This window comes from Rhizobium sp. N122, from assembly GCF_002211295.1.
Taxonomy (GTDB): domain Bacteria; phylum Pseudomonadota; class Alphaproteobacteria; order Rhizobiales; family Rhizobiaceae; genus Rhizobium.
Genome location: NZ_LOKU01000056.1, coordinates 168,520 through 268,117 on the forward strand (window position 1 = coordinate 168,520; position 99,598 = coordinate 268,117).

Consider the following 99,598-nt stretch of genomic DNA (forward strand, 5'->3'; position numbering starts at 1 on the left):
CTCGTCGCCAAGGGCATTCTCATCGATCACGATCGCCGTCCTGTCGGGAAGCGTGGCGTCCAGTCGTCCTATCTGCCGAACCCGATGCTCGTTGCCCTCGAAATGCCGAAGCTGAACAGGAAGCGCGGCGAGTGCATCATCCTTCGTGACGCGGCCGGTGACATGCTGGCCTACAAGGACACGCCAGAGACACGCGACAGCCGGTACGTTCTCGATCGTGTAAACGATGTCCTGGAGCGCACAGAGTTCACGGTAGCGGGAGAAGGCGTCACGACCGCCGGACAGTGGACGAGGATAGAGGACCTGGTGTTCCCCACCTCGGCGACTGCCATGCACCGTGTCTTCAATCAGGGTGTCTGGACATCGGGCGGACGTTTCTACGGTGCCTTCTGGCAGACCATGCGCGGCCGCCACAGGCACACAATCATGATCGACGGCGAGCGGACCGAGGAAGTGGACTACGACTACCTCCATGCCCGCATCATCTACGCATGGGCGCGCAAGAAACTCGTCGGCGATCCCTACATCATCGAGGGCTTTCCCCGGAACGTGGCGAAGCGCGCGTTCTTCATCATCGTCAACGCCAAGGGCTACCTCAAGGCGAAGGGAGCCGTAGCCGAGTACCTTGAGAAGAAGGGCATGAACCCGAAACTCGCGGGCAAGCTAATCGACGCCATGAAGAAGCGGCACCAGCCGGTAGAGAAGTATTTCCATTCGGGCAAGGGACTGGAGTTGCAGAACCTCGACGCGAAGATGGCCGAGTATGTGCTGCGCGTGATGACGGTCCAGAAGGGCGTACCGTGCTTGCCGATCCACGACAGTTTCATCGTGCCAGAAGGACAGGTGAAGAACCTCGTCAGGACCATGAAAGCGGCTTACGAAAAGTACGTCGGTCGTGCGAACTCTTCCCTCTGCTCGATTAAGTCCGTTGCAACTTCCGACTCAACAAAATCAGAGACTTGGGTTCAAAATTCACCACACCTTCACACCCCGCCCCCTTCCACACCCACCGAGGGTAATTATAGGACACCATTACGCGACGATTCAGTACCGCAGAATCAGGAATCTCAGGCTCTTGATTTGGATACCGTGGCTACGTTGGAAACGAAGGCCTTAAATGCCCCTGTGAAAAGCAAGACGGAAACCGTGAAGGCGGAACGACCAGTCGTCGTCGTGCGTCGTCCGATACCCGCTTTCCTCCGCAAGGCACAGGAAGACAGCGCTCGGGCTTGGAAGGAACAGCAGGACCGGAAGAAGGAACGCGAGGAAAGCCTTCCGCTATCTCGTCGCCCTTTCGATCGCTTCGGCGGCAGACTCAAAATAGGAATGCCTCGCCGGGGGCAGTCGGTCCCGCGTCCCGCCGAAATCGGCGGCGCTCCTGCGGCTACCCTAGCTTCCGGTCTCGGCATGCGCGAATGCCCACGTCATCCCCCTGCCGAGGACCGCGATGCTTGACGCTCCGATATGCTCATCTTCGTCCAGGGATGCGGTTCCCTCTTTGAGATGAACCATGGGTCATTTTGGGAGGGAACGGTGCTGTACGACCACGCATGGAGCCTCGTAAGGCACTAATATACGATCGGATCGATCAGAGCACCTCTAAATCCCTTCCCCACACTCAGCGCCAAGCCTACCAACGTTCTCGCTCTGTCAACGCCGGGGGCGTCCTCCACTTCATTGCGGCCCTGCGGGTGACTGTCGCTCCGAGCGCCGGCAATCTTGGAGGCATCGGGACGGGGAACATTAAGACTTCCGCCCTGCGGGCGGGTTCGAAGCTCGGCCTGCGGCCCGCATCGAACAGGGAACTGGCCCTTCCCACCAATACTTAAAATCCTACCGATCCAGTTAACCCTCACTCCGGCACGACGCAACCATGCCGCGTTGTTCCCTGGGCTCAATTCTCATGCCGTGGTAAAAGGAAGGGTAGTAAAAACAGAGGAAAGGCGCTCCGATGGAGATCAAAAGAACAACCATTCCGGGTTTGACCTTCGTCGTCGAGGTCGAGGAGGTTAACCACAGGCGGAAAGGGAGAAATTGACTGTAGTGACCGACTACAGTCATTCGCGTGGCTCATGACATCGGCTCTCCGAGGGCCTGCGGAGGCGCGCAAAAAAGTGTTAAGCATTGCACGAATAATAAGAACAAAATGAGAACAGTTTATTGTTTGTAAGGACGAATAGTGTCAATCTGACAAAAATTGACCCAGAAATGATTCGAGCGATACGATGCGATCTAGGAAGCGAACAGAATTCAGCGTACTCAGGGAGCGGGCTGGACTCACGTTTGAGGAGACCGAAACCCTTCTACAAATTTCTTCCCGAACCGCCTATCGTTATGAAGACGGCACGTCCCAAGTTCCTCGCTTGGCTCTGAAAACGCTCAAGGATGCTGCCGATCAACGCCTCCGAAGGTGTGATGACAGCAAGGCTGATTTCCGATTCATCGACCTGTTCGCCGGCATCGGGGGACTCCGCTTGGGATTCGAGAGTATCGGAGGACGCTGCGTTTTCACCTCTGAATGGGACCCGCATAGCCAGCAGACCTATTCATTGAATTTTCCCGACAATCACCGCGTTAACGGCGACGTGCGCGAATTTTCAAAGAACCCCGACCTGATCCCCGAGCATGATGTTCTGCTTGCCGGATTTCCTTGCCAGCCGTTTTCGCTCGCTGGCGTTTCCAAGAAAAACTCTCTTGGACGCCCCCATGGCTTCCTATGCGACACGCAGGGAACACTGTTCTTCGACACTGCCCAAATCATTGCCCACCACCGGCCAGCTGCATTCGTGCTGGAAAACGTCAAGAACCTCGAAAGCCACGATCAGGGCCGCACGTTTGCGACCATCATGAACGTTCTGCAGAACGAGCTGAAGTATCATGTCCAGTATCGCGTCATCAGCTCGGAACCGTGGGTGCCGCAGAAGCGGGAACGGGTTTTTATTGTGGGTTTCCGCGACCCGACGCAGTTCGACTTCAAGGGCCTGAAACTGCCGGCTGCGAAAAGCGGCCCGAAGCTTAGGACCATTCTCCAGCCACATGACGAAGTTGATCCGAAATACACCCTTACACCGCGCCTGTGGGAATATCTGCAAGGCTACAAGGCGAAGCATCAGGCAAAGGGGAACGGGTTTGGATACAGCCTCTTCGGACCCGATGACGTAGCTCGAACCTTGTCTGCCCGCTACTACAAGGACGGGTCCGAAGTGTTGATCGACCAGCCGGGCAAGCGGCCCCGACGGCTGACACCGCTTGAATGCGCCCGGTTGATGGGCTTCGACCGGGGCGACCGACGTTTCCGGATCGAGGTTTCCGATACCCAGGCCTATCGTCAGTTCGGCAATGCCGTTGTTGTCCCCGTTGTGGAGTTCGTTGCCGAATCGATGAAGCCGCACATCGAAACCGCGCTTGCCGCAAACCGGGAATATCCAGTGCTTTCTGGCCCAGCGTTGGCCGTGACACGTCCCGCTTCCTCCTTGGCAGCCATACATGGCTGACATTGTTACCCCAGAGGTCCGCAGCCGGATGATGGCGGGGATTCGGGGTAAAAACACAAAGCCGGAGCTGACGCTGAGGCGTGGTTTGCATGCGGCCGGATTCCGATTCCGGCTGCATGATCGTACCCTGCCCGGGAAGCCTGATATGGTCTTTCCGAAATACGACGCCGTTCTCTTTGCTCACGGATGCTTCTGGCACGGGCACGATTGCCATTTGTTCAAATGGCCTTCCAGCAGGCCGGACTTCTGGCAGGCCAAGATTCACAGGAACCGTGAGGTTGATGCTCTTGCGTCGGCGGCCTTACAGGCAGCAGGATGGCGGCAGGGAGTCGTCTGGGAATGCGCGTTGAAAGGTAAAGCCCGGTTGCCGATCGAGACCGTACTCTCCGAGTGCGCGGCGTGGCTTCAGTCCAATACTCCGTTTTTTGAGATCAGAGGGAGCGCATAGGTCATGCGGCGGGGGCTGCTTTCAGACTATTTTGACGGTGTGGCGGTGAAGCGGCTGAGTTCCGTCGAGGTCAACGTCCTCCATTCCAACCAGCACGAGTTCAACAGTTCGAAGCAGCTCAAGAGCTTGCTTGGGACGCCCGACCGGATGCAGTACCAAGCAATCTTCATCTGGATCGGTGGTGAGCAGGAGGCGCTTACTGAGGAGGGATTCCTAACGTGGCATCAGTCCCGAAAACCTCCGAGACGTGAGCACAGGCTCTATTTCCCGACGAACGCGGTATGCGAGGCAGCCGCTGAAGGTGACGTGCTGTTTATCGCCAGGCGCACCGACAACACACTGATGGCGATCATTGTCCCCGGAGACAGCACTATCCAGAACCAGCTGTTGTGGCTGTTCGGGCTTGAGGCACAGCCGGCATTGCAGTTCGAATCGCTAGAGATCAGCAAGGATAATGCTGCCGAGCTCGATTTCACCGCGCGCTATATCCTCGATGAACTCGGGATTGAGGTCGAGGAGCCGGAAGTTGACCGTCTCGATACACTGATTGAAGGATTCGGGCTGGTGTTTCCCCCGACGCGCGTCCTGTCGGAACTCGCCCGGAGCTCACTTCCGCAGGTTTCGGCGGCTGATGATCCGGACGCCGCACTGATGGCGTGGATCGATATGGAAGAGCAGCTGTTTCGCCGCCTGGAACGACATGTGGTAGCCGACCGGATCAGGAACGGCTTTCATTCCGACGAGGGCACGGATGTTGATGGCTTCATGGGTTTCTCGAAAAGCGTCCAGAACCGCCGCAAGAAGCGTGCGGGCCTGGCGCTTGAACACCAACTTGAGGCCGTCTTTTCTGCCCACAAGCTAGGGTTTGGCCGTGAGGTCGAGACGGAGAACCGCAACAAACCTGACTTTCTTTTCCCTGGTCAGGAGGAATACAGGAATCCAGCATTCCCGGCCGCACGCTCACCATGCTCGGGTCCAAATCGACGCTGAAGGACCGCTGGCGTCAAGTACTTTCCGAGGCCGAACGGATCACGCCAAAGCATCTGCTGACACTAGAGCCTGGTATCTCGGAAAATCAGACCGACGAAATGCAGGCAAAGCAGCTTCAGTTGGTTCTTCCGCAATCGCTCCATGCGACATTTCGAGAGCGCCAACGATGGCTTATGACGCTTGGCAACTTTGTGGAGCTGGTGAAGGAGCGCCAGCGAGCAGAGTAACTGTCAGTTGTCGTTCGTCGAAGCGAGCATTTCGCGGAGATCATCAACGGAGTATGGCGGATTCCGACGATGGGCAACCGAATGACAGTTGGGACAAAGCGGCGTCAGGTCTGTCCTTGGATCAATGATGTAATCTTCCCCGAGCTGCGAAACCGGCGTCACATGGTGGACCTCTATCAGGCCGGCAGCAGCGGAACCATATCGCTCTCCCATATCCAGCTTGCAGGCCTTGCAGGAATAGCCATGAATCGCGAGAGCGGCGGCACGATTGCGTCGATCCCTTTCGTAGCGATTGACCTCTATCCGGGTCCTTGCTCCCTCCGGGAGGCCTGATACTTCGACAGACGCCTCAGCGCCATCATCGTCAGCCTCCACGGGCAGCAGCGCCAGAAGGGCCGCCGCCACTCTGGAAGTCCAGAGTTCGACCTGACGAGCATCTTCTTCAGTGTTGCCCTCATTGATCGCCAGCATTCCCCGGCGCACATCAAGGCCAAAGCTACGCCACTGCGTTTCCCAGATCGCTGAATCATCTGGCGAATATGTCCCGCCATTAATGGTGAGAACGATTTCGGCATCAGCATCACGACAAACGTCGAGCACAGCCCTGAAAGTACGGCGACCGGTCTCGTCTGCCGAGCCCATTGCATTCATGAGATCGCCAGCAAAATTGCCTGGCCGGAAATGCACATCCAGCCGACGCCATCCTATCCGTGTTCGCAGCGTAAAGGTCTGGCCAGGAGGATAGCCGGCCGGCTGGAGTTCGAGCCAGCGCGTACCGTCGTTGTCTCGTCCCTGCCGACCTGCAAATTCCAGCCCGGTTTCAGCGGAGATACGCTCCGCAAGCGAGAGCGGATCAGGCGACATCCTTATCCACGTCCGGTTCAGGCAGCGTTTCGACAAGCTTCTCAAGGATACGCGAGACCTCAAAGCGCATGTCGCGGAACATAGAGGCTGTGTGATCCTGTACCGTCGAGAGTTCCGCGACGGCCAGCGCCCACATCAGCGAGTCCAGACCTTGCATGGTCACACTGCGATTGAGATTCGGAATATAGACCTTCTGGTAATAAGGGTGGCTGGTATTTACCTGGACGCCCTTGTGCCCCTCGATTAGTGCGGGTTGAAAAAGCAGGCCGTTATTAATCCCCTCCACCGGCTGCACGAAAACTTCGCCAGGCCTTTTGGCCGAAGTAATTGTTAGTTTCAGCCGGGTCGTGCCGTGTCTATTTTCAACGATGGCCTCGCCGGTATTCGGGTCCGCGATGTTGACCTTGGGGCCGCCGGCAGCTGCCTCGCGATTGCGAATGTTGGTGTTGGAGGTGTCGTGGGCTCCCTCCCCTTTTTTCGAGATAACCTTCTGCTGTCCCTCGCGATAACGACGATTGGCCTCCCGCCGCGGAGCAGGAAGAAACTCGCCTTGCAGCCAGTTCGCCAGATCGTCATTCAGGATAATCTGGGACTTCTTGATATCGAGATGGAAAGCATCGTCCAGCTTGTGGTCGAACGAAAACTCGATGCGTAGGCCGGTCAGATGAGGTTCCTTCTGATAAAGTCCAAGCCAATCTGCATCATGAATGAGCCGGTTTTCGCGATAGATGTATATGCCTTGACGCTCGTTCGACAATTTCGCCGCTGCCGCTGCCTTTTCATCCGGAAACTCTTCCCGGCGAGGCAGGATAAATGCCCGCACCGTGAACGAGGCTTTCCGGTTGTCTGACAGCTGTGTTTCGATGGGCTCATCCGCAACCAGTTCCGACAATTTGGACTGGAAGGGGTCCCAGGCCACGACGGGCTTACCATTGAGTTCCATGATGACGTTTCGCGCCCGCTCGTCGTCTGGGTCGAGGAAGCGCTGATAGACCATGGAAAGATGCTCGCGTAGGGCATCCTCGCGCGACTTCAGCGCCTTGCGCGCCGGGGCACCAGCGGGGTCTTGGTATTCCTTCAGCAACCGGTCCACGTCCTCCCACAGGACGACGGTACCGGCATGGCCGGGAGCCACAAGGTCGAGATTTTCAAGTGCTTCGGGATCGCACTCCTCATTCAGAAGTAGCGACCATTTGTTGACCTTGGCAACATGGTACAGGTCCCAGGTTGCCATTAGAGGCAACGTATTGCCGTCCGGCCGCGAAATGACCGAAAGCTTTTTGCAGAAAGCGGTCGAGGCGGTTTTCAAGCCCAGACCGTATTTGCCGAGGCTGGCGGCGCTGGGACGAGCTTTCGAGCCATATTGCATGGCGTTGATCAGGCCATCGCGGTTCATGCCGTCACCGTTGTCAGCAATCATCAGACGGATGTTCCCGCGCAGATCGGCGGCCAGCCAGAGCTGGACGTGGGTAGCGTTCGCGGCAATGGAATTGTCGACGATATCGGCTACGGCCGTATCGAACTCATAGCCAGTGTCACGCAGGCCGACGATGACTCGTTCCGGGTCTGGCGGTAGTTCGATTTCCTCAACGTTGCTCATCTTCCCCCCTGAATTTCGATTACGCGCCAGCCTGTCCCGAGCTTCAGGACACCCTTGGTCCGTTCTGCCTGCTGCTTGCGTTTGTGGGTGATCCGGTACCGGTCATCGTCGTCTCTCGCCAGGATGATTTCGTCGCCAGGTACCAGATTTGCCTGACGGATGTATTTGGTCATCCTAGTCAATCTGAACTCGTTACGTGTACCGTCAAAAAACTTGTTATTGTAATAGATGAAGGCAAATTCCCAGAAAGTGCCGCCATCATCCACAAAATTCAGGTGACATCTCGGGTTGTACTGGCTCGGATCGAGGCGGGGAAAGAATGACAACAGCCGTTCCTCCCTTGGCACCAGAATGCCGGCTTGGTGGCCGCCGGTCTCGCCTGTATCGTTGGCACTCAGTACCTTTGCAATTGTTTGCTCTGCCATATCTTGCCTGTTAAGCCCCCTTCTTTGGCGACCGCATCAGCGCGGCGACGATATCGCCGTAATCATCTTCCCGGCCTTCGAGACCCACGACCGCAGTGCCGGAAATCGCCCGCTTGCGCGTCAGTCGTTCGTTCACCACGTCCTCCACCGTATCGGCGACGAGGAGCCGGTGAACGGTCACCGGCAATTGTTGGCCGCGCCGATGAGCACGGGCAGACGCTTGGTCTTCGAGCGCTGGATTCCATTCCGGATTATAGTGGATCACATGGTTGGCAGCTGTAATGTTGAGGCCAGCTCCTCCAGCCTTCGGGTTCAGCACGAGCGCCGCACCGCCATCGACGGCGCTGAAGCGGTCAATCAGCGGCTGGCGATCGTCGATAGGAAGACGGCCGTCGATGACACCGGCAAAGGCTCCGAAACAGGTCTTGATGTGTCGGGCGATCAAATCAGCCATTGCCGTAAACGACGTGAAGATGATCACCTTCTCGCCGCGTGCGAAAATCTCCTCCACGATTTCGTCCATACGTCGAAACTTCGAGAAGGACATGGGATCGGCCATCGCGGCATTGCCGCCCATCAGGTCTGGATGAGCGCAGAAACGGCGCAATGATGTCAGGGCGACCAGCGTTGCCGCCGCACCATATTCCGTATAGATGCGTTCACGCTCGGCGTCATAGGCCGCGATCTCGCCGTCATCCAGTTCAACCACCTGCGGTATATCGATCCGGCTAGGCAGGTCCTGCGCTACCTCGGCAACGCGCCGGCGTAACATAAGGGGAGAGACCAGCGGTTCCAGCTTTGCCGCGCCGTGAACGTCATCGGAATATTCCGACTCAAAGGCTTTTGCGTCACCAAGATGTCCGGGCAGCACGAAATCAATGATCGACCATAGATCGAGCAGGCGATTTTCGACAGGTGTCCCGGTTACTGCCAGACCAGCCTCACGTTGAAGCCGTTTCACGGCTCTGGTCCGCTGGGCTTCAGGGTTTCGAATGAATTGTGCTTCGTCCAGTACGATCAACTTCCAGGTGATCATGTTGAGCAGACTGTTGTCGCGCACAGCACTGTCATAGGAGGTCACGACGACATCGTAATCCTTCAGCTCCGAAGGCCTGCCAGTGCGAAGCGCTCCATGATGCTTCAGCACCTGGAGACGTGGCGCGAACTTCGAAATTTCTCGTCGCCAGTTCTCCAGCAAAGAACCCGGTGCAATAATCAACGCAGGTCGCAGCGGCTCGCCACCAGAATCACTCAGTGCGCTGATGATCTGCAATGTTTTGCCAAGGCCCATTTCGTCGGCCAAGAGGCCGCCGACTCCCTCAGCAAGGAGAAATTTCAGCCAACGCCAACCGGAAATCTGATATGGATAAAGGGTCGCCTGCACCCCGGCTGGCACATCATCGCCGGATGGTGTGAAGGCGAGTGGCGAAATTGCCTTGTTAGCTGTCTGGTCCTCGATAGTCGCTCCCTCTCTCGCGGCCTTGCGGATGGCAAGAAAAGCCTTCAGCGAGCCAGCGTCCCCGAGTGTTATGCCGGTGCTTCGCACCAGTTCACGGACTTCGGCGCTAGCTGTTGGCTCGATCGGATACCAGACGCCTTCAGCTACCTTGTGGGCGCGTTCTAGGTCAGCGATGTCAAGAAGGACTTCTTTGCCCCGGCTGGTGGAAGTGATGCTGTAGGACGGCGCACTGTGACCACTGCCTTCCAAGATTGCGAGGGTCGGCACAAGGGGGTACCGGGATGCGCGAAGCCCCTCGACGCTTGTCGGTATCCAGTCCGCACTGGGCCGCTTTTCGACGAGGGCGCTGTAAATTTCGTTGGCGGATTGGGGCCGGACGCCTCCAGCCTCATCTATGAGGCAAAGCACACTCTCGCGAATTTCCCACCTCGGTGTTGTCATAATTGCCTGCGTTCGATTTTGCCCTCAGTGTTTCTGCAAAAATTACATGCACCGTGACTTGTACCAAGTTCAGGGCTCAAGCTCGAATCACGGAAAGCGCAACGTGTTTTGTTTTGCGGCTGTTCGGGTCGGCTCGGCGGCATTGCTACATGGGTTGTTTTGGAGCCTTGATTTCAAGGCCACAGCGCCGCCCCTAATTTGCAAAATGCCCAATCTCAATATTCGGCTGCCCAGTCCGGCTGATAAAGGAACCGAATCGTTGGACCAAATTAGAGACAAATGGGTAGGAAACGGACGCGACCCGATCATTCAGATGAGCAGCCAACACTTCTAGTGAAAGCGTACGAATCTCCCCAAATGATACCATTATAGGATCAGGCTCTCCCGGCAGCGGTGGCAGGAAATGCGTAGAAGATGCGATGTTCTGATTCACGAGCCGCCTGAAATAGGAAGCTGCCTTTTCCCTCTTGCTGTCACTGGTCGACGTTTTGAGCGTTTCGAGGTTTTGTGGCCAGTTTTCAATCTGGCGGTGACACCTAGCCAGAAGGACATTGGGGATTTTTTTCGTCGCCATATCACATTGTGGGCTCAAAACAACCCACAGACCGCCGTCCAGATCGAACAGGTCTCCTGTGTGCGCTCGATCGTCGAACAGGGAGGGAATATTGTAGCATTCGAATGGGTGCCAACCCGCGTTTCCCTGGCCATCCAGTCCCATGATGTCCGCGATATGACTGACGTACTGGCGCGCAATAATTTTCGTCAAGTTCGCTTGGTTGTCGGGTTCTAGCTCGGCAAATGCGTTCCAACGGGGCCAAAGGCGCTTGGCGAAGACTTCTGCTGAAAGGCCGTCGATAGTAGTCTTCGCTGCCCTCACGGTCGTCATCATTCCCCACTTGCTGGAAAGCCAGTTGAGTGCGCTTTCGTATCCGTTGCCGTCCCCCTTGTCGAAGGTTGAAACCAAGCCGGCCTCCCGGAGAGCTTCATCAATCTCCGCCGGATGCCCGGACAGTATTGCAAGTGGAAGGCCTTGCCCAAACAATATCGCCTTGGCGAGCTTGTTTCCGACGTTGGGAGTTTCCTGCTCGTCTTCCTTCTCTGGCAAACGAAGATCAACTATAGCGCAGTCAAATCGATGTTGATCCAACGCTTGCATGGCTTCGTCGAACGAACCCTTCGCGGTAAGTACCCACTCTTTCCCAGATGCAGCATTGGCCACATTCCAATCATTGATTGCGTCAAGAAAGAGGTCGCGATTCAAATCGTCGTCTTCGACATGAAGGATATACTTGCGGTTCATAGCGCTGCCCTTGCTGGAAAATCTATCTCGAACAACGCGCCGCCGTCGTGCTCGATATCGTAAAATAACGTTGCTCCTGAGCGAGCCAATGCTTCCCTGGCGATGTTCAATCCAAGCCCAGTTCCACCATCCTTGAGGGTGAACTTCAGATCGAAGATGTGTTCGACAAATTCCGACGGAACACCAGGACCGTTGTCCTCAACAAGAATTCGTCCGATGTCGCCCTTTCGCGACACCCCAATTTTTATGAATGGATTGGCTGTCTTGCTGTCGTCTAACCAATAAACAGCGTTACTGATGAGGTTCACGAGCGCAGTTGAAAGGTCATCGGGAAAGCCAATGAGATCGAACGCGCCTTCGGTCTCTGAAATGGTTATTGGGACGCCGCTGCTCTCAAAAAGCGCCGCCGCTCTCTGGATTACCGCTTTGGGCCTGAAGAATTTCGGCTGCCCCCGTTTGCCACCAGCTAGGGGACGAAGATTGCGAAACAGGCTTTCTAGGTCGTGGCCGGCTCGCAGGAGCTTCGGAATTCGCGAGCTGATATCGTCTTTCGTCTGAGTAGCCAGTTTCCCTAAACCGAACATCGCTTGGAAAGACTTTTGCATTCTCTCGGCCGTATGGACCACATACACGGCACGTGGTCCCCCATCGTGCAAAATTTGCCCCACAATGGCACCGAGGGAAGACTTTGCCTCGAGCAGCCGCTGCCGCTCTTGGAGATCGTCAATCCTCTCCGCGAGCTTCGCAGACTGCTGATCGATGACCTTCTCCGCGGCCTCCCTTTCGCTTGGCTCCAGTTTGGAAATAAGACCTCGAATTTTCTTTAATTCTGAGAGTTCCCGAACTTCGTCGAATGTAGTTGACCTGCGTCGCGCAAGTCCGGTTTCGCTTCGGAATGCGTATCGTTTTGGTTCAACAACTGTAGAAAGTAATTCGGTAACGAGATGCCGCAATCGAGAGAATGCTTCGTTATCCTCAAATCCTTCTCGACTGCTTCGCTCGATGAGATTCGATCCATCTTGACCTTCGATGGTAACAAAGCCCGCAACTTGGTTGTGTCCTATTCGCAAAGACGGGTCTTGGACGCGTCGAGTGTCCAACGCAAGCCAGTCATTTTCTGGATTTCCGTAAGGCCGAACACGGAAACCTTCACGATAGATGGCGATCCCCGAGATGTTGTCGAGCAGCCTGCGAGCCTCGGAAGCGCTCAAATCGCCCATTCCAGCGGCTCGCATGTTGTTTTTGATGGCATCGGCTTCTCTATCAAATAGAAATAGATGAACCGAGAAACTACCAGGTGAAGGCTCGGAACCATCGCTGGGAAACTTCAATTCTAACCGTTCAGCACCGCGGCCTGCACGATGAACCTGGTAGGTTCCAGTGAACGAGCCAGATGGGTCGAACACGCCTTGGAGTTCGTAGTCACAGGCCTTTAATAGAGGGAAGGGCTGTATTTTGTTGACTTCTTTCCCGGGGGCATCTGGAACCGTATCAGTGTCTTCGTTAATTTCTGACGAGAGACCGTTAACGAGGCTTGTCCCGTCAAACCCGGAGTTCTCGAGAGTGCACTCGCTCAAATCGAGATAAATTGAAAAATCGTCCGTCTCAGTTTTGTCTAGTGGCGAGAGAAGTCTTCGCAGCTCGACGTGCAGACGTTGAAGTTTTTCTTGCGACCATGGCTCGCTGAGGTTGCGAACCTCGATGGTTGTGCCTGTTGGTCCTTCTCCATCTTGGAGGATATAGTCGATCGCTATTTCTGAAAGATAGATATCATCGGTAAACAACGTCCAGTCGAGTTCTGGAATCAAAACCGACTTCAAAGAACCTGCTTGGCCATAGGTCGACAGGAGCGACATCATCGTTCCGAGCTTCGCCGCAGCAAAACGACCGATGCCTTTTGAACCCATCATTCGCCGTTTTTTCTGCGGCGAAAGCCTCTCTTTTGTTTTGGAGGATGTAGCAGGTTCCATCCATTTAAGGCGAATATCGTCCAATGACATGCCGTGGCCGTCGTCTGTTATCGATATCAGGCCGCCAGGTTCGTTCAAAGGAGGCTGGAATTTGATACGAACGGTATCAGCGTCAGCATCGTAGGCGTTTTTCACGAGCTCGATTACCGCCGCCTCTGGCCCGCTAATCAGTTGGTCGCCAATCGTCCTAATGATCCGGGCTCTCGGCTGAAACGTGAGCTGATTTTCAGTCATAGGAGCCCTGCCAATATGGTTCGTTCAAACGCTTGCCCGAGGAAGCTTATCTTAGGTAGCAATCAATTTGGTAAGAATCACCTAACGGTCTTTCTTTGCGGACAGTTTTCTCAATAGAAGAAGATGGCGGCAAGTGCGTTGTCGGCACCTAAAGCACATCCGGGCGGTGACTTCGCTCCCGCCTCACCAAAGTAGCGCTCTCGAAATGCGATCCCGCATTCTAAAGATATGCGAAGGGGCTGGATGGAACGTACAGCTATGGGTCGATCAACCACGGCTAGCTTTTTATGCAATTTAAGGCACAACAAGCTTGCGTTAATTTTCTAGCCGAGTTTGTGCGTAAGACGCAATTTTTTGTCTAGGGAGAACGGCACGGCTTAGGCCGCTCTGACGCTTTACTCTCAGAAAAGATCAGCGGTTTGGCCACTTTTCATCCCTTATTCTTGGGTGCCGATATGAAATCGAGATCGATCTGCTGACTGCTGAACCATTCGCGAGCACTGATAGAGTCGGGTGTCACCACACGGAAGAGAGGGACGGCACGCACAAAATCCTCGTCCGGCCAAGTGAATTTGGCCGATCCAGCTAGGCCGTCCAGTTCTCTCTTAATTTCAACCGCCGAAGCTTCTAACTTCTCTTCCTCGTCCATGACTGCTAGGAACTGGACCGAGGCTCCTCTAGTATCGAAATTGGGCGAGGCCACGACGCGGATGCACCTCAGCGAGCGGTACACCCTGCCCGATGCCGAGTCCTTTCCATGCTTGCCCTTGGACTGGTTCCGGATTGCGAGAACGGGTCCATCGCTAAGGGCATCGGGAAACGCGAAACGTCCATATCGCCGCTCGAGGGTTTGAGCGAAGGCGCTTCTTGTTTCGTCGCTGTTGAAGCCGACAACGCGTGTCATGAAAGCCAGCGATCTCTTCTGTACAGTGGCAAGCTTGGTCAGGTCTACCACGTGATTGTCACCGGAGTTGTTCTCTAGTTTCGCCGCCGCTGGGGTCGTGCCGTTTTCAACCGCGGCCACGAGGCTCGGATGCGCGACAACGATGGGCGCGACCGCGACGTGATCCCTCCCCTTCACGAAGTTCACGATGTCGCAGGTCTGGGTCAGCACCACCCAACCTTCTACATCTTCCCAGCCAACATCGAACACGCCTTCCTCGTTGACGTACATGACGGGAAACTCGCGGGCATCAAGCGTGTAGTCGCCCTGACGCCAGGTGCGTAGTGTATTTATTTCATCTTCGGTGAGGTCAGGAACCTCGATGACTTCGCTCATTCAGGACTTACTTCTTCCGAGGAGCGCCACGTCGCTTGAGGGCGGTTGGCGCGAAGCCGTCATTGTCTCCGAGAGGCACGTCCGAAGATGCCGCAACGCGGTCGGTCCAATGATCATGGCGGCCGATAAGCTCGTCAACGACCCTGAGCGCTCCGCCACCGGCACCTTTCCCGGCTCGACGCTTTGCTTCCTCCAGCATCCCCTCCTTGAGAAGTTTGAAGATCGCCTGATCGTTGGCTTCCAACACAGCTCTTGTTTCTACGGGATTGTCACGGTCGATGAACGAAATCGCCTCGTGCATCCGCTGTACCGCCCTGATGTTCAGGTCCGTCACGACTAGACCGTCACGCCAGTTATAAAGTGATTGCCGGGTGCAACTGAGAAGGATCGCGATCTTCTCCCAGCTATAACCCGTGATCATTTTGATCTCTCCGAGTTGGCTGATAAAGCGCGACGATTTAACGGCGTTGGCGTTGCGCTCGGAAACACTGTCAGCCTGGAAAAGGTCGGAAAGTGTCGATGTTGTCGGGGCGGAAGATCGGTAGCCGTCGGGGCGGCTCCGTCGGTATAACAGGAAGTCTTCGCCTCCATCCCCCCCGTAACTACCTGTGCCGCCGAAAGACGCGCGTCTGAGTGCCGTCATTTCGTTATCCTTCCGTACTTGTCCAGAAACCGGTCAGTTACCGACCACCTGAAGATTGTATAAGCTCTAGTAGCGAGCGAGTAGGTCGCCTCTGCTGCGGCTTTGGCATCAAATGCCACCATGGCAGATTCGTGAGCCATGTAGGAGTCTACATCAAGAAACCATGAAGGCTTCGGGATCGGAGACATGATGTCCGGGTCGTGTGACGCGCTTGCGGGCATGTGTCCCCATCGCACCAGAACGCCGCCCTCGCGCGACGGGGCCTCAAGCTCGGAAATCATGTGGTGCGCCTTCCCGAAGACATCCTTAACTCCGATCATTTCCTGCCGCAGCATGCCGCTCATGCTCTCATCCTCCGCGAGTTCGACTTGGTCAATGTACCTGATCCCGACCCGGTCGATGTGCGTGGGGGCAATCTCCTCCGCCAGTTGCTCTAGTAGAAAAAGGAACCGTTCGCAGAAGTCTTTCCTGGACGTATACTTCGTGGTTTCCAACGACATAAAAGAATCGGACAGCGAAACGCGCCATGCATCGCCGCTGAGATACCGCCAGATATTTGTGGTTACGAGTTGTGGTGTCCCGATGACGAAGCCGTTCAGGGTATCGGTAGCAGTGCGAGGATAGCGCTTGCGTATCCTCTCCTGAAAGGGCGCAACGAACGATTTTTCCTGTATCGACTGGATTTCCGGAAACCTCACCTGCGCTAAAACCCTAGCGAGCGGCGCGTTCGCTAGAGGAATCTCGATAGTCTCCTCAGAAAATAGAGGATTGGTGATTTCCGTTGTCATTGATTATCCGAAACTGGGTGTCCAACGACCATAGCACCATGTAAAGTGAAACGTAAAGCAACAAGTTCCGCGGCAAAGAATATTTGATGCCAGTCTGCTCGACCCAAGGGCAGCGAGAGCTGCTCTGCGACGTAATTAATGTATCACAACGTCAAGAGATTGTGGCCGCCGGCGGCCGCCACTTCGAGCGCCCGCTTGGAGCTTTCCTGGCCCTTGATCTCGGCGAGATCCGGCAGGTTGGCGGCATTGGCGCGGATCGACGCTTCCGGCCTGGACAGCACCTGCGTACCGCGGAAATGATTGGCAAGGGCGATCAGGCTGCGCGGGGCGAGAATATTGACCTCGGCGCCGGCCCAGGCAGCCTCGGCGCCGCTTTCGGCCGGGCAGATCAGCCCCTTGCCGAGCGCATTGGCGCCGATGGCAGCCGGCAGCGCGCCTGAAATGGCGGCGATGGTGCCATCGAGGTTGAGTTCGCCGACGACGACATAATCCGACAGCGCGTCGGCGGGGATGGCGCCGAGTGCGGCCATCAGGGCAAGCGCGATCGGCAGATCGAAATGCGAGCCCTCTTTCGGCAGATCGGCGGGCGCCAGATTGACGGTGACCCGCTTGCCCGGCAGCGACAGGCCGGAGGCGTGAAGGGCGGCCTGCACGCGCTCGCGGCTTTCGGCCACCGCCTTGTCGGGTAGGCCGACGATCTGCATGCCGATCTTGCCGGGCGCGACCATGACCTGGACCTCGACCGGCACGCCTTCGATGCCCTGAAATGCCACCGTACTGACACGCGCGACCATATGCCCACCCCTTGCCCGCCAACTCTTATACCGCCTGCAACCCTTCAGGGCCAGCGGTTGCAATCTGGCATGGAAGCGCGAATAAAACAAGAACAATGAAGGAACGTAGTCGGATATATGCTGTGACCGGGGTTGTATCGGTCACAGCAGGGGCATGGGGTTGCGACGACGGCTCAGCCGCGCTTGCGCTCGATCGCATCCCAGAGCAGGCCTGCGATATCGGCGCCGCCGAATTTTTTCACTTCGCGGATGCCTGTGGGAGAGGTGACGTTGATCTCGGTCATATAATCGCCGATCACATCGATGCCGACGAGCAGGAAGCCGCGTTCCCTGAGCGCCGGGCCGATGCGATCGCAGATTTCCTGTTCGCGCGGCGTCAGTTCGGTCGCCTCGGCGCGGCCGCCGACATGCATGTTGGATCGGCTGTCATGTTCGGCCGGCACGCGGTTGATGGCGCCGGCAAATTCGCCGTCGACCAGGATGATGCGTTTGTCGCCCTTGCGCACGTCGGGCAGATATTGTTGGGCGATGAAGGGCTCGCGGAACAGCTGGCCGAACATTTCGAGCAACGAGGAGAGGTTGCGGTCGTCGCGGGTCGAATGGAAGACGCCGGCGCCGCCATTGCCGTAGAGCGGCTTGAGGATGATATCGCCCATCTCGTCGCGGAAGCGGCGGATCTCGGCGGCATCCTTGGTGATCAGCGTCTTCGGCATCAGGTCGGCAAATTCGGTGACGAAGATCTTTTCCGGCGAATTGCGCACCCAGGCCGGATCGTTGACGACGAGCGTCTTCGGATGGATGCGCTCGAGCAGATGCGTCGAGGTGATATAGGCCATGTCGAAGGGCGGATCCTGGCGCAGCAGCACGACATCCATTGTGGACAGATCGACGCGCTCGGGCGCGCCGAGCTCGAAGTGATCGCCCTTGACGTCGCGCAGCAGCATCGGCTCGACGCTGGCAAAGAGCTTGCCGTCGCGGAAGCTCAGGCGTTCAGGCGTGTAATGGAACAGCCGGTAGCCGCGCACTTGCGCTTCCAGGCTCATGGCGAAGGTGGAGTCGCCCGCAATATTGATGCCGGCGACATGATCCATCTGGACCGCTACATTGGTGATCTTGGCCATTTCCGTCCCTCGCTGAATGCCGGACAGATGTAGGTCGGCCCGGTATCAAACGCAACGGTCAATCAAGGGCTTCCGGCGCCAGCCAGTTACCGTGTTTCGAGGATGCGCATCAGCCGGCCGCGATAGCTGTCGAGAATGACGGCGAGCACGATGACGGCGCCGATGACGATCGGCTTGATGTTGTCGTCGGCGCCGAGCAGCTGCAATCCGGTCGACAGCACCTGCAGAATGCAGGCACCGACCAGCGTGCCGATGATCGAGCCCTTGCCGCCCGACAGGCTGGTGCCGCCGATGATGACCGCGGCGATGGCGTTCAGCTCGTAGCCGATGCCGGCGACCGGGCTGCCGACATTGAGGCGGAGCAGATAGACCATGGCGGCAATGCCGGCCGTCAGCCCCGAGATGGTGAAGACGGCGATCTTGTATCGTTTCGGCTGGTGGCCCGACAGGCGGACGGCCTCTTCATTGGTGCCGATGGCGAAGACGAAGCGGCCGAAGACGGTGTAGCGCAGCACGAACCAGCCGATGAGCACGACGATGATCGCAATCAGGAAGATCGACGGGAATATGCCCCAGAAGATCAGGTTGCCGAAATCGACGAAGGGCTGCGGCAGGCCCGTGATCGTCGAATTGTCGCTGACGACGCGGGCCAGGCCGCTGGCGACGTTGAGCATGCCGAGGGTGACGATGAAGGAGGGAAGCTTCCACTTCTCGCAGATCCAGCCGTTGACGGCGCCGAGCGCAGCACCGGTGCCCATCGAGGCCAGACAGGCGAGAACGATCGCCTGCCACGGCGAAAATGCCGGATTGATCATGATCGTGGCGCCGATCACCGTGCAAAGGGCAAGCAGCGATCCCACCGAGAGATCGATGCCGCCGACCAGGATGACGAAGGTCATGCCCGCGGCCAGCACGGTGTTGATGGCGATCTGCACGAAGATCTTCAGGAAATTCTCAGGCGTGGCGAAATAGGGCGCGGTCGCCGAGAAAAACGCCAGGATCAGGACGAGGGCAATGGCGACGCCCGCCTCCTTCATCGAGATCCTGATCAGCTTGTCCCAGAAGCGCGCTTCTTTTGCCTCGGTCTGTTTTTCAATGCTGGCGGACACGGCTGTACTCCTTGTAGGCGAGCGACAGGATCCTGCTCTCGTCAAATTGTTCGCGGGCGATTTCGCCCGATATCTTGCCGTCGGAGAAAACGATGATGCGATGGCAAATGCCGATCAGCTCCGGCAGGTCCGAAGATACCACCAGCACACCTTTTCCCTCGGCGGCAAATTTCCACAGAAGCTCGTAAATCTCGGCCTTGGCGCCAACGTCGATGCCGCGGGTCGGCTCATCGAAGATCAGCACCTTGGGGCCGCGAAACAGCCATTTGGCAATAACCACCTTCTGCTGATTGCCGCCGGAAAAAGTTCTGACCGCCTGATGAATGGAGGGGGTCTTGATCCGCAGCTCGCGCACGAGGCGCTGCGAATGGTCGTCCTCCGCTCTCCGGTTGATCAGCCCGTTGCGGGAGATCTTGGCGAGATCGGTGATGGTGGAATTCTGGGCGCAGCTCATGTCGAGCATCAGGCCCTGCATCTTGCGGTCTTCGGTCGCCAGGCACAGCCCGGCGGCAACCGCATCCCTAGGCGAATGGATCTCGACCGGCTCGCCGTCCAGGCGGATCTCGCCGGAGGCCTTCAGGTCGGCGCCGAAGAGGGCGCGCACCGCCTCGGTGCGGCCGCTGCCGACCAGGCCGGCAATGCCGACGATTTCGCCCTTGGCAACCGAGAAGGACAATTCCGGGCTGCTGCGCGTCACCTTCAGGCCGGAGACGCCGAGCGCTTCGCCGGAGATTGTGCTGTCGCCTTTGAAGATGCCGTGATCGGCAAGCTTGCGCCCGACCATCAGCTCGACGATATCGGGAATAGCAAGGCCTGCCAGCGGCCGGGTGATCACGTGCTGGCCGTCGCGCAGCACCGTCACATCGTCGCCGACTTCGAAGATTTCCTCCAGCCGGTGCGAGATATAGAGGGTGGTGACGCCGCGGCCCTTCAGCCGCTTCAGAATTTCGAACAGGCGATCGACCTCCTTGGAGGTCAGGGTCGCCGTCGGTTCGTCGAGAACGAGAAGCTTGCTTTCGTAACACAGCGCCTTGGCGATCTCGACCAGCTGCAGCTGGGCGACGCTGAGGCGGCTCGCCAGCGTCGTCGGGGCGACATCGAGGCCGACCTCTTCGAGCAGTTCGGCGGCCCTGGCGTTCATCGCCTTGTAGTTCACCAGGCCGTAGCGGCGCGGCAGATGTTCGAAGAGCAGGTTTTCCGCAACCGTCAGGTTGGAGAGGGGATGCAGTTCCTGGTGAATAACCCGGATGCCGGCCTTGAACGCCTCGAGCGGCGAGGCCGGGTGATAGGGCGTGCCGTCGAACAGGATGTGACCGTCATCCGGCCTGAAGACGCCGCCGAGCAGATTGATCAGGGTCGATTTTCCGGCGCCGTTCTCGCCAAGGAGAACATGCCCCTTGCCGCGGCCGATCCGCATCGAAACATCCTTGAGCGCCACGACGCCCGGGAAGCGCTTGCCGATCCCTTCCAGCCTCAGGATGTCGTCATCTGCTGCGTCTGACACGTCGACCTCATGCACGCTTATACGATCCTCCGCGCAAGGCGCATCGGAGAGGCTCGAAAACAAGCCTCCTCCGGAGCGATCACGCATCAATCGGTTTGGTAGCGGTTGGCGCCGGCCAGCAGCCGGCGCTTCTTTGGTTTTACAACCGGCGATCCGATTATTTCAGATCGGCAGAGGTGACCAGCTTGACGTCGGTCTTGACCCAGCCGGTGAATTTTTCGCCGGCAAGTTCGCGCATGCCATAGTCGATGCCCATGACCGCCATCTGGGCGCCATACTGCTCGACGGTGGCGAGCATCTTGCCATCCTTGATCAGCGGCTGAACCGGCGGAATGTTGTCGAAGCCGACAACCTTGATCTTGCCGGCCTGGCCGGCGGCATCGAGAGCCTTGACGACGCCGAGGGCCATGGAGTCGTTGGCGGCCATCACGCCTTGAATATCCTTATACTTCGTCAGGAAATTCGTCATGACGGTATTGGCTTCCTCGGTCTCCCAATGGGCGGTCTTGCTGTCGAGAAGCTCGAGCTTGCCCGATTTGACCGAGTCCATGAAGCCTTCCTTGCGCTCCTTGGCGTTGTCGGCCTCGGGGTTGCCTTCGAGGATGACCACCTTGGCACCGGCTCCGAGATCCTTGGCCAGCGCATCACCTGCAAGCTTTGCGCCTTCCTTGTTGTCAGGCCCGAAGAAAGCCAGATCGATACCGGCCTTCTTCTTGGCATCGGCATCGAGCGGCACGTCGATGTTGATGACCTTGACGCCTGCCTTGACCGCCTTTGCCAGCGGCGTCGCCATCGCCTTTGAATCGGCGGGTGCGACGACGATGATATCGTATTTCTGGGTGACAAAGTTCTCGACGGCGTCGACCTGCGAGGCAAAGTCACGCTCGTCCTTCATGCCGACGGCCTTGAAATCGAACTTGTCCTTGTTCTCGGCCGCATATTTGTCGGCGCCGGCCTTCATCTGCTTGAAGAACTCATTGGACAAGGATTTCATGATCAGGCCGACCTTCGGCTTCTCGGCCGCAAAGGCAGTCGACACGCTGCAGGACAGCGCCAGCACCAGGGTGCCGGCGAGGCCGAGCTTCAAGGCTGCACGGCGCGGTGCATTGATCAAGACGGATTCACGCTTAAAATTGGACATTTTTTCCTCCGAACGGCCCTGGGCTCAGCTCCATCTGAGTTGCCCGCGGCAAATGAACCGTTTCCAACGCCAAATGGGTAACACGCCTCCAAAAATTGTCAAGCGAGCAAAACAGCCCCCGAGAGCGAACTGCACCGCCACGTTCGACGCATATTGACATGTGCGCGATGAACCGTTTCCATACCTCTGGGCAGGCGCTGCTCTGATGGTCGGATGCCGGAATCGAGACACGGCCCTTTGACTAGGGACCTGAAGACCATTAGCTGGAAGCCAGGATCAGGCGCCCTCGGGCACCTTGCGCAGGCGAAGATGAAGGGCATCTATTTCTGTCATGTCAAAGGTCGGGATCAGGGATGTTGCCAAGCTTGCGGGTGTTTCCACCGGCACCGTTTCCAGGGTTTTGAACGATCATCCCTCGGTGACCAGAGACGTGCGGGCGCGCGTCGAAGGCATCATCAAGGACCTGGGTTATCTGCCCGACCCGTCGGCAAGAAGCATGCGCAGCAAGGTCAGCCGCCTGATCGGCATCGTCATTCCGGATCTGACCAATCCGTTCTTTTCCGAACTTGTGCAATCGGCGGAACAGGCGGCGGCCAATCACGGCTATAATATCATCGTCATGACCTCGCTCGATCATGCGGCCAAGGAAGCCGATCGGATCAAGCAGCTGACGAGCCGGAAGGTCGACGGCATCATTCTCGTTCCCAGCAATGATTTCCATACGATCAAACTGCCGAAAGGCTTGCCGATCGTCGTCGTCGACCGTCTTATGCCCGGATATTCCGGCATTGCCGCCGATCACCGCGCAGGCGTTCGCCTCGGCGTCGAGCATCTACTGAAGCTCGGCCATCGCCGCATCGGCTTCATCTCAGGGCCCGGACACTCCGTCCCCGCCAACGACCGCCTCAGGGGTTATCTCGACGCAATCGAGCAGGCGGGGGAACAGGCGGACGGCAGCGCGAAAACGGCCGGACCGCCGCTGATCGCCGAGGCGGCCTTCGACTATGAGAGCGGCCGCTCGGCGGGAAATTATCTTCTGGCGCGGGCGCGCAACGAGCGGCCGACGGCGATCTTTGCCAGTTCGGACCAGCAGGCGATCGGCTGCATGCGGGCGGCGCATGATCTGGGAATTCCGGTTCCCGCGGCCCTTTCCATCGTCGGTTTCGACGGCATCCCGCTCGCCAGCATGACGACGCCGCGCCTGACGACGGTGAAGCAGCCGATCCAGGACGTCGCCGCCGCCGCGGTCGCCGTTCTGTTGAACAAGCAGACCGCGCCGGAACTCGACAATCCGATCCTGTTTGCCTGCGAGGTTTTAGAGGGGGAAACGACCGCCCCGCCCCAGCCCGACTAGCCGCGCATGATGGCCGGCGGCGCTTTTCAGGCGGCGATGCCCTGATTGCCGCCGTTGCGCAGCATGTTGCGCAGGCGATAGGCGATCGCCAGCGGCTTGGGGAAAGGCTTGCGCAGGAAGGCGACCTTGCGGACATAGGTGTCGACCCGCCAGCTCGCCCAGGTTCCGCCGGCGAAAAAGGCGACGTCGCCGGCACAGAGCGTGCGTTCGGTGCCGTCCTCGGCGGTGATATGGACCTCGCCTTCGAGGATCATCACAGTCTCGTCCCAGCCGAAATACCAGCGGAATTCGCCTGATGTGCAATCCCAGATCGCCGTCAGCGAGGCCTCGTCATGACCGCGCGAATGTTCGGCGGTGCGGGCCTGCGGATTGCCGCTGACGATCCAGTCCGGGTTGATCGGCGTCGATTTCAGCGGCAGGAGATCGCTCGCATGCGCGACAAAGGATTTGCCGGCCGGCTTCGCCACGGCATAAGGCACCGAGCGCGCGGCCATGGCGACCGCACTTGCAAGCATCAGCTTCCAGGCCATGAAACAACCCCCAAATCTTTATCCCAACCGAGATTTGGGTAACAGACAGTCGTAAGAACCTGGTTCACGCGGGAACTAAAAGTTTAACGATCGGGACAGCGATGGGTTGAAACCAGGTCAGAAGGCGTCGGGAAAGTGCCGCGGCAGCCGGCCCGGCATCACCGCGACGATATCATAACGCTGGGAAAGCCGGGCCTGATCCGGCTGGCGGGCGAGCCAGAGATCGCTTGCCGCTCGTATCCGCTTCTGGGCGGCGGCGGAGACGGCGTCGACGGCCGCCGCCTCGCCATGGCGGGCCTTGACCTCGACGAAGACGGCGAGATCACCCTTGCGGGCAATAATATCGATCTCGCCGAGCCGGGTGCGGTGGCGCAGCGCCAGGATGCGGTATCCCTTCAGCATCAGAAAGACGGCGGCGACATATTCCGACATCAGGCCGCGGCGCAGCGCCTTCCTTTTTAAGGCGGTGAGATCGCTATCGCCCATCGGCGCCCTTCAGCTCCAGCAAGCGCTGGTAGAGCACCTTGCGCGGCAGACCGGTGAGACGGGCCGCCTCGGTCGCAGCCTTGGCCGTCGGCATGGTTTTCGCAAGATCGGCCAGCACGGCTTCGACATCGGCCTCCGGCGTTTCCAGCGGCTCCGGCGGGCCGACGACGAGGACGATCTCGCCCTTGACGTTGTCCACCTCCCGGTAATGCGCGGCGAGCTCGCCAAGCGTGCCGCGGCGGAACTCCTCATAGGTCTTGGTCAGCTCGCGGCAGACAGAGGCCGACCGGGCGCTGCCCAGCACGTCGGCGGCTGCAAGAAGCGTGGCGCCGATGCGATGCGGCGATTCAAAGAAGATCAGTGTCGCGGGGGCCGCGGCAAGTTCGCCGAGACGGTCGCGGCGGGCCTTGTCCTTGACCGGCAGGAAGCCGGCGAACAGAAAGGCGTCGTTCGGCAGGCCGGAGCCGACAAGGGCTGCAAGCGGGGCCGAGGCGCCGGGAATGGGAATGACGCGGTAACCTGCCGCAATCGCCTGCTGCGCCAGCCGATAGCCGGGATCGGAGACCAGCGGCGTGCCGGCATCCGACACCAGTGCCACCGAGCGGCCGGCCTCCAGCGCCTGGAGGAGCCGCGGGCCGGCCTCGTCGGCATTGTATTCGTGATAGGCGAAGGGGCGGTTCTGGATGCCGTAGCGGTCGAGCAGCACGCGGGTGACGCGCGTATCCTCGCAGGCGAGCACATCGGCGCCGGCCAGCGTTTCCAGCGCCCGCAGCGTGATATCGCCGAGATTGCCGATCGGGGTGGCGACCAGATAGAGCGCCGGTTCCAGCGGCCGCGCCGGTACCGCCATATTGTGCAGGCGGAAGCCTCGCCGGGTGGCGGGCTGCTCTGTCGTTTCCTCATTCATGCGATTTGCTTTCGTCCCGCCGTCGTCGCGCCTTTATGGGCGAGCGGCACGGCTTCGGCAAGGGTTCGGATTTCTGTGAGAATTGCCCGGGAAAACCGCAAATGCAGGCGCTTGGCCCTCCATGCCTCTTGCAATCCGATGCTGAAGTCTGCCATTTTGCCCGTCCACTCCTCCGGTCTCAGGCCGGGAAAGCATTCTTCGGGTGCTCGATGCGCCCGGACAGTCACGGTCGAAAGCGGTAGCATTCCATGCGTATTACTATTGAGCGGTCAAACCTGTTGAAATCGCTGAACCACGTGCACCGCGTGGTCGAACGTCGCAACACGATCCCGATCCTGTCCAACGTATTGCTCAAGGCCGACGGCCAGAACCTCGACATGAAGGCGACCGACCTCGACCTCGAAATCACCGAGGCGACACCGGCAAGCGTCGAGCAGCCAGGCGCCACCACCGTTCCGGCCCATCTTCTCTACGATATCGTGCGCAAGCTTCCCGACGGCTCGGAAGTGCTGCTCGCCACCAGCAGCGACGGCGGCTCGATGACGGTGCAGTCCGGCCGCTCGAAATTCTCGCTGCAGTGCCTGCCGGAATCCGACTTTCCCGATCTGACCGCCGGCACCTTCACGCATTCCTTCAAGCTGAAGGCGACCGACCTGAAGATGCTGATCGACCGCACACAGTTTGCGATCTCGACCGAGGAGACGCGCTATTATCTCAACGGCATCTTCTTCCACACGATCGAGAGCAATGGCGACCTGAAGCTCAGGGCGGTCGCCACCGACGGCCACCGGCTGGCGCGCGCCGATGTCGATGCGCCCTCCGGCTCCGAAGGCATGCCGGGCATCATCATTCCGCGCAAGACGGTCGGCGAGTTGCAGAAGCTGGTCGACAATCCGGAGGTGACGGTGACCGTCGAGGTCTCCGATGCCAAGATCCGCCTGACGATCGGCTCGATCGTCATGACCTCGAAGCTGATCGACGGCACCTTCCCGGATTACCAACGGGTCATCCCGACGGGCAACGACAAGGAAATGCGTGTCGACTGCACGACCTTCGCCCAGGCCGTCGACCGTGTCTCCACCATTTCCTCCGAGCGCGGCCGCGCCGTGAAGCTGGCACTGTCCGAAGGGCAGCTGATGCTGACCGTCAACAATCCGGATTCCGGCAGCGCGACCGAGGAAGTCGCCGTCGGCTACGATACGGATGCGATGGAAATCGGCTTCAATGCCAAATACCTGCTCGACATCACCGCGCAGCTTTCCGGCGAGCAAGCGATCTTCCTGCTGGCCGATGCCGGCTCGCCGACGCTGATCCGCGACACGGCGGGCGACGATGCGCTCTACGTGCTGATGCCGATGCGCGTCTGACGGGAACGAAGGCCGCCCGGCTCCGTTTTTCCTCCTGTTAAGCGGAGGATTGCTCCTCCTGTGAAAACGGAGGATCCGATGACGAAAAAGGCGGGAACGGTGCGCATCGGCGTATCCGGCTGGACCTATGCGCCCTGGCGCGGCCAATTCTATCCGGAAGGCCTGCCGCAGAAGCAGGAACTTTCCTATGCCGCCCGGCGCTTCCCGTCGATCGAGATCAACGGCACCTTCTACAGCCTGCAGCGTTCGGACAGCTTCGGCCGCTGGCGCGACGAAACACCCGAGAATTTCGTCTTCGCGGTCAAGGGGCCGCGCTTCATCACCCATATGCTGCGGCTGCGCGAGATCGAGACGGCGCTCGCCAATTTTCTCGCCTCCGGCCTGCTGCGGCTTGGCCCCAAGCTTGGGCCGATCCTCTGGCAATTCCCGCCGAACATGGCCTTCGATCCCGATCTTTTCGAAAACTTCCTGGCGCTGCTGCCGCAGCACCGCGATGCGGCTGAAGCACTCGCCAAGCGGCATGACGGGCACGTGAAAGGCCGCGCCTGGCTTCGAAGCGACGGCGATCAGCCGCTCCGCCACGCGCTGGAAATCCGCCACGACAGCTTCCGCTCTCCTGCCTTCATCGAGATGCTCCGGCGACATAATGTCGCCCTCGTCTGCGCCGACACGGTGGAATGGCCATTGCTGATGGATATCACCGCCGATTTCGTTTATTGCCGCCTGCATGGTTCCGAACAACTCTATGTCAGCGGCTATGAGGACGAGGCACTCGACCTATGGGCCGAACGCGTCCGCGCCTGGGCAACCGGCGGAGAACCGAAAAATGCGACGCGGGTGCTGGCGCCGCTCGCAGCGTCCAACAAGGGCCGCGACGTCTATCTCTATTTCGACAATACCGACAAGAAGCTGCGCGCGCCTGTCGACGCCGAGCATCTCAGCCAGAGGCTTGCCGGTCTCGTGCCGCGATCGGCGCCGAAAGCCGCATGAGTTGTTGATGCCGATGTCCTTGTTGCGAAAATCCTTGTCCCGACAGCGACAAGCGGCATACTAAGACAATCGATCAACATGCGGATGGGTGGAGAATGCGCTTAAGGGTCAAGGTCAAGGAACACTTCGGCAAGAAATTCGATGAGGAAATTCGTTTCTTCCGGGGCATGATGCAGGGGCCGAAGACGGTCGGCTCGATCGTGCCGACCTCGTCGATCACCGCCAAGCGCATGGCAAGCGTCATCGATATGCATTCCGGGCTGCCGGTGCTGGAGCTTGGCCCGGGCACGGGCGCCATCACCAAGGCGATCCTCGGCCGCGGCGTGAAGCCGGACAATCTGGTGGCGATCGAATATTCGACGGATTTCCACCAGCATCTGCAGCGCGCCTATCCCGGCGTGCACTTCATCAATGGCGATGCCTTCGATCTGCAGGCGACGCTGGGTGCATTCGGCGACCGGACGTTCGATTGTGTCATCTCCTGCATTCCGCTCCTGAACTTCCCGATGGCGATGCGCGTCTCGTTGCTCGAAAGCCTGCTCGACCGCCTGCCGCCGGGCCGGCCAGTGGTGCAGATCTCCTATGGCGCGATCTCGCCGATCGCCGCCAATCCCGACCGCTACCATATTCAGCATTTCGACTTCGTCATGCGCAACATTCCGCCAGCGCAGCTCTGGATCTACAGGCGCGGCTGATGTTCGGGCTCTATATCACCCATCCGCAGGTGAGGATCGACGCCAACGTGCCGGTGCCGAAATGGGGGCTTTCCGATCTCGGCGCGGCGCGGGCGCGCAAAGCCGCCGAGAACGGCTGGGCGCGGCAATTGCGGCGCATCGTCTCCAGCGACGAGACCAAGGCAATCGAGACGGCCGAAATTCTGGCGGCGGCCTCCGGCGTGACGATCGAGATCGTCCACGGCATGCACGAGAACGACCGTTCCGCCACCGGCTTCCTGCCGCCGCCGCAATTCGAGGAAGCGGCCGACTGGTTCTTCGCCCATCCGGAAGAAAGCTTCAAAGGCTGGGAGCGCGCCGTCGATGCGCAGGCCCGCATCGTTACCGCGGTGAAGACCGTTCTTGCTGCACATGATGCGGCAGCCCCGATCGCCTTCGTCGGCCATGGCGGCGTCGGCACGCTGCTCAAATGCCACTTGGCCGGCAGACCGATCGGCCGCGACCGCGACCAGCCGGGCGGCGGCGGCAATCTCTATGCTTTCGGCCTTGCGGATCTGGCCCTGACATGCGACTGGACACCCATCGAAGACTGGCGGGGGTGACTTGAAATGGACGCACGCGAGCGGCTGATCGTCGGCCTGGATGTTCCAACGATCGGCGAAGCGGAAAAACTGGTTTCCACGCTCGGCGACGACGTTCTCTTCTATAAGATCGGCTATCAACTGGTCTTTGCCGGCGGGCTGGAATTTGCCCGTGATCTTGCCGCAAGCGGCAAGAAGATCTTCCTCGACATGAAGCTGCTCGACATCGACAACACCGTTGCCTCAGGCGTCGAGAACATCGCCAAGATGGGCATGTCGATGCTGACGCTGCATGCCTATCCCAAGGCGATGAAGGCAGCGGTCGAGGCGGCCGCCGGCTCCGGCCTCTGCCTGCTCGGTGTCACCGTGCTGACCTCGATGGATGCCGAAGACCTGGCCGAGGCCGGCTACAGCCAGGATCCGCACAGCCTGGTGTTGCGCCGCGCCGGGCAGGCACGCGCCGCCGGCATGGGCGGCATCGTCTGCTCGGCGGCCGAGGCGGCCGAGGTGCGCGAGATCGTCGGACCCGACATGGCGATCGTCACGCCCGGCATTCGCCCGACGGGCAGCGAGCATGGCGACCAGAAGCGGGTGATGACGCCGTTCGATGCGCTGAAGGCGGGGGCGACGCATCTTGTCGTTGCCCGGCCGATCGTCAAGGCGCCCGATCCCCGGCATGCCGCTCGCGCCGTGCTCAACGAAATGGTTGCCGCGCGCTGGCCGGCAAACCGCTGACAGACATAAACGCAAAAGGGAGAAGACCATGGCCAAGGGATATTGGATCGCCCGCGTCGATGTTCGCGATGCCGAGCGCTACAAGGATTATGTGGCGGCGGCCAAGCCCGCCTTCGAAAAATACGGCGCAAATTTCCTGGCACGCGGCGGCGCCTTCACCGAACTGGAAGGCAGGGCGCGCGCCCGCAACGTGGTGATCGAATTCCCCTCGATGCAACATGCGGTCGACTGCTACAATTCACCGGAATACCAGATCGCCGCCAAAATCCGCCAGGAAGTGGCGGATGCGGAGATGGTCGTCGTCGAAGGCATCTAGAGCGCCATGCGTCCTTTCGCACGATGCGTCAGGCGAGTTCGCATCCGCAAAAACTGACGGTGCGAGAGGCCTTCCCGTCGCGCCGGGATTGGGCTAAGACGGTGCCGATACAGCATCCTGCCAAGCCTTTCGAGGAACCTGCCATGACCCTTGCCAACCTGCCGCCGCTCGTCACCGTGTTCGGAGGGTCCGGCTTCGTGGGCAGGCACGTCGTTCGGGCGCTCGCGAAACGCGGCTATCGCATCCGCGTCGCCATGCGCCGTCCCGATCTCGCCGGTTTCCTGCAGCCGCTCGGCAATGTCGGGCAGATCTCCTTCGTCCAGGCAAACCTGCGTTATCGCAACTCGATCGACCGCGCCGTCGACGGTGCCGATCATGTCGTCAACTGCGTCGGCATTCTGCACGAGACCGGCCGCAACACCTTCGACGCCGTGCAGGAATTCGGCGCGCGCGCGGTCGCTGAAGCGGCACGCGGCGTTGGCGCCACGCTCGCCCATATTTCGGCCATCGGCGCCAATGCCCAGTCCGAGTCCGGCTATGGCCGCACCAAGGGCCGCGCCGAAACCGCCATCCTCTCCGTCAAGCCCGATGCGGTGATCTTCCGCCCGTCGATCGTCTTCGGCCCGGAGGACAGCTTCTTCAACAAGTTTGCCGACATGGCCCGCATGTCGCCGGTCCTGCCGCTCATCGGCGGCGGCAAAACGAAATTCCAACCCGTCTATGTCGAGGATGTCGCCGAGGCCGTCGCCCGCGCCGTCGATGGCAAGGTCGCCGGTGGCAAGGTCTATGAGCTTGGCGGGCCCGAGGTGCTGAGCTTCCGCGAATGTCTCGAGATGATGCTGAAGGTGACGTGCCGCAAAAGCCCGCTGGTCTCCCTGCCCTTCGGTATTGCGTCGATGATCGGCAGCATCGCATCGCTGATCCCCTTCATAACGCCGCCGATCACGCCGGATCAGGTGCGCATGCTAAAGCAAGACAACATCGTTTCCGCTGCGGCCGAGTCGGAAGGTCGTACGTTGCAGGGCCTCGGCATTGCGCCGACCATGGCCGCATCGGTGCTCGGCTCCTACCTCGTGCATTATCGTCCGCACGGCCAGTATACCGGCACCGGCAAGGCCGCCTGACCAATTTTTTGAACCGTCGGAACGACGCCGTTCGCGCATGCCGCGGACGGCGTTTTCTTTTGCCGGTTCAAGCAAAGCCGGCGCAAGTTTGAAATGTTGTTGTGCCAGTCAGACCAAGTGCCGTTGCATAAAAGACGCATCGGAAATTTTGTGGAATTAACGCCAAATTTAGCAGGAACGTTTATTGCTATTTGCCATTCCACTGACTACCAAGCCCGCGCGTCTTCCAACGGACTCAACGCTTGGGATCGCGTGCGGCAATCACTGTGAAAGGCATTTCTAGATGGGCAAGTCAATCGCGCTCCTGTTTGCGTGTGCGGCGCTGGTTATCCTCGCAGGCTCCTTCGTTGCGTCCGGCTCGGTCGCAGCGGTAAAGGGCGGCTGTTCGCCGGCTTACGGCGTCGATCCTTGCTCGACGGCTTCGATCAGCCATTGACGAAAGACCGGTCTCCCGCCGGCATCTTTCATAAAGACACGTAGCGGTCGGAGCGCCTGAAGCAGGACGCTCCAAAATGAACGCCCGGTCTGCCCGCTTCAAAACAGCAGCAGGCACCTACCTCTTTTTATTGTTATCTGACGGCGCCCTCGGCTGGCAATCGCATGCCTGCCCGCAAGCTCGACGCGGCAAATTGCATTCGCGCCGGGGCGCGGCGCGAATGCAAATGCGTTGGGATGCCTCAGCCGATCAAGCCGGTTGCGGCCATGCCGAGCAGCAACACGCCGAGAATGATGCGGTAGACGGCAAACAGCGTGAACCGGTTGCTTCTGATATAGGCCAGCAGCCATTTGACGGCGATGAACGCGACGATCGTCGAAACGACGAAGGCGATGCCGAGTGCGGTCCAGTCTTCGTTTGCCGCGCCGCCATCCTTGAAGGTCTTCAGCAATTCATAGCCGCTCGCCGCATACATGGTGGGGATGCCGACGAGAAAGGCGAATTCGGTTGCTGCGGCGCGGTTGCCGGTGCCGGCCAGCATGGCGACGAAGATCGTGGCACCGGAGCGCGAGGTTCCCGGGAAGATGCCGGCGACGATCTGGGCGATGCCGACCAGCATGGCGACGAGCCAGGTGATTTCCTTATGGGGGGCTTTGCGCGCCGCAGCCCATTCGGCAAAGATCATCCAGATACCGCCGATGATCAGCGCCCAGGCGATCGGCGTCGCCGTCTCCGGCAGTTCGAAACCGAGCTTCTTGACGATAAGCCCGAGGATTGCGGTGATGAGAAAGGCGACGATCAGCTTGGCGGCATAATCGCGGTTCGCAGGCTCCCGCCAGCCAAGCACCAGATCCAGCAGCCGACGCCAGTAGATGATGGTGACGGCGAGGATGGCGCCGGCCTGGATGACGATGTTGAACATGTCCGACCGGTGGCCGAGCCATTGCTCCGCAATGATCAGATGGCCGGTGCTCGAGATCGGCAGAAATTCGGTAATCCCCTCGATGATACCGAGAAGCGCAGCATTGATATAATCCATACATTGTCTCCGTTTAAAGGTCGGTCGGGCCTGACCGCTTGGGTCGATCAGGCCGCCGCTTCCATTCGTTCGTTAGACCGTATCTCGCCATTGTCAGATGGCGTAAAATCCGATTCGCTTGTATTGGCGGGGCCAAGCTCCTATAGCTTCAACCATTGAGTCATGACTAGGGCGCTATAACTGAGCTGCCACACAGTCCTGTAACAGCAATCACGAAGCTCGAGTATCGATGCCCACGCTTTATCATCATCCCATGTCATCCGCATCTCGCTTCGTCCGGCTGATCCTGGCCGAATACGGCTATCAGGCGGATCTGATCGAGGAGCAGACATGGGAGAAGCGCCGGGATTTCCTGGCGCTCAACCCGGCCGGCACGCTGCCTGTTTATGTCGACGACAGCATGCGGGCGCTCTGCGGCGCGACCGTCATTTCCGAATACCTGGATGAGACGCATGGCGTGTTGAAGCGCGACCGGCGGCTGCTCGCCGAAGACCCTTTCCAGCGGGCGGAAATCCGCCGGCTGAGCGAGTGGTTCATGCAGAAGATGGAAAACGACGTGACCAAGCCGCTCGCCCGCGAGCGGGTCTACAAGTTGCAGATGACATCAGATCAGGGCGGCGGCGCGCCGGATTCGAAGATTTTGCGCACGGCCCGCGCGAATATCCGCCAGCATATGCGCTATCTCACCTGGCTTGCCGGCTCGCGCCAATGGCTGGCGGGCGAGCGGATGAGCTATGCCGACCTTGCCGCCGCGGCCTCGATCTCGATCCTCGATTATCTCGGCGAGATCGACTGGGCGGATGCGCCCGTCGTCAAGGACTGGTACCAGCGGCTGAAATCGCGCCCCTCCTTCCGGCCGATGCTGACCGAGCGGGTGCGCGGCCTGACGCCGGTTTCGCATTATGCCGATCTGGATTTCTGACGAGGGCTCTCCATGCCCGAAGCCGATAAAGATGACAAAGAGCGCCGCCGCCGCGACAATTTGACCACGTTCGTGCGGGCGGAATCTGCCGCCAAGGGCTTCGATCTCTGCCGCATCACGCGGCCCGACGCGATTCCCGAAGCCAAAGAGCGCCTCGGCCAGTTCATCGATGCCGGGCGCCATGGGACGATGGAGTGGATGGCGGAGACGCGCGATCGGCGCGGCGATCCGCGCACCCTCTGGAGCGAGGTGCGATCCGTGGTCGTCTTCGGCCTCAACTATGCGCCGGAGGAAGATCCGCGCGGCATCCTCGGCAAACCCGATAGAGCGGCGATATCGGTCTATGCCCGCAACCGCGACTATCACGACATCATCAAGGGCCGGCTGAAAGAGATCGCCACGCGATTTGCGGCGCGGGCCGGCGCCGATGTCAAAGTCTTCGTCGATACCGCCCCGGTCATGGAAAAGCCGCTGGCGGCGGCGGCCGGGCTCGGCTGGCAGGGCAAACATACCAACCTCGTCAGCCGCACGCACGGTTCCTGGCTGTTTCTCGGCAGCATGTTCACCACCGCGAATCTCGCCGTCGACGCTGAAGAGACGGATCATTGCGGCTCCTGCCGCGCCTGCCTCGACGCCTGCCCGACGGCCGCCTTTCCGGCACCCTATCAGATCGATGCGCGGCGCTGCATCTCCTATCTTACCATCGAGCATAAGGGTCCGATCGACCCCGCGCTGCGGGTGCCGATCGGCAATCGCATCTATGGCTGCGACGACTGTCTTGCCGCCTGTCCCTGGAACAAGTTCGCAAGTGCGGCCTCCGAGATGAAGCTGAAGGCGCGGGACGATCTGCAGGAGCCGTCGATCGCCTTTCTGCTGACGCTTGACGATGCCGCCTTCCGCGCCTTTTTCAGCGGCTCGCCGGTGAAGCGGATCGGCCGCGATCGCTTCATCCGCAATGTGCTGATCGCCGCCGGCAATTCCGGCGAGAAGGCGCTTATCGCCCAATGTCGGCAGCTCGCCGCAGATGCCTCGCCGGTGGTGCGGGGAATGGCGGTGTGGGCGCTGTCGCGGCTGATGGAGGCTGGCGAATTTTCAGGCTTTGCGACACAACGAGCCGATGAGACCGACGACGACGTGCTGACTGAATGGCGGCTGGCGGGAGTAAGCTGATGCATGCGATGATTTTTGGCTGCGGTTATTCCGGCACGGCGATCGCCAAGGCCTTCGCCGGCGACGGCGTGCGCATTTCCGGCACCACGCGCTCTGCCGACAAAATCGAGGCGCTGCGGCGGAACGGCATCGAAGCCTTCCTTTTCGACGGCGAGACCATGGAGGACGGATTGCGCCGGGCTCTGGCCGATGTCACCCATCTCGTGCAGTCGATCGCACCTGGAAAGGCCGACCCGCTGCTGCGGCTGCTCGGCGGAGACGGCGCAAGCCTGCCACCCGGGCTCGAATGGATCGGTTATCTCTCCACCGTCGGCGTCTATGGCGACCACAAGGGCGCTTGGATAAACGAGGAAACGCCCTGCGTGCCGGTTTCCGGGCGCTCGAAGGAGCGGCTCGAAGCGGAAGAGGGCTGGCTGGCAATGGGCCGGGAGCGCGGCGTGCCGGCGGCGGTGCTTCGCCTTTCCGGTATTTACGGGCCGGGACGCAACGCCTTCTGCAATCTGGAAAAAGGCACGGCGCGGCGGCTGATCAAGAAGGACCAGGTGTTCAACCGCATCCGCGTCGAGGATATTGGCGCGGCGACCCGCTTCCTGTCGGACCAGCGCCTCGGCGGCATCTACAATATCACCGACGATCGCCCTAGCCCGCCGCAGGATGTGATCGTCGAGGCGGCGCGACTGATGGGCGTCGAACCGCCGCCGGAGCAGGCGTTTGAGACCACCGAGCTGACGCCGATGGCGCGCTCCTTCTACGGCGAAAACAAGCGGGTTTCGAATGCGAAACTCAAGGCCGCCGGCTTCGAATTCTCCTTCCCGAACTATCCGATGTCGCTTGCGCAATTGTGGCAGGACGGCCGCTGGCGGGGTTAGAGCCCAAGCGTTTCATATGCCCAGCATCAGCACCCAAAATGAGTAGGAAATACCTACTTTCCCCATTTGGCGGGACGATTTTGGCCGTATATTATGGTTAACGGCCTTTAAATTTGCGCAAATGTGGCGGAAAATATGGCGAAGCCGGAAAAAAATTTTCGCGATTTTTGTGAACGCGGGGATGTTAACCGCTTCACTGAAAAATTCGTTCGGATTTTAACTGATTTCACTGCGTTTTTTCTGGCTCAGCGATCACTGCCCGCTTCCGAAATTCCGTCACCGCGCTCACGAATGTTGCAACATGTAACACTCCGTGATCATGCGCGGCACTTTTTCGCCACTTTTTCACAGATTTAAGCCCCGCCGCCTGCAAGGGCGTGAGTTCAATAGTTGAGGGATACTCTGTTTTGAAGAAAATACGTCGTTCTATTGTCGCTGCCGTAACTATTGCAGCCTGCTCTTGCCTGCTTCCGGCGGAGAGTTTTGCTGGAAATGGCTGCGGCGGTGCTTCATGGTACGCACTTCACTCCAAAACTGCTTCCGGAGAACGTATGAACCCTGCCGTCTTGACTGCCGCACATCGTTCGCTTGCATTCGGCACCAAGGTCAAGGTCACCAACCGCAACAATGGCCGCACCGTCGTCGTTCGCATCAATGATCGCGGTCCGTTCATCCGTGGCCGGGTGCTCGACCTGTCGCGCGCTGCGGCACAAAACATCGGCATGGTGAGCTCCGGCACCGCGAAGGTTTGCTACCAGGTGATCAGCTAAGCTGACAGCCGGGGGTGATCAGCTAAGGCTGACAGTCGAGCCTGACAACCCAGCTGCGCCGTCAGCGGCGCTTGCTCTTGCCGTCAATCGCGGTTACCACGCCGTTGAGACTTGCGAACAATCCCGCGCGGATCAATCGCATACCACGGCAACAGGAGACTAGTGAATGCGTCTGGGCGGCCGCCTCGAAGGGGCGATTTCTGTGCTCGCGGATATCGATGCCCGCAAGCGGCCCGTTGCCGACGCGCTGAAGGACTGGGGCCTCGCGCACCGCTTCGCCGGTTCCGGCGATCGTGCGGCGATCGGCAACATCGTCTATGACGCCCTGCGCATGCGGCTTTCCCATGCCTGGTTGATGGATGACGACAGTGCCGCAGCGATTGCCTATGCCGTCATGTTTCGCCAATGGGGTTTTACACCGGACAGTCTTGCCACCGAACTGGCGGACGACAAGTTCGCGCCGGCGCCGCTGAGCGCCGATGCCGCGGCCGCCTTTGCAAGCCGTTCGCTCGACGACGCGCCGCCGCACATCCGCGGTGATATTCCCGAATGGATCCAACCCTCCTTCGAACAGGCCTTCGGCGCCAACTGGCTTACCGAGGCACAGGCGCTCGCGGCGCGACCGACGCTTGATCTGCGCGCCAACATTTTAAAATCCTCCCGCGACAAGGCCGTCAAGGCGCTCGAAAGAGCCGGCGCGCAGGCGGCGAAGATCGCCCGCTACGGCATCCGGATTGCCGCCGGCGAAGGCGCCTCGCGTCTTCCCAACGTGACGGCCGAGCTATCGTTCCAAAAAGGCTGGTTCGAAGTTCAGGATGAAGGATCGCAGATCGTCGCCGATCTGGTGCTCGCCCATGAGGGCGACCAGGTTCTCGATTATTGCGCCGGCGGCGGCGGCAAGACGCTCGCCATGGCGGCCGCCATGCAGAACAAGGGACAGGTTCACGCCTATGACGCCGACCGCAAACGGCTGGCGCCGATCATCGAGCGGCTGAAGCGGGCAGGCACGCGCAATGTCCAGGTGCATGACGACGCCAGGGGGCTTTCCGGCCTTGCCGGGCGCTGCGACAAGGTGCTGGTCGATGCGCCCTGCACCGGCACCGGTACATGGCGCCGCCGTCCCGACACGAAATGGCGGCTGACGGCAAAGAACCTCGACGAGCGTACCGCCCAGCAGCAGGACGCACTGACGCAGGCAAGCGGCTTCGTCAAGTCAGGCGGCGAGCTGATTTACGTCACCTGCTCGGTGCTGCCCCAGGAAAACGAGGAACAGGTACGCCGCTTCACCGCCGACAATCCTGATTTCCAGATCGTCAGCGCCCTGCCCGCCTGGGATGGCCTCTTCGGCAAAGACGCCCCGCGGCCACACTCTTCCGACGGGCTGACGGTGACGCTGACGCCTGCTTCCACCGACACGGACGGCTTCTTCTTCTGCCGCATGCAGCGCAAGGGCTGACCCGCGGCGAAAGCGCGCGGCGGCTGCCGATTTTCGGGCGAATGCCTGGCGAAACAAGCTCCTTCGCCGCCCCTCTCCATCCTTAAAACCATTCCAAACTAGAGCATTTGACACCAGTTTGCTTTTGCGCGAAGAGACGGAGCCCGATTTAGGCGGAATATCCGTCACAGGAGAGGATCATGAAGCTCAATAAATTCCGCGCAGCCGTGCTGGCGATTGCCCCCGCCGCCCTGCTCGCCGTTCCCGCGCATGCCGAAACCGATGCGGCTGCCGTGGTGAAACATTATGCCGACGTGGCGCATGCGAAATACGAAGACTCGCTGATCACGGCGAAGGCGCTCGACGCCGCGATCGACGCCTTCCTGAAGGCTCCTGATGACGCGACGCTGAAGTCCGCCCGGGACGCCTGGATCAAGGCGCGCGTTCCCTACCAGCAGACGGAAGTCTATCGCTTCGGCAATCCGATCGTCGACGACTGGGAAGGCAAGGTTAATGCATGGCCTCTCGATGAAGGCCTGATCGACTATGTCGATCCCTCCTACGGCACCGAGAGCGACGAAAATTCGCTTTATGTGGCCAATGTCATCGCCAACAAGACGATCAAGATCGACGGCAAGGACGTCGACGCCTCCAAGCTGACGCCGGAATTCCTCTCCGGCACGCTCGCCGAGGCCGGCGGCATCGAAGCCAACGTCGCGACCGGCTACCACGCCATCGAATTCCTCCTCTGGGGCCAGGATCTGAACGGCACGGGACCCGGCGCGGGCGACCGCCCGGCAACCGATTACGATCTCAAGAACTGCACGCACGGCAATTGCGACCGCCGCGCCGAATATCTGAAATCCGCCTCCACGCTGCTGGTGTCCGACCTGCAGGAAATGACCGATAACTGGAAGGCGGACGGCGCTGCGACGAAGAACGTCGAAGCCGACCCCAAGGCCGGCCTGGTCGCGATCCTGACGGGCATGGGTTCGCTCTCCTATGGCGAGCTTGCCGGCGAGCGCATGAAGCTCGGCCTGCTGCTGCACGATCCTGAAGAAGAGCACGATTGCTTCTCCGACAATACCTACAACTCGCATCTCAACGACGCGATCGGCATCGCCGCCGCCTATACCGGCAACTATACGCGCGTCGACGGCACCAAGCTCAGCGGCCCGTCGCTGCACGACCTGGTGGCCGCCAAGGACAAGGCGCTCGATGCGGAGTTGGAAGGCAAACTCAACAAGACGCTCGATGCCATGAACGCCATGGCAAAGCGCGGCGAGACGGTCGAGAAGTACGACCAGATGATCGGCGAGGGCAACAAGGAAGGCAATGCCGTCGTCCAGGCCGCTATCGACGGGCTGATCGACCAGACGAAATCGGTACAGCGCGTTATTGCCGCACTTGATCTCGGCACAGTTCAGCTTGAAGGTTCCGACAGCTTGGATAATCCTAACGCCGTCTTCAAATAAGCAAAGGCGGGCCGCTTCGATGGCGGAGCGGCCCGGACTCTGAAATGCCATCTATTGCCTCCCTCATTCCTGTGCCCTCAGGGCTTTGCCCGAGGGATGTCACAGGAATCCAGCCACGGCGCGTCGGCGCCGTGAATGACTTGGTCAAAGGGAAGTCTTCCGCGCCCAAGGACTCGAGCGCACTGGATTCCTGTGACATCCCTCGGGTCAAGCCCGAGGACAGGAATGAGGGCGTGGAAAGGGAAGCGCGCGTCAGCACCCTCAAGCTTGCCGCTCGGGCTCATCACCTTCTCTCAAAATTCCGTCTCTTCCTTCGCCTCGCCGTTTTCGCGGCCCTTGCCGGAGCGCCCGTGGCTTTTGCCGCCGGTTTCGATCTTCCAACCAAACGCACCGACCTCTCCGAGGCCGATCTCAAACGCGTCGCCGACGTCACACGGCCGACGGCGGACTTTTCCAAGGCCGAGCAATATGAGGCAATGCAGGCGGGTGCGGCGACCTCGATCGATCCGGTCACTCAAGACAGTTTCTCGCATATTTCGGCCAACATTCCCTTCGAGGAAGAGCAGAATTTCAAGCTCGGCAATGCGCTTTTCCGCAAGCTCTGGGTGTCCTCGCCGTCTTCAACGCAGGCCTCCGATGGGCTCGGGCCGCTCTTCAACGCCCGCTCCTGCATGAGCTGTCACCTCAATGACGGCCGCGGCAAACCGCCGGAGGGAGGCCCAAGCGCCGTCTCGATGTTCCTGCGGCTTTCCCGCACGGCCGGCACCGCGGAAGAAGAAAAGGCGATCGCAAGCGCGGATATCCTCAATTTCCCCGATCCGGTCTATGGCCATCAGTTGCAGGATCTTGCCGTTCCCGGTCTTGCCGCCGAGGGCCGGATGACAATCCGCTACGATGAGGAGACGGCGACACTTGGCGACGGCGAGACCGTGTCGTTGCGCCGGCCGCATTATGCGGCAACGAACCTTGCCTACGGACCGCTCGATGCCGCGACGACGATCTCGGCCCGTGTCGCCCCTGCCATGATCGGCCTCGGGCTAATCGAGGCGATCCCCGAAGCCGATATTCTTGCCCATGCCGACCCCGACGATGCCGATGGCGATGGCATTTCCGGCAAGGCAGCGATCGTCCGCGACCACCGCAGCGGCAAGATCGCGCTCGGCCGCTTCGGCTGGAAGGCGCAGAACGCCACGGTGCGCGACCAGAATGCCGACGCCTTCGCCAATGATATCGGCGTCTCGACACCCGACCACCCCGATGCGCATGGCGATTGCACCAAGGCGGAGAAAAAGTGCCTTGAGATGCCGACCGGCGTGCAGAAACGGCTGGGTGCGCAAGAGGCGCCGGGCCCTATTCTCGACCTCGTGAGCTTCTATTCCGAAAACCTTGCCGTTCCCGCGCGCCGCAAGGCGAGCTTCCCCGAGACCCTGCGGGGCAAGCAAATCTTTTACGAAAGCGGCTGCATTTCCTGCCATGTGCCGAAATTCGTCACCCGCCGGGATTCGCCCGACAAGGCACAGTCCTTCCAGCTGATCTGGCCCTATTCCGACTTTCTTCTGCACGATATGGGCGAGGGGCTTGCCGACGGGCAGCAGGTCGGCCTTGCAAGCGGACGTGAATGGCGCACGCCGCCGCTATGGGGTATAGGACTGACCCGGACTGTCAGCGGACACAGCTTTTTCCTGCATGACGGCCGTGCGCGGAATCTCACCGAAGCGATCCTCTGGCACGGCGGCGAAGCTGAAAAGGCCCGCAACGCTTTCTCCTCCCTGTCGAAAGATGACAGGGCAGCCCTGATTACATTCCTGGAGTCACTTTGATGCGCCTTTGGCACCCCCTGCTCTGCCTCACTCTGATCGGCCTCGCCACATCAGCGGCCGCCCAGACCGCCGCTCCTCCGGCAGGGCTGAACGAGGATGCCGTTCCCGCCGTGATGCAGCGCGCCGTCGACGAGGTGATCCGTCCCGGCTATCGCAACATGCAGCAATCGGCCGCCCGGCTGACGACGGCGATGAAGGATCTCTGCGACGGCGGCACGCAGCAGACGCTCGACAAGGCAAAATCGGCGTTCGACGATACGATCCGCTACTGGTCGATCATCGAAATCGTCCAGACCGGGCCGGTCATCCAGGACAATCTCTTCGAGCACATCCTGTTCTACCCCGACCGCAAGGGCGTCGGCCTGAAGCAGGTGCAGGCGCTGATCGCCAAGGCCGACCCGAAGGATGCGACGGTCGATGCGATCGCCGGCAAGAGCGTGGCGCTGCAGGGCCTGACGGCGCTGGAATACGTGCTTTACGGCAACGGCGCGGACGATCTGATCAAGCAGAAGGGCGGCTTCCGCTGCCTCTACGGCGCCGCGGTCGCCGGCAATATCCAGCGTGAGGCCGGCGAAGTCGTCGCCGCCTGGGAAAAACCCGACGGCGTGCAGGCGAGCTGGAAGCATCCGGGCCCGCAGAGCGACGATTTCATGGACAATAAGGAGGCCGTGACCGCGCTGCTCGGCATTCTCGTCCACGGCGCGGAGAATGTCCGCGACCAGCGGCTCGAACAGTTCTACAAGGGCAAGGATACGCCGCCGCGTCCGCGCATGGCGATTTACTGGCGCTCGAAAAATACCTGGAAATCGATGGCCGCCAATCTGGAGGGGCTGCGCACGCTCTGGCAGAAGGCCGGCATGGCCGAGCTTCTGCCGCCGGACAAACAGGCAGTCGCCGCCTCGATCGACGAGGACTTCAAATCGCTGCTCGACAGCGTGCCGAAACTCAACCCCGATATAGACGCCGCCACCAGCGATGCGGAAAAGGCCAAGCTCGACACGCTTTTGGCCGAAAGCCGTGATCTGATCACCCGGATCAGCGACGACTATGGCGCGGCCATCGGACTTTCGGCCGGCTTTTCCTTTTCGGACGGAGACTGAAGCGATGATGCGGAGCCCCGCGATCGACCGACGCAATTTCGTCAAGGCGGCGGGACTGGGCTTCCTCGCCACCTTGGCGCCGAGATCGCTGATGGCCCTGGAGCGGGCGGATGCGGTCTATGCCTCGGGCATTCGGGCGGCCGACGGCTCCTTTGCCGTCGCCACCGTGACCGAGCGCGGCGAGATCGTCGATCAGGTCAAGCTTCCCGCCCGCGCCCACGGCATGGCCTCCAGCGCCGCCACCGGCAGGACCGTCGCCTTCGCGCGCCGGCCCGGCACCTATGCGATGATCTTCGACCCCCGGCACAAGAGCGAGCCGATCGTCATCAGCGCCAGGGAAGACCGGCATTTCTACGGCCACGGCGCCTTTTCTGCCGATGGCCGTCTGCTTTACGCCAGCGAGAACGACTTCGACGGCAATCGCGGCATGATCGGCATCTACGACGCCAGCAACCGCTTTGCTCGCATCGGCGAATACGAGACCTATGGCATCGGTCCGCACGACATGACGGTTTCCGACGACGGACGCCTTCTGATCGTCGCCAATGGCGGCATCGAGACACATCCGGATTTCGGCCGCACCAAACTCAATCTCGGGGAGATGCAGCCGTCGCTGGTGCTGATCGACGCGGCAACCGGGGCGCTCATCGAAAAACATGTGCTGCCGGCGCAATGGGCGGCGCTTTCCACCCGCCACGTCGATCTCGATGACAAGGGCCGCATCTGGTTTGCCTGCCAGTATGAAGGCCACCGCAAGGATTTGCCGCCGCTTGTCGGCCATTTCACCAAGGGCGAAGACCTTTCCTTCATCGACCTGCCGGAGCAGACGACGCGCAGGCTTGCCAATTACGTCGGAGCGATCGCCGTCAATCGCCGCGAGGGCCTCGTCGGCATCACCTCGCCGAAGGGCGGCGCCTCGGTGACCATCGACGCAGGGACGGGCAAGGTGCTGGCCGAGACCACCATTGCGGACGCGGCCGGCATCGCGCCGGCAAAGAGCGGCTTTGCCGTCTCCTCCTACGACGGCGATTTCCTGGCGACCCGTAGCGACGTCGCCTGGGATCAGCACATCGTGCGGCTCTAGCCAGACCGCGAATAGGCTTTCTGCTCGGCGCTGACGCTTGATGCCGCGGCCCTTGCGGCCTCGTGTAGCCATTCGCTTCCCCGCGCCTTGATATCGCCGAGGATCACGGCGACCGCCGCCGCATCGTTGGAATGGCAATTGGCGATCTCAAAACCCATCAGCTCGAGCATCGTCGGCGAAAGCAGCAGTTCGGGGTGCCGGTCGATTTCGATCTTACAGCTGTTCGGCGAGAGCCGGCGAACGAGTATGCGACCGGAAACCTGGTAGTGCGGATCGGCGCACCGCGCCCGCCCATTGGCGATCTCTACCGCATGGATCGCCACGTCCTCAGGTCTGTGGCGGAGCGACCAGGCGGACGGCAGCAGCGCCTTGGCCTCACGCAGCACCGGCCCGCCCTGCCATTCCGCATAGGCGACGAAACGCGGCCGGCCGAGGCTGCCGGTGCCACCGCTGCGTGGCTTCGCAACGAAGGCTCCCGAGCCGGGCGGCAGCGCAGCTGTCAGCGCCTTGACATAAGCGGATGGCGGCGACTCCTTGCCAGGAGGCAGCATTTCGTATTTCTCCCAAAATTCCCGGCGCTCGGAATTCGGCAGCATCAGCGCCTTGCGCAGCCATTTGTGATCGCGCTCGAGGATGACGGGCAGCGGATTTTCAAGGCCCCTGAGATAGCCGCTGAGGATCGTCTCGCTTATCATCCGTACCGAGGGACCGTCGTCGCCACGGGCCAGGACGGCGCTTGCCGCAAGACGGACGAGATCCAGCGCATAGGGCATCACCGCTGCATCGTCGAAATCATTGACGCCCCAGACGAGCCGGCCTTCGGCATCGCGCCAGGTGCCGAAATTCTCCAGATGCGTATCGCCGATCGCCAGCACCTCCGGCGCGCCGCCGAGCTCCGGGCAGATATCGAGGATGATCTCGCACCAGCGCCAATAGGTGGCACGCAGGAAGACGAAGCCGCCGCTGCGCATCTTCTCGTGCTTCTCAAGAAGATCCTCGTTGACGAGCTCGCCGCCGAGCTCAACGGCCAGCCAGGTCTCGAAATTCCGGACCGATTGCGATATCGTCGTCATGCGCCGGCGCTCCGTTCTTTCGAGACATGACGCGGAGAATACGCGCTGAGCGCGAAGCTGCAATCGTCTTCGCACCGGCTTGCATTACCCGCTTGCATGGCGACGGAAAGACGAAAGGTTGCCCCGGCGACACGGCCGCAGCTTTCCATCGGCGCTGAGACCGATTTCAGCAATGTGCAGCTTGTCGAATCCGGCCCGCCATGCCACTTTCCCGGCTGCAAGAGGGGCAGACATGAGCGAGACTGACAGGGGCGATTTCCGCGCGCGAATCCGCCGCAATTTTGCGCGGCAGGCGGCGATGGAGACGATCGGCGCGGAGCTGACGCGCGTCGAGCACGGCGTCGTCGAGATCGAGCTTCCCTTCGACGTCAAACTGACACAGCAGCACGGCATCCTGCACGCAGGCATCATTTCCGCAGCGCTCGATTCAGCCTGCGGCTTTGCCGCCTACAGCGTCATCGACCCCGAAGCCTCGATCCTGACGATCGAATTCAAGGTCAACCTCATGTCGCCGGGGCGTGGCGATCGTTTCCTGTTCCGCGGGGAAATCACCAAACCCGGCTCCACCATCATCGTCGCCGACGGGCGAGGCTACGCGATTAGCGACGGGCCGGCGAAACTCATCGCCTCCATGACCGGAACGATGATGGTGATCCGCGGCAGAGAAGGAATTACGGGATGAAGTTCGAGCTGAAGTCGGTCGCGGGAAAATCCATGCTGTTCGTCATGGCGGCGGAGGCCGAATACGGCCCCTTCCTGCGGTCGCGCATCGAACCCTTGATGACCGGCGTCGGCCCGGTCGAGGCGGCGGTCGCGCTAACCAAGACGCTGGCGCGGCTGGATGCCGCCGACGACCTGCCGGATCTTGTCGTTTCGCTCGGCTCTGCCGGCTCCGCGAAGCTGGAGCAGACGGAAATCTATCAGGTAACCTCGGTTTCCTACCGCGACATGGACGCTTCGCCGCTCGGCTTCGAAAAGGGCCGCACGCCCTTCCTCGACCTGCCGGCAACGCTCGAGCTGCCGCTGCGCATTCCGGGCATTGCCGAAGCAAGCCTTTCCACCGGCGGCAACGTCATCTCGGGGACCGCCTATGGCGCCATCGACGCCGACATGGTCGACATGGAGACCTATGCGGTGCTGCGCGCCTGCCAGGGCTACAAGCTGCCGCTGATCGGCCTTCGCGGCATTTCCGACGGCGCGGTCGAGCTGCAGCACATCTCGGGCTGGACGGAATATCTGCACATCGTCGACCGCAAGCTCTCCTACGGCGTCGACAGCCTGTTCACGGCGCTGGAGGATGGGGTTTTCTGGTTCTGACCACTCGAAAGCGCCGCGCGTCAGCCACGCGGGGACAATCGGAACAATAAAAACCCGATGCCGCCGATTCCCGGATTGCAAGGCGAAGCGCTTTTCATTAAAGCCTCGCCATGACCCAGACAGCACATCCCGACTCCGTTCTCATCGTCGATTTCGGCAGCCAGGTGACCCAGCTCATCGCACGACGCGTGCGCGAGGCCGGCGTCTATTGCGAGATCGTTCCCTTCCAATCGGCCGAAGAGGGCTTCAAGCGCCTTCACCCGAAGGCCGTGATCCTGTCCGGCAGCCCGGCCTCCACGGTCGACGAGGGATCGCCGCGAGCGCCGCAGATCATCTTCGACAGCGGTCTGCCTGTCTTCGGCATCTGCTACGGCCAGCAGACCATGTGCATGCAGCTCGGCGGCAAGGTCGAGAGCGGCCACCACCGCGAATTCGGCCGCGCCTTCCTCGACGTCGACAAGGACTGCCAGTTGTTCGAGGGCCTCTGGTCATCCGGCTCGCGCCATCAGGTGTGGATGAGCCACGGCGACCGCGTCACGGCGCTGCCCGACGGTTTCGAGGTGGTCGCCACCTCCTCCAACGCGCCCTACGCCTTCATCGCCGACGAGAAGCGCAAATATTACGGCGTGCAGTTCCATCCCGAGGTCGTGCACACGCCCGACGGCGCCAAGCTGATCGGCAACTTCATCCATAACATTGCCGGCATCAAGGGCGACTGGTCGATGTCGGCCTACCGGCAGAAGGCGGTCGACGAGATCCGCAAGCAGGTGGGCGACAAGCGCGTCATCTGCGCGCTTTCCGGCGGCGTCGACAGTTCGGTCGCCGCGCTGCTGATCCACGAGGCGGTCGGCGATCAGCTGACCTGCATCCTCGTCGACCATGGACTGATGCGCAAGGACGAGGCGGCCAACGTCGTCGCCATGTTCCGCGAGCACTACAATCTGCATCTGCTGCACGTCGACGCTTCCGACCGTTTCATCGGCGAGCTCGAAGGCGTCAGTGACCCGGAAACCAAGCGCAAGATCATCGGCAGGCTCTTCATCGAGACCTTCGAGGAAGAGGCCAAGAAACTCGGCGGCGCCGACTTCCTCGGCCAGGGCACGCTCTATCCCGACGTGATCGAGAGCGTTTCCTTCACCGGCGGCCCGTCGGTGACGATCAAGTCGCACCACAATGTCGGCGGCCTGCCGGAGCGCATGAAGATGCAGCTCGTCGAGCCGCTGCGCGAACTCTTCAAGGACGAGGTCCGCGCGCTCGGCCGCGAACTCGGCCTGCCCGACAGCTTCATCGGCCGTCACCCCTTCCCCGGCCCCGGCCTTGCCATCCGCTGCCCGGGCGGCATCAGCCGCGAAAAGCTGGAGATCCTGCGCGAAGCCGATGCGATTTATCTCGACGAAATCCGCAAGGCCGGCCTCTACGACGCCATCTGGCAGGCCTTTGCCGTGCTGCTGCCCGTCCAGACCGTCGGCGTCATGGGCGACGGGCGCACCTACGAATTCGTCTGCGCACTGCGCGCCGTCACCTCCGTCGACGGCATGACCGCCGATTTCTACCACTACGACATGGAATTCCTCGGCCGCGCCGCAACGCGCATCATCAACGAGGTTCGCGGCATCAACCGCGTGGTTTATGACGTGACGTCGAAGCCGCCCGGCACGATCGAGTGGGAGTGAGCATAGCCGTCAGCGGCACAGCGCTGTGCGTTTGAGAGACGCGCAAGGGACGCTGTGACACTTGGAATTGCCGCATAACTCCTCAAATCGATTCCCATTTGAGGAGTTATGCATCAATCTGTCGTTCTACGGATCGGATTGACGATCCGGAGTCCGGCAAAATCCTTTTCATTGTCCGTTACCACCACGCACTCGTTGGCATCGGCGACAGCGGCGATGATCATGTCGAGCCCGTTACGTGGTTTTCCTGCCGCTTTCCCCTCCGCCATCAATCGCGCCCAGATCAGGCCCGCTTTGTCGTCGAACGGCAGGATGCGGCCTGCAAACAGCGCCTGCGGCCCTTTGCGCCCCGAAAACCACTTATCGAGAGCGTCGCGTTTCTTGCCGCCTGGCTTCTCCAAAATGCCTCGGCGGATCTCGGCGAGGGTCAGCGAGGCGATGAACAAGTCTTCGTCGCGTTGTGTCGACATCCACGCCAGGAGCGATTCCGATGGCTGCGGTTTGACAATATTGCTGAGGATGTTGGTATCCAGAAGAAAGCGCGTCACAGGTCGACCTTGCGCCCCTCCTCACGGGGTCGGGAAAGATCGAGTTCCGCGTCGACCAGCGGTGAACGACGCAATGCGGCGAGAATTCCGCCAGGCTTCGGCGGTTCGCCGGCGATCGACTTGCTGACAGCCGCGCGAAGCTCCGAAGCCTCAGGCGTGTCCTCCGACAGGCGTCGGGCGAGCGATCGGATAAGGTCGCGATCAGCGTCCCGGCCGAGCACTTCGAAGCGCGCCAAACCACGCTCGCCAAGGCGGGATCGATAGTTTTGGATCGCGCGCTTCTGTGAACTTCCCATGATAGCCTCCAGCTTATATCCAGTAATATAGCCAGACATGGGGCTTTCAGCAAGATTGCGCGGTCGGCGCGCATCGACAGCCTCGTCGGCCGTCCCCCCTTCCAAGTCCCGGCCCTGCTATCCGCTGCTCGGCGACTCCCGATGATCAGTGGTCGGAGCGAGAGCGCTGCTCCTCGCGCCATCGCTCCCAGCGGCGGCGCAGCTCGCCCTTCCTTAGGCCGTTGCTCGCCTCCAGCACCTCGATGCTGATCATGCGATCGGTTCGGAAGTGACGGAAGTCCTGCCTCAGCTCGCACCAGGCTACGATCAAGCGCGTTGCTTCACCGTAACCGAGGATAACCGGCCACACGACCCGTTCAGTCTCCTCCCCAGTATCGGATCGATAAAGCAGGCGAAGCTTCCGATCTTCACGGATCGCATGGCGCAGTTCGTTCGCGTCAACCATGTCCGCCGGAACGATCCTGCCGGGCTTTGCTCCAACGCTGGGCTCGGCGATGTATGGACGCAGCCTTTCGGGGATAACGGCGGCGATCTTGCTCAGTACGTCCTGTGCCGCTGCGGATAACGCCTTATCGCCGCGTGTTGCGACCCATTGCGTACCCAGCACAATCGCCTCGATCTCGTCGGGCGTCAGCATCAAGGGCGGCATGTCATAGCCAGGATCGAGCACATAACCGAAGCCGGCCTCGCCGACGATCGGGACGCCTTGGCCGATCAGGTCGGTGATATCGCGATACACCGAGCGCCTGGACACTTCGATCTCTTCTGCCATTGCCGCGGCAGTCACCGGCCGGCTCGTACGGCGCAGGATCTGAATGATCTGAAACAGACGGTCGGCTTTGCGCATTACTATTGACTCCTGTTGCCATAATGCTGGCAACAGGCCTGTGCAACAAGGCCCGCAGCGATGCCGCGCGCAGCTCTGCGGTCTTGTCGAAAGGAAAAGCTCATGAAATTTGCCTCAATCCGGCTGATCGCCGGTGATATCAAGGCTATGGTCGGCTTCTACGAAATGGTCACCCGACAATCTGCCGAGTGGTTGGCGCCGGTTTTCGCCGAGATCGTCACCCCTTCTGCGGCACTCGCCATTGGCGGCTTGGAAACCGTGCCGCTGTTCAAGCAAGGCAGCGCCGAGGCCGGCGCCAACCGAACGGCGATCATCGAGTTCATGGTGGACGATGTCGACGCAGAATATGCCCGACTGAAGGATAAGGTCGATCTTGTTCATGCGCCTAAACTGATGCCGTGGGGCAATCGGTCGGTGCAGTTTCGCGATCCGGAAGGCACGCTTGTCGCACTGTTCATGCCATTCACGGATTCGGCAAAGCAGCGCTTTGCGGCGCGATAGGCGCAGCTGTGCGTCGCGCCATCGACAGCCTCGTCGTCTGACTCACCGCGCCAAAGCCTCTCAAGCTAATGAGCTCGAAAGCCTTTCCAGGCGGCGCGGTGGCGCAGATCTATCGGCCGGCCTGAGCCCGTCGCCCAGAGGTCAGCAGGGTTCAGCGGCCGTAGGTGATCTCGATCGAGGCCTTGTCGAGCGTATTTGCCCTGATATAGAAGCCAACCATGGCGCCCGGCGCGGTCTCGGGAAGCGGCAGTTTGTCGACCGAGAGCGCGTAGACGGTGAACTGGTAGTGGTGCGGCGCATCGCCGGCCGGCGGGCAGGCGCCGCCATATCCCGACATACCGAAATCCGTGCGGCCTTCCACAGCACCGGCAGGAAGCTTCTTCTCGCCGCTGGCGCCGGTGGCAATCTTGGCGGCATCGGCGGGAATGTTGAACACCGACCAGTGCCACCAGCCCGAGCCGGTCGGAGCGTCCGGATCGTAAGCCATGACGGCGAAGCTCTTGGTTCCATCAGGCGCACCCGACCAGGCGAGTTCCGGCGAGATGTTGTTGCCCGTGCAGCCGAAGCCGTTGAAGACCTGCGCATCGGCCATGGACTTGCCTGCAGTCAAATCCCTGGAGGTGAGCTTCATTTCGGCCTGGGCGGCCGTGGCGCCAAAGACGGAGGCGGCGAGAAGTGCTGCTGTGATAAAACGCATGCTGTTTTCCTGCGGTTGATAATGCAGGAAAACTAGCGTCAGCCCGACAGCATATCTGCCCCGCTCCGCTCAACTTCTGCCCCGATCCGCTCAAAGCGCTCAGGTCCGCTCCGCACATGGCGTGGATTGACGCCAAACCGTTCCTTGAACCGCGCCGCGAATTGCGACGGCGAGTCGTAACCGACCTCAAGCGCCACTTGGGCCATCGGCAGCGTCGTGGTTTGAATGAGGGCCAAGGCGCGGTTCATCCGCGTATCGCTCAAGATCTCGCTGAAGCCGGTCCCCTCGGCCGCCAGCTTGCGCCTGAGCGTTGCTTCGCTCATGGCGAACGCGCGCGCCGCCTGCCCCAGCGTCCAATCAACGGCCGTATCGCTTTCGATCATCTGCCGCAGCCGGTCCTCGAGCCGAGGGCTTTGGCATTGCCCCAGCACCGCTCCGCAGAGCGCGAACCATGTGATCAGTTCCATCAACCGAGCCTTGGCAATGGCGACGGGAAGCCTGGTCAGATTACCGGGCCGGCAGCAATAGTCAAACAAGGCCGCGGCTTCCTCCGGCAGGTTCGAGGCGCTTGCCGGGACAGGCCTAAATGGGACGGCAATCGACCCCATCCTGGTATAGGCATCCTCGAAGAGCTGTCTCGGAACAGGAAGCGCCAGGGTCTGGTACTTCTGCGGCGCTTTGGGGATGTTCTCCATCGTCAACGGCCGATAGTCGGGCAGCAGGCCATAGGCGCCGGCCTCGAGGCGCAAAGCCTTATCTTCCGCCATAACGATCTTCGTTCCCGACTGCACCTGGATCAGCAAGGGGCTCGTATTGACGAGGCGATAAAAACAGGCCCGCCCGCCCTGGCGGATCAAGGCCCTGGTCGGAATGGAAAAGACGTCTTCCAGCATATGGTCTCCGGCAACGGAATGGGGCAGAGCGCGACCGTTGCTCCGCTTGGGGGATACCAAAACCGCGTGCCGGCAGCAACCTTGGGTGAAGGCGAGGCCGTGGCGCCGGCCGAGGAGGTGGCGAATTTCGTCGCCGCCGACGGGCCTGGATCCGCCGAAGACGTCGAAGCGGATGCCGAGCCCGACAAGGGAACGAAAGCGGTCGCGCCAACCGAACCCGCTGCCGCACCGTCGCACACTGCCGCGTCCGATCCGTGGCAAGCCCTGGCCCAGAATCGGCGCTCAGCTTGTTGCCATTGGCGGCGGCCAGCGATTCCGATGCGACGGCGCATCCATGGGTAGAGCGCGATACGGCCACCGGCGCGCGAAGCCTGAAGATACCGCTGCCGCCGCCGGAAACGGCGGCACACCTCGCCAATGCTCTTTCCGCGCTGGCCGACAGTCTGCGTGGCAAGATCGCGTGATCGGCGGCAGGGCAGGCTATGAGAAGGTCCGGGAAGCCTCAGACCAATTCGCCAGGATCCGCCGCGGCAACGAACCCTATCTACCGCCTGCCGGAGGCGCGGATATGGTCCACCAGCGCCCGCAGCTTCAGCGGCTGCCGCTGGCGCCTGGGATAATAGAGATAGAAGCCCGGAAAGGGCGGGCAGAAATCTTGGAGCATCGGCACGAGTTCGCAGCGGTCGATATAGGGCTGAAAGGTTTCCACCATGCCGAAGGTGATGCCGGCGCCGGCGCAGGCCATGCGGATCATCATTCCCATGTCGTTCGTCGTCACCACGGGATCGACGGAGACGTCGAAGTCGCGATCATTGTCGGTGAATTCCCAGCGATAGGGTGCGGAATCCGGGCGGGGCCGCCAGCCGATGCAGGCGTGGGCCTGGAGTTCGCCGGGATGGCGGGGACGGCCGCGGCGCTCGAGATAGGCGGGGGATGCGGCGGCGCATTGCCGCTGCGGCGCGGAGACGGAGATCGCGATCATATCCTGCTCGATGACTTCGCCCAGCCGGACACCGGCGTCGAAGCCCCCCTCGACGATATCGAATTCGTCATCGGTGACGGTGATATCGAGCTTGATGTCGGGGTAAACCTGCATGAAGCCGGCCAACAAGGTGCCCGATAGAAAACTCTCGGCGATCGAGGAGACGGTGATCCTGAGAAGGCCGCTCGGGCGCGCCTGCATGTCGCGCACCGTCTGCATCGCATCCCTGACCTGCCGCACCGACGGGCGAACTGCATCGAAAAACACTTCGCCGGCTTCGGTCAGGCTGACGCTGCGTGTCGTGCGCTGGACGAGCGCGACGCCAAGGCGATCCTCCAGACGCTGCAAAGCCTGGCTGACGGCAGAGCGGGTGACGCCGAGCCGCTCGCCGGCCAGCCGGAAACTGCGCGCTTCCGCCACTGCCAGAAAGACCGAAATGCCTTCGAGATCATCGACCATTGGTTAGCATTTCTAACCAAGGCATCCAGGATTGGCAACTTAATCACTGCAGCAGGAAGCGTTATCTCTGGACCCGGGTCACGGCGAGGAAACGACCGAGCCCATGCACCAACAAACAGGCGAGAACACGATGCAGCATCATCCCTATGTCGGCATGTGGGTCACGGATGACGGCCGTGTGCGCCACGAACTTTTGCCCAATGGCCGTTACGACGAGGCCCGCGGCAACCGGAAGAGCGCCTATCGAGGCCGTTACGAAGTGACCGGACGCCACATCGAATACTGGGACGACACCGGCTTCACGGCCGACGGCGATTTTGCCGACGGCAATACTCTCCATCATGGCGGCATGGTGCTTCGCCGCAGATAACCGACGCCTGGGCGAAGACGACGCTCCGCGCCGATTTTCCCAGCTGATCGCACATCCGAGGAAACCTCAACCTGCAAAAGGAGCTTGAAATGTCTGGTATCGAGGGAAAAGTCATTGCCATCACCGGCGCCAGCAGCGGCATCGGAGAGGCTGCGGCGACGGTGCTGGCTGCCGCGGGCGCCCATATCGTAATCGGCGCGCGGCGTACCGAGCGCTTGGAGAGGCTCGCCGGTGAAATCGAAGCCAGGGGCGGAACGGTGCGTCTGCGGAAGCTTGACGTCACCGACCGTTCCGAAGTCGAGGCTTTTGCCGGTTTTGCCAGATTGGAATTCGGCCGGCTTGACGTCATTATGAACAATGCCGGCGTCATGCCGCTCTCGCCGCTCGATGCCCTCAAAGTGGAGGAGTGGGACCGGATGGTCGACGTCAACATCAAGGGCGTTCTCTACGGCATCGCCGCAGCCCTGCCGATCATGAAAGCGCAGGGATCCGGGCAGATCATCAACCTGGCTTCGATCGGCGGCCACAGCGTCTCGCCGACGGCCGCCGTCTATTGCGCCACGAAATTTGCGGTGCGTGCGATCTCGGACGGGTTGCGGCAGGAGACCGACCGCATCCGCGTGACCGTGATTTCGCCCGGCACGACGACGTCGGAACTGGCCGACACGATCACCGATCCGGCGGCGCGGGACGCCATGAAGGCTTTCAGGGCGGTGACGATCAGCCCCGAGGCCGTCGCCCATTCGATCCTCTACGCCGTCAGCCAGCCCGATGACGTCGATGTCAGCGAGATCATCATCCGGCCGACCGCCAGCCCCCATTGAGCATCAGCATTTCACCTAAAAACCCAGCGATTGCTGGGCCGGCGGCGGCGGGGCGAGGTTGACGCCTTCGAGTTCCAGCATGCGGGTCTTCGACGACGAACCGCCGGGCGCCGAGAAGCCGCCGATCTTGCCACCCGCCGCCAGCACCCGGTGGCAGGGGATGATCAGCGCGACAGGGTTCTTCGCCATCGCCTGGCCGACGTCGCGGGCGGCTTCCGGGCCGGCGCCAAGCTCTTTCGCCAGCGCGCCGTAGGTGGTCGTGTGGCCCCAGCCGACACGCCTTGCCGCTGCATAAATCTCCCTGAAGAAGGCATCCTGGCCGGCAAGGTCGAGTTCAACGCCTGAGAAATCCGTCTCCTCGCCCTGGAAATAGCGCTTCACGGCGGCGACCGTTTCGAGCACCTCAGGCGTCGGCGCGCCGGGTTCGGCCTCCGGCAGGCGGCGCAGCAGCAGGCGTTCGGTCGCTTCCGCTGACTTCGTCGGCAGCTGGAAGCGGGTGATACCGGCGTCGCTCCAGGATATGCCGCAGAAACCGCCTGCGGTTTCGAAGATGAGATAGTGATGGATCGTCTGGGCCATGACGCAGCCTCCACGTTTTTCGATTGCCACCAAAATCGTACGGGACGGCCGCTGTTTCAACCCGATTCTTGCGATTGCATGTTCTTTTTCTGTTCTTATCGACGTTCGAACTTCGTAGACGTCACAGAAAACCTGTGCTCGTCCCCGCGCTCTGAAAAGATGAACACCAGGTGTCGGTCGCGGCCGCTGCGCGGTCGACGCGACCATGCCCGGGAGGCTTGCGCTCGGCAGGTTTCCGCGCATAAACGAAATGTCGGGAGTGAGAGCGCGGAGCGAAGACAGCATGGATGTTTCAGAGATCATCATCCCGGGCGATACGCCGGGAACGGAGTGGCGGCTGCCGGTGCTGCGTTTTCCGGGCCGCGATCCGAAGGCGCCGACGATCTATATCCAGGCGGCACTGCATGCCGGTGAGCTGCCGGGAACGGCGCTCTTGCATTTCCTCTGCGAGCGGCTGCGGCAGGCGGAAAGCGAAGGCGGGATTGCCGGCGACATCACCATCGTGCCGCAGGCCAATCCGATCGGTGCGGCGCAGTCGCATTTCGGTGATTTGCAGGGCCGATTCGACCTCGGCTCCCGCACCAATTTCAACCGCGATTTCCCGCTGATCTCCCTTGCCGACCGGGCGACGCTGATCGAAGACCTCGATGATTACCCGGCTACCGACAGATTGAAGCGGCAGCTTCTGCACATGGCGCTCGGCGCCGATCTCGTCCTCGACCTGCATTGCGACGACGAATCCCTGCAATATGCCTATATCGACGAGGCCTTCTGGCCTGAAGCGGCCGATCTTGCCGCCGCGCTCGACATGCAGGCCGTGCTGCTTTCGGATGGCGAAAGTTCGGCCTTCGAGGAAGCCGTCGGCTTTTCCTGGAAGTATGAGGTTCCTGGCGAGCGCCGGTCCCGGCTGTCGGGCAGGCTTTCCGTCACCGTCGAGCTGCGTGGCAAGCGCGACGTCGATCCGGCGCTGGCAAAGCAAGATGCGGACGGGCTTTGGCGTTTCCTTGCGGCGCGGGGGATCGTCAACGGCGGGACAGAGGCAACTGCATTTTTGGGCCCGGCCGTGCCGCTCGACAATGTCGAGATCCTCCGCGCGCCAGAAGGTGGGGCCGTGCTATTCCATCGCAATATCGGTGAAAGGATTGTGCAGGGCGAGCTTCTGGCGACGTCACCCGGCCTGGGCAGTCGGGCGGCAGCCTCGACCTGCATGCGCCGCAGGACGGGCTGATCCTGACCCGGACATCCGACCGGCTGGTGCGGCGGCGCGGCGACCTGATGAAGATCGCCTGCGGCAGCCCGAGCAACGCCTCTCGCAAGGCCGGCACGCTGGAGAATTGAGCGGGGGGGATAAGTGCCGCGCGGCGTTTGCGCCACCCTTCACGCATGTTATCCCGCAGCCATCACAGGAGATCGATCGGCATGACTGTCACCATCTATGGCATTAAAAATTGCGACACGATGAAAAAGGCCCGCAGCTGGCTGGAAGCCCACGGCGTCGCCTATGAATTTCACGATTATAAGGCGCTCGGCATCGACCGCGCCCATCTCGAATCCTGGGTCGATCAGGCCGGCCTCGATACCGTGCTCAACCGCGCCGGCACCACGTTTCGCAAATTGCCCGATTCCGAGCGCGAGAATCTGAGCCGCGACAAGGCGATCGCGCTGATGCTCGACCAGCCGTCGATGATCAAGCGGCCTGTGCTGGCAGCGAAGGGCAAGCTGCTGGTCGGGTTCAAGCCGGAGGTCTACGCCGGCACTTTCGCGGGCTGATAGGCGGCCAATGTCCAAGACCACACGCGCGACACAGCTTCTTTCCCAGGCAGGCGTTGCCTTCACCGTCCATACCTATGATTACGATCCCGGCGCCGAGCGCGTCGGGCTGCAGGCGGCCGAAGCGCTCGGCGAAGCGCCGCATCGGGTGCTGAAGACGCTGATGGCCGAGGTCGACGGCAAACCGGTCTGCGTCGTCGTGCCGTCGGATCGCGAGGTCAGCATGAAGAAGCTTGCCAGCGCCTTTCATGGCAAATCGGCCAATATGATGAAGCCTGCCGATGCCGAGCGGCTGACGGGTTATCATGTCGGCGGCATCAGTCCCTTCGGCCAGAAGAAGAGCGTGCCGACGGCAATCGAGGAAGCCGCCCTTGCCGAACCGCTCGTCTATATCAATGGCGGGCAGCGCGGGCTGCAGGTGCGGCTCGATCCGAAAGATGCTCTGAAGGCTTTGAAGGCGATCGCTGCATCATTGATCGCCTGATCTCAAAGCAAGCGGTCGAGCAGGCCGGCAAGCATCTTCGCCTCGTCTTCGGCAAGCTTGCAACCGATATGGGTCTCGATCGATCCGGCATAGACGGCCCACATGCGCTCGCGCAGCCGCCGGCCGTCCTCGGTAATCACCACCCAGCGGCCGCGTCCATCCTCGGCGAAGACTTCGCGGCGGACCAGCCCCTCTCTTTCGAGCCGGTCGACCAGGCGGGAAAGATTATACTGCGCAAGCAAAGTCCGCTCTTCGATCTCATAGGGGCGTAGCCTGCCATCCCCCGCGCGCACCAGTTCCCACAGCACGTCATACCAGGCAAGCGGCGGCAGGCCGGCCGCTTTCAGGTCGGCTTCGATCGCGCCGAGCAAGCGTTCGCGGACGCGCATGATGCTCGTCCAGGCACGCGTGCAGGCTTGGCTCGGCTTCGGCATTTTTTCGGACATAAATGCAATTACATCTATCTTGAATTCCGCCGCAAGCGATATTAGATGCATTTGCATGGATTATTACCAGGAGATTTCCATGAGCAGGCTTACCCTCATCAGCCATCACCTCTGCCCCTATGTGCAGCGCGCCGCGATCGCGCTTCTCGAAAAGGGCGTGCCGTTCGAGCGCATCAACATCGATCTTGCCGATAAGCCGGATTGGTTTTTAAAAATTTCACCGCTCGGCAAGGTGCCGCTGCTCAAGATCGAGGAAGAGGATGGCGGCGGGGCCGTGCTGTTCGAAAGCAGCGTCATCTGCGAATATCTGGAGGAAACGCAAGCGGGTGCCGCCCTGCATCCCGCCGATCCGCTGACCCGCGCCCGTCATCGCGGCTGGATGGAATTCGGCTCCTCGGTGCTTTCCGATCTCTGGGGTTATGAAACGGCGCAGGATGAATTGCAGCTAGACGCCAAGCGCAAAGCGCTGATGTCCAAATTCGCGACGCTCGAAGCGGCGCTGGGCGACGGGCCCTATTTTGCCGGCAGCAGCTTCAGCCTGGTCGACGCCGTCTTCGCGCCGGTCTTCCGCTATTTCGATCTCTTCGATACGCTCGGCGACAGGGGCATCTTCGATAGGCTCGAGCGGGTGAAGCGCTGGCGCCAGGCGCTGTCCGAGCGCGCGAGCGTGAAGGCCGCCGTTGGCGAGGATTACCCGCAGCGGCTGACGGAATTCCTCGAGAAGCACAACTCGATCCTGCTCAGGCTGCCTGCCGCCGCCTGAAGCGCACCCAGCGGCCGGACATCCAGCCGGCCGCCCGCAATTCAGCGACACGACGCTTCATTTTCGCCGCAAACGGGTCTAAGTCTGCCAGCCTCTTGGAGCGGTTCAGCTTTTCACGGAAGCGCAGAACCGCTCCAATCTTTTGGATTTACGCAATTCCCGGCAAAAGCGCTTCGCGCTTTGCCTGAGAAAACCGCTTCGCACTTTTCCTGGAATTGCCCTAGCGTCGACGACAGAAGGCAGGTTGAACCATGACTTTCATGCCCCAGAGCCAGAACACCATTGATCCCGTCAAGCTGGAGAAGCTGGCTGAGGTCGCCGTCAAGGTCGGGCTGCAGCTGCGCAAGGGTCAGGATCTGGTGATCACCGCGCCTGTGGTGGCGCTGCCGCTCGTTCGGCTGATCACCAGCCACGCCTATCAGGCCGGCGCCGGCCTCGTCACCGCCTTCTATTCCGACGAGGAAACGACACTGGCACGCTATCAGCATGGCAGCGACGAGAGTTTCGACCGCGCCTCCGACTGGCTTTATGAGGGCATGGCCAAGGCCTACGCCAACGGGGCGGCCCGTCTTGCGATCGCCGGCGACAATCCGCTGCTCCTGTCCGAGCAGGATGCCGGCAAGGTCGGCCGCGCCAACCGCGCCACATCGACCGCCTACAAGCCGGCCTTGGAAAAGATCTCGAATTTCGACATCAACTGGAACATCGTCTCCTATCCCAATCCGTCCTGGGCCAAGGTGGTCTTCCCCGGCGATCCCGAACCGATCGCCATCGCCAAGCTCGCCAAGGCGATCTTTGCCGCCTCGCGCGTCGATGTCAGCGATCCCGTCTCCGCCTGGGCCGAACACAATGCCAATCTGGCCAAGCGCTCCGCCTGGCTGAACGGCGAGCGCTTCGCTTCACTGCATTTCCAGGGACCGGGCACCGACCTGACGGTCGGGCTTGCCGACGGGCATGAATGGCATGGCGGCGCTTCCACCGCCAAGAACGGCATCACCTGCAATCCGAACATTCCGACCGAGGAAGTCTTCACCACGCCGCATGCGCTGCGCGTCGAAGGCCATGTGTCCAGCACCAAGCCGCTGTCGCACCAGGGCACGCTGATCGACAATATCCAGGTGCGCTTCGAGGCCGGGCGCATCGTCGAGGCGAAGGCATCGCGCGGCGAAGAGGTCCTGAACAAGGTGCTCGATACCGACGAGGGCGCGCGCCGGCTCGGCGAAGTGGCGCTGGTGCCGCATTCCTCGCCGATCTCGGCGAGCGGCATCCTGTTCTACAACACGCTGTTCGACGAAAACGCCTCGTGCCACATCGCCCTCGGCCAATGCTATTCCAAGTGCTTCCTGAACGGCGCGACACTGAGCCAGGAAGAGATCAAGGCGCAGGGCGGCAATTCCAGCCTCATCCATATCGACTGGATGATCGGTTCGGGTAAGGTCGATATCGACGGTCTCAAGCCGGATGGTTCGCGGGTTCCGGTGATGCGGCAGGGCGAATGGGCCTGACCGGCATCGTCGCGCGCTGACTGAGCCAGACGCTGGCAAGCACCATGGCGAAGCCGGCGATCTGCGCCGGCGCCAGGCTCTGGCCGAGCGCCAGCCAGCCGAGCAGGGTGGCGACGACGGGGCTCAGAAAGCCGAGCGAGGCGACCGCCGAGGGCTCGATGCGCGACAGGCCGCGAAACCACAGCAGATAGGTGAAGGCCGCGCCGATCAGGCCGAGATAGGCGATGCCGGCGATATTTGCGATGGTCGGTTCCGGCAGCGCCGGTTCGAGGAAAAGCGCAAAAGGCATCAGCAGGATGCCGCCTGCCGTCAATTGCCAGGCAGTGAAGGTGAGGTTCGACACCGGCGGCGCCCAGCGCCGCGTCAGCACCGTGCCAAACGCCATCGAGACGGCGCCGGCAAGACCGGCGGCAACGCCCGCAGGATCGAGCCCCGCCTTCGGCGTCAATACCAGCAATCCCACGCCGGCCGTGCCGGCCAGACCCGCCAGCACGGCAAGCGGCCGGATCGCCTTGCCGAGGAAAAGCCGCGACAGCGCGATGACGATCAGCGGCTGCACCGCGCCGACCGTTGCGGCAACGCCGCCCGGCAGCCTGTAGGCCGAGACGAAGAGCATCGCCCAGAAGAACGCGAAGTTCAGCGCGCCGAGAATGAAGGCGCGGCCCCACCAGATGCCCGTCGGCAGCTTGCGAACAATGAGCAGCAGAAGCAGGCCTGCCGGCAAAGCGCGCAGCATCGCGACGGTGAGCGGATAGCCATGCGGCAGGAAGGATGTCGTGACGAAATAGGTGCTGCCCCAGATGGCCGGAGCCACGGCGGTGATCAGCACGTCGGCGAAATATCGTGAGTTTGTCTTCATTTCAAGAATCTCTATGTCAAGATAAATTCACGGTAGCACAATTTATCTTGACGTCAAGGTATCTCCTGCTATCGATGTGACATGGGTGAAGAGAAGCAAGATCATGTCGACAGAATCCTGGCGCAATGGCGCCGCGAGCGCCCGGACCTCGACGTCGAACCGATGGGCATCCTCGGGCGACTGAAGCGCCTCGGAACCCATCTCGGCCGCGAAGTCGAGGCGGTGTTGCTAAAGCACGGGCTTTCCACCTCCGCCTTCGACGTGCTGGCCACGCTTCGCCGCTCCGGCGCGCCGCACCGGCTCTCGCCGGGCGAGCTCCTGGAGATGACCATGGTCAGCTCCGGCACGATGACGAACCGCATCGACCAGCTGGAGAAATCAGGCTTCGTCGAGCGCATCGTCAACCCGGATGACAGGCGCAGCGTGTTGATCGCGCTGACGGATAAGGGGCTGGCGACGGTGGAAGCCGCCGTCGATGCGCATGTCGCCAATCAGCGGCGGTTGACGGCGAATCTGAGCGCTGCCGACAAGACGGAACTCGACCGGCTGCTGAGGAAGTTTCTTTCGGATTTCGAGTGACTTCACCATGTAGCGACGTGCTTGCGGCATGGATGCTCGGGTCAAGCCCGAACAGGACGGAGGTGGGGACCCGAGCGGCAAGATAGGAACGTCTGGAGGAATTTGAGCAAGGCGCGCCAGCGGTTTTTGCGTGGCAATTGCGTCGGCGACGACAGTAACGCTGCGCTACCTGCCGCACAGCCTCCCTACACTCCGCTTCAACAAACCACGACGCGCTTGCGGTCCCTGCCTCATAGGCACCTCACCCTCCGTCGTCCTCGGGGCTTGACCCGGGGACCCATGACAGCAACCAGCGCGTCGGCCGCCAGGAACCGCTCTAAAACAGACTTCCCTGCTTCGACGGATCGCCGGTTTCCCTGGCGGGCCGCTTCCTCAGCGAGGCAGGCGGTGCGCCGCCTTCCGTGGTCACCGCGCCGATGCGGCCGTCGGAAAATTCGATCGAAACTGCGGCACCTGTCGAAAGGACTGAAGCCTGCGACACCGGCCTGTCCTCTTCGTCGCGGATCACCGCGTAGCCGCGCTTCAGCACATTCTTGTAGGAGAGCGACTGCAGCACGCGATCCTGCGCCGCAAGGGCTGCTTTTGCGCGGATCAGCCGATGGGATGTCGCGGTGTCGGCGTGCCGGATGAGATTGGCGAGGTGGTCGCGGGCGCGCCCGGTCTGCGCCTGCAGGCGGGCGGGCAGCGAGGCAAAGACCGCCTCGGCGCGGCCGACGCGGGATTTCGAGCGGTCGATCAGCCGCTCGACCATGCGCTCGGCCCGCACCATCCGCTCGTTAAGCGTCTGCCGCCGCTCGGCGATGCGGTTGGCCAGCACATCGGGACGCAGATGCGCGGCGACGCGCTCGAAGCCGCGGCGCTTGTTGATGGTGTTGAGTTCGAGCCCGCGGCCAAGGCCGGCCGCCGCCTCGTCGAAACGCCGGCGCGGCAAGGCGAGAAGCTGGTCGAGCGACGGCAATGCCCGCATCAGAGCGCGCACCGACTGGCGACGCTGATCCATCTGCCGGTTCATGCAACCCTGCAGCCGCGCGGCAAGGGCCGCGGCCTGCGCCTCAAGCTCCGCCTTGACCGGCACAGCCATTTCAGCAGCTCCCGTCGGCGTCGGGGCACGGACATCGGCGGCATAGTCGATCAGCGTCCAGTCGGTCTCGTGGCCGACCGCCGAGATCAGCGGTATCCGGCTTTCGGCGGCCGCACGCACGACGATTTCGTCGTTGAAACTCCAGAGATCCTCCAGGCTGCCGCCGCCGCGCGCGACGATCAGCACGTCCGGGCGGGGGATGGCGCCGGCCGGCTCCAGCGCGTTGAAGCCGCGAATGGCGTTCACCACCTCCTCGCCGGAGCCCTCGCCCTGCACCTTCACCGGCCAGACGAGGACATGCACGGGAAAACGATCGGAGATGCGGTGCAGGATATCGCGGATCACGGCGCCGGTCGGCGAGGTGACGACGCCGATCACCTTGGGCATGAAGGGCAGCCGCTTCTTGCGGGCGGCATCGAACAGACCTTCGGCGCCAAGCTTGCGCTTGCGCTCCTCGATCAGCGCCATCAGCGCGCCGGCGCCGGCCGGCTCCAGCGTCTCGATGACGATCTGATATTTCGAGGAGCCGGGAAAGGTGGTGACCTTGCCGGTGGCGATCACCTCCATGCCCTCTTCCGGGCGGAACTTCAGCCGCGAGAAGGTGCCCTTCCAGATGACGGCGTCGATGCGGGCGCGATCGTCCTTCAGTGCGAAATAGGCATGGCCCGAAGAATGCGGCCCGCGATAGCCGGAGATTTCGCCGCGCACGCGAACCTGGTCGAAGGCCGTTTCGACGGTGCGCTTGATCGAGCCGGAAAGCTCCGAAACCGAGTATTCGGCAAGGTTGGTCGGCGAATCGCTGTCGAAGAGGTTGCTCATCTCTTCTTTCTATGTCGATCGGCGGCAAACTGGAAGGTCGGGGCCGCGGCACAAGCCTGTTTCCCCGGCTGTCGAGATCGCAGCGAAATCGGGTAAATCCGTTTGGTTGCGGAACGCATAGCTAGAATGCGCGTTATAGACGAAAGGGATTGCTAACCACCGCAATACAAAGGCTTTTCGGCCGGGGCGGCCGGTAAATCTTTGTTAGCTGGCGCTTCCTATGCTTCCCCTCGTTATCACTGGGAAGGTGCTGAAATGATTATTCTCACAGCAGCAGCATTGGGCATCACCGCCGGGCAAACGCGCTCGGCTGCCGCGATCGCGTTGATCGCCGCGCTGATCGGAATAACCTTTGCCGCGGCGGCGATCACCTCGCCCGGGCCGGTCTCCATCCTGGCCTTCGTCTATGCCGTTCTCGGCTATAATGGCGGCCTCATGCTCTTCGTTCTCGGGCTCTATGCCAAAACGCGGCTTCGCCCCGCGACGCGCGTTTCTCACTAAAGATCACCCGAAAGGCCGGCGTCAGTTCGCCGCCGGCCGATAGCGAAAGAACTGAACCCCCACCTCAGCCGCCTTCGGAAGCGGCTCCAGATAGGGCGGAATATTGCCCTTGCCGAGCTCGGCGTAGAGCCCATCGGGCTTCAGTTTGGCGATCTCCCGCGTCTGCAGGTCACCGGGGCAGAAGCCAAGCACTGTCACATCAGCCCCCTTCAAGAAAGCTTCCGCCTCCTGCGGCTCCGCCAGACCGATATGCAATTCCGTCAGCATGCCGCCCTGATTGCGGTGATAGGGCGCGGAGAGAACCCGGTTCTGCGTGAAACGGAGGATCGGCACGCCCATTTCCGAGGGTGCGGAGACCAGTCCGGCCGGAAGCCCGGCGAGCGGCGCCAGCGCCGCTTTCGATTTGCAGGAATGCAGCTTTTCCGCCGCCTGCTTCTGCGCGCCATTCTCCATCTGCAGCGAGATAAGTCCGCCGCCGACTGCCCAGGCGGCCGGAACGCTGGCCAGCACCGTCACGATATAGACGAAGGCGGCGGCAACGTTCTCGCTGTCGCTGTTGGAGATCCGCCTGATATCGATGATCAGCAAGGCAAGCGGCAGAATGGAGAGCAGGTTCGAGAAAGTGCTGCCGCGCACCTGGATCAGCGCGATTCCCCAGCTGATGGCGAGCAGGAAAAGCAGAACCAGGTGGATCTGCATGCGGTCGCGCCGAACGATGCGGAAGATGCAGACCGCGATGCCGAACAGGCCGGCCGCATAGAAGCCACCGAGGGAGGAGGGATCGGTGCGAAGAAGAACGAAGGCCGACTGCGCTTCCGACACATTCTTCAGCCAGAGTTCGACCAGCATCGGATCGAGACCGGCGAGCGGATCGCTCAGGCATTGCGGCGCGATCACCATCGCCGAACCGAGAACGCCGGCGCCGACGAGGCCAAGTGCGGCAAAGCGCAACGGCCGGCGCAGGCGGCTGGCAAAAACCGCCGAAAACAGCAGCAGCCCGCCGCCGATCGCCGCCAGGCTGTAATAACCGAGCGAGAGATTGTCGCAAGTGACCGTCGAATAGAGCCGGGGCGGTACCGTTGCGACAAACAGAATGCTGATCGCAATCGCCAGCGCCAACCCGAAGGCCTTCGCGGCAGCGGCGAATTTTTCCCCTTCCCAGGCCCAGAGAAAAGCGATGGTCAGACAGACGGCGGCAACGAAAGGCGTCGTCTCGGCGCCGATGGCGATGGCGACCGCTGCGGCGATACCGGCAAGCGCATAACTCCAGCCGCGCCGCTTTGGATCCAGCAGCATCGCCACCATCGTCGCAACCAGCGCCAGCTGGGCATTGTGGTGATCGATGGCCCCCGGCGCGAAACGGTTACCCGTGTAGATCGCAAGACCGGTCATGCCGAGACAGATATGCATGCCGGCAATTCCGCCGATACTGCGCCCGGCAACGGCCATGGCAAGCATGGCGGGCAGGACGAGCGAAACCGGCCAGACGGCGAGCGCCAGCGCCTCGGCCGTTTCGCGCGGCGCAAACAGGCCGAAGAACCAGATCAGCGAAGCGATCGGCAGATCGATCAGCCGCGACCAATGCATCAGCGTGCCGCCACCGAGGCCGAGGCGATATTGCACCAGATCGAACCAACCCTGCCCGGCAAGAAAATCGCGCACCTCGACCAGACGCATTCCGTCGTCATTGTCGGGACCGACATAATCGGTGGCGGTACAAAGCTTGGCGACGAGAAGGATGGTGGCGAGAAGGGCGCTATAGGCGATGACGGTTGGCCACAGGCGCATCATCAGCCTGCCCAGCCCGCCCCTTTGGACGGTGGTCACGGATGCGGCATTGGCGATCGGCTGCACGGCGTTCATCGTGGTTAGTGCTTCGTTTTCAGATGGCCGAAGCTTAGCCGTCGCCGATCAAGAAAGTGTAAAGCCGTGGCGGCAGGTGCCGATTTTGCCTGCGTCATAGGGTCTTATTAACGGCGGGTGATTTAGGCTGCGTGCGGCTTTCAGTGTAACGAGTAGAGTCATGGCCCGATCGCATACCGATAATCCGAATATTGCCGTCCTGCTTCCCTGCTATAACGAGGCGGCGACAATCGGCCCTGTGGTGCGGGGTTTCCGCGCGACGCTGCCGGATGCGGCGATCCATGTCTACGACAATAATTCCACCGACGGCACCGCGCTGCAAGCGATGCTGGCCGGAGCGCATGTCGTTCGCGAGCGGCGGCAAGGCAAGGGCCACGTCGTGCGCCGCATGTTCGCCGACATCGAGGCCGATATCTACATCATCGCCGATGGCGACGGCACTTACGCGCCTGAGGACGCCGAAGATCTGGTGCGCACGCTGCTGACCGAGCGGGCCGATATGGTTGTGGGAACCCGGCGCGGCGTGCATGCCGATGCCGGCCGTCAGGGCCATGCGCTCGGCAACCGGCTTTTCAACCTGCTCTACCGGACGATCTTCGGCCCCGACTTCACCGACATTTTTTCCGGCTACCGCGCTTTCTCACGCCGCTTTGTCAAGAGCTTCCCGGCGGTCTCGGGCGGCTTCGAGATCGAAACCGAAATGTCGGTTCACGCCTCGCGGCTGAAGCTGCCGGTCAGCGAGCTGGAACTCGATTACGGCCGCCGGCCGGAAGGCTCGCATTCCAAGCTTTCGACCTTCCGCGACGGCGGCAGGATCCTCTGGATGTTCGCGATGCTGATGAAGGAAACTCGGCCCTTCGCTTTCTTCAGCACGATCAGCGTCAGCTTCATGCTGGCGAGCCTCGGCTTCATGGCGCCGGTGCTGGCGGAATATTTCGCAACGGGTCTCGTCAGCCGCATGCCGACCTGGGTGCTGTCGATGGCACTGATGATGATCTCCTTCATGCTGTTCACCGCCGGCGTCATCCTGGATTCGGTGGCCCGCGCCCGCGCCGAACAGCTTCGCATCCATTATATGAATCTGGAGACGCCGAGCATGGTCAAGGCACCGCTCAGCCAGACAGCGCCGGCATCGAGCAGGCGTCCGGGCAAGGCGGATGCGGCGTGAGAAGGCTCATCCGCTTCACCATCGCCGGCGGCATCGGCTTCCTCGTCGATGCCGGCATGCTGTCGGCGCTGCTGCATCTGACGCCGCTCGGGCCGTTTCTGGCACGGCTTGTCGCGATCGCTTGCGCAATGGCGGTGACCTGGGTTTTCAACCGGCGCTACACGTTCGATCGCTCCGGCCGGTCGCTCGCCGTCGAAGGCTTCCGCTACGGCTCGATCGGGGTGACGACAGCACTCGTCAATTACGGGCTTTATTCCGTGCTTCTGCTGTCGCTGCCGGCGCTCCAGCCGCTGGCGGCCATGGTGATCGCCAGCATCGCCTCGATGGTGTTCAGCTTCTTCGGCTATTCGCGCTTCGTCTTCCGCGCCGAATAGTTCTCGAAATTGCGCTAGACGGCCTCCCAGCCGTCCTTCTCGCTGGCCCGATAGATCGCGTCGATCACCTTCTGGTTCAATTTCGAATTTTCCAGCGTGACGAGCTCTTCGTTGCCGTCCTTCACCGCCCGGGCGAAGGCTTCGACCTCACGCTTGTACTGGCGGCTGTCCTGGAAGCGGAAGATGCGCGATTGATTGTGGCTGCGGTCGGCGAGCTCGATCTCCTCGGGGCCCCAGCGATTGGCGTTGAACGGCGATTTGACCTCGATGTAACCGTCGGTGCCGTGGAAGACCATGACCTGGCGGTTGGCCATCTGCGTCGAGATATAGAAGCTCAGCTCGAAATCGCCGAAATCGGCCTTGACGCTCGAATAGATATCCGTACCGAATTCGGGATCGCGCTCGGTGACCGCCTGGATCCGCAGCGCTTCCTTGCCGGTGGAAAACCGCGTGCCCATGACGGGATAGACGCCGATATCGGGAAGGCCGCCGCCGCCGAGCTCGGGGATGTTGCGCATGTTGGCGGCATCGCGATTGAAATAGGTGAAGGCGCCCTGCACATGCCGGAGCGAGCCGATCGCGCCTTCTTCGATCAGCGCCCGCACCTTCCGCCACACCGGCGAATAGGCGATCATATATGCTTCGGTGACCACCACCCGGTTGCGGTCGCGGGCGGCGATCACTTCGTCGATATCGCCTGCCTTCAGCGCCAGGGGCTTTTCGCAGAGCACGTGCTTGCCGGCATCGGCTGCTTTGATCGACCATTCGATATGCTGCGAGGTCGGCAGCGGGATATAGACGGCGTCGATGAGATCGGAAGCCAGCATCTCCTCGTAGGAGCCGAAGGCATGCGGCACCGAGAAGCGGTCGGCCATCTCCCTGGCGCGGGCGAGATCGCGGCTGGCGATTGCCGTAACGACACAGTTCTCCGCATCCTGGATCGCCGGAACGACATTGTCGCGGCCGATCTTCGCTGTTGAAATGATACCGAAACGCAGCATATCCAAGCCTCCCGAAACAAATGTCCGCGAACCATATTCAGGCCCTGGCCGCGGCGCAATGGCGCGACAGGAAATCACGGAAGTTTGCCTTCCCTCATGCCCGGATCGCGCTAGGTTGTTCGCAAGGCGGCGTCCTGCCGTGTCCACGATTTCAATTACCATCACCCTTTTGGAGAGCGTCATGGAAATGCGCCGGCTTGGAAAAACAGGTCTTTCGGTCGCGCCGATCGTCATCGGCGGCAATGTCTTCGGCTGGACGGCCGACGAGAAAACATCCTTCGCCATTCTCGACGCCTTCTTCGATGCGGGGCTGAACACGATCGATACGGCCGATGTCTATTCCGCCTGGGTTCCGGGCAACAAGGGCGGCGATTCCGAGGAGATCATCGGGCGCTGGCTGAAACAGGCAAGTGTCTCCCGCGACAGGGCCGTGATCGTCACCAAGGTCGGCTCGGACATGGGACAGGGAAAGACGCTGAAGGAGAGCTATATTCTGAAGGCCGTCGAGGATTCGCTCCGTCGGCTGCAGACTGATTATATCGACCTCTATCTCTCGCACTGGCCGGATGCCGATACGCCGCACGAGGAAACGCTCGGCGCCTTTGCCAAGCTGAAGCAGCAGGGCAAGATCCGCGCCATCGGCTGCTCGAATTATGATGCGACGCTGCTGCAAGCGTCGTTCGACGCTGCCGAAAAGGCCGGGCTGCCGCGCTACGATGTGGTGCAGCCGGAATATAACCTCTATGAGCGCTCAAGTTTCGAGGGGCCGCTGGCCGAGCTTTGCATCAAGGAAGAAATCGGCGTCATCACCTATTTCAGCCTCGCCGCCGGCTTCCTCACCGGCAAATACCGCAGCAAGGCGGATACGCAGGGCCGGGCCCGCGAGGGCCGGGTCTCGCAATATCTGGATGCCAAAGGCATGCGCATTCTTGCCGCGCTCGACAGGGTTTCGGCCGAGACCGGCGCCAAGCCCGCCGAAATTTCGCTTGCCTGGCTCTTGCGCAAACCGGGCGTGACGGCGCCGATCGCCAGCGCGACCAGCCTTTCGCAGCTTGAAAGCCTGGCGAAATCAGCGACACTTCCGCTATCCGATGACGCGATGGCGCTGCTCGACGAAGCCGGCAACTGAAAGAGGGAGAGCCGATGACCGTGACGATCCGCGATGCCCGCCCCGAAGACGAAGCGCGCTGGCGCGAACTCTGGGCCGCCTACCTCGCCTTTTACGAGGTCACGGTCGATGCCGATATCACTGATTCCACTTGGCGCCGGGTTTTCGATCCGGCGTCGGCGATCGCCATGCGGGTCGCCGAGGGCGACGGCACGATCATGGGTTTTGCGCTCTATCTCACCCATGAGGGCACCTGGATCCACGGCAGGGACTGCTATCTCGAAGACCTGTTCGTCGATCCTGAGGCACGCGGCAAAGGCATCGGGCGAGCGCTGATGGACGATCTCGTCGACCTCGGCAAGGCGAAGGGCTGGTCGCGGCTCTATTGGCATACGAGCGAGCAGAACAAGACGGCCCGGGCGCTCTACGACAGCTATGTCGAGAGCGACGGGCACATCCGCTATCGCATCAGCTTCTGAGGGCAGGAAAACCTTCATACCACTCGGAATGCTTCCCTTCCCAGTTCGCCATGCCCGGTTTGGTGAGGATGCCGCGGGGGCTGATATAACTCTGGATCACCCGTTTCGGCCGTTCGTGCCACTGGATATTGAAGGCCCAGAGCTTGGGAAAAAAGCAGAGCGACGCATAGGGCAGATGGTCGTGGATCCACCAGGCGAGCCGCTGCCAGTCGCTTCCATCATTGTAGCGGTCGAGCATCCAAGGCACGACGATGCAGACCGCCGCCCCCATGCAGCCGTCGAAGTCCCGCATGTCCCAAATGTGATGGGCTGCGGTGGCGGCATTGGTCGAGCAATTCAGATTGTTGTCGTTGCCGAACCTGTTGACATCAGGCGAGCGATAGCCGGAGCGGATATGCAGGCGCCCGAAGGTCGCTTCCAGCGGCTCCAGCAATTCCTGGCACAGCCTCCTGCCCGCCTCGATCGCCAGATCGGGATCGTCGGGGATATTGGGAATGCGATGGAAATCGGCAATTTCGGAGTGCAGAAAATCACGGAGAAAGAAGTTCTGCGACAGCCTTATCCGGCCAAGATCTTCCAGACCCTTCATCGAACCCGGCTTGCGCATGACGTTTCCTTCCTCCCGCATCGATGGCAGGAAACATCGCCCGGAGCAGATTTCCAGTCCACCCGAAATCGATCGGGAACAATTTGCGTAATCCTTGCTTCTTAGTGTGTCGCCGCATTCGCGGCCTTTCCCAGAACAAGGATCGAGAAAATGGCCAAGGAAAAGACGTTGGAAGATCTCTTCTACGATACGCTCAAGGACATCTATTTTGCCGAACGGCAGATCCTGCGCGCCCTGCCGAAGATGGCGCGCGCCGCCCAGTCCTCCGAACTGAAAGCGGGTTTCCAGAAGCACCTGGAGCAAACCGAAGGCCAGGTCGAGCGCCTGCAGCAGGTATTCGAGAAGATCGGCAAACGCGCCCAGGGCAAGACCTGCGAGGCGATCCAGGGCATTATTGCCGAGGGCGAGGAAATCATGGAGGAATTCAAGGGCACGCCGGCGCTGGATGCCGGCCTGATTTCCGCTGCCCAGGCCGTCGAGCATTATGAAATCGCCCGTTACGGCACACTGAAGACCTGGGCCGCGACGCTCGGCTTCAAGGACGTCGTCAGCCTGCTCGACCAGACGCTGCAGGAGGAAACGGCGACCGACAAGATCCTCTCCCAGCTCGCCACCACGGCGGCGAACCAGAAGGCAAAGGCTGCCTGATCCAGTGAAGAGAACGGGCGGCGGGTCTCTACCCGCCGCCCGGATCTTCCTAAACATATTTGAAGAAATCGATGAAGGCCCGCAGTGCCGGGCGCATCTGCCGCCGGCTGGGATAATAGAGAAACGGCCCGGAATAGGGCGCGCACCAATCTTCCAGCACCCGCACCAGCTTGCCGCTCGCCAGTTCGTCATCCACCCGCATATCGAAGAGATAGGCAAGGCCGGCGCCGTTCAGCGCCGCAAGCAGCGCCAGCCGATCCTCGCTGACAACAAGCGGCCCCTCGACTGCGACGACCAATTCCTGCCCGTCCTTTTCGAATTCCCAGCGATAGATGGAGCCGTTGGTAAAGCGCCGCTTGATGCAGCGGTGATGGACGAGATCGCGTGGATGCTCCGGCTTCGGATAGCGCTCGAAATAGTCGGGCGAGGCGGCGATGACGGTCGTCAGATCCGGCGAAATCTTGACCGCGATCATATCGGCCTCCAGGCTCTCCTCCAGCCTTATGCCGGCATCGAACCCCTCCTTGACGATATCGGTGAAGCCATCCTCATTGGCGATCTCCAGGGTGATATCCGGATAGAGCTTGAGAAAATCACCAAGGCGCGGGGCGAGCAGGAGATCGGAGGCGAAGCGCGGCGCAGTGATGCGCAGGTTGCCGGCCGGCCTGGCGCGCGTATCGCGGACCGCCTCCAGGGCAATATCGATCTCCTCAAGCGCCGGCCGCAGTCTGTCGAGAAGCAGGCGCCCCTCCTCCGTCGGCGCGACGCTGCGGGTGGTGCGCGCCAGAAGCCGGACACCCAGACTTTCCTCCAGGCTCGAGATCGCATGACTGATCGCAGATGGCGCGACGAGGAGTTCCTTGGCTGCGGCGCGGAAGCTACGATGCTCGGAAACGGCGGCGAGAACGGCGAGTTGCGAGAGCTGGGTTCTGTTCATTGGTCGAAATGATAGAACAAGCCGTTATAAATTGCATATATTTTCTGACCGATGCGGCAAGGATATGGTCTGCCCGTTACCGCAAAGACCTCTTTGAGAGCATGAGGTTGTCCGAAAACCGCTCACACTTTTCGGCATCATGCTCCAGCCGTCCCAGCTCAGAAAAGGAGCGCATCATGAAAACCCGGAAACTCGGAAACGATCTCACGATCTCAGCCGTCGGCCTCGGCTGCATGGGCATGAGCTTTGCCTATGGCGCCAGCGACGAAGCGGAATCGGTGAGGACGCTCAATCGCGCCGTCGATCTCGGCGTCACCTTTTTCGACACCGCCGAAGTCTATGGCCCCTTTACCAACGAAATCCTCCTCGGAAAGGCGTTGAAACCATTCCGCGACCGGGTGGTGATCGCCACCAAGTTCGGCTTCAAGATCGATACCAGCAAGGCCGGTGCGGCCGCGATCGCCGGCGTCGACAGCCGCCCCGAGCATATTCGGGACGTCGCCGAAGCCTCGCTGAAACGGCTTGGAATCGAGACCATCGATCTGTTTTACCAGCACCGCGTCGACCCCAACGTGCCGATCGAGGAGACGGTCGGCGTCATGGCCGAGCTGGTGAGGGAAGGCAAGGTTCGCGCCCTCGGCCTCTCGGAAGCCGGCAGCGCCACCATCCGCCGCGCCCATGCGGTGCATCCGATCGCCGCACTGCAGAGCGAATATTCGCTGTGGACACGCGATCCCGAGGCGGATGTGCTTGCCACCTGCCGCGAACTCGGCATCGGCTTCGTGCCCTACAGCCCGCTCGGCCGCGGCTTCCTCACCGGCGCGATCCGCAAGGTCGAAGATCTCGCCGAGGACGATTTCCGCCGGCAGGTGCCGCGTTTCCAGGCGGAGAATTTCGACGCCAACGCCGCTCTCGTCGCGACGTTGGAGAGGCTTGCCGCCGAGAAGGGCGTGACGGCGGCGCAGTTGGCGCTGGCCTGGGTGCTGAGCCAGGGCAACGACATCGTGCCGATTCCCGGCGCCCGCAAGCTTCATCATCTCGAACAGAATGCCGCCGCCGCCGATATCGGGCTCAGCGCGGCGGAGCTTGCAGAACTCAGCGCGGCGATCCCCGTCTCAGAGGTGGCGGGAAAACGCTATTCCGATGCCTCGCTTGCGATGACGAACCTGTGAGCGGCCAAGCCCGGCCTAGAGCCTTTCCTGGTTAGATTGCAGCATTCTGGTGGCTCAAACGGAGTCGGATGGTCGACCGGCCGGCGCGCGTCGTAGCCCAGTTCTACGGCCAAGCCGGCCGGTCGATCAGCCGGCCCGTTTCAGCCAACCCGAAGGGCCGGGCATCTTTCCGCCAGGATCAGAGGCGATCGGCTCGGACGTACCTGGGGTATGCCCTTCGCCAATCGCCTCTGCCCTGACGAAAACCTGCTCCGGCAGAATGCTTCAATCTAACCAGGAAAGGCTCTAACGCAACGGCCGGGCTTGCCTTCGCGGCCGACGAAACTATCTAACGCCATCTCGGAAAACGGGATGAAAACATGTCGGACAGGCAGGCAGTCGAACAGACGGTTCATCTCTATGTCGAAGGCATGGCCTTCGGCAATGAGGCGGCCTTGAAAAAGGCCTTTCACCCGAAAAGCTCGATCATCGGCTATTACCAGAATGCCGTCGAATGGCTGACGCGGGACGAATTCATCGCCGCCATCCTGGCGGAGGAGCCGGCGCCACCCGGCACGCAGCCCTTCATGGATATCCAGAACGTCGATGTCGAGGGCGACGCGGCGAGCGTCAAGGTCACCGACGATTTCGCCGGGATGCGCTTTACCGACTATCTCTCGCTGCTGAAGATCGACGGCCGCTGGACGATCGTCAGCAAACTCTATCATCTCCACACGTGAAAAGACCGGCCGCCTTGGCGGCCGGTCTCTCGTTTTGGTGAGGCCGACGGGATCAGCTTCGGAGAACGCCGCCGGTGAATTTTGTCACGCTGGCGACGATCTTCTGCGTCAGCGCCTCGAAATCCTCATCCGTCAGCGTGCGCTCGGCCGGCTGGATCTGAACCTCGATCGCCACCGACTTTTTGCCCTCGCCGACGGAAGCGCCTTCGAAGATGTCGAAGACATTGACACCGGTGACCAACTTGCGGTCTGCCCCGGTCGCAGCCTTGATGATGGCGCCCGCCTCCACCGTCCTGTCGACGACGAAGGCGAAGTCGCGCTTGACCGCCTGGAAGGGCGAAAGATCGAGCGCCGGCTTGGTGCGGGTCGCCTTCTTTTTCGGCTCGGCCATGGCATCGAGATAGACCTCGAAACCGCAGAGCGCGCCGGAGACATCGAGCGCCTCAAGCGTCAGCGGATGGAATTCACCGAAATAGCCGAGTATGATCTTCGGCCCCATCTTGATCGTGCCGGAGCGGCCGGGATGATACCATTCCGGCCCGCCCTGCTCGATCTGGATATTGCCCATCGGCAGGCCGCAGGCTTCGATGACGGCGAGCGCATCGGCCTTGGCGTCGAAGACGTCGACCGGCTTACCGCCGCCCTTGGCGGCGTTCGACCAGGCGCGACCGGCGCCGGCAAGCGAGGCCGTGCCGCGACGGATGCCGCCGGCAACGCGGCGCTGACCGTCCGGCCGGTCGTTCTCATAAGTGCCGGAGACTTCGAAGAGGGCGACGTCGGCATACCCCTTGTCGGCATTGCGCTGGGCCGCGGTCAACAAGCCCGGCAGCAGCGACGGGCGCATATCCGACATTTCGGCGGCAATCGGATTGGCAAGCTTGAGGGCCGGCGACCCGCCGCCGAACAGCTTGGCCTGATCTTCCGGAATGAAGGACCAGGTGACGGCTTCGAGCATGCCGCGCGACGCAAGCGCCCGCTTGGCCAGGCGGGTGCGGATCTGCAGCGTCGTCAGGATCTTGCCGTTGACGACAGCATGGCTTTCGAGCGGCGCCGGCTTGATATTGTCGACGCCGTGGATGCGCATGACCTCCTCGACGAGATCGGCCTTGCCGTCGACATCGGGACGCCAGGAGGGAACGGCGACGGAGACACGCTCGCCGGAACCGGAGACGGTGAAGCCGAGGCGGGTCAGAATGCTGTTGCTTTCCGCATCCGAGACGTCGAGCCCCGTCAGGCGCTTGACCTCGGAATAGGGGAAATCGACAATCCTTGGTTCGTAACCCTTGTAGCCAACGACCTCGGCCCTGGCGGCGGTGCCGCCGCAGAGTTCCAGCACCAGTTCCGTCGTGCGCTCGAGACCGGGCACCATATACTCCGGATCGACGCCGCGCTCGAAGCGGTAGCGGGCATCGGTGATGATGCCAAGGGCGCGGCCGGATTTGGCGATGTTCATCGGGTCCCAGAGGGCCGACTCGATCAGCACGTCGACGGTGTTTTCGTCGCAGCCGGAATGTTCGCCGCCCATGATGCCGCCGATCGATTCGATGCCGTCTTCATCTGAGATGACGACGTTGTTCGGACCGAGCTTGTATTCGCGCTGGTCGAGCGCCAGCACGCTCTCGCCCTCGACGGCGCGGCGGACGGTGAGGTTGCCCTTGACCTTGGCGGCGTCGAAGACATGCATCGGCCGGCCCTGATCGAAGGTCATGTAATTGGTGATATCGACCAGCGCATTGATCGGGCGCAGGCCAATGGCGGTCAGCCGCTGCTGCATCCAGCGCGGGCTCGGGCCGTTTTTGACGCTGCGCACCAGACGCAGCGAAAAACCGGGGCAGAGCGTGGCATCGTCGAGATCGAGCGTCAGCTTCACCGGCGTCCCGCCTTCGACGGGGAAGGACGGCGCAGGCCGGTGCTTCAACGTACCGAGTCCGGAGGCTGCGAGATCGCGGGCGATGCCGTGGATCGAGGTGCAGTCAGGACGGTTCGGCGTTAGGTTGATCTCGATGACCGGGTCGTCGAGATGCGCATAGGCCGCATAACTCTTTCCGACCGGCGCATCGTCGGGCAGATCGATGATGCCGTCGTGGCTGTCGGAGATTTGCAACTCCTTTTCGGAGCACATCATGCCGTGGCTTTCGACGCCGCGAATATTGCCGACGGCAAGCGTCACATCGATGCCGGGAACATAGGTTCCGGGTGCCGCGAAGGCGCCGACAAGGCCGGCGCGCGCGTTCGGCGCGCCGCAGACGACCTGGACCGGCGCGCCGGCGCCGGTGTCGACCATCAGCACCTTCAGGCGATCGGCCTGCGGATGTTTTTCCGCCGAGACAATTCTGGCGATGACGAAGGGCTTGAACGCCGCCTTGTCGTCGACATCCTCGACCTCCAGCCCGATCTGGGTGAGGCGCGTGCAGATTTCATCGAGGCCGGCATCCGTATCCAGATGCTCTTTCAGCCAGGAGAGCGTGAATTTCATCGTCCCAATTCTCCGTTCAAGCGCTGAGGCCGCCGAACAGCGTCGGCATGTCGAGCGGGCGGAAGCCGTAATGCGTCATCCAGCGGACGTCGGCGTTGAAGAAGTCGCGCAGGTCGGGCATGCCGTATTTCAGCATGGCGATGCGGTCGAGGCCCATGCCCCAGGCAAAACCCTGATATTCGTCCGGATCGAGGCCGCCGTAGCGCAGCACGTTCGGGTGGACCATGCCGCAGCCGAGGATCTCCATCCAGTCGGTGCCTTCGCCGAACTTGACGATCGGGCCGGAGCGGTCGCACTGGATATCGACCTCGAAAGAGGGCTCGGTAAAGGGGAAGAAGGACGGGCGGAAACGCATGGTCACGCTGTCGACCTCGAAGAAGGTCTTGCAGAATTCCTCGAGCACCCAGCGGATGTTGGCGACATTGGCCTTCTTGTCGATGACCAGGCCCTCGACCTGATGGAACATCGGCGAATGCGTGGCGTCACTGTCCTGGCGATAGGTCTTGCCGGGAATGATGATGCGGATCGGCGGCTTCTGCGCTTCCATGGTGCGCACCTGCACCGGCGAGGTATGGGTGCGCAGCACCTTGCGCTCACCATTCTCGTCCGGATGGAAGAAGAAGGTGTCGTGCATCTCGCGGGCCGGGTGGCCTTCGGGGAAATTCAGCGCGGTGAAATTGTAATAATCCGTCTCGATGTCCGGACCTTCGGCGATCGAGAAGCCCATATCGGCGAAGATCGCGGTAATCTCATCGACGATCTGGCTGATCGGATGGATGCGACCGCGCTCGGCCGGCGAAGAGCGCACCGGCAGGCTGACATCGACCGTCTCAGCCTTCAGCCGCGCATTGACCGCCGCCATTTTCAGCACCGACTTGCGTTCGGCAATGGCGTCCGTCACCGCATTCTTCAGGGCGTTGATCGCAGCACCCCGGGTCTGGCGCTCTTCCGGCGTCATGGCGCCGAGTGTCTTCAACAGTTCGGAAACGGAGCCCTTTTTGCCGAGGGCGGAAACGCGCACGGCTTCGAGCGCCGTCTCGTCATTGGCGGCGGCGATTTCGGCGAGCAGCGATGCATTGAGCTGGTCGATATCTGACATTGTCACTTCTTTCCGTCCAGTATCAGGCGGGCGATCGGGAGGCAGGCGGCGCCTGCCGGCGCCAGGAATATAAAGAAAGAAAAACCCGCGCTAGCCCAAACCAGCGCGGGTTTCCCAAAATCAAAAATTCAAAGCTTGGGAAGCGCTGGTTACTTGACCGCGCCTTCAAACTCGTTGGCCGTACCGGCTTCCTTGAGGTACTCAAGAGCCTTCTTGGCAGCATTGACGAGCGCGCCGAATGCTTCCGGCTCGTGGATCGCCATGTCGGAGAGAACCTTGCGGTCGACTTCGATGCCGGCCTTGTTCAGGCCATCGATGAAGCGGCCGTAGGTCAGGCCGAATTCGCGGACCGCGGCGTTGATGCGCTGGATCCAGAGCGCACGGAAGTTGCGCTTGTTGACCTTGCGGTCGCGGTAAGCGTACTGCTTCGAACGATCGACAGCAGCCTTGGCAGTCCGGATGGTGTTCTTGCGGCGGCCGTAAAAGCCCTTTGCGGCCTTCAGAACCTTCTTATGCTTGGCGTGCGAGGTGACGCCTCTTTTTACACGTGCCATATCATGATCTCCTTAAATCTAGCGTTCGCGGACGAGTCTCAGAGACCGTTCGGCAGGTAATTCTTGATAACCTTGCGGCCATCCGGTTCTGCGAGAACCATGGTGCCACGTGCATCGCGAATGAACTTGTTGGTACGCTTGATCATGCCATGGCGTTTGCCGGCAGCGGCAGCCTTGACCTTGCCGGTCGCGGTGATCTTGAACCGCTTCTTGGCAGAGGACTTCGTCTTCATCTTGGGCATTTTGCTACTCCTTCTGTCCTCCCTGCGCGCTTCATCAAAAAGCCCTTCCCGCGAAGTCCGGTTCTCCGGCCGTCGCAACAAGGTGCGGGAGCGTTTGTTGTTGATCTGCGGCTTCAGTGACGAACCGTTCCGCAAGCATTCGAAACTGCCACGGCATGCCCTGCCGGTCAGTTCGGACGCGCGCTTATAACCGCAGCGTCTTGAAAGTGCAACGGGGCCGCGGAGGAATCTTCGCGCCCTGCAAATGCGAGGCAGAAACCACAGTGGCCGAAAGCACAAAAGCCGCCCTTGCGGACGGCCTTGGGGCGAAAAAGTGCCTGGCGCTTACTTCGGCGCCAGCACCATCATCATCTGGCGGCCTTCGAGCTTGGGCTCGGCTTCGACCTTGGCGAACTCGGTCGTATCGGCCTTGACCTGCTGCAGCAGCTTCATGCCGAGTTCCTGGTGGGCCATTTCACGGCCGCGGAACTTCAGCGTCACCTTGACCTTGTCGCCTTCGTCGAAGAAGCGTCCCATAGCCTTCATCTTCACCTCATAATCATGGGTGTCGATATTGGGGCGCATCTTGATTTCTTTGACTTCGACGATCTTCTGCTTCTTGCGCGCCTCGGCAGCCTTCTTCTGGTTGGCATATTTCAGCTTGCCCAGATCGAGGATCTTGCACACAGGCGGTTCGACATTCGGGGAAATTTCGACGAGATCGAGGCCGGCTTCCTCAGCCATTCTCAAGGCCTGGTCGGTAGGCACGACGCCCATATTCTCGCCGTCAGCTCCGATCAGCTGAACTTTGGGAATGCGGATTTCTCGGTTCGAGCGCGGTCCGTCCTTCACGGGCGCGTCGGTTTTAAAAGGTCTGCGAATGGTCGTATTCTCCTCGCGTTGTTTCGGAACGTTGCAGCCTCGCGCTCCCATATCGGGGTGCACAAACGTGTCGCGTCATCGCTGCAACGGAGTCAATATCATCCTTTAGCGGAAAAATCACCCGCTGTCAGCCTGCCAAGAATCTGTTTTATAGGCCAAAATAACAGGAGTTTCGCGGATGTCCGATCAAATGCCGAATGCCCAGCCGCAGTTCCTGACGGTCGGCGAAGGTGAGGCTGCGCGTGATATCGCTATCATCGTCCGCCCGGCGCAAGCCGGCAGCGACGCGCCGGCACTCGTCTGGTTATCCGGCTATCGCTCCGATATGAGCGGCACCAAGGCGGTGGAACTCGATGGCCTGGCGGTGGAGCTTGGGCTCGCCTGCATCCGCCTCGACTATTCAGGCCACGGGCTCTCCGGGGGCAGCTTCCGCGACGGCACGATCTCGCGCTGGCTGGAGGAGTCGCTGGCCGTCATCCGCCATGTCGCCCCAGAACGGGTGATCCTGGTCGGCTCCTCGATGGGCGGCTGGATCGCGCTCAGGCTGGCGCAGAAGCTTGCGCGGCAGGACGGCCCAAAACTTGAAGGAATGGTTCTGATTGCACCGGCACCCGATTTCACCTCGGAGCTGATCGAACCGAACCTCAAGGCCAGGGAACGCAAGTCGCTTGCCGAGCGCGGCTATTTCGAGGAACGGTCGCAATATAGTCCCGAGCCGAACATCTACACCAGGGCGCTGATCGAGGACGGCCGCGACAACCGGGTGCTCGACGGCATCATCGAAACGGGCTGCCCGGTGCATATCCTTCAGGGCATGAAAGACGCGGACGTGCCGCATGCGCATGCGATGAAACTTATGGAGCATCTTCCTGCCGACGACGTGGTGCTGACCTTCATCCGCGACGGCGACCACCGCCTGTCCCGGCCGAGCGATATCGCGCTTCTCCTCGGCGCCGTCAAAGGTATCATCCGTTCATCGACAAGCAGGCAGATGCCCGTTTGAACGGCACCGGCCAAGAAATTCCCCTGACGCGAGTGCCCGAGCCGTTGCATTTTAACCATGTCGGCGAGTCGCAAGGCGCTCCCAAGAAGTAACGATTGACTCTTCTCGGCCCTCTCCATTAACACTTTGTTAATAAATAAGGGGCGATGCGAGGAAGAGCGGGCGTGCGGATGAAGGGTATTTTTGTGGCCATGATGGCCATGTTTGCGATGGCGACGGCCGCCATACCGGCCCCCAGCAGAAATGCTTCCATGGTAACGGGCAATGCCACATCCCAGCCGATCGGCCACTATGATTTCTGTCAGATCCACCGCAGCGAATGCGGTGCAAACCGCAATTCCGGCCCGGTCGAGATGACGCCGGCAAAGTGGTCGCTGGTGCGTTCGGTCAACGCCACCGTCAACCGCACGATCACCCCGATGACCGACAAGGAAATTTACGGCAAGGATGAGGTCTGGGCCTATCCGACCACCGCCGGCGACTGCGAGGATTTCGCGCTCTTGAAGCGCCGTATGCTGATCCAGCGCGGCTTTTCGGCTGCCGATCTGCTGATGACCGTCGTGCGCAAGCCGGATGGTGAAGGCCATGCGGTACTGACGCTGCGCAGCGCCGAGGGCGACTTCGTGCTCGACAACCTCGCCGCCGAGGTCAAGCCGTGGTTTGCGACCCCTTATTCCTTCGTCAAGCGCCAGTCGAGCTACAATGCCGGCCGCTGGGTCACCATCGAGAACGGCCGCGACGTTCTGGTCGGCGCACTGCGGTAAGGATTTCCGGGGGGAATGTGGGGAAAAAAGGCCGGCGAAAGCCGGCCTTTTGTTTTGGGGAAATTGGAAACGCGTCGACCGTTACCTTTCGCTTCGCTCAAGGTGTTCGTCGTTGACGCTCCTCACCCCCTCATCTGCCCTGACGGGCATCTTCTCCCCGCTGGGGAGAAGGGGAGCGAGCCGCACGGTCATCATTCTTGCATCAAAGGTCTCAAGAGGAGTGAGGCGCCGCCACGAGTCCCCTTCTCCCCAGCGGGGAGAAGATGCCCGTCAGGGCAGATGAGGGGGTAAGCGGCAAAGCCGCGAATGTACGGTGCGTAAGCGAAGGGCAAGGATGCTGGCGCGCCCTCTCTCCAGCCTCATCCTGAGGCGCGAGGCGCCTCATGATGAGGGCTGATTGTTGAGCCTGCGGCGGGTGATATAAAATCGTCGTGGAGTTTGCGGCACTCTTAATGGGTTGCGTTTGCCGCACCGTCTCCCGGCCCTCCGCATGGCTCCGGGCGTTCGCTGCTGCAATCGATTCACTGGATCGATTGCTCGGGCTGCGCCCGACCGCAGCTCACCCATTCCCAATCAATATCCCGGCGCCGAGCACCAGGCCGCCGCCGAGGACCACCTGGAAGGCGGCGCGCAGGAAGGGGGTGTCCATATAGCGGTTCTGGATGAAGGCGATTGCCCAGAGTTCGAAGAAGACGATGATCGCGGCAGTGATCGTCGCCGTCCAGAAATGCGGGATCAGATAGGGCAGGGCGTGGCCGAGGCCGCCGAGCGCCGTCATGATGCCGCAGGCAAGGCCGCGTTTGACCGGCGAGCCCCTGCCGGAAATCTTGCCGTCGTCATGGGCGGCTTCAGTGAAGCCCATCGAGATGCCGGCGCCGACGGAGGCGGACAGGCCGACAAGGAAGGTCTGCCACGTATCTTGCGTGGCGAAGGCGGCGGCGAAAATCGGCGCCAGCGTCGAGACCGAGCCGTCCATCAGCCCGGCAAGGCCCGGCTGCACATAGGTCAGCACGAATTGCCGATGCACCGTCGCGTCCTCGTCATGCTTGACATCTTCAGGCGTGTGTTTGTCGCCGAGCATGCGGGCGATATCCTCGTGCCCCTGTTCGGCAAGAGCGAGGTCGCCGAGAAGCTCGCGCATCGAGGCATCCGAGGTGCGTTTTGTCGCCTCGACATAGAAACGATAGGCCTGCTCCTCCATCGCCTCGGTTTCCCGGCGCATCGCCTCCAGGGTAAGATTTGCCCTGAGCCAGTCGGGCTTGCGCTCGTAGAAGCCCTCGACATGCTCGCGCCGGATCAACGGAATGCGCTCGCCGAAACGCTGGCGATGGAGTTCGAACAGCGACTTGCGATGGGTATCCTCGACCTCGGCCATATCTTCGAAGACTTTGGCCGAGGCCGGAAATTCACTTCGCAATCTGTCGGCATAGGCGAGATAGATGCGGGCATCGTCTTCCTCGGAGGCGATCGCGAGGGCGAGAATCTCCTGCTCGGACAGCGATTCGAACGATCGTTTCGAGGATCTGAAAAACCGCGCCAGCATGGTCTTCTCCAATTTTAGAATTATTCTAAATCTAAAGAAGGCGGCGATGACGGTCAAGGGCGTGGGAAGTGATGGAAGCGCCTGGGCTGACAGATTGCCGCAAGCGGGTACCGATGACTTTGGCTCGCTGTCTTAAACGCCTATATGAAAGAGCGCCGCATCACGCGGCGCCGGGGTTTTGCAATGGATAATGAGATTCAGGGGCGCCCTGCCCATATCGCGGCGATCCGCGAAAGGGCTGAGGCCGAGATGCGAGAAATGGGCGTCGATGAGGCCTTTATCGGCAGGCTGGTCGAGACCTTTTATACCAGAGTGCTTACGCATCCCGATCTCGGCCCGGTGTTCGACGCCAGGCTCTCCGGCCGCTGGCCGGCGCATATGGAGAAAATGAAGAGCTTCTGGTCGGCGGTCGCGTTCCGCAGCGGCGCCTATGGCGGCAAGCCGGTGCAGGCGCATACCGGTGTCCAGAACCTGACGCCCGATCTCTTTCCGAAGTGGCTGTCGCTGTTTGCCGCAACGCTCGACGATATCGCGCCAACGCCGGAGGCAAAGGCCTGGTTCATGGCGACAGCCGAGCGGATTGCCAAAAGCCTGACGCTGTCGCTGTTCTACAATCCCGCCCTCGACGACCCGACGAGGAAGACGGGCTGATCTCCTACTGCTTTGTGGAAAAGGTGGCGCCGGCGCTTGCGGCAACGACCAGGGCCGTTCCGGCCATCTGCAGAAGGGTCAGGGGCTGCGTCAGAATGGCGAAGCCCGCAAGAGCCGCAATGGCCGGCTCGAGGCTCATCAGGATGCCGAAGGAGGTTGTCGGCATGCGCCGCAGGGCAATCAGCTCCAGCGTATAGGGCAGCAGCGGCACGAGAACGGCAAGGCCCGCCATTTCGATCAGGCCGTAGCTATCGAGCGCCGGCACGGCGCCTGCGAAGCCGAAAGGTGTGGCGACGACAGCGGCAACCATGAGCGACATGGAAAGCCCTTCCAGCCCCTTGAAGCTTGCGCCGATCTTCTTGGTGAGCACGATGTAGATCGCCCAGCCGGTTCCCGCGCCACAGGCGAAGAGAATGCCCTGGATATTTCCAACCCAGCCTTCACCGTCATGGGCAAGAGCCAGAACGCCGAGCGCGGCAATCAGCGGCCAGACCAGGCGCCGGCTGAGACCGTAGCCGATGGTGGCGACCGAAAGCGGCCCGAGAAAATCGATCGCCACGGCGAGACCGAGCGGGATACGCTCGATCGCCGCGAAGAAACTCATGGTCATCAGCGCTGTGGTCGTGCCGAGAACCAGAGCACTCGTCCATTGCTCTCTCGTATAGCTGAATATGCGCGGACGGACGGCGACGGCCAGAATGAGGGCGGCAAAGGCAAGGCGCAGCCAGCTGGCGCCGGCTGGGCCATAGGCGGCAATGGCCGAGGAGGAAAGTGCGGCGCCGAACTGGATCGAGGACATGGACATCAGGCACATCAGCGCGCCGGCCGCCAGGCCGCCGGATGTTGCAGGTCCTTCGATTGCCAGCACGCCGGCGCCGTCGTTGGTTCTGTCTTCCATGTCCGCCTCCGATTGCGCGCTCTTCATACGAAGGCCATTTGCAACCCACAAATTCAAACTTCTGATCCAGGCAGCAAAAGACCTGATGCATCAGAGGCGGCCGGAGAGGATGACCTCTTCGGCCTCTTCGAAGCTCATGTCGAAGACCTTCTTGCCAATCTCGAAGCTGAAGCCGTTGCGGGCGAAAGCCGAAAGCTCCTTCGCCTTTCGCTTGTCGTCGAGCTCGACGCGGCGGAACGGGCCGAAGGCGCGCTTGCGGGCGAATATGGCCGCGGCATAGAGATCGTCCGCCGCCTCGAGTGCCACCTCGACTTTATCGCCGGAGACGCCCTTGGCGGTCAGCTTCTGGGCGATCGCGCGCTTCGATTTGCCGCCGCGCACGGCAGAACGCGTGCTGATTTCGGCAAAGGCGCTATCGTCGAGCACCTTGTTGTCATAGGCAAATTTGACGGCGAAATCGGCAACGGCCTTGATCTGGCCCGCGCTGATATCCTCGAACTTCTCCCTGGCCTTGCGGGTGATGGCGTCGAAGAGCTGCTTTTCCGTCATCATCCGCCGCTCCAGGCGGTAGATGGCCGAGTTGCGCGCCCAGCTCAGCATGCGGGGTGTCGGGATATCGGATGGAACGATCTCGTCGGTCATACCAGGCAATCAGGCTTCCAGACCCTTGAGCACGTTGGCGACGTTAAGGCCGATCTCCGGCACGCCGTAACCGCCCTCCATGCAGACGAGCACCGGCAGGCCGGCGGCTGAAATCATCGCGCCCATGCGGGTGAAATCGTCAGAAGTGAGCCCGAAGAAGGAGATCGGATCACGCTCGTAGGTGTCGACGCCGAGCGCCACGACGATCGCCTCGGCCCCGAAGGTCTTGATGCGGGCGAGCGCATCGGCAAGGGTCGACGACCAGGCCTCCCAGGGCGTGCCCGGCGGCATCGGATAGTTGCGGTTGGCGCCCGCTCCCGCCCCCTCGCCTTCCTCGTCGGCATGGCCGAGGAAATAGGGGAAGGCGTGCATCGGATCGCCGTGCAGCGAGGCGGTGAAGACATCGCCTCGGTGATAGAAGAGATCCTGGGTGCCGTTACCATGGTGGAAATCGACATCGAGCACCGCGACCTTTTTCGCACCGCGATCAAGCAGCCGCTGCGCCGCCACGCCCGCATTGTTGATGAAGCAATAGCCGCCGAAAAGATCGATGCCGGCATGGTGGCCGGGCGGCCGGCAAAGCGCGAAGGCGAAACGATGGCCCTCTGCCAGCCAATCGGCGCCCGTCAAAGCGCAACGCATCGAGGCGATCGCCGCCTCGTAGGAGCCCTTGGTGATCGAGGTATCGGCGGCGTTGGCGTAATGGCCGATCGCGCCGACGATATTGTCGGGCACGCGCTGGCTGGTGCGGCGCACCGGGAAGGAGTTGGCGATCGCCTCGCCGGTGAAACCGGCCGCCACCCAGCGATCCCAGACGGTGGCGAGAAAATCGAGATAGGCGGGATCATGCACCTTTCCAGCCGTTTCCAGCCCGTGCGCAACGGGCGCCACGACATCGGTAAAGCCCGCCTCTTTCACCGCCGCCAGGATCCATTCGGCCCGGAACGGCGCCTCGAAGGGCGTCACCAGCTGACCGGCGTAGAGCTCGGTCCTGGCGTCACGCAGCTTATGGTCTTCGGAATAGATGACGCGCATTTCAGATCCTGCCTGTGATTGAAGGTCGAGATTTACACGGGGTTGCCGCGACAAAAAAGCGGTGCGGCGAGCTCTTGATCATCCAGCGCAATAACGCCACCCTCGCCGCTGCTTCGAGAACGAGGAATTTCCGCATGAAAGTGCTGATGGTCGATGTCGACGGCGTGCTCATTCATGGCCGGCCGGCTGACGGCCTGCCGCATTTCACCTTTCTCGAGCGCGATCTCGGGCTGCGACCCGAGCTGCTGCAGCGGGAATTCTTGCAGACGTGCTGGGCTGACATCATCGTTGGCCGTGAGCCGTTGGAGCCCAGCCTCGCGAAAGTACTGGAACAGATCGCGCCGCATCTCAGCGCCGCGACGCTGATCGATTACTGGTTTGCAAACGATTCCCGCCTTGATCTCACGCTCCTGGAAGAGCTCGCCGCCCTCAAGCAAAGCGGTGTCGCGCTGTTCCTGGCGACCAACCAGGAACACAGGCGGGCGCACTATCTGATGGAAGAGGCCGGCCTTGGCGCGCATTTCGACGGTATCCTCTATTCCGCAGCGCTCGGGCATCGCAAACCGTCGGCCGATTTTTTCCGGCTGGCGACCGAGCGGGCCGGCGTCCTGCCCGGCGAAATCGCGTTTATCGACGATATGGCGGAAAATATCGACGCGGCGCGGCAATTCGGCTGGCATGCTGCGCAATGGACCGCGGGCGCGAGGCTGCATGAGACGCTTTCCGCCTTCGGCCGTCCGAAATGAGCCCAGCCGACGCAATCAGGCGAGCCGCTTGTAGAACAGCGTGGTGTCGCAGAAGCCGCCTTCCGGCCACAGCGCATAATCCGGGATGACGCCGACCCGCTGCCAGCCCAGGCGCGGATAGATCGCCTCGGCATCGCTGCCGGTTGCCGTATCGAGCACCAGCAGGGTCTTGCCCCACCTTGCCGCCTCGCGTTCGGCGGCCTCCATCAGCAACCGGGCGATGCCGCGCCCCCGGGCGGAGCGATGCACCAGGAGCTTCCTCAGATCGCCGCGATGCGGCTGATTGGTCATCTGCGCGGCCCCCACCTGCACCGTGCCGACAATACTGCCCTCCAGTTCGGCGACCACCAGCAGATTGCCGCCCGTCGCAACGGCATCGGCGACATCGCGCCAATAGTGCTCGGCCTCTTCAGGCCCATAGGGCTGCATGAAGCCGACGGAGGCGCCGCCGGCGACGCAATCTGCAAGCACTTGCGCAAGCGCCGGAATGGCGGCGCGCGCCTCCTCGGCGGAAAGGATACGGATATCGGGCATGGTCTTCTCCTGAACTGAAGCTGTTAGCGGCCGCCGCGATCGAGCACGACGCAATAACGTGCCGGCGCGTTGCCGGGATTGTGGAAGACATGGCCTTCGCCGACCGGCATGAAGAGGCAATCGCCTGGGCGCAGCCGGTAGACCACCTCGCCTGCCGTCATCTCCAACTCGCCGTCGAACAGCCAGATATGCTGGGTCATGCCATGGGAGGCGGCATGCGGGGGAAAGCTGACGCGGGCGCCAGAGGGGAACTCGATTTCGACGATATCGACGTCGGAGGCGGTGCCGGGTGCCGAAACCGACCGCCTGAGATAACCGGTCTCCGGATCGCGCCAGACCTGCTGCTCCTGCCGGCGGGCAAGCGGCGAGGCCTGCTCCCCCTCCTCCGCAAAGAAGGCAGACAACGACAAGCCGAGCGCGGCGCAAATCCTCGCCAGCAGCGAGGCGGTGGGGCTCGCCTCCGCCCGCTCGATGCGCGAAATCATCGCCCGGCTGACGCCGGAGGCCGTGGCGAGATCGTCAAGGGTCAATCCTTTGTCCAGCCGCAGCTTGCGGATACGGATGCCGATTGCCTGTTCCAGTTGCTCTTCCATATCCGATCCCAGATTCTACTATAAGAGAAATACATGATCTGATGATGGAATCAAGCCGCGACGGAGGCGGCAAACCAATCTTGCTTTCGCCTCGGCGTCACCGATATATGGCAACGCAATTCGATGGGAGAGAGTGATGGACGCCAGCACGCAGAGCACGGAACTGACGGAAAGCTTCACGGCAGCCGCCTGGGACAGGATCGCGCCCATCATGGCCGAGATCGAGGTGCTGCCGCTGCTCACGCGCCTTTCGGACGGCACGCTGCCGCCGGAGGTTTTCCGGCACTACATTCTGCAGGATGCGCTTTACCTCAAACATTATGCGCGCTGCCTTGCGATCGTCGCTGCCAAGGCGCCCGACAATGCGCAGGTGCTGCGCTTTCTCGGTTCGGCGCAGAAGGCGATCACCGTCGAGCAGGGCCTGCATGCCGGCTTCCTCACCCAGTTCGGCATCACTTCCGAAGATGTGACAGCGGCCGAACCGTCGCCTGCCTGCTTTGCCTATACGAATTTTCTGCTCGCCACCGCCTATCATCGCTCCTACGCGGTGGCACTTTCTTCAATCCTGCCCTGCTTCTGGATCTATTGGCATGTCGGCGAGGCGATCAAGAGCCGGCCGGCGATCGAGGGCAATGCCTTCCAGGCCTGGATCAATACCTATGGCGATCCGCAATTTGCCGCCGGCGCCCGCGAAGTGATCGCGCTGACCGATATCGCCGCTCGCGCCGCCTCGCCGGCGGAACGCACAGAGATGACCGATGTCTTCGTGCGCGCCTCGCAATATGAATGGATGTTCTGGGATTCGGCCTGGCGGCTGGAGACCTGGCCGGTCTGACACGCCTCCGTCCGGCCCGCAAAATAGCGTAAACAGCGGGATAATTACCGCTTTGCGGCAGGGGGCGGCGCTGCTATATGGCGCGCATGAGCACCAATTCGACCACTCCGCTGTCCCATATCCGCAACTTCTCGATCGTGGCCCACATCGACCACGGTAAATCGACGCTGGCCGACCGCCTGATTCAGACGACAGGCGGCCTTGCCGAGCGCGAAATGTCCGAGCAGGTGCTCGACAATATGGATATCGAGCGCGAGCGCGGCATCACCATCAAGGCCCAGACCGTGCGCCTGCACTACCAGGCAAACAATGGCGAGAAATACATTCTCAACCTGATCGACACGCCCGGCCACGTCGACTTCGCCTATGAAGTCTCGCGGTCGCTGTCGGCCTGCGAGGGCTCGCTGCTCGTCGTCGACGCCAGCCAGGGCGTGGAAGCGCAGACGCTCGCCAACGTCTACCAGGCGATCGACAACAATCACGAGCTCGTCACCGTGCTCAACAAGATCGACCTGCCGGCCGCCGAACCCGACCGCATCAAGGAACAGATCGAGGAAGTGATCGGCATCGACGCTTCGGAGGCCGTGCTGATTTCGGCCAAAACCGGCCTCGGCATTCCCGACGTGCTGGAGGCGATCGTCAACAAGCTGCCAGCGCCGAAGAGCCCGGGCGGCGACAAAGCGCCGCTGAAGGCGCTCCTCGTCGACAGCTGGTACGACACCTATCTCGGCGTCATGGTTCTCGTGCGCATCATCGACGGCGTGCTGACCAAGGGTCAGACCATTCGTATGATGGGCACGGATGCGAAATACCAGGTGGAGCGTGTCGGCGTGCTGACGCCGAAGATGGTCAATGTCGACAGCCTCGGCCCCGGCGAGATCGGCTTCATCACCGCCTCGATCAAGGAAGTGGCCGATACCCGCGTCGGCGATACGATCACCGAGGACAAGCGGCCGACCGCACAGGCACTGCCGGGCTTCAAGCCGGCGCAGCCGGTGGTGTTCTGCGGCCTGTTCCCGGTCGATGCCGCCGATTTCGAGGATCTGCGCGCCGCCATGGGCAAGCTGCGCCTCAACGACGCCTCCTTCTCCTTCGAGATGGAATCGTCTGCTGCGCTCGGCTTCGGCTTCCGTTGCGGCTTCCTCGGTCTGCTGCATCTCGAAATCATCCAGGAACGGCTGGAGCGCGAGTTCGACCTCGATCTGATCGCCACCGCCCCGTCGGTGGTCTACAAGATGTTCATGACCGACGGCTCGGAGCGCGAGCTGCACAACCCGGCCGATATGCCCGATGTCGTGAAAATCTCGGAAATCCACGAACCGTGGATCCGCGCGACGATCCTGACTCCGGACGATTATCTCGGCGGCATTCTGAAACTCTGCCAGGACCGGCGCGGCATCCAGATCGAGCTCACCTATGTCGGCACGCGCGCGATGCTGACCTACGACCTGCCGCTCAACGAAGTCGTCTTCGATTTCTACGACCGGCTGAAGTCGATCTCGAAGGGCTATGCCTCCTTCGACTATACGCTCACCGATCACCGCGAGGGCAATCTCGTGAAGATGTCGATCCTCGTCAACGGCGAGCCGGTCGACGCGCTGTCGATGATGGTGCACCGCACCGCCGCCGAAAAGCGCGGCCGCGACATGTGCGAGAAGCTCAAGGAGCTGATCCCGAAGCACATGTTCAAGATCCCGATCCAGGCGGCGATCGGCGGCAACGTCATCGCCCGCGAGACGATCTCGGCGCTTCGCAAGGATGTGACCGCGAAATGCTACGGCGGCGACGCCACCCGCAAGCGCAAGCTGCTCGACAAGCAGAAGGCCGGCAAGAAGCGCATGCGCCAGTTCGGCAAGGTCGAGATTCCGCAGGAAGCCTTCATCGCCGCGTTGAAGATGGGCGACGAGTAACGCTTCTCAATGGCAACTGATGCGCATATAGTGTGCGCATCAGACCAAGGAGATCGTCATGGCGCAGCATGCGAGAAAAGCAGCGAACCTCTCTCTGGATGAGGGCCTCGTGTCGCAGGCGCGCGACCTCAAGATCAACATATCCAGGGCGGCGGAAGATGGAATCGCCAAAGCCATAAAGGCGGAACGCGAGCGGCTGTGGCGTATCGAGAATGCCGAGGCTATCGCTGCTTCCAATGCCTACGTCGAAAAGCATGGCCTACCGTTTCAGAAATATCGACAATTCTGATGGCGCGGTTTCACGTCTACAATCTCGTGCCTACCGATGCGCTTGCTCTCGATCTGCAGTCAGATCTGCATGGCGAGCTCACGACCCGGATCATGGCGCCGATGCTTCCGCTGGAAGCTCTTCCCAAAATAATGCGTCAGCTCAATCCGCAATTCGTGATCAATAACGTGCCATACGTGATGGCGACCCAATTCATCGGTGCAATTTCGATAAAGGAGATCGGTGTCGTCGCCGCAGATCTCACCTCTGACAGCGATCGTATCATCAGCGCCTTGGACTTTCTTTTCCAGGGCTTCTGAGGATCACCCTCTCGCCATATACTCCTTGACCAACCCTTCATAGGCCGCCATCTCCGGCAGTGCGGCGTAGCTGTGCACCGCGCCGGTCTCGGCAAAGGCCAGCTTCTCGCTCGTCCAGGTCTCGATGAAGGGGGTGAACCAGCTGGGATCGTCGAGCATGGTGACACGCAAATTGACGAACCAGTCCATGCCTTCCGGGCGGGTGAACATCCAGCTCATGCAATGCGGGCAGAAATAATGTTTCGTAACGCCGTGCAGGCCGCCGATGACGGGCTCGCCTTTCGTCACCTCGAAACCTTCGCTGGGGATGGCGGCGCTCAGCGAATAGGCGCTCGCGGTCATCTTCTGGCAGCCCGTGCAATGGCAGGCCATGGTCAGCAGCGGCGGCGCGCTGACCTTCAACCGCACCCGGCCGCAACGGCAGCCGCCTTCCATGGGTAGGTTCTGTGCTGTCATGATATCTCTCCCCTTGGCCACGTGATCTAGCGGAGCCGGCGCCATTGTCGAGGGAGGCGAGGCAGGCCGAATTTCAGACGGCGTTTATCCGACGCGCCGGGTTGCCGACCACGGTGGCGCCCGCCGGCACATCCCTGGTCACCACGGCGCCCGCGCCGACGATCGCACCATCGCCGATCGTGACGCCGCCGAGGATGATGGCGCCACCGCCGATCCAGACATCGCTGCCGATCGCAACCGGCCGGGCGATCTCGATGCCGGCGCTGCGAAGGGCGGCATCCTTGTGATGTTCGGCGCAATAGATCTGCACGCCGGGACCGAACATCGTGCGGTCGCCGACGGTCACCCGGCCGGAATCGAGGATGACGCAGCCGGCATTGAAATAGACGCGCTCGCCGAGCGTGATGTTGATGCCGTAAGAGCAGTGAAACGGCGCTTCAATGAAGACATCGGGGGCCACGCCCGCAAAGAGCGCCCTCAGGGCTGGCGCCATGGCGCCGCGCGCGTCCGGCGGCCGCGTGTTGTGCGCATGGACCGCCAGGCGCGTCTGGCGGCGCAAGAGATCGAGGTCGTCGTCGAGGCAGCAATACCATTCGCCTGCCGCCATCTTCTCGCGTTCGCTCGCCCGCATTGCGTCGCCTCTCAAGCCGAGGCCTCCGCCAATATTCCGATCTCTGCCGGTTCGATCAGGCTGACCCAGGCACGCGCGATGGCAAGGCCGGCGACATCGGCGGCGACGCCATGCCGCGCTGCCAGTTCGGCATGGTTCTCCAGCCAACCGGGGGCGATGCGGGCGATCGTATCAGGGAATTCCGCCTTCCATTGCTCAACAACTGCTCGGTCGGCCTCGAAATGGAACTGGGTGCCGTAGACGGCGCGACCGATGCGAAAGGCCTGGTTCTCGGCGACCGGGCTCGTCGCCAGACGCACCGCACCTTCGGGCAGGGAAAACGTGTCGGCATGCCATTCGAAAATGGTGAATTCACCGCCAAGCGCCGACAGCAGCGGATCGGCCCGGCCTTCCCCGGTGACACCGATCCCGTGCCAGCCGAACTCACGGGCGGTGCCGAGATGATTGTCGGCACCATAAGCGCGGGCGAGGATCTGGCTGCCGAGGCAGATGCCGAGCACAGCCTTGCCGGCATCACCGAATCGGCGCGAAAGCCGCACGAGCTCCGGCAGATAGGGATGCGTCTCGTCATCCAGCGCGCTCTGCTCGCCACCAAGAACGACCAGTGCGTCGTGGCCGGAAATATCCGGCGGCAAGACGCCGTCCTGCCACACGCGGAACCACTCGATATGAGCTCCCGCCTCATCGAGCGCTCTGGCAAGCGCGCCGAGACCGGTATTCCTCATGTTTTCGATGACTGCTATCCGCATGGGATCTCCCCGGTATGACCGACTATGGAAGAGACCATGCCGGCGAACGACGCGCAAGATGCTTGCGCGCCATTGCGTGAGCACGCCGCAAGGGCTTAAATCCACGCGAACGAAAGGAAATCGCCATGACCGACAAAGCCCGCGTCTCGATCCTCTACTGCACCCAGTGCAACTGGCTGCTGCGCGCCGCCTGGATGGCGCAGGAACTGCTGCACACCTTTTCCGACAGCCTCGGCGAAGTGGCGCTGATCCCCGGCACCGGCGGCAATTTCGAGATCCGCGTCAACGGCGACCTGATCTGGGAGCGCAAGCGCGACGGCGGTTTCCCCGGGCCGAAGGAGCTGAAGCAGCGGGTTCGCGATATCGTCGAGCCCGGCCGCGATCTCGGCCATGTCGATCGCGCCTCGCTGGAAAGCTGACCGCAGCGCTCTCAGCGATAGGGCGAGCGGCAGACCCTGTAGACGCCCTCATAGGTGAGGAAGCGATCCGTTCTCGGATTGTAGGAGCGGTATTCATTGGTGCACCAGGCGATATGCTTGTTCGGAGCGTTCGGCTGCACCCGGCGCACCGGCGGCGGATCATAGGTCAGCTGTGGCTGCCCCGCGGCACCCGGCAGGTAATAGGTCGGTCCCGCGCCGCGCGGGCGGTAATTCGGTTGGACATAGGCGGGGCGATGCCATTGCTGCGGCCCGAAACCGAAGCAGCCGCGAAAATCGCAGAGCGTCGATCCGGTGTTGAGCGGCCCGACTCCCGGCTTGCCCAGCTTCAGCGAATCAGCGCCGGCCACGGCTGGCGCGAAAACAGCGAGGAGACCGGCGAACAGAAGCGTGCGGGCAACGGGCATGGGGCATTCCCTTCGATATTTCCCCTATATAGGGCGTACCGAGTGAAGCGCTATGCCTGCCCTCCGGCAACTCCCTCGCATGTGATCAACTGTTTTTCGCCAACTGTCAGAAAAACTTCAAAAACCCGGTTGACAGTCAGGAGCCGCCCCCTTACATCGCTCTCCGTCGCCCAGATGGCGGAATTGGTAGACGCGCCAGCTTCAGGTGCTGGTACCCGAAAGGGTGTGGAGGTTCGAGTCCTCTTCTGGGCACCATTCCCGTTTCAGGCCGCCTTAAGCGGTCAGGAAACAACGCAAAGAAGCCCGGTTTTTCCGGGTTTTTTTATTGCCTGATATCTACCGCGCCGCCCGGCTCTCAAGCTCAGCCCATGCGGATCAATTTGCGCCGGCGTGGCGTCCCTACCGGGCAGTTCGCTGCATTTGCGTCTCCTGCGTCGGCACGCTTTGGCCGGAGCAATGACGGCGTCGTCAGTGAGCTTTACGCGGCCATTTCGGCCATCGTCTTGCCGCTGTCGGGAATAACGGTCAGAACCCCCATGCCGGCTTCTCTGGCGGCCCTCAGAAGCAATTCCCTGAGTTCGTTCATCCCCGCCTGCCCCATGACGGCATCGGCGCAAGCCTTCACCGCCGCGACATATTCCTCTCCATCTTCAAACGGCCAGTCCACCATCAGAACTTCGGCTGCGTCCCGGAGCGTCCTGACGATCCTGCGCTGGTGCCGGGCTCCGACAAAGAGAACAAGAGGCGCAAAATCCGCCGATGTGTTCCATTGCATGGCATTTTCTCCCCAAGAGTTAGAATATTAGTAACAATGCAAGAAGCATGCCGGGGAGGCGATCGGCCTCTACAGGCGGCTCGGCTTTGCAGTGGCCGAAAGCCTGCCGCTGCGGCGCACCGAGGAAGAGGGCGCAGTCAAATATTCGATCGTCGATCGACCGGACGTCAATGCCGGCTTCGACTATCTGAGGATGGAGCTTCCGAGAGAATATTTCCGACAGGTACATCCGGCGGCTTTGCCGACCGGCTGAAGCGCCTAACGCACCGGCTGATAGTGGCCGCGCAACGGGACCTTGTCGTCCATCGAGATGAAGCCGTCGCGTTCGCAGACATACATCAGCGTCGGCATGCCGCCCGAGCGGAAGATCTCGTCATAACGGCGGCGGATCTGGACGGTTTCAGTGCGGCAATTGTAGGATTCCTCCTCCTTCTTGTCCGGCTGCGCCTTGACGCCGGGCAGGCCCTTGTAGGGGTAGAGGGGCTGCACGCCGGAATCGAGTGATTTCGTCCAGTCGACGGCAAAGGCCGACGCGGGTGCCAGGCTGGACACGGCAACGAGCGACATCAGAAGCATCATCACAAGCCGCATTGGAATTCTCCTGCCGGCAATAGGCCGTTCACAGCATGTAGGAGAACCGGGGATCGTGATCAAGCAGCCGCAGCCGGCGATTTCCTGAAATAGCTTCTGACGACGGGATGGCTGAAGAGGCCGGCGAGGATCGCAAAACCGGCGCCGACGACGAAACCGGCGAGAAGACCGCCGATGACGCCGGCGATGAGCAGGATCTTCTTTCCCGGGCCATCGGCCTTCACAGGCGGCTCGGCCGGCGAGATGACGCGAATGTTACTCTGATTGAGGTTCTGCTCCTCGCTCGTCTGGCTGGAGCGCTTCAGCACCGTCTCATAAATATCGCGCGCCGCCGTCGCCTTGCGCTGCAATTCGTTCAATTCCACCTGCTTGTCCGAAGTGCTCGCCTGCAGCGCCTTCTGGACGGCGAGCTCCTTGGCGATGCTGTCCTCGGCGGCCTTGGCCTGCTCGTATTCGCCTCTTGCCGACGTCGCGAGCCGCTGCAACTCGCCCTTGATTTCGCCTGATATGCTCTGCAGCGAGGAGCGGGCCGCCTGCAGCCGCGGGTGGCGCGTGCCCATCTGGCTTTCGAGGCTGCCGACGGCAGCGGCCTGGGTGGCATATTGCTGCCGCAGGCTGACCAGCGGCGAAGTGACGCCGCCCTCCGCCTGGTTGCCGGCGACGATGTCCTCGACGCGAAGATTGGCGACGGCATCGGCGCGGGCCTTGGCCTGGATGGTCTTTTCCTGGGCCGTCACCAGCATCGTGTTCAGCGAGACGAGCCGCTGATCGGAAATCAGATTGCCCTCGGTGGCGGCCATGTCGTTGTCGGCGCGGAAGGTTTCGACAGCCTGCTCGGCCTCCAGCACCTTCTGGCGCAGATCGTCGAGGCGTCCGTCGAGTGTCGATGAGGTGTTTTCATAGATGGCGGTCGAGGCGCTGTTCTCTTCCTCGGAGAAGGAGGTGACGACCTGGTTGGCAAGCCTTGCCGATTTCTCGGGATCGTTGGTCGTCGCGGCAAGCGAAACGACATAGGTGCTGGCCTGGCGGGTGATGACAAGCGCCTTCTGCAGGGTACCGATGACGGCGGCGCCATCGGTCCGGCCGCCGGTGAATTCCGGATCCTGATCGAGCTTCATGGTTTCGACGACACGGCGCAGCACGTTGCCAGAGGTCAGGATCTGCACCTGGCTGTCGATCAGCGTCGAAATCATTTCCGGCGAAGGGCCCGACGATTGCCCGCCCGCGTCGGCAAGGCCGATCTGGCGCGGATCGAAATAGAGGCTGCTGACAGCGGTGAATTTCTGCCCGATCGAGGGCGCCACAGCTCCACCGGCAACGGCGCCGAGCAGCGCCAGACCGAGCACGATCAGCCGTCGGCTCCAGATCGCGGCAACGCTGGAGCGGAGATCGAGAAGCGGTGCGGCCGATGCGAAGGCCGCGGCCGACGGCGTATCGACGACAGGCTGTTTCATGGGCGCAGTCAGGGGCACAGGTGGGGCCGGAGGCGCCGGGCGCTCGGTTTGGCGGGGCTGCGCGACATTTGCCGGCGGCGGCACAAAGGCGGGAGGGATGGGTTCTGGCGCCGGAGGGACGAAATCGTCCGGACGGACCACAGGACTGCGCGTGCGCACGCCTTCCGGCGCAGTCTGAGGCGACTCATAACTGCGCCAGCCAGGGAGCCGGCTTACCCTGTTCCTGTCATACTGGTTCATACGCGCACTCATGTCCCGCCCAGCGTCAAAGACTGAAGCCGAGGTGCGGAGACTTTAGAAATTCTTAGCTAACGGACCGTTAAAATAATCTGAGCGACGCCGATGTGGCGATTTGCCTGGATTACGAGGGTAAGCATGAGGACGAGACGACATCTGACGGCGCTGCTGCTTGCGGCCGCTCTCGCCCCCCCGCCGGCCTTTGCGGCCGACGCGCCCTGTTATCGCGGTGTCAATCTTTCCGGCGGCGAATATGGCGACCGCGACGGCGTCTACGGCACGAATTATACCTATCCCAGCGAAGACACGATCGGCTATTTCGCCGAAAAGGGCATGTCAATCATCCGGCTGCCCTTTCGCTGGGAACGGCTGCAGCCGGCGCTCGGCGGACGGCTCGACGAGGACGAACTCAAGCGGATCAAAGATACGGTCGGCCTGATCCGCAAGCACGGCATGGCCGTGCTGCTCGACCCGCATAATTTCGGCTATTACGACAAGGTGCAGGTCGGCACGGCGCCGGCGACCGACGCGGCCTTCGCCGACTTCTGGGCAAGGCTCGCGGTCGAATTCGCCAATCGGGACGGCGTGCTCTTCGGCCTGATGAACGAGCCGCATGATATCAAGGCGACCGACTGGCTCGATGCCGCCAATGCGGCAATCCGCAGCATCCGCGCCGTCGGCGCGCGCAACCTCATCCTGGTGCCGGGCACCGCCTGGAGCGGCGCTCACAGCTGGGAACAGGACGTGATCGGCGGCGCCAACGGCACGGTCATGCTCGGCGTGCGCGATCCGCTCGACTTTTACGCCTATGAGATCCACCAATATCTCGACATCGATTCCTCCGGAACCCATCCGACCTGCGAGGGTGCTGGCGCCGCGGCAGAAGCGATCGCCGGTGTCACAGCCTGGCTGAAGAACAACCACAAGCGCGGCTTTCTCGGCGAATTCGGCGCCGCCGCCGACAAGGACTGCATGAGCGGGCTGACCGAGATTTATGCCACCATGTCCGATAATGGCGACGCCTGGCTTGGCTGGTCCTATTGGGCCGCGGGCGAATGGTGGCCGGCCGACGAGCCGTTCAACGTCCAGCCGCAAAAGGGCACGGAGCGGCCGCAGATGCGGCTTCTCGCCAATTCGGCAAAAGCCAAAACCGGCGCCTGCGCCAGCGTCAAGCCAGCGGGGAAATGACGGTGGCGGTCCTCGACCAGAAGGCAGCTTTCTCTCTAGCCGGCGGCCAAGCGGCGCGGACCGATTATCCCCTGCTCTGGCTCGGCCTGCTGTCGGTGCTCTACAACGGCATTCTCGCCTTCATCAACCACAACATCATGCCGCTCTCGATGACGCATGTCGCCGCCAGCGAAGGGCTTATCATGGCGAGCGCCATCATCTACATCCTGCACAAGGGGATCTACGAGACGGACCTGCCGGCCTTCCTGTTCCTGTTGTTCACGCTTGTCGTGACCATCTATGTCAGCGTGCTCAACCGCATGCTGTTCATCGATCATTTTCGCAATATTCTGATCATCTTCTGCTTTGCCGGGCTCGGCAGTTGGAGCAACGAGAAGACCATGAAGCTTGCCTTTCGCTGGGCAAGCCTGACAGTGATGATCTTCCTGATCTTCGAGATCATCAGCGTGCCGTTCTATGTCAGCATCGTGCATCCCTCCGATTATTTCGCCAATACGCGCGGACTGCTGCCCCTGAGCTACAACACGACCGGCCTGTTCCAGAACGCGCTCGGTTTTCCCGAGCGTTTCTCCTTCGGCATCATCGACCATCGTTCCTCCTCGATCTTCCTCGAACAGGTGTCGCTGGCCAATTTCTGCGGCGTGATCGCGGTCTACCTGATTTCCATGTGGGAAAAGCTCGGCCGCTGGGACCGGCTGCTGATGATCGGCACGGCGGTGCTGATCCTGGTGACGAACGACACGCGCACCATGCTGATCTTCTGTTTTGCCTGCACTGTCGGTTATTTCGTCTTTCCGAAGATCCCGAAGAATTTCAATCTGGCGCTGATGCCGCTGATCGTCGCCGCCGGTTTCCTCGTCTACACCCTGAAACCCAATGCGACCGGCGACAATTTCACCGGTCGCATCAATCTGACGATGAAGAAGATCATGGAGCTCGATCCTCTCGCCATTCTCGGGCTTTCGGTCGACCGGGTCGCCGAATTCGCCGACAGCGGCTATGTCTACCTGATCTACGCGGCGACGATCTTCGGCGTCATCGCCCTATGGCTGTTCGTCTGCCTCTTTCCCGCCGGGCGCACGGCGGCACAGCGGCGATGCGCCCATTCACTTTCTCTTTTCATTTTTCTGAATATGATGATCGGGGGAACCGCTGTTTTCTCGATGAAGATTGCCGGCCTCCTATGGTTCGTCGTCGGATATATGCGCTTCCACGACAGCCCGCGCATCCGGCAGGATGGAGCGGCGGATGTAAAGAGTTGACCGCAGCGGCACGGCGCCCGCGCGAGCCCGAGGAGCAAGACGCTCGATGCTTGTCCAGCTTCAATATCTGCGCGCCGTCGCGGCGCTGATGGTCGTCTATTTTCACGCCATCTTGCAGCTTGCCAAGGTCAATCCGGCGATAGACGCCACCGCCTTCCTCTATGGTGAAACCGGCGTCGACATCTTCTTCGTGCTCAGTGGCTTCGTCATGTGGCTGACGACAAGCGGACGAGCGATGAGCCCCATCGATTTCGCCCGCAGGCGCATCAAACGCATCGTCCCGCTCTATTGGCTGGCAACGCTGTTTTCGGCTGCCGTGGCGCTGGTGGCCCCGTCATTGCTGAAATCGACAGTGTTCGACCTGCCGCATCTGATTGCCTCTCTATTGTTTCTGCCATGGACCAATGCCGCCGATCCGAGCACGATCACCCCCGTCGTCGTGCCGGGCTGGACGCTGAACTACGAGATGTTCTTCTATCTCGTCTTCGCGCTGCTGCTGCCGCTCTCGGAAAACCGCCGCATCCCGGCCATGTTTGCCGTCTTCACCGTCATCCTAATCGCCTGCCGGCTGCTGCCGGAGATGACGGCCACCCGGTTCTACGGCGAGCCGATCATCCTGGAATTCCTTGCCGGCACCGTGCTCGGCTGGCTCTACCGGCAGAAGGTGGTTCTGCCGAACCGCTGGGCATGGGCGGCGCTGGCGATAGGCTTTGCGTTCCTCTTCATCAACGAGGCGCTGATGCGGCCGGAAAGCCGGTTCTACGCCTGGGGAATCCCGGCGATCTTCATCGTCTACGGGGCGGTCTCCATCGACTTTTCAAGGCTGCCGATCCTCGCATGGCTGAACTATCTCGGCGATTGCTCCTACAGCATCTATATCACCCACGCCTTCACGCTCGCGTTTCTGAGGGTCGCCGCCGACCGCCTGCCGATCGGCATCCTGCAGCAGCCGGTGCTCTTCGTGATCCTGTCGCTGGTGCTCTCGTCCATCGGCGGCGCCATCATCCACGAGATCACCACGCCGCGGCGGAAAGTCGCGGTGGCAAGCCGTCCGCCGGCCTAAAATCGGCACCCGAGGCGAGAATACGCATCCCGGCGGCGCTGGCGGCACAGTTTTTCGCGTAACTTCTCCTAAGCTGGGCCCAACGTGAGAGAACTTGCAGACGCATGATGGTTTGCCTTGCAATTTGTCGCATGAATGAAAGCGCACCGGCCTGTTCGCGGCCCGGGCTTTGATCTAAGCACGGCGGCGGCCTTGAAGAGGGAAGAGGGAGAGACATGAGAAGCTATGTATTGACGGTATCCTGCAAATCGACGCGCGGCATCGTTGCGGCGATTTCGAGCTATCTGGCGGAAAAGGGCTGCAACATCATCGACAGCTCGCAGTTCGACGATCTTGATACCGGCAAATTCTTCATGCGCGTCAGCTTCATTTCGGAAGAGGGTCTGTCCGGATCGGAGATCGGCGCCGATTTTGCCG

At 61.4% G+C, this 99,598-nt stretch carries 104 protein-coding genes, 1 tRNA gene and 4 pseudogenes (1 of these 109 cut by a window edge); 58 read left to right on the top strand and 51 right to left on the bottom strand.

Annotated features, from left to right (window positions below; genetic code table 11):
- The 4 genes and pseudogenes from ATY75_RS28155 to ATY75_RS35275 all read left to right on the top strand — a co-directional run.
- Positions 1–1,455: the 3' portion of a hypothetical protein gene (locus ATY75_RS28155; RefSeq protein ID WP_143535355.1), read on the top strand. 297 nt of this gene lie to the left of the window's left edge; the window shows 1,455 of its 1,752 coding nt (coding positions 298–1,752); its start codon lies beyond the left edge, outside the window; it ends in the stop codon at positions 1,453–1,455.
- A 908-nt stretch (positions 1,456–2,363) separates the two neighbouring features.
- Positions 2,364–3,494, top strand: a complete 1,131-nt coding sequence (gene dcm, locus ATY75_RS28165) for a DNA (cytosine-5-)-methyltransferase (protein WP_280950620.1) — start codon at positions 2,364–2,366, stop codon at positions 3,492–3,494.
- Positions 3,487–3,942, top strand: a complete 456-nt coding sequence (locus ATY75_RS28170) for a very short patch repair endonuclease (protein ID WP_088940046.1) — start codon at positions 3,487–3,489, stop codon at positions 3,940–3,942. Before dcm ends, ATY75_RS28170 begins: the two co-directional genes overlap by 8 nt.
- Before the next feature lie 666 nt (positions 3,943–4,608).
- A pseudogene (locus ATY75_RS35275) lies at positions 4,609–5,159 on the top strand (type II restriction endonuclease).
- A 3-nt stretch (positions 5,160–5,162) separates the two neighbouring features.
- On the opposite strand, the gene ATY75_RS28180 reads toward ATY75_RS35275, so the two are convergent.
- The 14 genes and pseudogenes from ATY75_RS28180 to ATY75_RS28245 form a co-directional block, all read right to left on the bottom strand.
- Entirely contained in the window at positions 5,163–6,023 is an 861-nt protein-coding gene (locus ATY75_RS28180) for an HNH endonuclease (protein WP_088940047.1), read from the bottom strand.
- Complete coding sequence (locus ATY75_RS28185; RefSeq protein ID WP_088940048.1) at positions 6,013–7,623, bottom strand: ATP-binding protein; 1,611 nt, start codon at positions 7,621–7,623, stop codon at positions 6,013–6,015. The genes ATY75_RS28180 and ATY75_RS28185 overlap by 11 nt, the downstream gene beginning before the upstream one ends.
- Entirely contained in the window at positions 7,620–8,048 is a 429-nt protein-coding gene (locus ATY75_RS28190) for an EcoRII N-terminal effector-binding domain-containing protein (protein ID WP_088940049.1), read from the bottom strand. The genes ATY75_RS28185 and ATY75_RS28190 overlap by 4 nt, the downstream gene beginning before the upstream one ends.
- Before the next feature lie 10 nt (positions 8,049–8,058).
- Positions 8,059–9,774, bottom strand: a complete 1,716-nt coding sequence (locus ATY75_RS28195; RefSeq protein ID WP_245317647.1) for a DEAD/DEAH box helicase — start codon at positions 9,772–9,774, stop codon at positions 8,059–8,061.
- Between the two features lie 367 nt (positions 9,775–10,141).
- Positions 10,142–11,248 carry a response regulator gene (locus ATY75_RS28200; RefSeq protein ID WP_088940051.1) on the bottom strand — a complete coding sequence of 369 codons (1,107 nt, stop codon included), beginning with the start codon at positions 11,246–11,248 and terminating at the stop codon, positions 10,142–10,144.
- Positions 11,245–13,452 (bottom strand): sensor histidine kinase, encoded by a 2,208-nt coding sequence (locus tag ATY75_RS28205; RefSeq protein WP_088940052.1) that lies wholly within the window; start codon positions 13,450–13,452, stop codon positions 11,245–11,247. Before ATY75_RS28205 ends, ATY75_RS28200 begins: the two co-directional genes overlap by 4 nt.
- Positions 13,453–13,882: 430 nt before the next feature.
- A complete protein-coding gene (locus ATY75_RS34770; RefSeq protein ID WP_190241438.1) occupies positions 13,883–14,731 on the bottom strand; it encodes a hypothetical protein in 849 nt (282 codons plus the stop codon).
- Positions 14,732–14,738: 7 nt separating this feature from the next.
- Positions 14,739–15,374, bottom strand: coding sequence for a hypothetical protein (locus tag ATY75_RS28215; protein WP_088940053.1), 636 nt, complete (start codon positions 15,372–15,374; stop codon positions 14,739–14,741).
- Positions 15,371–16,162 (bottom strand): TIGR04255 family protein, encoded by a 792-nt coding sequence (locus ATY75_RS28220; RefSeq protein WP_088940054.1) that lies wholly within the window; start codon positions 16,160–16,162, stop codon positions 15,371–15,373. Before ATY75_RS28220 ends, ATY75_RS28215 begins: the two co-directional genes overlap by 4 nt.
- Before the next feature lie 152 nt (positions 16,163–16,314).
- Positions 16,315–16,956 (bottom strand): annotated as a pseudogene (locus tag ATY75_RS28225) (magnesium chelatase domain-containing protein); the annotation flags it as partial.
- A 173-nt stretch (positions 16,957–17,129) separates the two neighbouring features.
- Positions 17,130–18,077: a glutathione synthase gene (gshB, locus tag ATY75_RS28230; protein WP_088940055.1), complete on the bottom strand. Its 948-nt coding sequence runs from the start codon at positions 18,075–18,077 to the stop codon at positions 17,130–17,132.
- A gap of 86 nt (positions 18,078–18,163) precedes the next feature.
- Positions 18,164–19,186: an ABC transporter permease gene (locus tag ATY75_RS28235; protein WP_064836006.1), complete on the bottom strand. Its 1,023-nt coding sequence runs from the start codon at positions 19,184–19,186 to the stop codon at positions 18,164–18,166.
- Positions 19,170–20,690: a sugar ABC transporter ATP-binding protein gene (locus ATY75_RS28240; protein WP_064841235.1), complete on the bottom strand. Its 1,521-nt coding sequence runs from the start codon at positions 20,688–20,690 to the stop codon at positions 19,170–19,172. The genes ATY75_RS28235 and ATY75_RS28240 overlap by 17 nt, the downstream gene beginning before the upstream one ends.
- Positions 20,691–20,847: 157 nt before the next feature.
- Positions 20,848–21,831, bottom strand: a complete 984-nt coding sequence (locus ATY75_RS28245; RefSeq protein WP_088940056.1) for a sugar ABC transporter substrate-binding protein — start codon at positions 21,829–21,831, stop codon at positions 20,848–20,850.
- Between the two features lie 331 nt (positions 21,832–22,162).
- On the opposite strand from ATY75_RS28245, the gene ATY75_RS28250 reads away from it, so the two are divergent.
- On the top strand, positions 22,163–23,185 hold the full coding sequence (locus ATY75_RS28250) for a LacI family DNA-binding transcriptional regulator (RefSeq protein WP_088940057.1): 1,023 nt from the start codon (positions 22,163–22,165) through the stop codon (positions 23,183–23,185).
- A 26-nt stretch (positions 23,186–23,211) separates the two neighbouring features.
- Here the strand turns inward: ATY75_RS28250 and ATY75_RS28255 are convergent, their stop codons facing one another.
- The 3 genes from ATY75_RS28255 to rsmI form a co-directional block, all read right to left on the bottom strand.
- On the bottom strand, positions 23,212–23,715 hold the full coding sequence (locus tag ATY75_RS28255; RefSeq protein WP_088940058.1) for a cupin domain-containing protein: 504 nt from the start codon (positions 23,713–23,715) through the stop codon (positions 23,212–23,214).
- A gap of 117 nt (positions 23,716–23,832) precedes the next feature.
- Positions 23,833–24,201: a YraN family protein gene (locus tag ATY75_RS28260; RefSeq protein ID WP_088940059.1), complete on the bottom strand. Its 369-nt coding sequence runs from the start codon at positions 24,199–24,201 to the stop codon at positions 23,833–23,835.
- On the bottom strand, positions 24,191–25,108 hold the full coding sequence (rsmI, locus tag ATY75_RS28265) for a 16S rRNA (cytidine(1402)-2'-O)-methyltransferase (RefSeq protein ID WP_088940060.1): 918 nt from the start codon (positions 25,106–25,108) through the stop codon (positions 24,191–24,193). Before rsmI ends, ATY75_RS28260 begins: the two co-directional genes overlap by 11 nt.
- 248 nt (positions 25,109–25,356) lie before the next feature.
- On the opposite strand from rsmI, the gene dnaN reads away from it, so the two are divergent.
- From dnaN to ATY75_RS34775, 8 genes are all read left to right on the top strand, one after another.
- The gene (dnaN, locus tag ATY75_RS28270; RefSeq protein WP_088940061.1) at positions 25,357–26,475 is read left to right on the top strand and encodes a DNA polymerase III subunit beta; all 1,119 of its coding nucleotides are present in this window, start codon (positions 25,357–25,359) and stop codon (positions 26,473–26,475) included.
- A 78-nt stretch (positions 26,476–26,553) separates the two neighbouring features.
- Complete coding sequence (locus ATY75_RS28275) at positions 26,554–27,465, top strand: DUF72 domain-containing protein (protein WP_088940062.1); 912 nt, start codon at positions 26,554–26,556, stop codon at positions 27,463–27,465.
- Positions 27,466–27,560: 95 nt separating this feature from the next.
- A complete protein-coding gene (gene pmtA / locus ATY75_RS28280; RefSeq protein ID WP_064835989.1) occupies positions 27,561–28,160 on the top strand; it encodes a phospholipid N-methyltransferase PmtA in 600 nt (199 codons plus the stop codon).
- On the top strand, positions 28,160–28,741 hold the full coding sequence (locus tag ATY75_RS28285; protein ID WP_088940063.1) for a histidine phosphatase family protein: 582 nt from the start codon (positions 28,160–28,162) through the stop codon (positions 28,739–28,741). Before pmtA ends, ATY75_RS28285 begins: the two co-directional genes overlap by 1 nt.
- Before the next feature lie 6 nt (positions 28,742–28,747).
- Positions 28,748–29,455, top strand: coding sequence for an orotidine-5'-phosphate decarboxylase (pyrF, locus tag ATY75_RS28290; RefSeq protein WP_088940064.1), 708 nt, complete (start codon positions 28,748–28,750; stop codon positions 29,453–29,455).
- Between the two features lie 28 nt (positions 29,456–29,483).
- A complete protein-coding gene (locus tag ATY75_RS28295; RefSeq protein ID WP_088940065.1) occupies positions 29,484–29,771 on the top strand; it encodes a DUF1330 domain-containing protein in 288 nt (95 codons plus the stop codon).
- A gap of 143 nt (positions 29,772–29,914) precedes the next feature.
- On the top strand, positions 29,915–30,895 hold the full coding sequence (locus ATY75_RS28300; RefSeq protein ID WP_088940066.1) for a complex I NDUFA9 subunit family protein: 981 nt from the start codon (positions 29,915–29,917) through the stop codon (positions 30,893–30,895).
- Positions 30,896–31,178: 283 nt separating this feature from the next.
- Entirely contained in the window at positions 31,179–31,331 is a 153-nt protein-coding gene (locus ATY75_RS34775; RefSeq protein WP_003570911.1) for a hypothetical protein, read from the top strand.
- A 241-nt stretch (positions 31,332–31,572) separates the two neighbouring features.
- Here ATY75_RS34775 and ATY75_RS28310 read toward each other — a convergent pair whose 3' ends face one another.
- Positions 31,573–32,370: an undecaprenyl-diphosphate phosphatase gene (locus tag ATY75_RS28310; protein ID WP_088940067.1), complete on the bottom strand. Its 798-nt coding sequence runs from the start codon at positions 32,368–32,370 to the stop codon at positions 31,573–31,575.
- Between the two features lie 229 nt (positions 32,371–32,599).
- Between ATY75_RS28310 and ATY75_RS28315 the strand changes: the two genes are divergently transcribed.
- From ATY75_RS28315 to ATY75_RS28355, 9 genes are all read left to right on the top strand, one after another.
- On the top strand, positions 32,600–33,292 hold the full coding sequence (locus ATY75_RS28315; RefSeq protein ID WP_003589086.1) for a glutathione S-transferase family protein: 693 nt from the start codon (positions 32,600–32,602) through the stop codon (positions 33,290–33,292).
- A gap of 12 nt (positions 33,293–33,304) precedes the next feature.
- Positions 33,305–34,462, top strand: a complete 1,158-nt coding sequence (gene queG / locus ATY75_RS28320) for a tRNA epoxyqueuosine(34) reductase QueG (RefSeq protein WP_088940068.1) — start codon at positions 33,305–33,307, stop codon at positions 34,460–34,462.
- Entirely contained in the window at positions 34,462–35,331 is an 870-nt protein-coding gene (locus ATY75_RS28325) for an SDR family oxidoreductase (protein ID WP_088940069.1), read from the top strand. Before queG ends, ATY75_RS28325 begins: the two co-directional genes overlap by 1 nt.
- A 407-nt stretch (positions 35,332–35,738) precedes the next feature.
- The gene (locus tag ATY75_RS28330) at positions 35,739–36,101 is read left to right on the top strand and encodes a septal ring lytic transglycosylase RlpA family protein (protein ID WP_064835975.1); all 363 of its coding nucleotides are present in this window, start codon (positions 35,739–35,741) and stop codon (positions 36,099–36,101) included.
- A 166-nt stretch (positions 36,102–36,267) separates the two neighbouring features.
- Entirely contained in the window at positions 36,268–37,557 is a 1,290-nt protein-coding gene (locus ATY75_RS28335) for an RsmB/NOP family class I SAM-dependent RNA methyltransferase (protein WP_088940070.1), read from the top strand.
- Between the two features lie 179 nt (positions 37,558–37,736).
- On the top strand, positions 37,737–39,011 hold the full coding sequence (locus tag ATY75_RS28340; RefSeq protein ID WP_088940071.1) for an imelysin family protein: 1,275 nt from the start codon (positions 37,737–37,739) through the stop codon (positions 39,009–39,011).
- A gap of 44 nt (positions 39,012–39,055) precedes the next feature.
- Positions 39,056–40,831 carry a di-heme oxidoredictase family protein gene (locus ATY75_RS28345; protein ID WP_088940072.1) on the top strand — a complete coding sequence of 592 codons (1,776 nt, stop codon included), beginning with the start codon at positions 39,056–39,058 and terminating at the stop codon, positions 40,829–40,831.
- A complete protein-coding gene (locus ATY75_RS28350) occupies positions 40,831–41,931 on the top strand; it encodes an imelysin family protein (RefSeq protein WP_088940073.1) in 1,101 nt (366 codons plus the stop codon). The genes ATY75_RS28345 and ATY75_RS28350 overlap by 1 nt, the downstream gene beginning before the upstream one ends.
- A gap of 4 nt (positions 41,932–41,935) precedes the next feature.
- The gene (locus tag ATY75_RS28355) at positions 41,936–43,015 is read left to right on the top strand and encodes a DUF1513 domain-containing protein (RefSeq protein WP_088940074.1); all 1,080 of its coding nucleotides are present in this window, start codon (positions 41,936–41,938) and stop codon (positions 43,013–43,015) included.
- Here ATY75_RS28355 and ATY75_RS28360 read toward each other — a convergent pair.
- Complete coding sequence (locus tag ATY75_RS28360) at positions 43,012–44,088, bottom strand: DUF2252 family protein (RefSeq protein WP_088940075.1); 1,077 nt, start codon at positions 44,086–44,088, stop codon at positions 43,012–43,014. The two genes, ATY75_RS28355 and ATY75_RS28360, sit on opposite strands and share 4 nt — an antisense overlap.
- Positions 44,089–44,320: 232 nt before the next feature.
- Here ATY75_RS28360 and ATY75_RS28365 point away from each other — a divergent pair, with 232 nt between their 5' ends.
- The 3 genes from ATY75_RS28365 (at position 44,321) to guaA (ending at position 47,078) form a co-directional block, all read left to right on the top strand.
- A complete protein-coding gene (locus tag ATY75_RS28365; RefSeq protein ID WP_003544704.1) occupies positions 44,321–44,770 on the top strand; it encodes a PaaI family thioesterase in 450 nt (149 codons plus the stop codon).
- Positions 44,767–45,405 (top strand): 5'-methylthioadenosine/S-adenosylhomocysteine nucleosidase, encoded by a 639-nt coding sequence (locus ATY75_RS28370; RefSeq protein ID WP_088940076.1) that lies wholly within the window; start codon positions 44,767–44,769, stop codon positions 45,403–45,405. The genes ATY75_RS28365 and ATY75_RS28370 overlap by 4 nt, the downstream gene beginning before the upstream one ends.
- 110 nt (positions 45,406–45,515) lie before the next feature.
- A complete protein-coding gene (gene guaA, locus ATY75_RS28375) occupies positions 45,516–47,078 on the top strand; it encodes a glutamine-hydrolyzing GMP synthase (RefSeq protein ID WP_088940077.1) in 1,563 nt (520 codons plus the stop codon).
- A gap of 113 nt (positions 47,079–47,191) precedes the next feature.
- Here guaA and ATY75_RS28380 read toward each other — a convergent pair whose 3' ends face one another.
- From ATY75_RS28380 to ATY75_RS28390, 3 genes are all read right to left on the bottom strand, one after another.
- Complete coding sequence (locus ATY75_RS28380; RefSeq protein ID WP_088940078.1) at positions 47,192–47,626, bottom strand: type II toxin-antitoxin system VapC family toxin; 435 nt, start codon at positions 47,624–47,626, stop codon at positions 47,192–47,194.
- Positions 47,623–47,922: a hypothetical protein gene (locus ATY75_RS28385; RefSeq protein ID WP_049730797.1), complete on the bottom strand. Its 300-nt coding sequence runs from the start codon at positions 47,920–47,922 to the stop codon at positions 47,623–47,625. Before ATY75_RS28385 ends, ATY75_RS28380 begins: the two co-directional genes overlap by 4 nt.
- Positions 47,923–48,067: 145 nt before the next feature.
- Positions 48,068–48,769, bottom strand: a complete 702-nt coding sequence (locus ATY75_RS28390; RefSeq protein ID WP_088940079.1) for a YafY family protein — start codon at positions 48,767–48,769, stop codon at positions 48,068–48,070.
- Between the two features lie 102 nt (positions 48,770–48,871).
- On the opposite strand from ATY75_RS28390, the gene ATY75_RS28395 reads away from it, so the two are divergent.
- On the top strand, positions 48,872–49,270 hold the full coding sequence (locus tag ATY75_RS28395) for a VOC family protein (RefSeq protein WP_088940080.1): 399 nt from the start codon (positions 48,872–48,874) through the stop codon (positions 49,268–49,270).
- Positions 49,271–49,421: 151 nt separating this feature from the next.
- Here the strand turns inward: ATY75_RS28395 and ATY75_RS28400 are convergent, their stop codons facing one another.
- Positions 49,422–49,967: a YbhB/YbcL family Raf kinase inhibitor-like protein gene (locus tag ATY75_RS28400; protein WP_088940081.1), complete on the bottom strand. Its 546-nt coding sequence runs from the start codon at positions 49,965–49,967 to the stop codon at positions 49,422–49,424.
- Between the two features lie 38 nt (positions 49,968–50,005).
- Positions 50,006–50,860 (bottom strand): helix-turn-helix domain-containing protein, encoded by an 855-nt coding sequence (locus tag ATY75_RS28405; protein ID WP_088940082.1) that lies wholly within the window; start codon positions 50,858–50,860, stop codon positions 50,006–50,008.
- A gap of 287 nt (positions 50,861–51,147) precedes the next feature.
- Here ATY75_RS28405 and ATY75_RS34780 point away from each other — a divergent pair, with 287 nt between their 5' ends.
- Positions 51,148–51,324: a hypothetical protein gene (locus ATY75_RS34780; RefSeq protein ID WP_190241439.1), complete on the top strand. Its 177-nt coding sequence runs from the start codon at positions 51,148–51,150 to the stop codon at positions 51,322–51,324.
- 80 nt (positions 51,325–51,404) lie between these two features.
- Here ATY75_RS34780 and ATY75_RS28415 read toward each other — a convergent pair whose 3' ends face one another.
- Positions 51,405–52,301 carry a LysR family transcriptional regulator gene (locus tag ATY75_RS28415; protein WP_088940083.1) on the bottom strand — a complete coding sequence of 299 codons (897 nt, stop codon included), beginning with the start codon at positions 52,299–52,301 and terminating at the stop codon, positions 51,405–51,407.
- Between the two features lie 109 nt (positions 52,302–52,410).
- Between ATY75_RS28415 and ATY75_RS28420 the strand changes: the two are divergent.
- Positions 52,411–52,671 (top strand): annotated as a pseudogene (locus tag ATY75_RS28420) (Atu4866 domain-containing protein); the annotation flags it as partial.
- An 89-nt stretch (positions 52,672–52,760) separates the two neighbouring features.
- A complete protein-coding gene (locus ATY75_RS28425; protein ID WP_088940084.1) occupies positions 52,761–53,495 on the top strand; it encodes an SDR family oxidoreductase in 735 nt (244 codons plus the stop codon).
- A gap of 15 nt (positions 53,496–53,510) precedes the next feature.
- On the opposite strand, the gene ATY75_RS28430 is transcribed toward ATY75_RS28425, so the two are convergent.
- Positions 53,511–54,074, bottom strand: a complete 564-nt coding sequence (locus tag ATY75_RS28430; RefSeq protein ID WP_088940085.1) for a methylated-DNA--[protein]-cysteine S-methyltransferase — start codon at positions 54,072–54,074, stop codon at positions 53,511–53,513.
- A gap of 283 nt (positions 54,075–54,357) precedes the next feature.
- Between ATY75_RS28430 and ATY75_RS28435 the strand changes: the two are divergent.
- From ATY75_RS28435 to ybaK, 3 genes and pseudogenes are all read left to right on the top strand, one after another.
- A pseudogene (locus ATY75_RS28435) lies at positions 54,358–55,412 on the top strand (succinylglutamate desuccinylase/aspartoacylase family protein).
- Between the two features lie 81 nt (positions 55,413–55,493).
- Complete coding sequence (locus ATY75_RS28440) at positions 55,494–55,844, top strand: ArsC family reductase (protein WP_088940086.1); 351 nt, start codon at positions 55,494–55,496, stop codon at positions 55,842–55,844.
- A gap of 10 nt (positions 55,845–55,854) precedes the next feature.
- On the top strand, positions 55,855–56,328 hold the full coding sequence (ybaK, locus tag ATY75_RS28445; RefSeq protein ID WP_088940087.1) for a Cys-tRNA(Pro) deacylase: 474 nt from the start codon (positions 55,855–55,857) through the stop codon (positions 56,326–56,328).
- A gap of 2 nt (positions 56,329–56,330) precedes the next feature.
- Here ybaK and ATY75_RS28450 read toward each other — a convergent pair whose 3' ends face one another.
- On the bottom strand, positions 56,331–56,774 hold the full coding sequence (locus ATY75_RS28450) for a MarR family winged helix-turn-helix transcriptional regulator (RefSeq protein ID WP_088940126.1): 444 nt from the start codon (positions 56,772–56,774) through the stop codon (positions 56,331–56,333).
- 79 nt (positions 56,775–56,853) lie between these two features.
- Between ATY75_RS28450 and ATY75_RS28455 the strand changes: the two genes are divergently transcribed.
- Both ATY75_RS28455 and ATY75_RS28460 read left to right on the top strand, forming a co-directional pair.
- Complete coding sequence (locus tag ATY75_RS28455) at positions 56,854–57,537, top strand: glutathione S-transferase family protein (RefSeq protein WP_088940125.1); 684 nt, start codon at positions 56,854–56,856, stop codon at positions 57,535–57,537.
- A gap of 251 nt (positions 57,538–57,788) precedes the next feature.
- Positions 57,789–59,042: an aminopeptidase gene (locus ATY75_RS28460; RefSeq protein WP_088940088.1), complete on the top strand. Its 1,254-nt coding sequence runs from the start codon at positions 57,789–57,791 to the stop codon at positions 59,040–59,042.
- Here the strand turns inward: ATY75_RS28460 and ATY75_RS28465 are convergent.
- Positions 58,990–59,901 carry an EamA family transporter gene (locus ATY75_RS28465; protein ID WP_088940089.1) on the bottom strand — a complete coding sequence of 304 codons (912 nt, stop codon included), beginning with the start codon at positions 59,899–59,901 and terminating at the stop codon, positions 58,990–58,992. The two genes, ATY75_RS28460 and ATY75_RS28465, sit on opposite strands and share 53 nt — an antisense overlap.
- Positions 59,902–59,982: 81 nt before the next feature.
- Between ATY75_RS28465 and ATY75_RS28470 the strand changes: the two genes are divergently transcribed.
- Positions 59,983–60,480 carry a MarR family transcriptional regulator gene (locus ATY75_RS28470; RefSeq protein ID WP_088940090.1) on the top strand — a complete coding sequence of 166 codons (498 nt, stop codon included), beginning with the start codon at positions 59,983–59,985 and terminating at the stop codon, positions 60,478–60,480.
- A gap of 316 nt (positions 60,481–60,796) precedes the next feature.
- Here ATY75_RS28470 and xseA read toward each other — a convergent pair whose 3' ends face one another.
- Complete coding sequence (gene xseA, locus ATY75_RS28475; protein ID WP_088940091.1) at positions 60,797–62,380, bottom strand: exodeoxyribonuclease VII large subunit; 1,584 nt, start codon at positions 62,378–62,380, stop codon at positions 60,797–60,799.
- Between the two features lie 255 nt (positions 62,381–62,635).
- On the opposite strand from xseA, the gene ATY75_RS28480 reads away from it, so the two are divergent.
- Entirely contained in the window at positions 62,636–62,881 is a 246-nt protein-coding gene (locus ATY75_RS28480; RefSeq protein ID WP_064835924.1) for a hypothetical protein, read from the top strand.
- Between the two features lie 21 nt (positions 62,882–62,902).
- On the opposite strand, the gene ATY75_RS28485 is transcribed toward ATY75_RS28480, so the two are convergent.
- A complete protein-coding gene (locus tag ATY75_RS28485; RefSeq protein ID WP_088940092.1) occupies positions 62,903–64,744 on the bottom strand; it encodes a hypothetical protein in 1,842 nt (613 codons plus the stop codon).
- A 160-nt stretch (positions 64,745–64,904) separates the two neighbouring features.
- On the opposite strand from ATY75_RS28485, the gene ATY75_RS28490 reads away from it, so the two are divergent.
- Both ATY75_RS28490 and ATY75_RS28495 read left to right on the top strand, forming a co-directional pair.
- Positions 64,905–65,912, top strand: coding sequence for a glycosyltransferase (locus ATY75_RS28490; protein ID WP_088940093.1), 1,008 nt, complete (start codon positions 64,905–64,907; stop codon positions 65,910–65,912).
- Entirely contained in the window at positions 65,909–66,286 is a 378-nt protein-coding gene (locus ATY75_RS28495) for a GtrA family protein (protein ID WP_088940094.1), read from the top strand. Before ATY75_RS28490 ends, ATY75_RS28495 begins: the two co-directional genes overlap by 4 nt.
- Before the next feature lie 14 nt (positions 66,287–66,300).
- Here ATY75_RS28495 and ATY75_RS28500 read toward each other — a convergent pair whose 3' ends face one another.
- Positions 66,301–67,287 (bottom strand): Gfo/Idh/MocA family oxidoreductase, encoded by a 987-nt coding sequence (locus ATY75_RS28500; protein ID WP_088940095.1) that lies wholly within the window; start codon positions 67,285–67,287, stop codon positions 66,301–66,303.
- Positions 67,288–67,468: 181 nt separating this feature from the next.
- Between ATY75_RS28500 and ATY75_RS28505 the strand changes: the two genes are divergently transcribed.
- On the top strand, positions 67,469–68,416 hold the full coding sequence (locus ATY75_RS28505; RefSeq protein ID WP_088940096.1) for an aldo/keto reductase: 948 nt from the start codon (positions 67,469–67,471) through the stop codon (positions 68,414–68,416).
- Between the two features lie 14 nt (positions 68,417–68,430).
- A complete protein-coding gene (locus ATY75_RS28510) occupies positions 68,431–68,874 on the top strand; it encodes a GNAT family N-acetyltransferase (protein ID WP_088940097.1) in 444 nt (147 codons plus the stop codon).
- Here the strand turns inward: ATY75_RS28510 and ATY75_RS28515 are convergent.
- Positions 68,864–69,481 carry a hypothetical protein gene (locus tag ATY75_RS28515; RefSeq protein WP_088940127.1) on the bottom strand — a complete coding sequence of 206 codons (618 nt, stop codon included), beginning with the start codon at positions 69,479–69,481 and terminating at the stop codon, positions 68,864–68,866. The two genes, ATY75_RS28510 and ATY75_RS28515, sit on opposite strands and share 11 nt — an antisense overlap.
- A 150-nt stretch (positions 69,482–69,631) precedes the next feature.
- Between ATY75_RS28515 and ATY75_RS28520 the strand changes: the two genes are divergently transcribed.
- Entirely contained in the window at positions 69,632–70,129 is a 498-nt protein-coding gene (locus tag ATY75_RS28520; protein WP_088940098.1) for a ferritin-like domain-containing protein, read from the top strand.
- 49 nt (positions 70,130–70,178) lie between these two features.
- Here ATY75_RS28520 and ATY75_RS28525 read toward each other — a convergent pair whose 3' ends face one another.
- The gene (locus ATY75_RS28525; protein ID WP_088940099.1) at positions 70,179–71,066 is read right to left on the bottom strand and encodes a LysR family transcriptional regulator; all 888 of its coding nucleotides are present in this window, start codon (positions 71,064–71,066) and stop codon (positions 70,179–70,181) included.
- Between the two features lie 176 nt (positions 71,067–71,242).
- On the opposite strand from ATY75_RS28525, the gene ATY75_RS28530 reads away from it, so the two are divergent.
- Together ATY75_RS28530 and ATY75_RS28545 are read left to right on the top strand one after the other, a co-directional pair.
- On the top strand, positions 71,243–72,238 hold the full coding sequence (locus ATY75_RS28530) for an aldo/keto reductase (RefSeq protein ID WP_064835908.1): 996 nt from the start codon (positions 71,243–71,245) through the stop codon (positions 72,236–72,238).
- A gap of 359 nt (positions 72,239–72,597) precedes the next feature.
- Complete coding sequence (locus ATY75_RS28545) at positions 72,598–72,957, top strand: nuclear transport factor 2 family protein (protein ID WP_064835907.1); 360 nt, start codon at positions 72,598–72,600, stop codon at positions 72,955–72,957.
- Between the two features lie 52 nt (positions 72,958–73,009).
- Here ATY75_RS28545 and pheT read toward each other — a convergent pair whose 3' ends face one another.
- From pheT to infC, 5 genes are all read right to left on the bottom strand, one after another.
- Positions 73,010–75,433 carry a phenylalanine--tRNA ligase subunit beta gene (gene pheT / locus ATY75_RS28550; protein ID WP_088940100.1) on the bottom strand — a complete coding sequence of 808 codons (2,424 nt, stop codon included), beginning with the start codon at positions 75,431–75,433 and terminating at the stop codon, positions 73,010–73,012.
- Between the two features lie 16 nt (positions 75,434–75,449).
- A complete protein-coding gene (pheS, locus tag ATY75_RS28555) occupies positions 75,450–76,532 on the bottom strand; it encodes a phenylalanine--tRNA ligase subunit alpha (RefSeq protein ID WP_088940101.1) in 1,083 nt (360 codons plus the stop codon).
- 149 nt (positions 76,533–76,681) lie between these two features.
- Complete coding sequence (gene rplT, locus ATY75_RS28560; protein ID WP_027682113.1) at positions 76,682–77,086, bottom strand: 50S ribosomal protein L20; 405 nt, start codon at positions 77,084–77,086, stop codon at positions 76,682–76,684.
- A 38-nt stretch (positions 77,087–77,124) separates the two neighbouring features.
- A complete protein-coding gene (gene rpmI / locus ATY75_RS28565) occupies positions 77,125–77,328 on the bottom strand; it encodes a 50S ribosomal protein L35 (RefSeq protein ID WP_003570998.1) in 204 nt (67 codons plus the stop codon).
- Positions 77,329–77,652: 324 nt separating this feature from the next.
- Positions 77,653–78,189: a translation initiation factor IF-3 gene (infC, locus tag ATY75_RS28570; RefSeq protein WP_012559640.1), complete on the bottom strand. Its 537-nt coding sequence runs from the start codon at positions 78,187–78,189 to the stop codon at positions 77,653–77,655.
- A gap of 178 nt (positions 78,190–78,367) precedes the next feature.
- On the opposite strand from infC, the gene ATY75_RS28575 reads away from it, so the two are divergent.
- Both ATY75_RS28575 and ATY75_RS28580 read left to right on the top strand, forming a co-directional pair.
- Positions 78,368–79,192 (top strand): alpha/beta hydrolase, encoded by an 825-nt coding sequence (locus ATY75_RS28575; protein WP_088940102.1) that lies wholly within the window; start codon positions 78,368–78,370, stop codon positions 79,190–79,192.
- 164 nt (positions 79,193–79,356) lie between these two features.
- Positions 79,357–79,956: a transglutaminase-like cysteine peptidase gene (locus ATY75_RS28580; protein ID WP_064835900.1), complete on the top strand. Its 600-nt coding sequence runs from the start codon at positions 79,357–79,359 to the stop codon at positions 79,954–79,956.
- 559 nt (positions 79,957–80,515) lie between these two features.
- On the opposite strand, the gene mbfA is transcribed toward ATY75_RS28580, so the two are convergent.
- Entirely contained in the window at positions 80,516–81,499 is a 984-nt protein-coding gene (gene mbfA, locus ATY75_RS28585) for an iron exporter MbfA (protein ID WP_088940103.1), read from the bottom strand.
- A 183-nt stretch (positions 81,500–81,682) separates the two neighbouring features.
- On the opposite strand from mbfA, the gene ATY75_RS28590 reads away from it, so the two are divergent.
- The gene (locus ATY75_RS28590; RefSeq protein WP_088940104.1) at positions 81,683–82,150 is read left to right on the top strand and encodes a truncated hemoglobin; all 468 of its coding nucleotides are present in this window, start codon (positions 81,683–81,685) and stop codon (positions 82,148–82,150) included.
- A 4-nt stretch (positions 82,151–82,154) separates the two neighbouring features.
- On the opposite strand, the gene ATY75_RS28595 is transcribed toward ATY75_RS28590, so the two are convergent.
- From ATY75_RS28595 to ATY75_RS28605, 3 genes are all read right to left on the bottom strand, one after another.
- Positions 82,155–83,048, bottom strand: a complete 894-nt coding sequence (locus ATY75_RS28595) for an EamA family transporter (RefSeq protein WP_088940128.1) — start codon at positions 83,046–83,048, stop codon at positions 82,155–82,157.
- Between the two features lie 90 nt (positions 83,049–83,138).
- Positions 83,139–83,690, bottom strand: coding sequence for a recombination regulator RecX (gene recX / locus ATY75_RS28600; RefSeq protein ID WP_064835894.1), 552 nt, complete (start codon positions 83,688–83,690; stop codon positions 83,139–83,141).
- Between the two features lie 9 nt (positions 83,691–83,699).
- Positions 83,700–84,725, bottom strand: a complete 1,026-nt coding sequence (locus ATY75_RS28605; protein WP_064835892.1) for a histone deacetylase family protein — start codon at positions 84,723–84,725, stop codon at positions 83,700–83,702.
- A gap of 134 nt (positions 84,726–84,859) precedes the next feature.
- On the opposite strand from ATY75_RS28605, the gene ATY75_RS28610 reads away from it, so the two are divergent.
- The gene (locus ATY75_RS28610) at positions 84,860–85,471 is read left to right on the top strand and encodes an HAD-IA family hydrolase (protein ID WP_064835890.1); all 612 of its coding nucleotides are present in this window, start codon (positions 84,860–84,862) and stop codon (positions 85,469–85,471) included.
- Between the two features lie 15 nt (positions 85,472–85,486).
- Here the strand turns inward: ATY75_RS28610 and ATY75_RS28615 are convergent, their stop codons facing one another.
- Both ATY75_RS28615 and ATY75_RS28620 read right to left on the bottom strand, forming a co-directional pair.
- Positions 85,487–86,005 carry a GNAT family N-acetyltransferase gene (locus ATY75_RS28615; protein ID WP_064835888.1) on the bottom strand — a complete coding sequence of 173 codons (519 nt, stop codon included), beginning with the start codon at positions 86,003–86,005 and terminating at the stop codon, positions 85,487–85,489.
- Positions 86,006–86,028: 23 nt separating this feature from the next.
- The gene (locus ATY75_RS28620) at positions 86,029–86,598 is read right to left on the bottom strand and encodes an XRE family transcriptional regulator (RefSeq protein ID WP_064835886.1); all 570 of its coding nucleotides are present in this window, start codon (positions 86,596–86,598) and stop codon (positions 86,029–86,031) included.
- 136 nt (positions 86,599–86,734) lie between these two features.
- Here ATY75_RS28620 and tenA point away from each other — a divergent pair, with 136 nt between their 5' ends.
- From tenA to ATY75_RS28640, 4 genes are all read left to right on the top strand, one after another.
- On the top strand, positions 86,735–87,433 hold the full coding sequence (gene tenA, locus ATY75_RS28625; protein ID WP_064835884.1) for a thiaminase II: 699 nt from the start codon (positions 86,735–86,737) through the stop codon (positions 87,431–87,433).
- A 77-nt stretch (positions 87,434–87,510) separates the two neighbouring features.
- Complete coding sequence (gene lepA / locus ATY75_RS28630) at positions 87,511–89,343, top strand: translation elongation factor 4 (RefSeq protein WP_003589180.1); 1,833 nt, start codon at positions 87,511–87,513, stop codon at positions 89,341–89,343.
- 58 nt (positions 89,344–89,401) lie between these two features.
- Positions 89,402–89,632 (top strand): type II toxin-antitoxin system CcdA family antitoxin, encoded by a 231-nt coding sequence (locus ATY75_RS28635; protein WP_088940105.1) that lies wholly within the window; start codon positions 89,402–89,404, stop codon positions 89,630–89,632.
- A complete protein-coding gene (locus ATY75_RS28640) occupies positions 89,632–89,931 on the top strand; it encodes a CcdB family protein (RefSeq protein ID WP_088940106.1) in 300 nt (99 codons plus the stop codon). The genes ATY75_RS28635 and ATY75_RS28640 overlap by 1 nt, the downstream gene beginning before the upstream one ends.
- 3 nt (positions 89,932–89,934) lie before the next feature.
- Here the strand turns inward: ATY75_RS28640 and ATY75_RS28645 are convergent, their stop codons facing one another.
- The 3 genes from ATY75_RS28645 to ATY75_RS28655 form a co-directional block, all read right to left on the bottom strand.
- Positions 89,935–90,387, bottom strand: a complete 453-nt coding sequence (locus ATY75_RS28645; protein ID WP_088940107.1) for a GFA family protein — start codon at positions 90,385–90,387, stop codon at positions 89,935–89,937.
- A 73-nt stretch (positions 90,388–90,460) separates the two neighbouring features.
- Positions 90,461–91,018, bottom strand: coding sequence for a sugar O-acetyltransferase (locus tag ATY75_RS28650; protein WP_088940108.1), 558 nt, complete (start codon positions 91,016–91,018; stop codon positions 90,461–90,463).
- A gap of 11 nt (positions 91,019–91,029) precedes the next feature.
- Entirely contained in the window at positions 91,030–91,767 is a 738-nt protein-coding gene (locus tag ATY75_RS28655) for a type 1 glutamine amidotransferase (protein WP_088940109.1), read from the bottom strand.
- Positions 91,768–91,892: 125 nt separating this feature from the next.
- On the opposite strand from ATY75_RS28655, the gene ATY75_RS28660 reads away from it, so the two are divergent.
- Entirely contained in the window at positions 91,893–92,186 is a 294-nt protein-coding gene (locus ATY75_RS28660) for a SelT/SelW/SelH family protein (protein ID WP_085735686.1), read from the top strand.
- Positions 92,187–92,197: 11 nt separating this feature from the next.
- Here ATY75_RS28660 and ATY75_RS28665 read toward each other — a convergent pair whose 3' ends face one another.
- A complete protein-coding gene (locus tag ATY75_RS28665; protein WP_088940110.1) occupies positions 92,198–92,611 on the bottom strand; it encodes a BA14K family protein in 414 nt (137 codons plus the stop codon).
- A 168-nt stretch (positions 92,612–92,779) separates the two neighbouring features.
- Here ATY75_RS28665 and ATY75_RS28670 point away from each other — a divergent pair.
- Positions 92,780–92,866, top strand: a tRNA-Leu gene (locus tag ATY75_RS28670).
- 223 nt (positions 92,867–93,089) lie between these two features.
- Here ATY75_RS28670 and ATY75_RS28675 read toward each other — a convergent pair.
- Complete coding sequence (locus ATY75_RS28675) at positions 93,090–93,386, bottom strand: DUF982 domain-containing protein (RefSeq protein WP_088940111.1); 297 nt, start codon at positions 93,384–93,386, stop codon at positions 93,090–93,092.
- 91 nt (positions 93,387–93,477) lie between these two features.
- On the opposite strand from ATY75_RS28675, the gene ATY75_RS34785 reads away from it, so the two are divergent.
- Positions 93,478–93,639 (top strand): hypothetical protein, encoded by a 162-nt coding sequence (locus ATY75_RS34785; protein ID WP_245317648.1) that lies wholly within the window; start codon positions 93,478–93,480, stop codon positions 93,637–93,639.
- Between the two features lie 5 nt (positions 93,640–93,644).
- Here the strand turns inward: ATY75_RS34785 and ATY75_RS28680 are convergent, their stop codons facing one another.
- Both ATY75_RS28680 and ATY75_RS28685 read right to left on the bottom strand, forming a co-directional pair.
- The gene (locus ATY75_RS28680) at positions 93,645–93,977 is read right to left on the bottom strand and encodes a hypothetical protein (RefSeq protein ID WP_088940112.1); all 333 of its coding nucleotides are present in this window, start codon (positions 93,975–93,977) and stop codon (positions 93,645–93,647) included.
- A 59-nt stretch (positions 93,978–94,036) separates the two neighbouring features.
- Entirely contained in the window at positions 94,037–95,671 is a 1,635-nt protein-coding gene (locus tag ATY75_RS28685; RefSeq protein ID WP_088940113.1) for a GumC family protein, read from the bottom strand.
- Between the two features lie 135 nt (positions 95,672–95,806).
- Here ATY75_RS28685 and ATY75_RS28690 point away from each other — a divergent pair, with 135 nt between their 5' ends.
- From ATY75_RS28690 to ATY75_RS28705, 4 genes are all read left to right on the top strand, one after another.
- Positions 95,807–96,856, top strand: coding sequence for a glycoside hydrolase family 5 protein (locus ATY75_RS28690; protein WP_088940114.1), 1,050 nt, complete (start codon positions 95,807–95,809; stop codon positions 96,854–96,856).
- A gap of 2 nt (positions 96,857–96,858) precedes the next feature.
- Complete coding sequence (locus ATY75_RS28695; protein ID WP_088940115.1) at positions 96,859–98,118, top strand: hypothetical protein; 1,260 nt, start codon at positions 96,859–96,861, stop codon at positions 98,116–98,118.
- 46 nt (positions 98,119–98,164) lie between these two features.
- Complete coding sequence (locus ATY75_RS28700; RefSeq protein WP_088940116.1) at positions 98,165–99,181, top strand: acyltransferase; 1,017 nt, start codon at positions 98,165–98,167, stop codon at positions 99,179–99,181.
- 215 nt (positions 99,182–99,396) lie between these two features.
- On the top strand, positions 99,397–99,598 hold a 202-nt coding region (locus ATY75_RS28705; RefSeq protein ID WP_143535356.1), incomplete at its 3' end, for an ACT domain-containing protein.

Excerpts from the sequence above, each read along its gene's own strand:
- ATY75_RS28325 (WP_088940069.1), top strand. The coding sequence starts at position 34,462 with ATGCATGCGATGATTTTTGGCTGCGGTTATTCCGGCACGGCGATCGCC.
- mbfA (WP_088940103.1), bottom strand. The coding sequence starts at position 81,499 with ATGCTGGCGCGGTTTTTCAGATCCTCGAAACGATCGTTCGAATCGCTG.
- lepA (WP_003589180.1), top strand. The coding sequence starts at position 87,511 with ATGGCGCGCATGAGCACCAATTCGACCACTCCGCTGTCCCATATCCGC.
- ATY75_RS28300 (WP_088940066.1), top strand. The coding sequence starts at position 29,915 with ATGACCCTTGCCAACCTGCCGCCGCTCGTCACCGTGTTCGGAGGGTCC.
- ATY75_RS28260 (WP_088940059.1), bottom strand. The coding sequence starts at position 24,201 with ATGGGCGATAGCGATCTCACCGCCTTAAAAAGGAAGGCGCTGCGCCGC.
- ATY75_RS28635 (WP_088940105.1), top strand. The coding sequence starts at position 89,402 with ATGGCGCAGCATGCGAGAAAAGCAGCGAACCTCTCTCTGGATGAGGGC.
- ATY75_RS28685 (WP_088940113.1), bottom strand. The coding sequence starts at position 95,671 with ATGAACCAGTATGACAGGAACAGGGTAAGCCGGCTCCCTGGCTGGCGC.
- ATY75_RS28400 (WP_088940081.1), bottom strand. The coding sequence starts at position 49,967 with ATGCGTTTTATCACAGCAGCACTTCTCGCCGCCTCCGTCTTTGGCGCC.
- ATY75_RS28430 (WP_088940085.1), bottom strand. The coding sequence starts at position 54,074 with ATGGCCCAGACGATCCATCACTATCTCATCTTCGAAACCGCAGGCGGT.
- ATY75_RS28655 (WP_088940109.1), bottom strand. The coding sequence starts at position 91,767 with ATGCGGATAGCAGTCATCGAAAACATGAGGAATACCGGTCTCGGCGCG.
- ATY75_RS28640 (WP_088940106.1), top strand. The coding sequence starts at position 89,632 with ATGGCGCGGTTTCACGTCTACAATCTCGTGCCTACCGATGCGCTTGCT.
- ATY75_RS28595 (WP_088940128.1), bottom strand. The coding sequence starts at position 83,048 with ATGGAAGACAGAACCAACGACGGCGCCGGCGTGCTGGCAATCGAAGGA.
- ATY75_RS28500 (WP_088940095.1), bottom strand. The coding sequence starts at position 67,287 with ATGCTGCGTTTCGGTATCATTTCAACAGCGAAGATCGGCCGCGACAAT.
- ATY75_RS28675 (WP_088940111.1), bottom strand. The coding sequence starts at position 93,386 with ATGCAATGGAACACATCGGCGGATTTTGCGCCTCTTGTTCTCTTTGTC.
- ATY75_RS28545 (WP_064835907.1), top strand. The coding sequence starts at position 72,598 with ATGTCGGACAGGCAGGCAGTCGAACAGACGGTTCATCTCTATGTCGAA.
- ATY75_RS28460 (WP_088940088.1), top strand. The coding sequence starts at position 57,789 with ATGACTTTCATGCCCCAGAGCCAGAACACCATTGATCCCGTCAAGCTG.
- ATY75_RS28505 (WP_088940096.1), top strand. The coding sequence starts at position 67,469 with ATGGAAATGCGCCGGCTTGGAAAAACAGGTCTTTCGGTCGCGCCGATC.
- ATY75_RS28700 (WP_088940116.1), top strand. The coding sequence starts at position 98,165 with ATGCTTGTCCAGCTTCAATATCTGCGCGCCGTCGCGGCGCTGATGGTC.
- ATY75_RS28455 (WP_088940125.1), top strand. The coding sequence starts at position 56,854 with ATGAGCAGGCTTACCCTCATCAGCCATCACCTCTGCCCCTATGTGCAG.
- ATY75_RS28275 (WP_088940062.1), top strand. The coding sequence starts at position 26,554 with ATGACGAAAAAGGCGGGAACGGTGCGCATCGGCGTATCCGGCTGGACC.
- ATY75_RS28470 (WP_088940090.1), top strand. The coding sequence starts at position 59,983 with ATGGGTGAAGAGAAGCAAGATCATGTCGACAGAATCCTGGCGCAATGG.
- queG (WP_088940068.1), top strand. The coding sequence starts at position 33,305 with ATGCCCGAAGCCGATAAAGATGACAAAGAGCGCCGCCGCCGCGACAAT.
- ATY75_RS28480 (WP_064835924.1), top strand. The coding sequence starts at position 62,636 with ATGATTATTCTCACAGCAGCAGCATTGGGCATCACCGCCGGGCAAACG.
- ATY75_RS28425 (WP_088940084.1), top strand. The coding sequence starts at position 52,761 with ATGTCTGGTATCGAGGGAAAAGTCATTGCCATCACCGGCGCCAGCAGC.
- ATY75_RS28690 (WP_088940114.1), top strand. The coding sequence starts at position 95,807 with ATGAGGACGAGACGACATCTGACGGCGCTGCTGCTTGCGGCCGCTCTC.
- ATY75_RS28315 (WP_003589086.1), top strand. The coding sequence starts at position 32,600 with ATGCCCACGCTTTATCATCATCCCATGTCATCCGCATCTCGCTTCGTC.
- ATY75_RS28370 (WP_088940076.1), top strand. The coding sequence starts at position 44,767 with ATGAAGTTCGAGCTGAAGTCGGTCGCGGGAAAATCCATGCTGTTCGTC.
- ATY75_RS28515 (WP_088940127.1), bottom strand. The coding sequence starts at position 69,481 with ATGCGCAAGCCGGGTTCGATGAAGGGTCTGGAAGATCTTGGCCGGATA.
- gshB (WP_088940055.1), bottom strand. The coding sequence starts at position 18,077 with ATGGCCAAGATCACCAATGTAGCGGTCCAGATGGATCATGTCGCCGGC.
- ATY75_RS28440 (WP_088940086.1), top strand. The coding sequence starts at position 55,494 with ATGACTGTCACCATCTATGGCATTAAAAATTGCGACACGATGAAAAAG.
- ATY75_RS28520 (WP_088940098.1), top strand. The coding sequence starts at position 69,632 with ATGGCCAAGGAAAAGACGTTGGAAGATCTCTTCTACGATACGCTCAAG.
- ATY75_RS28220 (WP_088940054.1), bottom strand. The coding sequence starts at position 16,162 with ATGACAACGGAAATCACCAATCCTCTATTTTCTGAGGAGACTATCGAG.
- ATY75_RS28485 (WP_088940092.1), bottom strand. The coding sequence starts at position 64,744 with ATGAACGCCGTGCAGCCGATCGCCAATGCCGCATCCGTGACCACCGTC.
- pheT (WP_088940100.1), bottom strand. The coding sequence starts at position 75,433 with ATGAAATTCACGCTCTCCTGGCTGAAAGAGCATCTGGATACGGATGCC.
- ATY75_RS28510 (WP_088940097.1), top strand. The coding sequence starts at position 68,431 with ATGACCGTGACGATCCGCGATGCCCGCCCCGAAGACGAAGCGCGCTGG.
- recX (WP_064835894.1), bottom strand. The coding sequence starts at position 83,690 with ATGACCGACGAGATCGTTCCATCCGATATCCCGACACCCCGCATGCTG.
- ATY75_RS28405 (WP_088940082.1), bottom strand. The coding sequence starts at position 50,860 with ATGCTGGAAGACGTCTTTTCCATTCCGACCAGGGCCTTGATCCGCCAG.
- pyrF (WP_088940064.1), top strand. The coding sequence starts at position 28,748 with ATGGACGCACGCGAGCGGCTGATCGTCGGCCTGGATGTTCCAACGATC.
- ATY75_RS28680 (WP_088940112.1), bottom strand. The coding sequence starts at position 93,977 with ATGCGGCTTGTGATGATGCTTCTGATGTCGCTCGTTGCCGTGTCCAGC.
- ATY75_RS28465 (WP_088940089.1), bottom strand. The coding sequence starts at position 59,901 with ATGAAGACAAACTCACGATATTTCGCCGACGTGCTGATCACCGCCGTG.
- ATY75_RS28650 (WP_088940108.1), bottom strand. The coding sequence starts at position 91,018 with ATGCGGGCGAGCGAACGCGAGAAGATGGCGGCAGGCGAATGGTATTGC.
- ATY75_RS28215 (WP_088940053.1), bottom strand. The coding sequence starts at position 15,374 with ATGACGGCACTCAGACGCGCGTCTTTCGGCGGCACAGGTAGTTACGGG.
- pmtA (WP_064835989.1), top strand. The coding sequence starts at position 27,561 with ATGCGCTTAAGGGTCAAGGTCAAGGAACACTTCGGCAAGAAATTCGAT.
- ATY75_RS28415 (WP_088940083.1), bottom strand. The coding sequence starts at position 52,301 with ATGGTCGATGATCTCGAAGGCATTTCGGTCTTTCTGGCAGTGGCGGAA.
- ATY75_RS28620 (WP_064835886.1), bottom strand. The coding sequence starts at position 86,598 with ATGGAAGAGCAACTGGAACAGGCAATCGGCATCCGTATCCGCAAGCTG.
- ATY75_RS28190 (WP_088940049.1), bottom strand. The coding sequence starts at position 8,048 with ATGGCAGAGCAAACAATTGCAAAGGTACTGAGTGCCAACGATACAGGC.
- ATY75_RS28185 (WP_088940048.1), bottom strand. The coding sequence starts at position 7,623 with ATGAGCAACGTTGAGGAAATCGAACTACCGCCAGACCCGGAACGAGTC.
- rsmI (WP_088940060.1), bottom strand. The coding sequence starts at position 25,108 with ATGAATGAGGAAACGACAGAGCAGCCCGCCACCCGGCGAGGCTTCCGC.
- ATY75_RS28530 (WP_064835908.1), top strand. The coding sequence starts at position 71,243 with ATGAAAACCCGGAAACTCGGAAACGATCTCACGATCTCAGCCGTCGGC.
- ATY75_RS34775 (WP_003570911.1), top strand. The coding sequence starts at position 31,179 with ATGGGCAAGTCAATCGCGCTCCTGTTTGCGTGTGCGGCGCTGGTTATC.
- ATY75_RS28335 (WP_088940070.1), top strand. The coding sequence starts at position 36,268 with ATGCGTCTGGGCGGCCGCCTCGAAGGGGCGATTTCTGTGCTCGCGGAT.
- ATY75_RS28170 (WP_088940046.1), top strand. The coding sequence starts at position 3,487 with ATGGCTGACATTGTTACCCCAGAGGTCCGCAGCCGGATGATGGCGGGG.
- ATY75_RS28660 (WP_085735686.1), top strand. The coding sequence starts at position 91,893 with ATGACCGACAAAGCCCGCGTCTCGATCCTCTACTGCACCCAGTGCAAC.
- ATY75_RS28395 (WP_088940080.1), top strand. The coding sequence starts at position 48,872 with ATGAAATTTGCCTCAATCCGGCTGATCGCCGGTGATATCAAGGCTATG.
- ATY75_RS34770 (WP_190241438.1), bottom strand. The coding sequence starts at position 14,731 with ATGAGCGAAGTCATCGAGGTTCCTGACCTCACCGAAGATGAAATAAAT.
- ATY75_RS28575 (WP_088940102.1), top strand. The coding sequence starts at position 78,368 with ATGTCCGATCAAATGCCGAATGCCCAGCCGCAGTTCCTGACGGTCGGC.
- ATY75_RS28615 (WP_064835888.1), bottom strand. The coding sequence starts at position 86,005 with ATGCCCGATATCCGTATCCTTTCCGCCGAGGAGGCGCGCGCCGCCATT.
- ATY75_RS28385 (WP_049730797.1), bottom strand. The coding sequence starts at position 47,922 with ATGGGAAGTTCACAGAAGCGCGCGATCCAAAACTATCGATCCCGCCTT.
- ATY75_RS28345 (WP_088940072.1), top strand. The coding sequence starts at position 39,056 with ATGCCATCTATTGCCTCCCTCATTCCTGTGCCCTCAGGGCTTTGCCCG.
- ATY75_RS28180 (WP_088940047.1), bottom strand. The coding sequence starts at position 6,023 with ATGTCGCCTGATCCGCTCTCGCTTGCGGAGCGTATCTCCGCTGAAACC.
- pheS (WP_088940101.1), bottom strand. The coding sequence starts at position 76,532 with ATGTCAGATATCGACCAGCTCAATGCATCGCTGCTCGCCGAAATCGCC.
- ATY75_RS28255 (WP_088940058.1), bottom strand. The coding sequence starts at position 23,715 with ATGGCCTGGAAGCTGATGCTTGCAAGTGCGGTCGCCATGGCCGCGCGC.
- ATY75_RS28355 (WP_088940074.1), top strand. The coding sequence starts at position 41,936 with ATGATGCGGAGCCCCGCGATCGACCGACGCAATTTCGTCAAGGCGGCG.
- ATY75_RS28250 (WP_088940057.1), top strand. The coding sequence starts at position 22,163 with ATGTCAAAGGTCGGGATCAGGGATGTTGCCAAGCTTGCGGGTGTTTCC.
- ATY75_RS28525 (WP_088940099.1), bottom strand. The coding sequence starts at position 71,066 with ATGAACAGAACCCAGCTCTCGCAACTCGCCGTTCTCGCCGCCGTTTCC.
- ybaK (WP_088940087.1), top strand. The coding sequence starts at position 55,855 with ATGTCCAAGACCACACGCGCGACACAGCTTCTTTCCCAGGCAGGCGTT.
- ATY75_RS28350 (WP_088940073.1), top strand. The coding sequence starts at position 40,831 with ATGCGCCTTTGGCACCCCCTGCTCTGCCTCACTCTGATCGGCCTCGCC.
- ATY75_RS28590 (WP_088940104.1), top strand. The coding sequence starts at position 81,683 with ATGGATAATGAGATTCAGGGGCGCCCTGCCCATATCGCGGCGATCCGC.
- ATY75_RS28605 (WP_064835892.1), bottom strand. The coding sequence starts at position 84,725 with ATGCGCGTCATCTATTCCGAAGACCATAAGCTGCGTGACGCCAGGACC.
- ATY75_RS28295 (WP_088940065.1), top strand. The coding sequence starts at position 29,484 with ATGGCCAAGGGATATTGGATCGCCCGCGTCGATGTTCGCGATGCCGAG.
- rpmI (WP_003570998.1), bottom strand. The coding sequence starts at position 77,328 with ATGCCCAAGATGAAGACGAAGTCCTCTGCCAAGAAGCGGTTCAAGATC.
- ATY75_RS28205 (WP_088940052.1), bottom strand. The coding sequence starts at position 13,452 with ATGACTGAAAATCAGCTCACGTTTCAGCCGAGAGCCCGGATCATTAGG.
- ATY75_RS28645 (WP_088940107.1), bottom strand. The coding sequence starts at position 90,387 with ATGACAGCACAGAACCTACCCATGGAAGGCGGCTGCCGTTGCGGCCGG.
- ATY75_RS28310 (WP_088940067.1), bottom strand. The coding sequence starts at position 32,370 with ATGGATTATATCAATGCTGCGCTTCTCGGTATCATCGAGGGGATTACC.
- xseA (WP_088940091.1), bottom strand. The coding sequence starts at position 62,380 with ATGAGCAACCTCTTCGACAGCGATTCGCCGACCAACCTTGCCGAATAC.
- tenA (WP_064835884.1), top strand. The coding sequence starts at position 86,735 with ATGGACGCCAGCACGCAGAGCACGGAACTGACGGAAAGCTTCACGGCA.
- ATY75_RS28340 (WP_088940071.1), top strand. The coding sequence starts at position 37,737 with ATGAAGCTCAATAAATTCCGCGCAGCCGTGCTGGCGATTGCCCCCGCC.
- ATY75_RS28665 (WP_088940110.1), bottom strand. The coding sequence starts at position 92,611 with ATGCCCGTTGCCCGCACGCTTCTGTTCGCCGGTCTCCTCGCTGTTTTC.
- rplT (WP_027682113.1), bottom strand. The coding sequence starts at position 77,086 with ATGGCACGTGTAAAAAGAGGCGTCACCTCGCACGCCAAGCATAAGAAG.
- ATY75_RS28610 (WP_064835890.1), top strand. The coding sequence starts at position 84,860 with ATGAAAGTGCTGATGGTCGATGTCGACGGCGTGCTCATTCATGGCCGG.
- ATY75_RS28200 (WP_088940051.1), bottom strand. The coding sequence starts at position 11,248 with ATGAACCGCAAGTATATCCTTCATGTCGAAGACGACGATTTGAATCGC.
- dnaN (WP_088940061.1), top strand. The coding sequence starts at position 25,357 with ATGCGTATTACTATTGAGCGGTCAAACCTGTTGAAATCGCTGAACCAC.
- ATY75_RS28365 (WP_003544704.1), top strand. The coding sequence starts at position 44,321 with ATGAGCGAGACTGACAGGGGCGATTTCCGCGCGCGAATCCGCCGCAAT.
- ATY75_RS28360 (WP_088940075.1), bottom strand. The coding sequence starts at position 44,088 with ATGACGACGATATCGCAATCGGTCCGGAATTTCGAGACCTGGCTGGCC.
- ATY75_RS28490 (WP_088940093.1), top strand. The coding sequence starts at position 64,905 with ATGGCCCGATCGCATACCGATAATCCGAATATTGCCGTCCTGCTTCCC.
- ATY75_RS28450 (WP_088940126.1), bottom strand. The coding sequence starts at position 56,774 with ATGTCCGAAAAAATGCCGAAGCCGAGCCAAGCCTGCACGCGTGCCTGG.
- guaA (WP_088940077.1), top strand. The coding sequence starts at position 45,516 with ATGACCCAGACAGCACATCCCGACTCCGTTCTCATCGTCGATTTCGGC.
- ATY75_RS28245 (WP_088940056.1), bottom strand. The coding sequence starts at position 21,831 with ATGTCCAATTTTAAGCGTGAATCCGTCTTGATCAATGCACCGCGCCGT.
- ATY75_RS28285 (WP_088940063.1), top strand. The coding sequence starts at position 28,160 with ATGTTCGGGCTCTATATCACCCATCCGCAGGTGAGGATCGACGCCAAC.
- ATY75_RS28390 (WP_088940079.1), bottom strand. The coding sequence starts at position 48,769 with ATGCGCAAAGCCGACCGTCTGTTTCAGATCATTCAGATCCTGCGCCGT.